This window comes from Rhizobium mesosinicum (genome assembly GCF_019511345.1).
GTDB lineage: Bacteria > Pseudomonadota > Alphaproteobacteria > Rhizobiales > Rhizobiaceae > Rhizobium > Rhizobium mesosinicum.
On the sequence record NZ_JAEUAK010000004.1, the window covers coordinates 557,243 to 668,478 of the forward strand.

Genomic DNA, 111,236 nt, shown 5'->3' on the forward strand with positions numbered 1-111,236 from the left:
ATGAGTACCAAAACCTTGCGCCTGGCACCCAGTATATCGATCCGAACGGCAAACTGAGGACGAAGCGGTAATGGCAAATCCTTGGGATAACGATCCGGTCGTTTCCGAGCCGGAGCCGGTCGAGTATGTCCGCGTGGCGCCATGGGAAAATGATCCGCTTCAGGCCGCGGCTCAGGACGGCAGCCTTTCCGTAGACAATTCCGTGCGTTCGCTCGCCACCGGCGTTCCGATCATCGGAGGCGCGCTGAACCGTCTCGACGCGGCTACAAATGCGACACTGGCGCCGCTTATCGACCCGATCCTGCCCGATGGCTTTCAGAAGCTCGAAGGCGGCACCTGGGATGAGCGCTATCATCAGGCGCTTGCGATCCAGGCCGGCAAGGATGATGCTTTTCACGAGGAGCATCCCTATGTCGATACCGGCTTGAATATCGCCGGCGGGGTTGCTGGGACGATCCCGGCCGTGATGGCAGCGCCCGCTGCTTTCGGTGCCGGCGGTGGCGGGCTACTACTTCGCTCGGCCGCGTCGGCGGCAACTGGCGGCGCAATGGGCGGAGCCGATGCAGCGGTTCGTTCTGACGGTGATCTTGAGCAGACGGGGCTTGGATTTGGTGTCGGCGCTGGTCTTGGGCTCCTAGGTCCTTCTATTGGAAAAGCCGTTGGAGCAGGTACCCGTGCGGTTATGGACAAGTTCAGGAACTGGAATGCGGCGAGAGTTGCCGACATTCCTTCTGACGCGTTCACGTTCCTTCGCCGCGCGGTCACCGATGACGGCCTGGATGCCGCCGGCCTTCAGCAGCGCCTGGCGGAGATGGGACCGGATGCAATGCTTGCCGACCTTGGTCCGAACCTGCAGAAGCAGGCGGGCGCCCTTGCAGCTACTCCGGGCCGAGCGCAGGAGATTGTCCGGTCAGCTCTCGAAGACCGCGCCGCCGGCGCAAACGCCCGCATCAATGCGACGATCGACGAGAACTTCGGTACCGCCCGGTTGCCCTCTGCGCTCGATGCGGAAGCCGCTGCGAACCAGCAGGCGGTAGGTCCGGCATATCGGCAGGCGTTCGAGCAGGCGCGCCCCTATGATGTTGGCCCGATTGCCAGCGACCTCGAACGGCAGATCAACGTCTTGCGCGGTGACCCGCAGCGCGCCCTTCAGCGCGTACGCGGCATGCTCAACGTCCATAATTCGAATGTGCTCGACACGAATCCAGTGACGATGTTCAACACCCGCCAGGCGATAGACGGCATGCTTAAAGTCGAGGCCGATCCGAAAGTGGTCGCCGCACTGACTGACGCCCGTCAGATGATCGACGACGCCCTGACCCGCGCCGTGCCGCAGATCAAGGAAGCAGATGCGACCTTCGCCGAGCTTGCCCGCCAGCGCGAGGCTGTCGGCCGCGGGCAGCAAGTGCTCGACAGCGGCAGGACTGCACCACGCCCTCAGGAACTCGTTCAGGAAGTGGAGCATGGCGTTCAGCCGCAGGGAATGCAGATCGGTCCTTCGGCAGTGCCCCTGCGCCTATCGCAGGGTGCGAGGGCCGAGATCGAGCGTATTGTCGGCACGAACTCGAACGACATCGCAGCGATGAACCGGCTGATAAAGGGCGAAGGCGACTGGAACCGTTCGCGCCTGGCTACGCTCTTCGGGCCCGAGAAGGCAGATCGCGTATTCAAGGTTCTCGAGAACGAGCGGGTTTTCGCCGACACCGCAAATACGGTCACGCGCAATTCTGAAAGCGCGGCTCGAATTGCTGCGCAGAATGAGCTCGGCGGCGCCGGTGGCGGTGGCTTCGGGCTGAAAGAGTCTTTCAAGGCCGGCGGCGTGCGCGGTGCTGCTCGATCGTTCGCGATGGATAAGATCGAGAACATCGCAAAGGCGCTCCTGCCTGATGGAAGCGCTGCAGCTCGGGAAAATCTTGCGACGGCTCTCGTCGATCGTCAGCGCGACAGCTTAGCGAACGTGGTCCGCGCGCTCGCGGTATCGGGAAACATCGGGAAGACGCCGGCCTTAGTGGACCCGGTCGTCAAAGCGCTGCTGCTGACCAGCGGTTCCGCGGGGACGCGATGACGGGTCGATCCAGCAGATGAAAAGGTAGACGGCAATCGCAAAAAAGATGCCGCCGCCGAAACCCCAACCGAAGCCCGGGCCGATGCCACTCGCGACCGCATAAAACGCCTGCCGAAACGCAAACAGGATTGCGACGGTGACAACGATGCAGGCGATCTGGATAAGTCTGATCATGCAACCAAACTAATTGACCGGCCGCCACGATGCAATCCGGTCAATCGGCCTTTCGATAGCACTCCTGGGCACGGTCCTTATCCTGGCATTCTGGCACCAGCTCGTAGTGTTCAGTTTTCATGCAGTCGTCGAGAAACGCTCTCACTTTGCTGGGCAGGACAATGTCTTCGTTGAACTGCTTCGCCACGCAGTTTGCCCAGACGTCCTGCTTGTAGGGGTAGAGCGCATAGGCCGGTGGCGCAGCGAAAACGAGAGCAATTGCAAAGTAATACGGCTTCATAACAGGCCTTTCCGGTTGTCAAAGATCGATTACGACCGGCTGCAGTTTTCAGCAACTCAGGATGAAGGCGAGGGTTAAGCAAAGGTTGCCTCGTGCAGCTTGGGTTGCACCTCTCGCATTCCAATTGGAGACGTGAATGCCCTACGACAGCAACGGCAACTACACGCTGCCGGCGACTTACTTCGTCGAGAACGGCGATACGGTCTTGCCAATCCAGCACAATCCACCACTGGAAGATATTCAGGCAGCCCTGAGTTCTGTCCTGCTCCGCTCGGGTGTTGCGCCGATGACCGGCGATTTGAAGATGGGGACGAAGAAGATAACCGGCATGGCAGATGGTGAGGCGACAACTGATGCCGTCACAAAGGGCCAGCTCGATCTGCAGAGCGTCAAGTATGTCACGAAGGCAGGAAACTATACGCTGGTAGCCAGTGACAATGATGCAGTGATCCGTTTCACAGCGACAGCGACCGCCGCTCTAACTGCTGCCGCCACGCTCGGCAGCAATTGGCACGCCACAGTTTATGCAGACGGTGGCGATGTGACGATCGATCCGAACGCGTCGGAGACCATTGCAGGATCGGCGACGCTGAAGGTTCCGAACGGTTCCAGCGTGTTCGTCTTCTGCAACGGCGCGGCCTTCTTCGCGATCTGGCTTCAATCGAAATGGCGCCCGCGAGGCATCGGCGAAATATATTATGCCAACACGGCCATTGCCGGCGTCGATGTTCCGCCTTCGGACACGACTGATACGGTGTGGGTGGAATTAACCTCCGGCCTTACAGGTGTTGGTGCGTTCAATGAAAACAAACTGACGAGCGAAAGCGTCTCCGGTTCCGCTCCTCTCGTGTTGGCTTCTGCTGTCGTCAACTTCGCCGCATCTCCGATCAACGGCAAGACGATCCGTCTTCTCAATTTGGAAGAACGAATCCTCCGACCTTCGGTATCGCCTGGAACGCTGCAAAACGACCAAATCCAGGATCACGGGCATACCATGCTTGGTTCAGACGGCTCCGGAGGCGGGGTGGCAATGATCAATAACGGCGTGGGCGCCTTCGCTCCCAATAACAGAACCACCAGCGCCAATATCGCGACAGCCGGCGGCGCACCGCGCATCGGCACGGAAACCCGCATGAAGAACATCGGCGTCAAGGCTTACATGAGGATCGCGTAAATGCCCTATGCAGTTGGACTTGATACTGTCGGAACCGACAATCCCATCGTCGTCGAGGGCATCCCTGTTACAGGCGAATATCTCGAAATCTCGTGGGAGGACTATACGGCCGCCATCAACTGCCTGGTGAGCGGCCAGCACGTTTGCGTGGTCAACGGGGTGTTCGTCCTCGACTACCAGCTCCCGCCGCCTGGCGGGCAATAACGCTCACTTCGGAGACATCATCATGACGACAATTGTGCCCGCCGGCTGGCTCCAGCCGGTGAAGATGACTCGTATTGTCCTGCATTGGAGTGCCGGCGCCTGGAAGGCTTCGGAACTCGACAAGGAGCACTATCACATCATCGTCGAGAACGACGGCAACCTTGTCCGCGGTGACCACACGATATCGGACAACGTCAACACCACTGACGACGACTATGCCGCCCATACTCGCGGCTGCAATACCGGGGCGATAGGTGTTTCGATGGCCTGCATGGCAGGAGCGATCGAAAGCCCCTTCAAAGCCGGGAAGTTCCCGATGACGGAAACGCAGTGGAATACGGCTATCAAGGTCATTGCCGAGCTCGCGCGCTTCTACAAAATCCCGGTCACGGAGAAGACCATCCTTTCGCATGCTGAAGTTCAAAGGAACCTCGGCATCCAGCAAGCCGGCAAGTGGGATGTTTCCCGCCTGCCGTTCGACAGCAAGACCGTTGGCGCCAAAGCCTGCGGAGACAAAATGCGAGTCGCCGTCAAGGCGCTCCTGGCTTAACCCCACCCCAACATCGAGGTTTGAAATGCGCGCACTGCTCATCGTGGCAGCGGCGGCCGTTGGCCTGTCCGCATGCACCACCACCGACACCAGCAAGATCAACACTGCGATTCAGAAGAACCTGCCGAAAACCTGCTCGGCGATCGAGACGGCGCATATCGCGTTCGCTGCTGTCGCTGCGACCGGCAAGATCAAGGACAGCACAGTCCGCAAGGAAGCGGCTGCCTACCAGGGCATCCAGATCGTCTGTGACGATCCAGGCAACGCTACGGCCGCCAGCACGCTCATCGCAGCGGCGCAGGCTTACCTCGTCATCTCCACTGCACTTAAGGAAGCAAAGGCGGCCGCAGAATGAGCGCTGAACAGACCCTCAACAGCAAGATCACCAACGCGGTCGCCTCGGCGGTGAATAGCCCAGCGACCGCAGCGAAGCCGGAAGATGTGAAGCCGATCTCGGCCAGCGTCATCGCCTCGATCGTGCCGCAGATCCTGCACGCGACCAACAACGAGCCGTGGTGGCAGTCTCGAGTGACCTGGGGCGCCATCCTGTCGCTCGTTGCCTCGATACTCGCAATCTTCGGCATTGCCTTTCCCTCAGAACTCCAGGGGCAGGTGCTGACGGCAATTATGGCCGCTGTCCCTCTCATCGGCGGCCTGGTCACGCTTTACGGCCGCTGGGCCGCGAAGACTCCGATCGGCAAGTAAGGAAGAGATCGATGGGCGCGCCTGTTGTTAAATCGACCAATGGCTACGGCTTGCCGGTGACTGTCGTTGCGAGCGGCGGCCTTCCCATGGAAGTCGCTGGCAATGGTTATGGCACGCCCATCATAGAGGTTGCTCAAGGGGGGCTTCCGGTCACCTATGTCGGGGCTGCAGAGCCTATACCGCCGCCGGCCCTCCCGCTTTCCTCGCCGAAGGTCATGGGATTCGGCCACAGCTTCGTTCTCAATGGCATCCAGTATCTCTACAACGCCAGCAACACGGCCACCAATGGCGCATCCGGTGTGCTAACTTCCGGCCGTGGCGTCCTGTCCCTCGTGGAAGGCCTCGACGGTGGGCGATACAACCTCGACATCTTCGCTGAGTTCTCCAACATCCCGCCTGGCTTTAGTATCGCCGGTGGCCAGGGGTACGGCGGCAGACAGATCGCCCGGGGTGGCGCCGGCCTGAAAATATGGGGCGCCGGGATCACTATCGACCTCAATACCGTCGTAGACTACCTGTTTGCCCGCGCGCCTGATATCGTGGTCATCGACATTGGCATCAACGACCTCATCTACGCCTTCACCAATGGAGGCACCATTGAGGACGTCTGCTCACTTTATGCCGCCATCGTGCGCCGCATTCGCGATCGAGGCATCTGGTGCGTCCTGATGACCGTGACGTGGAGCGACACCACCGCTTTCCCCGCATCCAACCCCACCTGCGTGGCATGGAAGCAGCAGCTTAATGACCTCATCCTTTCGCTGGACGGCGAGAGTGGCATTAGGGTCTGCAACACGCTGAGCATTGATGGGCAGGCTACAAGCATCGGAAGCAATCCGAGCAACTTCTTTGACACCAACCTGCACCCGAGCGACAAGCTCAACATCAGGCGCGCAGAAGTCCTCATTCCGATCCTTCAGTCCATGACGACTGTTATAGAGCGCCGCTCTCTCGATGAACTCACCGGCAATCTCCTTCCGAACCCCGGCCTGACCGGGATCACGGGAACGAAGACCGGCACGGCGACAACGGGCGACGTTGCGACAGGCATGTCGTTCGCGGGTCCGAACACTGGCGGGACATCCAGTGTGGTCCTTTCCAAGGAGGTCATCTCTGGCTCTAGCGAAAAGCAGGTCATCTCGATCACAAATGGCGCACCGGGAGGCACTACCTCCACGGCTCAGCTTCGTGTGAGCACCGCCGCCACTCTCGCGGGATTGGGATTGGTAGCGGGCGATCGGCTTCGCTGGTATGCGTCTATCGAGCTTGACGACTGGGCCGGATGGGATTTCGACGGGCAGGCCGACGGTCCGGTCAAGATTCAACTGCCATTGAACAACGGCAGTACTCTTGTCTATCAGGGCTCCAATGCTGCCTCAGTTCGAAACCGTACGCTCATTCTCACGGGTATCCTTGAGATACCTCAGGGCCTGACCGTCGATGGGCTCCGCTGGAACTCTACGTTTATCACCATCCGCTGGAACACCAACGTTGCCGGCACAGGCGTAGCCAAGATCAGCAAGCTAAAGGTCGTGAAGATGGGGGAAAATCCGCGGGCACCGTGGAACCTCTGATAGACCCCACCGCCGCATCATCAAATGAACCGCTTCCACGCCTAAGTCGTTTGGTTCATTTTCCTTACGGTGGAATACAAGAAACTTATGCCGTAGGCTGCCAGCATGAGCACTTGCTGGAGAACTATAGAAACAAGCACCAGGAACTGATCCAAACCTTCGTAATCCTCCCCATTCGGATCTACGTCGGAAGCACCGAGCATATTCGGGGTTACGGTGACTTCATAGCAAATGAAGATCGACACAATGATCCACAACACCGCCCAAAGATGCAGCGCCTTCCGGTGATGTGGCCATTTGCGCCCGGCGACCACGGCCAAGAGTGGAGCCGCAAGGTTACTCGTGAAGATGATGAGGAATGCAAATTCAGGCATAATCATCGCGAATATATCCTCCCTGAGAGGGCGACTGCATGAGGGAGCTTAAATGATCAGCGGTTAAGTTTTAAGACCCACCGCCCCATCATCAAACGCAGGTGCTTCTGTCAGCGAAAATTGAATCGCCGTCTCACGATGTCGAAAAAAAGCAATACCGACCCAGAGGCAAGGTATCCGCTCCACATACACACCGCCCACACCACAGAGTAGTCCAGCGGGCCAAATAGGCTGACACCAGTTTCACACTTTGCGTCTTTGCATGTCGAGGGGGCAAATGCGGCGGCATAGGTGACAAGCGCTGCCAACAAGAAAAAGCCTGCAGCTCCAAAAAACGATCTCGTATCAGAGAATTCCGCGTTCCGCAAAACTGCTATCTTGAGCTTCAACACGAGGTAGAAGGCCGCCCACAGGCAGGGGATCATCGTCAGGAAAACGGCGATGAACATGGACGCTGGTGTTCTCGAGAAGTTGCCGACAAAAATGTTCGCATAAAAATAAGGAAGCACAAGATTGGTCGAGAAGGCGACAAACCAGTGTTTGCCCCAGCCGCGGTAAATCATCCATAGGCCGAAGAGGGCAAACAAAACCGGTACCGGCGGGAAAAGCCAGTTCGACATTAGTAAATCCAATAACCTAGCGCCCCTCGCGTCGCGTCGATGTGCTTTTTACGTCAAGTTGCAATACGAGGCTAGTGCCCATCGCCCCACCATCAAAGGGCACCGGCCCCGCGCATCAGCGACTGTTGGATGTGGCGTCGACTGATCGTAAGGCGGAGCCGGCGCGGGAATAGGATACGGACGAGTTCATCGGGACAAGTCGCCCATCGAGCTTAACCCCACGCCCGATCCTTTAGTGATAACTAAAATCACCGGAGGGATGACGCAACTCGAAATCACTCAAGAGCCTGATCGCCTGCGCGACAATTGTTTCCGTGGCCTCCGGGCTCTCCTGCCTAGCGGCGGCCGCGTTTTGCAATAGCTCTGAGGCCAACACTTCCATCTCGTTCCAACTCGGATACTGTTGACGCTTAGCTACTCCCGCAGAGTATAGCAGCATCGATGCGAGCGAACGCAGGACTGACTCCCTCCGTTCAGCGCTCATGCGCAATAGGGTCGATCTGGTGATGGACATAACACGCTCCTATAAGGGGCCTGTCCGAAAGATGACCGAGAAGTGGCGACAACGATTCTCCGGATGAGCTTGTTATTCAAGTAGGGCGGGCGCATGGATTTCGAACTTGCTCACTTGCGAAAAGCTGGATTTGCTGATCATTCTTGCAGAATGAGCGTTTCTGCTATCAATGCCGATGCCTTCGTCTCCGAAGTGCTGAAAGGCGCACAGGTTTGGGGCATCAGAGACAGGGACGGCTTCCCTACCGCCACGGACGCGTCCGGCGAAACCGTAATGCCGTTTTGGTCTTCGGAAAAGAGGGCCCTATCGATCATCAAGAACGTCCCAGCATATAGCGATTTCAAGCCGGAGCTTATTCCCTTGTCTGTATTCATCGACAGGTGGCTACCGGGCTTGCAAAAGGATGGCGTCTACTGCGGCCTTAACTGGTCAGGTGAGAGAGCAACGGGATACGATCTAGCTCCCATGGATTTAATGGCTCGATTGGCGGCGGCCCAAAGGAAATCCTAGCTCCGCTTCGCATCGTCCGGGATGTCGTCAGCCCTCAGTTCTTGCCTCGTTGGCGATGAAATCCATGAAGTCGTCGCTGTCCATCAAAGTGTGAACGACGCCGTTCGGATGAATGAAGATTACCAGCCAGTGCCGGCGATCGAGCTGCACGACGAAATGAATCCAGTTCACGGCTTTGCCTCCTGTTTGTCAGGAGAACAGCACGGCGCCGGTGAAACGTCTAACCCTCGTAAATGAGGGGGAGGCAGAGGCCCCATCCCTCGTAATGACCGGGCCACCCCTATTGCCACCTCGTCAGGGTAAGCGTGGCGCCGGTCGAGTACAATCAAAGGTCAATGGCCGTCAATCACCTGGTCGTCCTTCTGGGCGGCCTTTCGCATGAGCATTGCATTCGCATTGGAAGGGCAGGCAAGGCACAGGATGGCAGACGACATGAGCAACAACAACGATGCCCACCGGGTCTATACCGATGCCATCACCGCCCAACTCGGCGAGCGGGTCACCAACCTCGGGCGCCGGCAGACCGACCTTGAAGCGGAGATGCGGGCGGGCTTCAAAGGCATAGATGCCGCAGTCACGGCGCTGGCGAACGAAACGCGTGCCTCGATCGCAGCATTGTCGACGAATCTTGCCGAGCGCAATAAGCCCCAATGGCAGGCGCTGGGCGTGGCGCTGACATTTGCCGCCATGCTGGGCGGCTTGGCCTATCTACCGATCCGCGAAGCGACCAGCGACTTGAAGCAGTCGGTTGGCATCCTGGCAGACAAGATGGTGACGCGGCAGGAGATGGAGTGGAGGACCGCGAGAGGGACCGAAGACCGCGCCCGAAGCGATGCAAGTGTGAAAGAACTGCGGGACGCCCAGGTGCCGCGGGAAGAGCTCGACAGGGTCTTCGGCAGCTACGATCAACGTTTCGTCGACCAGCAGCGTCAGATCGATGAGATGAAGACGGCGCAGGGTTCGGTATACGGCGCTCGGGATATCTTGCTTGACCTGAGAGAGCGGATCGACCGGATGGAACGTCAGCGGCTATCGGCATCCCAGAACGGCGGCTAAGCGTGTCGAGGAGGGGTGCAATTTACGCGATTGCTTATCTAAGTGTGCCACACTTGAGGTGCAAAAAACAAAAAACCTCTGGACTCGGACAGGCCGCTTGAGCTTCAAACCGGGGAGGCGGACACATTTCGGCACATGTTTGGGGGAGCCTTCGACGTTATGTTTTTTACACGCGTAGGAAAGATTATCGCCCACGTCATTTTCTGGGTTGGCGTTATTCGGGTCGGGACCGGCTTCCTCATTGCTTTCGGTGCGCCAGACATGGAAAGCAACGCCTTGGCTTCCCGCCGCTATCTGGCGGCGGCGACGAGCGGCGAAGCGATCAACGAGGGAGGGATAGCCATTCTTCTCGCGGTGGTCATTGGTGTTCTTTGCGAGATCAATTCGAATAGTAAGGTCTGATCGCTACGTTGGACGCTGCTCGATTCCCGGGCTGCACCAGTCGTTTTTACGGTGCGGCCGCCACTCGCGAGCGAAACCTTCCCTGAGCAGCTTAACCCCGATCTCTTCCCCATTCGTTCGATAGATGTTAACGAGCGGCCTATGCTTCGGCGTGTTGTCGTAGCCCTTGATTTCGATCCGCAGGCCACGTTCTTCCAAAAGCTCTTTCAGCCTACCCTTGGCGATCAGCGCCAGCTTCCGTTCCTTGATGCACTTCGCGTGCGATCCGATCTCCGGGGTATCTATACCCCATTGGAACGGCACTCCACCTCCTAGCAATCGCATAAGCTGTCCGTCGCAGCGCACTGTGTCGCCGTCGACTGCCGTAAGGCTGGCGCACATCAGCATCGCAGTGATCATTGCGGCTTCACCGGGCCGTGGATCGGTTCCTTGTACGGATAGTGCTCCCAGCACCACCATCGCGTCTCAAGAGCCTTGCCTGAAGAAAAGCCGAAACCACCCCATTTGCTGCATCCGGGGACGCAGCAATAATGCTCGACGATGACGTTTGCGCCTGGTGCCGTCGAATGGCCTTCAATACTCACGGTGCGTCCCCCGCCATTATAGCAGGCTTGGCTGTTCGGGTTCGCCGGCTTTGCTGATGATGCTCGATCCGTATGCTTCCCGCGATGTCACCATGATCGCATCGTCTGGCAGCGGCCGCGCGAGGGCCTTGGCCTCTTCCCATGGTGCGCGCATCCATACGTCCACCTCTTCCTGCGTCAGCAGCAGGACCGGCATCGCCTTCTGATGAATGGGTTTGACCACTGCGTTCGGCTCCGTCGTCAGAAACGCATAGAGGTCGTCGGTCGTGAGGCCATCCTTGACCTTCCGTACGCTTTGCCACTGTGGCACATGCACGCCGGCGAAGAACATTAGCGGCTTGCTTTCGTCACGGGCGAACCATGCATTCGGAGTCGCGCCTTCGCCTTTACTGGCCGGGTCGGGTTCGGCAAAGCTCGTTACCGGCACGATGCACCGGTTTTCGACGCCGAACCATTTCTTCCAGTGGGGCAGGTTGAGATTGCGGATATTCGTCACCCCCTTGTCCGGCTCCATGCGGATGAGCTCGTCCATGTCGACGGGTTGCCTTTTCTTCCGCAATTTTTCGGCGCGAGCTTCGACGGCCTCTTTGATGACGAAGAAAGGCGAAGGCAGGCCCCATCGGGCGTGCGCCAGCTGTTTCCGGCCAAATGGTGTGTTGCGCACGATCGGCCCCATCTGGTCGGGGTTCATCTGGTAGGCCGGCATCAGGTTAATTAAGCTTTCAGCGTCTTGCGCCCACTTGTTGATCCAATCCCTTGCGTCCATTCGATAGAGATTGCACACATCCACCTCCCTTGGCTTCCAGATGCCTTTCTGGTCCACTTCATCGGCATCGATAAATTGACCGTCCCAACGGTCTCTAAAGTGCTCGGCAGCTTCACGGCTGTCGAAACAAAAGACAAGGTAGCGGTTGCGTTCGAAGTTGAATGAATAGCTGTTTGAGTTTTTATCGAGCTCAATTGCAGAACTGAGCACCGCACCTCGGGTGTGCAGATCGAAGTTCCACACCGTATCCCTGCCAGACGGGTCGCTCCACCACAGGAGGACGTGATGTTGTGAAGGCCTTTCCCTTCGCCAACGTCTGATTGGACTGTCTCTTCTCAACCCCATTTCAAACCTACAGAGTTTCGTCCCGCCAGACAGGCGTTCTCACATCCTTGATGTCAGCCAACCGACGTATAGGAAGCTTTCCGATTTCCCACGAAGAGGGTTTGTAAACGGTCACATCCATGTAATCGCGCTTATTGCATTTGAGGCATATGAACTTCAGGCGGTTGATGGTTGTATCTCTGCGAATTTTAAGGATGTCGTCGGGAAGGAAGCGCCGCGTTGTGTTGCAAAGACCGCACCGGACGACGAGAATGTGCCCGACCGCGCTCGCGTCTGTCAAAGACCAACGCGAGAGCTTTTTCGCTTGGTTCATTTCCGGCATTGGCACTCTCGCCGTGGACGTTGTCTCTGGGGCGCAGGTCTGGAAAACTGCGAGGGGCCGAAGGTTAGGCCAGATATCCTCGTTCCCTAACGCGGTCATAGAGCGCTTTGAAGGCGAGATCGATGTCTTGCTCGAAGGCAAACCACATTGGCTCCTCCGCGCTTATTTCGCTGACGCTGTAGACCCCGCAGGCTCGGTCGCGAGCCTCGCCAGAAGCAACCACGAAGGTTCCCATCGGGGTGCAGGTATCCATATCGAAGGCATGGGCTAGGTGAAATTCGAATTGGCCCTTTTCCAAGCCACTTCCTATGGCCATGGATATTGCAGCGCGAACTGCAGGGGAAAGCTCGTGAATGCTGACCGGGATAGGCGGCGTCCAATAGGTACCAACGGGGTTCCTCTCAAACTCGTCTTCTTGGCGCGGTTCATCGATCGGCAAATTACTCATAGCCGTCATCCTTTGGTCCGAGTGGTGATGCCTCAGAAGAGGTGCTGAGGGCCGCGCAGCATGCTTCGGTGTCGAACAAGGAGGTAGCCACGCGGCCGCCCTATCCGTGATAAGTTCTCATTATGTTCTCGTTTTTGATTGAGTCAATGATGAAGATTCCGAAATGCTAAAATGCCATCTGGCCGAGCGTTGTCGAGACTATGCATCTTCGCTAGATCGAGGCGATGACGGCGCCGGGTGCCATTTAAGGCGTCAGGGATTTTCTGATCAAGCCGCAGGAAAGCCAGCAACGGCCGGAGCCGGAGTTATCAACGCTGAAGGCCGCTTCAAGCCACAGCTCTCTTTGAGCCGTATTTAAGCTACACACGGACGTCGTTTAGAAGCCCTTTAAGATAATTTTGTTGTGACTTTTTGGCCTTGTCTTGAAATTCATAGGATAAGTAAAGAAAGTTCTCGACGGCGCTTACAAATGGCTTGTTTTTGTCCGGGGTCGATATCGCCGCGGCTCGATCAAGAATAGTATTTATAGAGCTCTCCAGTTGCTGATACTGTTCCGCGGTTTCAGGAATTTTATAACTTACGTCGAGCGCTGCGCGCTGAAAATCGAGAAGTGAACCTCGTAGATTATCGAGTTCTTCCGGCGACAGCATTCGCTCCCCAGCGGATATCTTAGCGAAAGTGCTGAGGGCGGTGTCGACCGCCTTTGCCGTCTGATCAAAGCTCTCAAGGCGACTTTGCACACTTTTCCGTGCGTCAGAACGGAAGTCGACAAAGTCGTTCGTTATAATACCGGCGAAAAAGGCCAAGATGCTGCTGATAGCGCAAATTGTAAGTGTTCTAAGCGCTGGCACCTGCTAGTCTCCTTTCACGGTCGCTTCGCTCTGTAATCCAGTTTTGTCCGCGGCTTCTTTCATCAATTCGCAGGCTCGAGACCACTTATCATAACCTAAAAGCCGCAGATGAGTAACAACCTGCTCGCGGACTGGGACAATGCATGGATCGTCAACAGTTGCGGCGCTATTAGTGACGGTTAAATTGTTCAGAAATTGATCTGTCGATGCCGCTGGGCCAACGGTCAAGGCAAGGGCGAGAAGTGCGCTCGCCACAAGTGGTGTTATGTATCCGGATACAAGGGATAGGGTCCCTGGCGACTGGATATTTATCGATAGATGTGGTGCGTAATCCGCAAGTTTCAAGAATGCTCCAGCACCGAAATCATGAGCTAGGCCTGTTTTTTGATCCACCTCTCGCGTGTTGGCAGCAACAAAATTAAAGAATGCCGGTATTACCGAGCCAGAAGTCGTGTCGAATTCCGGGGCGGTAACATCAAATGTCGACGAAAATCTTTGAGGGGTGTAATAATTTCGATAGGCAGCGTTATAGAAAACAGTTCGTTCACTTGATGGTATGAGTAGAAGCGGGGTTGGTTTTCGAAAGGCTTCTATCAGCTTGGCAGGCATATCAACCTTATCCAAGGTGCCAATCCATTTAACACGTCTCACGACGATCGGGTGGCCTGGATATCGTTGAACGATAGCGGGAAAGGCTCCCGCTGGACCATGCAGCAACTCACCGATATGCACTTTACCGCCAAAATTCTGAGGCGGAACAACGACCAGGTCACCAGCTCGGGCTTCTTGGAGATAGAACTTCAACACCCGGAGAAGTTGGCCTGTGCTTGGATCATCGGCGGCGTTATCGTATTCGTTCAGGTCCTGTGGCGGAACTCGTTCGGGATGCCTTCCAAAGTTATGCCACGCTCGGATCTCTTTTGATCTCTGGATGCGCGCAACCAACTGCGCATCATTGATGTCCACGATTTCGTCTGGCTGGAATAGGCCTGGAAGCTCGACGCCTACGATAGAGTCTTCGACAAAGTCTTGAAAAAGCCGGTAATTCGCTCCGGGACGTGCCAAGGCAACCTTGTGATTTTCCGGAATAGGCTTAGTATTTATATCGATCTGCAACTTAGCGCCCCAATGCTTTCGCCCGCAACTTGTTACCGCTGAACTTTTACGGGTTCAATCTAAAATTTCACCTCAAAGTTAGTGCTCTTTCATAGTTCACCACCCGCCTGGTCGCGAATAAGCACTACGGTGCCCGCATCGATTTCCGGCTGCATCGTACTGGTAGTCGTATTGGCAGTTGCCTGGATAGCGTCTGTAGGACGTCGGATACCCGCCGCCGCAGTTGCCATTAGCGCAAACCGCCGCGGCAGTTCCAACAAGCGCGAGCCCGACAAGCACTGCAGCCGCCTGCCTCTGCTGGGCAACCATTTGCTGACATTCCAGCATGTTCATTCCGCGCCGGTTCACTTCCGAAATGAGCTGGAACTGGAATGCCGGATCTGTCGTCTCCAGTGCCGTCTTGCACAGTGCGGCTTTACTAACAGCTGATGGCTTCGCGGTGAACTCGGCAGGTGTCGTTGTGCAGCCTGATATGGCGAGCGATAATACAGCGGCGCCGGCGGTCCGCATAAATAATCTGATTTTCAAAATGTCCCCCAGCCGGCGCGGTCTTATTCGCCGCATCTTCCGGTGGAGTGAATTTAACTGCACATTTCGCGCGGGAGTCGAGTCGGATGGCAAGACTTTTTCTGGACTCTGAGACCAAATTGAAACTTTCCTCAACCGCGACAGTCTAGTGCGCGGACCGTACCGCCGGGGGATGAGCCCTTGACCCTACTAAAGTCGGCTGTGCGGTCCACCTAAGCACTTCCATCTACTTCGCCGTCTTCGTCCAGCATGTGCACTGGCAGGAAGGTGTTCTTCTCCATCCACTCGCGCACGATAAGCCTGACGGTATCGTTGCGCGTCTTGCCAAACTCGTCAGACAGATCCCGGAGAGCTTCTTCTATATCGTCATCGAAGGCGATAGAGCCGGAATTTCTCAGCAGGAGCGCGGCGCGGCGGAGCATGATCTGCAGATCAGACCGCGATACGTCAGCGATACGATCGGCAGCATCTTCGAGAAGGGAGGCTATGTCAGGCATCGTCAAGGCTTCATTCCAGCACCGTGATTGGCGATAGACCTACCATAAACTTCTTTCCTCACTCATGTGCCCGCCCGCGATAGGTCGTCGGGTTGCCCGTCCCTCATTATTCGCCCGCCAAGTGCGGATCCGCAAGTCTGTCGAGAAGTGTTAGCCCGTCATACCCGGCAAGAGGGGCGTCAAGGGAAACAGTCTTGAAGGAGTCGTACTCGCGGTTATAAGCGCTTACGAATTTGCTGGCTTCTTTGCCAATATTCTCGACAAACAATTGCCCGTCTAGGACGGCCAGGCACATTGCCGAGATTATATCGTCGCGGACGAAGCGCGGCAGCACTTTCGGGACGGCCTTATCTATTATTCGGAATACGGCGTCCGGGGAGAGGGTGATTTGCTTTTGGGAGCGTTGCTTAGCCCAGCGACGGCGGTGCCTTTCCTGGTGCTTTTGATGGTTGCGCCAATATTCCGCACGCTCCCGAGCGCGAATCTTCTCGGCATTTCTCTGGCGCCATTCACGATCCTTCCGCCGCTCCTCGTCAAGGTTTTCAAGACGACGAGCCCGCTCCCTCGCGTAGATGCGGGCCTTTTTCTCGGGCGGCATATTTGCCCAAGCAGCGCGTGTCTTGGCTCGGTCTCGAATGCGACACTTCTGCTGCGACAGTTTGTTATAGTAATAGTTCTTCTGCGCTGAGTTGAGCGTTGCCCAGAAGCTCAATGGAACGCCGTATTTATTGACTTCTTCTTCTGCCAGTTCTGGCGGTATGGGTGGTGGCTTTTTTTGCTCACGGACTTACCTCCCATTGGAATTGCTCCAGGCAATCCGACGGGCGTGGAGACACGGTGGCAAGTTGGCGGCAATCCACCAGATCCCCGCTGTTCGTCCCCGCAATTCACAAGACGATTGCAAAACCTCCTGTCACGAGGCGCGTTATGTCAATGACAATGGAAACCAATTTCTCGACCAGCTTCCTGCTTTTCGCCCAATACGGCGGACAGGCGGTCATCCCGGTCGAATTCGTATGTCGGGATTATTTCAGTCACCTCACTCCTGATAAATTCCTGCGCAAGGTCGGCCTGGGCGAAATCGCCATCCCCGTTATTCGCGCGGAGACATCGCAGAAATGCCAGAAAGGCGTCCACCTTCAGGATCTGGCGGCTTATATCGACCAGCGCCGAGAAGTTGCTCTCAGGGAATTTCGGCAACTGCTCGCTCGGCCGTAATCGACCTCACTAGCTCGGCCCAGGCGGCGAGCGCCTGTCTCTTTTCGTCCGCGTAGTCGTAGCGATTATAGACAGCAGCTACACCCTTGATCGAGCCTGACTTGTGGTTCAGGACGGCTTCGAGCACGTGCACGGCCACGCCCAAGCGAGCCATGCCGCTGGCCGCCGTGCGCCGCAGGTCGTGAAATGTCCATGGCTCCCATGCCGGCAGCGTGCCGGGATCTTCTCCTCGTTCTTCAGCCTCCTTCTTGGCCAGCTTCAGGATTTCTTTGTCGAGCGCCTTCTTGGCCTTCGAGTACCCGGAAATCGGTGTTTTGCCGGTTGTGGTGAACAAGAAGATAGGCTCGATTTTCTCATCCGGCTTCACTTTGGGCAGCGCGGCGATTTCCTCAAGAACCGAAGCAGTAAGTGGCACAAAATGCTCTCTCTCATTCTTCGCGCGCTCGCGTGGGATGACCCAGACCTGCTCGTTGCCGCTGAGCTCCAACTCAGGCCATTGGAATCCGCCGACCTCGCTTCGCCGCTGCGCGGTCAGGATGAGAAGCCGGACCATCGGCCCAAATGGATACCCAAGATTCACAGATGCGATCCACACGAGGCGAAGTTCGCTGTCTGCGAGAATACGGTCGCGTGTGGTCTCCAGACCGGGTGGCGCGACCTTCTTTGCCATCGGTGATATTTCGATGATGTCGCGATCGACGGCCCAGGAAAAGAACTTCCTTAAGAGACCCAGCAATCGGTTAGCCATCACCGGAGCTTTTTCGGCCACGCCGTCAATCAAAGTAATCACGTCGAGCCGAGTGATGGACCGCATCGAACGTTTCCCCCATTTAGGACGAACTTCCGTCTTGAAGAGCCGGGTTCGCTCCTTCAGGACTGAGGGCCGATTGTTGACAGCAACGTAGCGCTTCAAGAAATCATCAATGGCATCATCGACCAGATCAACTTTCCGCTCCTTGCGCTCGGCCTTCTCTACCGCCGGATCGCGGCCTTCAGAAACAGCCCTCATTTGCTTGCTTGCTTCCTGGCGAGCGTCGGCCAGTGAAAAAGCCGGGTAGGGGCCGATGGTGCTTTTCTTTGGCTTGCCCCCGAACCGGTACCTGATCGCCCAGCTCATGGCCGGGGGCAATTCCTTCACAACGCCAGCCTTCTTTGGCTGAATGATCAGATAAAGTCCGGGCATCCCGCCGTCCGGAATTTCCTGACGTTTGTCGCTCGGTTTGAACGCTTCGATCGCTTTGACGGTCAGGGCTTTGGGCATCGGCAGATCCGGGGTAACGCTGGGGTAACAGAAAAGCGTGGTTGTCGGTGTTTGCCAATGTTAATAACACAGCCTACCACACTCCCTGCAAGCCCTGCGGCACAAGGGATTTGCGGATAGGCCGAGTTATTCAGTGTTAGATGCAGATATGTGGTAGCAGCTGCCTTCTAAGCAGCAGGTCGCAGGTTCGAGTCCTGCAGGGGTCGCCATCTTTATCTTGTCCAGCCCGGAGACATAGGTAACAAAACGTACCTAACACATGGGTGGCAATCTGGTGCCGAGCGCACCTCAAGGTCAGCCCTGAGGCGCGCTGAAGTTCACTTCCAACTCGTCAGAGACTGAAGCGCAAGATCGAGCTTTCGAAGCAGACCGCGAACTGGCCTGCAATCGGGATAAGAGGAGGCGATCAGCGCCATCGCTTCCTGCAAACGTTCGATGTGAAGGCTGCGGCCGGCGATTCCATACTCATCATCGGGCACAATGTTGCGTTCATGATAGTAGAGTTCGAAGAATACACCGTCCGGAAGAGCGTTACGGTCATACTCAAGCTGGACCCAATCATCCAGTTCCGAACGAACGGAGGCGAGCCTGTTGACGATCCCGGCTCGTTGCCGGGTCGCACTTATAACATCCTTCAACAATTGGCCGACACGCTGATGCGTGGCGATAGCCATTTTTGCTTTCGGCCGCCGGCCAGAGGCCATCACCATCCGGTACGGCACAGTATTGCCCGTCGTCTGGGGACCGCGCTTCTGTTTCGCCTTCTGAGCTCTTTCTTCTGCGTCGCGTAGCTCTCCAGGGGACCGAAACAACTCGCCATCAGTCATGGTCACCCGTTTGCAATTTTCGGGTACAACAGGGGCGGGCATGCGTGACAGCGCCAAAAGAACAGGTCCCAGTGGCAAGCCTTTCTGCCCATCCGAAATCAGATAAAGCTCACTGCCGCCTTCCGGATAGTACATGCCAGCCCAGAGCGGCTTGGCAATTTCCCAGCGATTGCGAAGAGACCATGCACTGCGCTCCTGCTGCCGATCCTTTACCGCTGCCGCGTAGGGTTCATCGGCGAAGAGGTAACGCTTTTCGATGGGATCGTACCAGCTGCTGCCATGATCTCTTCCAGGGAGGTTGCGTCCAAAATCACCTCTGATGGGCATGCTTTTTGAGGACGGCCTAAGTCCGGTAGAAGCCATGAACTGCAATGTACGCGCCGCTTTACACGCGAGGGCAATAGCTGAATTCGCGCCCTCTGTACTCGTATGGCAGTTGATCAGGTCGGACGCCCAGCGCGTGAAGCATCTCAGCCCGCTGGCATACTTGTATTGACGAGCTGCGATTATTTCGTCGATAGGTTCCGGCAGCGAAACTTCAATGATCTCGTTGCCACGGGACTTTGTCTTCGGGTTTCGCCAATGGACGCTGATAAACGTGGAGAAACCGGGCGACGACGGAACAATCGTCGAGGCTTGTAGCGTCCGCAGAGCGTTAGTGTAGTTTGAAAAACCGGCCCGAGCCGACGCGCGATCAAGACCCACCGAATGGGGTACGTCGTCCTGCTTGGAGATGGTTTTTGCGAGGCGCTTGATGCCCCCGATTGTGGTAGGCCTGATGTCGTCGACGGACATGTTCTTTTCTCCCGGACTCTTTTTGAAGCGTCACCCGTCAACCACTTCTTGAGCCCGATCAAAAACATGAACGGGTTCGACTTTTCATTAAGGCAGTGCTGTCAACAGCTTCGCAACTGACGGGCGGCGCGCTCCTGCCGGGAGCGAGAAAATGGTAAGTTCGCTTCCAATCGGTTTCAAGATCAATACAGAACGGCAAAGCTCAAGCCTTCCGCATCAATTCCTCGGAATAAAGCGAAAGAGTTGCCGAAGCCAATTTCGGTAGGGTCGTGGCTGCGGCCGCGGGAGGGAACATCCTTATCATGACTGACGCACAAAGAGCGCAATGCTCTCGACACTTGCGTCAGGGCCGCCGACTGTCAGGTCAAGAGCCGACTCATTTTAGGCAATCGGATTTGAAGAATTTAACCGGATACACAGGCTTTGACTCCGAGCGTATGCGTCGGGGTGTATTCAAAGAATTGGGTTTTCCTGAACTGAGCTGCGAACTTCTGCTCGCCGTAGGCGATGATTCCGGTAACAGAATAAAGGCCAGCCGGGCATCGAATGCGCGGCCAGCCTAATTTCTCCGATCTTGCCGACTTAGCCTTCGGGCGACAGCGTCATGGACGTGCCCGTCGCGGCAACATTGAGGCCGAGCTGACCCGTGACGCTGATCGTCTGCAGGTGGATTGAGCCGGACGTGCCGCCGAATAGCACGTTGGTACCAAGGCCGCCGACGAGCGTGGCTTCAGCGGTCGCGCCCTGATAGAGGCCAGCCAACGAGCCGCGGTGATAGCCGGCTGTCGGCGCAAAGACGGCCCAAAGCAGGCGACCACGCGTGGTGAAACCGAGATCCACGCCGAACTTGCGCAAAGCACCACTGTAATGTTCAGGCGATTCGCCCCGGCTCGTCGGCTGGAAGACGCAATCGATCTGCTTGGAAGAACCGAGCACATAGCCGACGCCGCCGCCGATTTCGCAATCGAGGTAACCGATCTTCACGCCCCCGCTTACATCAGGAGCGACCGGCGGCTCCGTCCGTACCAGGTCTGCCGCGCTGGCGCTCATGGCAAAAGTCTGGAGCAACGAGGCTGCGGCGATTGTGGTCGCGAGTATCTTTTTCATTTTCGTCTCCTGTGAATATCGCTGGAAGGATATAGCGTCGGCTTTGTCATAACCAAGGCAGGAAAGTCATTGCCGTCATTTTGGTTCCGAGAGATGCATGCGCCAAGCTGCCGCGCCCATCTTTTATGGAACACTATTGGCTTGCATCGGTTGTCCGGATGTCCATTCTTCAAACAATGGAGACCAGAATGAGTAAGACCAATGCAGACGACATTCGCAAGAAAACAGAGCGGCAGGTGGTGAACACCAGTGCTGGGGGACATCTCGGCGGAACCTATTTCGGCCAGCAGCCCGATGGCAAAACAGCCTCTTCCAGCACGACCGAGGCACGAAAGTCTCGCCCGAACGACGGCCGTAATTGACGTTAGGACGATTGCAACGGGTATTTGCGGCTGGCCGGACAGGTCAGTCGCATCATCCAAAGGTGCTATCTGCCCCCGCTCGAGTCCGATAAAATTCTGAGTATTTAACCGTTATCTTCTGGCGGCAGCTTGCCTGAAGCATTTGTTAGCTGACGGCGTTTAATTCGCACGGGTTAATCCGATGGAGAATCGCACGCTCTGTCGAAGATACACGCGTTCCACTGTTCCTTGCCGGAAAGGTTCGGCTTCGAAAAACGGAGAGAAGTCGTGAAGGACGTGTTTCATAGACGCTCGTTTGTGCTTTTCGTTTCGGCCTGCATGGGTCTCTGAGTACCGAGGCGCGAGCTCCGGAGACGGTGGCGGAACCGTACCCGGGGGCAAAGTTCAACCGCCCCCGTCGGCAGTAGTGGTCCAGCGCTTCCGGGAAATGTCGGCAATGAGCAGAAGAAGATGCTTATCGCTACCGGGATATATCCGTTTCCAGCGGTTATGGCCTCGTGGGGTTGTGCGGTCTGCTGCGCTCTACGGCTCCCCGCTAAACGCAACAAAAAACCGCCGGTAATCAGCCGGCGGTTTTTGAATATTGTATCTGGCTTATCAGTGCAGGATCTGGCTGAGGAATAGCTTGGTGCGCTCGTGCTGGGGATTGTCGAAGAACTCGGCCGGCGAATTCTGTTCGACGATCTGGCCCTGATCCATGAAGATAACGCGGTTAGCGACCTGGCGGGCAAAGCCCATTTCGTGGGTGACGCAGAGCATGGTCATGCCTTCTTCGGCAAGGCCCACCATCGTATCCAGCACTTCCTTGATCATTTCCGGATCGAGCGCCGAGGTCGGCTCGTCGAACAGCATGATCTTCGGGTTCATGCAGAGCGAGCGGGCAATCGCCACACGCTGCTGCTGGCCGCCTGACAGCTGCCCTGGATATTTGTTGGCCTGTTCGGGGATCTTGACGCGCTTCAGGAAGTGCATGGCCACTTCTTCGGCCTGCTTCTTCGGCATCTTGCGCACCCAGATCGGCGCCAGCGTGCAGTTTTCCAGGATGGTCAGATGCGGGAAGAGATTGAAATGCTGGAACACCATACCGACTTCGCGGCGCACTTCATCGATTTTCTTGAGGTCGTTGGTCAGCTCCGTGCCGTCAACGATGATCTGGCCCTTCTGGTGTTCTTCCAGACGGTTGATGCAGCGGATCATGGTGGACTTGCCGGAACCCGAGGGGCCGGCGATGACGATGCGTTCGCCGCGCATGACCTTCAAATTGATGTCGCGAAGTACGTGGAAATCACCGTACCACTTGTTCATGTTGACGATCTCGACGGCAACGTCGGTCGCCGACACCGTCAATTTCTTATTTAGGGCTTCCGCCATTATGTGTTCCTCTTCTTATCGTTTGTGGCCGGTGTCGAGATGGCGTTCCATGAACGCTGAATAGCGCGACATGCCGAAGCAGAAAAGCCAGAAGGCGAAGCCGGCGAAAATCAGGCCGGTCAACGGTGTCACCGCGGTTGCCCAGTTCGGATCGACGAAGTTGAGGCGAACGATGCCGAGCAGATCGAACATGCTGATGATCGACACCAGCGAGGTATCCTTGAACATGCCGATGAAGGTGTTGACGATACCCGGGATCACCAGCTTGATCGCCTGCGGCATGATGATCAGCCGCATCTTCTGCCAGTAGCCGAGACCGAGTGAATCTGCCCCCTCGAATTGGCCCTTGGGAATTGCCTGCAGGCCGCCGCGGATGACCTCGGCCATATAGGCGGAGGCAAAGATCGATACACCCACGATCGCGCGAAAGAGCTTGTCCACCGTCCAGCCGGCTGGCAGGAAAAGCGGGAGCATGACGCTCGCCATGAAGAGAACAGTGATCAGCGGCACGCCGCGCACGACTTCGATGAATATGATGCAGACCGTGCGAATGACCGGCATCTGCGATCGTCTTCCGAGCGCCAGAATAATGCCGACCGGGAAGGAGACGACGATGCCGACAAACGAGAGCACCAGCGTCACCATCAGACCGCCCCAGAGCGGCGTCTCGACGATTTCCAGTCCAAAGCCGCCGTAAAGCAGAATGAAGGAGACGATCGGCAGCACAATGAAGAGCAAGATGGCGTTCAGGCCCTTGCGCGGCGCCGAGGGGATGAGCATCGGTACCAGCAGGAGGACGAAGAGAATGCCGACCAGCGTTGGCCGCCAGCGCTCGTCGAGCGGGTAGCGTCCGTAGATGAACTGGTCGAACTTGGCATTGACAAAGGCCCAGCAGGCACCGCTCCAGCCGTCCGGCTGAATGCCGCCCTGAACTGTCGTGGCACAGAAGGTGCGGTCCGGGCCAGTCCAGACCGCCTGCACGAACAGCCAGTTGATTGCATGCGGCAGAGCCCAGGCGAGGAAGGTTATTGCCAGAAGGGTGAGGACTATATCCTTTGGCGTCGCAAGCAAGTTGCGGCGTATCCAGGCGGCAGCGCCCTTTTCTCCCGGTGGTGGTGGTTCCTGCGCCAGCATGGCGGTTCTGACGAAACTATTGTTCATCTTATCTCTCCACCAGGGCCATTTTGGCGTTGAACCAGTTCATCAGCAGGGAGGTTAGGATACTGATGGCGAGATAGATGACCATCCAGATGAGAATGACCTCCACGGACTGACCGGTCTGGTTGAGTGTCGTGCTGCCGACAGCGACGAGATCGGCAAAGCCGATGGCAATTGCCAGCGACGAGTTCTTGGTGAGGTTCAGATATTGGCTGCTCAGCGGCGGAATGATGATGCGAAAAGCCTGCGGAATGACCACCAGCCGGGTGATCGCAGAAGGATGCAGGCCGAGTGCCGCTGCCGCCTCCGTCTGTCCCTTAGGCACGCCGCGAATGCCTGAGCGCACGATCTCGGCAATGAAGGCAGCCGTATAGAAGGAAAGCGCCAGGAAAAGCGACATGAATTCCGGGCCGACCACCGAACCGCCCGTCAAATTGAACTTGCCGGCGACCGGAAAATCGAAGGACAGCGGTGCCCCCGCGATAAGGAAGGCAAGGAGCGGCAGGCCAAGGACGAGGCCGATCGAAACCCAGATCGTGTGGAACGGCTGGCCTGTCGCCGCCTGCCGGCGATGCGCCCACCGGGCCGTGACGATAGTTGCGATGATCGCGATCACGAAGGCAACGCCGACCAGCCAGAAACCGTCGCCGAAGATCGGCTTGGGGAAGGCGAGGCCGCGATTGTTCAGATACGATCCGAGCGGCAGATGCAGTGAGTCACGGGCATTGGGCAGAATAGCCAGAACGCCCGAATACCAGAAGAAAATCACGAGCAACGGCGGAATGTTTCGGAAGACTTCCACATAGACCGTACAGAGCTTCGCAATAAGCCAGTTCCGCGACAGGCGGCCGATACCGATGATGAAACCGATGATCGTCGCGGTGACGATGCCGGTGACAGCGATCAGGATAGTATTCAAAAGGCCGACAAGCAGCGCACGACCATAGGTCGAATCACTCGAATACTGAATCAGCGATTGGCCGACTTCGAAGCCGGCGCGACCGTGCAGGAAGCCGAAACCCGATGCAATGTTGGCACGCGCCAGATTGACTGCCGTATTGTGAGCAATCGACCAGATCAGCGCTACCAGCAAGACAATGGTAAGGACTTGGAAAAAAATGCCCCGAATTTTCGGGTCGTAAAGGGCAGACTGAAAGCTCCAGCTGCTCCTGGCTATAGGTGTCGAATCCGCAACCTGATGCGTCATACCTGGCCAATTCCCCACGTTATGCGCTCCTTTTCGGAGCTTTTTTATAGGAGGAGGAAAGGCGGTTTTCCGCCTTTCCGGCTTTTCATGTCTGATCAGCGAACCGGCGGAGCGTACTGGATGCCGCCCTTGTTCCAGAGAGCATTCAGGCCGCGCGCGATCTTCAACTGGCTACCCTGGCCGATGTTCTTTTCGAACACTTCACCATAGTTGCCGACGTTCTTGACGATGTTGTAGGCCCAGTCATTGGTAAGGCCGAGATCGGTACCGATCTTCGTATCGGCTTCAACGCCGAGGAAGCGCTTGATATCCGGGTTTGGCGAGTTCTTCATCTCGTCGACATTGGCCTGCGTGATGCCGAATTCTTCGGCATTGATCATGGCGTAGCCGACCCAGCTGACGATATCGAACCACTGGTCGTCACCCTGGCGGACAGCTGGGGCGAGCGGCTCCTTGGAGATGATTTCCGGCAGGATCATGTGCTCGTCGGGGTTCTTCAGCGTCAGACGCAGCGAGTAGAGGCCCGATTGGTCGGTCGTGTAGACGTCGCAACGGCCGGAGTCATAGGCGGCGTTGACTTCGTCGAGCTTCTCGAAGACCACCGGATTGTATTGCAGGTTGTTGGCCTTGAAATAGTCGGCGAGGTTGAGCTCGGTCGTGGTGCCCGACTGAACGCAGACGGATGCGCCGGAAAGCTCGAGCGCCGACTTCACGTTCAGGCTCTTGCGAACCATAAAGCCCTGGCCGTCATAGTAGTTGACGAACCGGAAGTTGAGGCCGAGAGCCGTATCGCGGTTGATCGTCCAGGTCGTGTTACGGGCGAGAACGTCGACTTCGCCGGACTGCAGGGCCGGGAAGCGGTTGGCGGCGCTGAGGGGCGTGAACTTTACCTTGTTGGCGTCGCCGAAGACCGCAGCGGAAACCGCGCGGCAGAAATCGACGTCGAAGCCCGACCAGTTGCCGGACGCGTCAGGGGCAGCAAAGCCGGCAAGGCCGGTGTTGACGCCGCACTGGACGAAACCTTTTGCTTTTACGTCTGCGAGAGTCGTGGCCGAAGCGGCCGAAGCGCCAAGAGCGAAAACTGCTGCGCCGACAGCCGCGGACAGGAGCTTGTACTTCATTTTTCCCAACCTTTTTTCCGTTGTCTTATCTTTATCCTTGTCGGGGAGTGGCCGGATTGAAATTGCCCGTTTGCCTCCCCGTTTCCCGCAACCCTCCCGGCGCGGGTTGGTCTATCACAGTCGCAAATGTCACCATGGTCAAGTGTCGCGGTCAATAATTGCGGCAAATTTCAGCATTTTGGTAGATTACGCTGTACGCATGAGCATTTGGCTAGAAACTGAGCGCCAAGGTGAGAAAAAATAGAGCTAAATCACGACGTCAAACCCCGATGGCTGCGCGAGACGTGACGATGACGCCACGTTGCAGGGGTTGACGCTGAGAGCGGCGGAGTTCAAGAGTTCCGGCTTTGCATACCCTCGCCAGAAGGCCATTTCCCAGATGAAAGATTTAGACAGTCTCCTGCCGGGCGCCGGCGTCAACACCCGCCTTTCCCATATCGGATACGATCCCAGCGACTATCACGGTTTCGTCAACCCGCCTGTCGTGCGTGCGTCCACTGTGCTCTTTCCCGATGCCAAGTCTATGGAGACGCGCAACAAGAAATATACTTACGGCACCCGCGGCACGCCGACGACCGATGCGCTCGCCGAAGCAATCAACGCGCTTGAAGGCTCGGCCGGCACCGTGCTGGTACCCTCCGGCCTTGCCGCCGTCACCGTTGCGATCCTGGCCTATGTCGCTGCGGGCGATCACGTCCTGATCGTCGATTCCGTCTACGGTCCGACGCGCCATTTCTGTGACACGATTCTGAAGCGCATGGGTGTCGAAGTCGATTACTTCGATCCGTCGATCGAAGCGGCCATCGAGACACTCTTCAAGCCGAACACCACGGTCGTACTGACCGAAGCTCCTGGCTCCAACACCTTCGAGATGCAGGACATCCCGGCCATCGCGGCCGCGGCGCACAAGCACGGCGCCGTCGTATTGATGGATAACACTTGGGCTACACCTCTTTATTTCCGGCCGCTGGACTTTGGCGTCGACGTGTCCATCCATGCTTCGACCAAATATCCATCGGGGCATTCTGACATTCTGATGGGAACCATTTCCGCCAATGCTGAGCACTGGCCGAGGTTGATCGAGACGCATGGCACGCTCGGCCTTTGCGGCGCGCCTGACGACTCCTACCAGATCCTGCGCGGCCTGCGCACCATGGGCATCCGCCTGGAGCGCCACTACGAAAGCGCGCTGGCGATCGCCACTTGGCTCGAAGACCGCGAAGAGGTTGCCCGCGTCCTGCATCCGGCTTTGCCGAGCTTCCCGTCGCACCATATCTGGAAGCGTGATTTCAAGGGTGCCAGCGGCATCTTCTCCTTCGTGCTGAAGGCCAGTGATCCGCAGAAGGTGAAGCCGAAGGCGCATGCTTTCCTCGATGCGCTCTCCTATTTTGGCCTCGGCTATTCCTGGGGTGGTTATGAAAGCCTTGCCGTGCTGGTCAACCTGTCTGACCGCAAGATCGCCAAGGCGCCGACCGAAGGCCCGGTCATTCGCCTGCAGATCGGTCTCGAAGATATCGTTGACCTGAAGGCGGATATTGAGCGCGGCTTTTCCGCGGCAAACGCGGTCTGATCAGCCAACTGGGTGGTAGCCGTAAATCCAGTCGAGGTCCGCTGCGAGGCTTTGCGGCGGTTTGAGCGACAGTACGATATCCCGGCCCAGACGGATCGGACCGCTTGCGTGATAGGCAAAGCGGTTGAAGGCGCCGCGCTGGCGGAGCTTGGCGATACGCGGCGTTCGATGCCGTTCGAAGAGCGAGATAGCTTCGGATACCGGGCGGGTGGCTAGAAACGCCGCCAGCTCGAACGCGTCCTCGATCGCCATCGCGGCCCCCTGGGCGGCAAAGGGCATCATGGCATGTGCCGCATCGCCGATTAGTACGGTCTTGTTGCCGTCCTGCCATTTGCCGGGCGTTGCCTCAAAAAGCGGCCAGAAGGTGATGTCGCTGTGCTGTTCGAGCAAGCCGGCAATAGCAGGGTGCCAGCGGCGGAAGCGTGACTGCAGAAGATCCTGCTGAGCCTGTGTCGGCTTGCCCTGCCAGGCCTGCGGCGCAATATTGCCGGCGGTAATCGCCACCATATTGAAGCCGCCGGTCTCCTTCAGCGGATAGCAGACCATATGTGCCGAGGAGCCGAGCAGGGCCGAGACGCTGCTGCGGTCGAGAAAGCCCGGAGCCTCTCTTTCTGCGATGGTAAAACGGAAGGCGATATTTCCTGAGAATTGCGGGGCAGGGGCGCCTGATATTGCTTGCCTGACTTTGGACCAGACGCCATCGGCGCCGATCACGACGGCGGCCGGACGACGGCCCTGCGGCAAATCCGATTCGAGCCGGATCCCGAGATGCAATGCACAGAGCGGATTAGCGATGACCGCATCCAGCAAAGTCTTCTGGAGCGTCTTTCGATGCAAGACGCCGTAGGGTGCTCCCCAGCGGTACCTGGCAAAACTCCCGGCTGGAACTGCTGCAAGCTCGCGCAGCGAACTGCCTGAGATCAGCCTGATGGATTGCGGCTCGAGCCAGAGGCTGGTCAGCCTGTCGAGCACGCCGAGCTCGGCAAGCACACGCGATGCGTTGGGCGAAATCTGCAAGCCGGCGCCAACTTCGGCAAGCTCCGGCGCCTGTTCGAAAATATCCGAACTGATGCCGCGTCCTGCAAGCGCCAGCGCGGCCGTCAGGCCCCCAATTCCGGCGCCGATAATGGCGGCATGTTCGACCGGCATAGGATATCCGATCTAAGAAGAGGGAAATTACGCCGCCTTGATGTGGAAGACGCAACCGGGCGGATTGGTTTGATTGGACTTCAGCGACGCATTGTAGCGATAGAGCGTCGAGCAGTAGGAGCAGACCTTCTCGTTATCGTCGCCCATATCGATGAAGATATGTGGATGATCGAAGGGAACAGAAGCGCCGGTGCACATGAATTCCTTGACGCCGACTTCGATAACGCGGTGACCGCCGTCGTTCTGGAAGTGGGGAATGCTATGGCCGGCCATGTCTGTCTCCGAATGCTTTGAATTCTGCGCGGACCTTATAGGCCTTCGAAAGAAAAGTGTAGTGCCAAAGCATGGCTCCCCTGCGAGTTTTTGGCTTCACGCTTAGGGGCCGCTCGACTATGGTCGCGCCAAAATAAGGGCGGCCCGATGAACCTGAATACACCTGCATTTTCAAGCTTCACGCATGAAGGATTGAAACTCGCTTTCTTCGACGAGGGCGATCCCTCCGGCCCGCCGGTACTGCTGATTCATGGTTTCGCCTCGTCAGCCAACGTCAATTGGGTTCATCCGGGCTGGCTGAAGACGCTGGGTGACGCCGGTTACCGTGTCATTGCCATTGACAACAGGGGCCATGGCGCGAGCGACAAGCCACGCGATGCCGAAGCTTACAGGCCGTGGTTCATGGCGGGCGATGCGATCGCGTTGCTTGATCATCTCGGTATCCCCGAGGCCAATTTGATGGGATATTCCATGGGTGCTCGCATTTCGGTCTTTGCGGCACTTGCCCATCCGCACCGCGTCCGCTCGCTGGTGCTTGGCGGCCTCGGTATCGGCATGACCGATGGGGTAGGCGATTGGGATCCGATCGCCGATGCTCTGCTTGCGCCATCGCTGGCTGATGTCACCCATCCGCGCGGCCAGATGTTCCGCGCCTTTGCCGAGCAGACAAAGAGTGACCGCGAGGCGCTTGCCGCCTGCATCAAGGGCTCGCGCGATCTCGTTGCCCGCGCCGATATGGGCAAAATCGATGCGCCAACCCTGATCGGGGTTGGAACGAAAGACGACATTGCCGGTTCTCCCCAAGAGCTTGCGGCGCTGATGCCTGACGCCGAAGCGCTGGATATCCCAGGCCGCGACCACATGCTCGCCGTAGGTGACCGGGTGTTTAAGAAGGCCGTCCTCGAATTCTACGAAAAGGTCGCCGCCGAGTGATGTCGCCGGCAGGTGACATAAGTGTGATTTCTAAGAAAACGCGCCTAGTCGGTGTCGCGTAGGCACCCATTTATGTTGTCGGCGTTTTCCTCTATATAATCGCATCCAACGGGAAATGAGGAGACCGAAATGGTCGCTAAGATGGATATCCGCACGCTGGACGCAGCCAATCCTCTGAAGGTGATGGACCCAATCTGGGACAGTCTGCGAGAAGAAGCGCGCCTCGCCGCGGAAAGCGATCCGGTGCTCGCAGCCTTCCTCTATTCGACGGTGATCAACCATCGCTCGCTCGAAGAATGCGTCATCCATCGCATCTGCGAGCGCCTCGACCATCCGGACATGCAGGCGAACCTCCTGCGCCAGACCTTCGAGGAGATGCTCGACGACTGGCCCGAATGGGGGGCGATCCTGCGCGTGGATATCCAGGCAGTCTATGATCGCGATCCCGCTTGCCTGCGCTTCATGGAAGCTGTTCTCTACTTCAAGGGCTTCCACGCGCTGCAGACGCACCGGCTGGCGCATTGGCTGCTGAACCGCGGACGGCGCGACTTTGCGCTTTACTTGCAGAGCCGCTCGTCCAGCGTCTTCCAGACGGATATCAACCCGGCCGCCCGCATCGGTAAGGGCATCTTCCTCGACCACGCGACCGGCCTCGTGGTCGGTGAAACGGCCGTCATCGGCGACAACGTTTCCATCCTGCATGGCGTCACCCTCGGTGGCACAGGCAAAGAAGGCGCCGACCGTCACCCGAAGATCGGCACGGGTGTGCTGATCGGCGCAGGCGCCAAAATCCTCGGCAATATCGAGATCGGCTTCTGTTCGCGCGTTGCTGCCGGCTCCGTCGTGCTGAAGCCGGTACCGCCGAAGACGACGGTGGCTGGCGTGCCCGCGAAGGTCGTCGGTGAAGCCGGCTGCTCCGAGCCGGCACGCATTATGGATCAGGTCATCGGCGCCGATATCTGAGCCCTCATTGGAAAAATGCGGAAAAGCGCCTAGATCCCGGCAGGGACAGTCATTGTTAACACGGTCTCGCGACCTTTACAGCGCCGCTTTACCTGTGCAAGAAGCGGCCAACCGAGATCGCTTACGGAGTTGAAAGAGTGAAGCCTGAAGAAATCAAGAAGCTCGACGCCTATTTCAAACGCACGCTGAACCCGCAGATCGTGGTGAAGGCGCGCCCGCGCAAGAACGACTCCGCGGAAGTTTACATCGGCGAAGAGTTTCTGGGGGTCATCTACATCGATGACGAGGACGGCGACCGTTCCTACAATTTCTCGATGGCGATTCTCGACGTCGATCTCTGATCGGCCGTCACATCGACCAAAGCCATGCATTGCCAGCCGATGCATGGCTTTTTTGTTGCCAACGATTGCCAAAGACGCCGGTTTGCGAAAATTTCTTATAACCCTGCGGTTGCAGCCGCCTGATATATTTTAGAAAAATCAATAAAAGAGGAACGTGCCCAAAAATCCGATGTTTAGCGCTATCAGTGGACGCAACCACTGGATGTTTTGCGCTGCACAAGACTACTTGACTCTTTGTGCATTGCAGCTACTCTCTGTCGTCATAGCCAACTGGAGGATGGTCATGTTCAATTTCGACGATGCAAACCGCAAGAGCAAGGAAGCCGTAGATTCGGTGCTCAGAAGCTATTCCGATGCAGCCCAGGGTTTTCAAGCGATCGCCTCCGAGGCGGCCGAATATTCCAAAAAGTCCTTCCAGGATGCAGTCACCCATTTCGAGACGCTGTCGGGCGTGAAGAGCTTCGAGGCAGCCTTCGAATTGCAGACCAATTATGCGAAGTCTTCCTATGAGGCTTTTGTTGCTGAGGCGACCAAACTCGGCGAAATGTATGCCGACCTCGCCAAAAAAGCCTATAAGCCTTACGAAGCGCCGATGGCTGCCGCAGCCGCCAAGGTGGTGAAAACCGCTCCGGTCTCCCCGGCAGCTGCATAAATTTTACGGTGCGTTGAGCGCCGCCTATTGAAAATTAAAGACCGGCACCGCATTTGCGGCCGGTCTTTTTTATTTCCCGAAGCACGCCCTGGTTTTTACGCAGACTTTTTTGGCCTTTGCGTCAAGTCCTGCGGAATTGTGATTGCAGTCGGAAACAAGGGGCTTAAAATCGCTCTATTATGAACTACGTTAGTGTTTCAGATATTCGACGGGAAAGCACCCTCCCATGCTGCCTGCCGGATTGATTGAGGAATGAATGAAAATGATCGCTAAACCGATCCGGATGCAGAACGACGGCGAAAGGAACGGGGACAACGGAAATCGCGGAACCTCGGTCATCACACGCACCAAGCCGAAGACCAAGAAGCCCAATCTCTATCGCGTACTGCTTTTGAATGACGACTACACGCCAATGGAATTCGTCATCCACATCCTGGAGCGTTTTTTTCAGAAGGACCGGGAAAGTGCCACCCGTATCATGCTGCATGTCCATAACCACGGCGTCGGCGAATGCGGAATATTCACATACGAGGTAGCGGAGACCAAGGTGAGCCAGGTGATGGATTTTGCCAGGCAGCATCAGCATCCGTTGCAATGCGTCATGGAAAAGAAGTGAGGAACTGAACGTGCCAACATTTTCGCCTAGTCTTGAGAAGGCGCTCCATCAGGCACTGACCTTTGCCAACGAGCGGCACCATGAATATGCGACGCTCGAGCATCTGCTGCTCGCCCTGATCGACGATGCCGATGCGGCTTCGGTCATGGGTGCTTGCAATGTAGACCTCGACGCCCTCCGTAAAACGCTCTTGGAATATGTCGATAACGAACTCTCCAACCTGGTCACCGGTTATGACGAAGATTCCAAGCCGACTTCCGGCTTCCAGCGCGTCATCCAGCGTGCGGTGATCCATGTCCAGTCTTCGGGCCGGGAGGAAGTGACCGGCGCCAATGTGCTCGTCGCAATCTTCGCCGAGCGCGAAAGCCATGCAGCCTATTTCCTGCAGGAGCAGGAAATGACCCGCTACGACGCCGTCAACTACATCTCCCATGGCATAGGCAAGCGCCCCGGCGTATCCGAAAGCCGTCCGCCACGCGGCGCCGAAGACGAGTCCGAGTCCAAGCCGACCGCACGCGGCAACGAGGAGGAAAGCGGGCCGAAGAAGCAGCAGGATGCGCTGAAGGCTTACTGCGTGAACCTGAACGAGAAGGCTAAGGGCGGCAAGATCGATCCGTTGATCGGCCGTCACGCGGAGGTGAACCGGACCATCCAGATTCTGTGCCGCCGCTCCAAGAACAATCCGCTCTATGTCGGTGATCCCGGCGTCGGCAAGACCGCTATCGCTGAAGGCCTGGCTAAGCGCATCGTCGAGGGTAAGGTTCCGGAAGCTCTGGCCGATGCCACGATCTTTTCGCTCGACATGGGCACGCTGCTCGCCGGCACGCGATATCGCGGTGACTTCGAAGAGCGCCTGAAGCAGGTCGTCAAGGAACTGGAAGAATATCCGGGTGCCGTGCTCTTCATCGACGAAATCCACACCGTCATCGGTGCGGGCGCAACGTCGGGCGGAGCAATGGATGCCTCGAACCTCTTGAAGCCGGCTCTGTCTTCGGGCGCGATCCGCTGCATCGGTTCGACCACTTACAAGGAATATCGCCAGTTCTTCGAAAAGGATCGGGCTCTGGTCCGCCGCTTCCAGAAGATCGATGTCAATGAGCCGTCGATCGATGATGCGATCGAGATCATGAAGGGCCTGAAGCCCTATTTCGAAGAATACCACCACCTGCGTTACTCGAACGAGGCGATCAAGACCGCCGTCGAGCTCTCGGCCCGTTACATCTCGGACCGCAAGCTGCCCGACAAGGCGATCGACGTCATCGATGAGACCGGTGCTGCCCAGATGCTGCTTCCGCCGTCGAGGCGCCGCAAGCTGATCACCGAAAAGGAGATCGAAGCAACGATTGCGACGATGGCCCGCATCCCGGCAAAGACCGTTTCGAAGGATGACGAAGCCGTTCTTGCCAACCTCGAGAAAGAGCTGCGCTCGGTGGTTTACGGCCAGGATGTGGCAATCGAAGCCCTGTCCACCTCGATCAAGCTGGCACGTGCCGGTCTGCGTGAACCGAACAAGCCGATCGGTGCCTATGTCTTCTCCGGCCCAACGGGCGTCGGCAAGACGGAAGTCGCCAAGCAGCTTGCCGCCTCGCTGGGTGTCGAGATTCTGCGCTTCGACATGTCGGAATACATGGAGCGGCATACGGTTTCCCGTCTGCTCGGTGCACCTCCCGGCTATGTGGGCTTCGACCAGGGCGGCCTTCTGACCGATGGCGTCGACCAGCATCCGCATTGCGTGGTTCTGCTCGACGAAATCGAGAAGGCGCATCCGGATATCTATAATATCCTGCTGCAGGTCATGGATCATGGCACGCTGACCGACCATAACGGCAAAAAGATCGACTTCCGCAACGTCATCCTGATCATGACGACCAATGCGGGGGCTTCGGAAATGGCCAAGGCCGCGATCGGCTTCGGTTCGTCCAAGCGTACCGGCGAAGACGAAGAGGCGCTGACCCGCCTGTTCACGCCGGAATTTCGCAACCGTCTCGACGCGATCATCCCGTTCGCGGCGCTGCCGACGGCGGTCATCCACAAGGTCGTGCAGAAGTTCATCATGCAGCTGGAAGCTCAGCTCTCCGAACGCAACGTCACCTTCGACCTGCACGAGGATGCGATCGCGTGGCTGTCTGAAAAGGGTTACGACGAGAAGATGGGCGCCCGCCCGTTGTCCCGCGTGATCCAGGAAAACATCAAGAAGCCGCTGGCAAACGAAATCCTCTTCGGCAAGCTGAAGAAGGGCGGCGTCGTCAACGTCACCGTCGGTCCGAAAGAGGACGGCAAGCCAGGCCTCATTCTGGAAGCCATTCCGGAAACGGCGCCCATTAAGCCGAAGCCGGAAGCCGAACTGGTTCATCCGGAAGCGGTTGGTGAGGATGATGGCGAGCTGAAGACGAAGCCGGTCAAGAAGACGAAGGCCAAGACCGTGCCGCGGCCTGAACCGGAAGTTCGTGACGCCCCCAAGAAGGGCTCGACGGTTCCAAAGGTCCCGCGCAAGAAATAAATCTTCAAGGACAGGAGATGAAAAAGGCCGCTGCGAAGCGGCCTTTTGTTTGTGTTAAAGCATGTCGCGGGAATAAGACGGTATTCCGTTACGCGAGTTGAGCCTTGATCTTCTCGGCATTGGCCGCCAGCACCGCGCCATCTTCCATCTTGCCGGAATGCGGCTTGAGCGCCACGCCCTCATGCCGTGGAATGACATGGAAATGCAGGTGGAAGACCGTCTGGCCGGCTGCCGGCTCATTGAATTGAGCGATGAAGACGCCATCGGCGTCGAAGGCTTCCTTCACCGCATTGGCGACCTTCTGGACGACGGTGATCGTGTGGGAAAGGGAAGCTGGGTCGGCATCGAAGATATTGCGGGAAGGCGCCTTCGGCAGAACCAGAACATGGCCGGGTGCTTGCGGCATCACATCCATGAAGACAACGGTCTTGTCGTCCTCGTAAACGCGATGCGACGGGATTTCGTCGCGCAGGATCTTGGCGAAGATATTGTTGTCGTCATAGGCAGCGCTGGTCATGGCGAAATCTCCTCGTGTTTCTCATCGCGTAGCGCGGCGGAGCCAAGTGCGTCAATCCTCCTGCAGCCGTTCGCCCTTGCGGAAGGGAGTATGTTCGGCAAGCATCTCATTCATATATTCGACATCCTCCCGCTCGCGCTCGAGATAGTCGGCAACGGCGCGCCGCAATCCCGCATGGGCGATATAGTGCGCCGAATGCGTTGTCACCGGCAGGTAACCACGCGCAAGCTTGTGTTCGCCCTGCGCTCCGGCCTCGACCTTCTTGAGGCCCTTTTCCAGCGCGAAATCGATGGCCTGATGGTAGCAGACCTCGAAATGCAGGAAGGGGTGCTCCTCAATGCAGCCCCAGTGCCTTCCGTAGAGCGTATCACCGCCGATGAAGTTGATGGCACCTGCTATATAACGGCCGTCACGTTTTGCCATGACCAGCAGAATGTCGTCGGCCATGCGTTCGCCGATCAGCGAATAGAATTTGCGCGTCAGATAGGGCCGGCCCCATTTGCGGCCGCCGGTATCCATGTAGAAGGCGAAGAACTGGTCCCAGATTTTTTCGGTCAGGTCCCTTCCGGTCAGCCAGTCGATGGTAATGCCGTTCTCGACCGCCGTCCGGCGTTCCTTGCGCAGTGCCTTGCGCTTGCGGGAGGCGAGCGTTTCCAGGAATTCATCGTGGTTGGCATAGCCTTCATTGATGAAATGGAACTGCTTGTCCGTGCGATGAAGATAGCCGTCGGTCTCGAAGACTGACATCTCGTCCTTAGGCACGAAGGTAATATGGGCCGAGGAAATATCGAGGCGGCGGACGATCTCTTTGAGGCTTTCGGCCATGGCATTCTGAATTGGCAGTCTTGCAAATCCTTCGGCCACGAGCAGGCGCGGGCCGGTCGCGGGCGTGAAAGGGATGGAGCACTGCAGCTTCGGATAATAGCTGCCGCCAGCCCGTTCGAAGGCATCGGCCCAGCCATGATCGAACACGTATTCGCCCTGGCTGTGGTTCTTCAGATAACCGGGCAGGGCGCCGACCAGTTCACCCTTGGCCGTCTCCAGAAGCATGTGATGGCCGAGCCAGCCGGTCTGCGCGGTGGCCGAGCCGGATTCTTCCAGCGACGAGAGGAAGGCATGCGAGACGAAGGGATTGTAGGCGATGGTGTCGCACGCCTTCGACGCTCCCGAAAGCCTTGACCAGCGCTCGGGGGAAATCGCGGTGAATGAGCGCTCGATGCGAATGGAAAGTTCGTCTGACGATTCGTCTGTCATGAAGCAAATGCGAAGCCGTTGGGAGGAGGGAGCGGGCTCGCCCCCAGTCTGCGCACGATCTTGTCGAAAAAGCGAGCGTCAAACCGCCGCGCGCGGATCGAAGCCCTCGAAAGTCATTTGGTCGGCGTTCTCGAAGGTGCGCTTGCGGGCATCTTCGTCACGGACTGTCCAGGTTATGACAGGAATGCCCTTATCGCGCTGGCGGGAGATGAAAGAGTTCGGCAGGTCGGCATAATAATAGGAGATGAAATCGAGACCGATTTCCATCGCCTTTTCATGCTTTGCATATTCTTCCGCCGTGTTGCCGTTGGCCGTCAGCCCGATCGGGTAGGGGGCATCAAGCTCTTTCAGGTCTTTCAGCAGCCAATGGTCGAAGCTCATCAGCGCGACCTTGCCGTCATAGCCTTCGAGCACTTCGAGAACGGTTTCGGCAAAGCCTTCGTCGTCGGCCTCACGGCCCTTGAGTTCCAGCACCAGCGGCACCTTGCCCTGCACGAGGTCAAGAAGCTGCTTCAGCGTCGGCACTTTATCTTCGGTGCCGCCGACGGCGATCAGCCCGAGCTCCTTAGAGGTCCGTTCACGCACGTCGCCCTTCAATTTGCAGAGACGTTCCAGGTCTTCATCGTGGAAGATGACCGGCACGCCATCGGAGGCATAGTGCAGGTCGCATTCAATGGCGAAGCCCGCTTCGGCGGCACGCGAAAATGCCGAGAGCGTGTTTTCCCAGATAGCATTGTTGAGGTCATGGTAGCCGCGGTGCGCAACCGGCAGCTCTTTGATCCAGGCAGCATTCGTCATTCTGCAATTTCCATGATAGCATCGATTTCGACTGCAGCATTGAGCGGCAGGGCTGCCATGCCGACGGCAGCGCGGGCATGTTTGCCGGCTTCGCCGAGCACGCCTGCGATCAGGTTCGAGGCGCCATTGATGACGAGGTGCTGCTCGACAAAATCAGGTGCGGAGGCAACGAAGCCGTTGAGCTTGATGACGCGGCGGATGCGGCTGAGATCGCCAAGCGCCGCCTTTGCTTGCGAGAGAATGTTGATGGCGCAAAGCTCTGCGGCGCGCTGGCCGGCGGCAACATCGACAGTCTTGCCGAGATGGCCTGTCACGGCGACCTTGCCGCCTTCGAGCGGCAGCTGGCCGGAGATAGTGAGTAGATTGCCGCTGATGACATAGGGGACATAATTGGCGGCAGGTGCGGCAGCTTCGGGCAGGGTTATTCCCATTTCCGACAGACGCGTTGCGATTTGATCGGACATTTTCGTCTCCGCTTTTGTTGTCATTGCTTCAAAAATTATGCATCAAGACTAGAATCTTTAATGTGACAGTTTCGAGCCTCGATTTGGCCGAAACGGTTCTTATAACATCGCGGACGAGTCCAACAGGAGTTAATGAATGTTCCGATCGTCACTTGCCGCTCTTGTCCTCGTAAGCGTCTCCGCCAGTGCTTCGGCGGCTGCGCCGGCGGCGAGCGCTGCGATCGCAACCGGGCTCGTCGCACACCGCGCCGTTTACGATCTGGAACTGAAGGACGCTTCCGAACGCTCCGGCATCTCCTCCATGTATGGCCGCATGGTCTATGAATTCGACGGCAATTACTGCGAAGGATTCACCACGAATTTCCGCTTCGTCACCCAGATCGATACCGGCGACAACGTGCGCGTCAGCGACCAGCAGACGAAGACCTTCGAAAGCCTGAAAGACGGCAAGTTCACGTTCGACACCAAGTCCTTCACCGACGACCAGCTCGATAAGGAAGTCAACGGTGCGGCTGAGGACAAGCCGGAAGGTGTGAAGGTCGACCTCACCCAGCCGGCAAGCCGCCAGCTGCAGCTCGCCGAAAGCCGATTCCCGACCGAGCACATGCTCGACGTGATCCAAAATGCAAAGAACGGCAAGCGCTTCTTCGAGGCCCGTGTTTTTGACGGCTCCGACGACGGCGACAAATCCCTGGTCACCACGACCATTGTCGGCAAGCAGGAAACACCGGTCATGGACGAGGCCGATGCCGGCAACGCGGGCCAGTTCGCAAAGTCGTCTTTCTGGCCGGTGACGATCTCTTATTTCAACGAGAATGCCAGATCGGACACACTGCCGGTCTACCGCATGTCGTTTAAGCTCTATGAGAACGGCATCACGCGGGATCTGACGATGGATTACGGCGATTTTGTCCTGACCGGCAAGCTCGCCAAGCTCGAGCTGCTCGACAAGAAGGGTGCGCCGACCTGCCAGTAAGGCGGCTTTTGCGACAAGCTTAAACACCGGTCATAAAACAGTATTTCTAGTACAGCTAAACTGTCGTCCCGGATGAGTGGTTACGAGAATCTACTCGTCGAACGGGCGCTTGCCGATGCCGAACGATGGGGCCGATTCAGTCGGGGCAGGCGCCAAGCCCGTCGTCCTCTATCCCCGCCCGACTGTCTATTCGGCCCATCCGTTGATTCTGGCGGATGAAACGGCCGAACGTCTGATCGAAGTGCTGACGAGCGCAAAGTCGCAGGAGCTTGCCTGGTCCAAACACGGTTTTCGCCGGCCGCTCGGCACCGCGACCGGCGATACCAAAAGTTCGGTTGGTGGTCTGCTGCCGGCGGAGATCGATGCCGTGTTGCCGATCCCGGATGCTGGCGTCATGCTCTCGCTGCTGAACATGCTGGCAAGCTGAGCTGGCGATGCGTATGTATCGGCGGCGCGCTCATTCGTCCGTTCTCGGCAGTTTTTTGGGCACGAGCCTTGCTTTTGCGGCAAATCGAATGTAAGGCCACGCGCATTCCACACGTAAGGCATGGGATCGTCCGGGAGAAATCCGGCTTTTCCGCCCGGTGGCGTCTTCGAAGAGGATGCTGTTCGCCTTGCGGAGGTTCAACCGGAAAAGGAGTAACAAGGCATGGCATTGCCTGATTTTTCTATGCGCCAGCTGCTCGAAGCAGGCGTCCACTTCGGTCACCAGACTCACCGCTGGAACCCGAAGATGAAGCCGTATATTTTCGGCGATCGTAACAACATCCACATCATCGACCTGGCTCAGACCGTTCCGATGCTGTCGCGCGCCCTGCAGGTCGTGTCCGACACCGTTGCTCGTGGCGGCCGCGTTCTCTTCGTCGGCACGAAGCGTCAGGCTTCCGAGCTGATCGCAGACTCTGCCAAGCGTTCTGCCCAGTACTACGTCAACTCGCGTTGGCTCGGCGGCATGATGACGAACTGGAAGACGATCTCCAACTCGATCCAGCGCCTGCGCAAGCTCGACGAAATTCTGTCTTCCGAACAGTCCGGCTACTCCAAGAAGGAGCGCCTGAACCTCGAGCGCGAGCGCGAAAAGCTCGATAAGGCGCTCGGCGGTATCAAGGACATGGGCGGCACGCCGGACCTGATGTTCATCATCGATACCAACAAGGAAAAGATCGCGATCGACGAGGCCAAGCGCCTCGGCATCCCGGTCGTTGCCATCATCGACTCGAACTGCGATCCGGACCTGATCGACTATCCGATCCCGGGCAACGACGACGCCTCGCGCGCCATCGCTCTCTACTGCGACCTGATCGCCCGCGCTGCTATCGACGGTATCGCCCGTCAGCAGAGCGCATCGGGCCGCGACCTCGGCGCTTCGACCGAAGTCCCGGTTGAGCCGGCGCTCGATGAGGCAGCCGAAGCCTGATAAAGCGGGCGGAGCAATACTCCGCCAAAGCTTGCAAAGATTGGGAAAGGCCGCTCGCGACTCTCAGAAGTTCGGCGGCCTTGCCCTTTTCAGGCGGAAGCGCTCACTGCGTTCGCCCCACGAACTTTGTTATGACGCGTCTTCATAACGCTGTCATACATACAGGTACATTTCGTGCCTCAATCCGGTGCCGCGCCGCGTGCTGCGGGCCACCGTATAAACCGACAAGAGGAAGCTTATGACCGAGATTACGGCTGCACTGGTGAAGGAACTGCGCGAAAAGTCCGGCGCAGGAATGATGGACTGCAAGAAGGCGCTGACCGAGACCAATGGCGATATCGAAGCCGCGATCGACTGGCTGCGCGCCAAGGGCATCTCCAAGGCCGACAAGAAGTCCGGCCGCGCCGCCGCTGAAGGCCTGGTCGCCATCGCCGGCGCCGGTCACAAGGCTGTCGTCATCGAGCTCAATTCCGAAACTGACTTCGTTGCCCGTAACGATGCCTTCCAGGATCTCGCACGCGGCATCGCCGAAGTTGCGCTCTCCACCGACGGCACCGTCGAAGCCATTTCGGCTGCGACCTATCCAGCATCCGGCAAGCCGGTCGCCGACACCATCAAGGAAGCGATCGCAACCATCGGCGAGAACATGACGCTTCGTCGTGCAGCCAAGCTGGAAGTCGAGCACGGCGTCGTCGCGACCTACATCCACAACGCTGCCGGCGACGGCATCGGCAAGCTCGGCGTTCTCGTCGCGCTGAAGTCGGTTGGCGACAAGGCCGTTCTGTCTTCGATTGGCCGCCAGGTTGCCATGCACATTGCTGCGACCAATCCGCTGGCCATCCGTGCCGAAGAAGTCGATGCCGCAGTCGCCGAACGCGAACGCAACGTCTTCATCGAGCAGTCCCGCGAATCCGGCAAGCCGGAAGCCATCATCGAAAAGATGGTCGAAGGCCGCATGCGCAAATTCTTCGAAGAAGTTGCCCTTCTCTCGCAGTCTTTCGTCATCAATCCGGACCTGACGGTCGGCGCTGCGGTCAAGGCAGCCGAAAAGGAAGCCGGCGCTGCGATCGAAGTCGTCGGCATGGCCCGTCTGCTCCTTGGCGAAGGCGTCGAGAAGGAAGAGACAGACTTCGCAGCCGAAGTTGCTGCTGTCGCCAAGGGCTGATCTTTCAGCCATATTTTGGAAAACCGAAGGGCATCGCGTGACAACGCGGTGCCCTTCGTGTATCGGGCAATTGCGGCAATATACGAGGAGCCAACATGACGTCGGAACCAATCTACAAACGTGTTCTACTCAAGGCTTCCGGGGAAGCCATGATGGGTGCCCAGGGCTTCGGCATCGACGTTGCGGTAGCAGACCGCATCGCGTCCGACATTGCCGATGCGCGGCAGATGGGTGTCGAAGTCGGCGTCGTCATTGGCGGCGGTAACATCTTCCGCGGCGTGGCCGTGGCATCCAAGGGCGGCGACCGCGTGACCGGCGACCATATGGGTATGCTCGGCACGGTCATCAACGCGCTGGCGCTCGCGACCTCGCTGCGCAAGCTGAACATCGACACCGTGGTTCTGTCGGCGATCTCCATGCCGGAAATCTGCGAAAGCTTCTCGCAGCGCGCCACGCTGTATCACCTGTCGCTCGGCAGGGTGGTGATCTTCGCCGGCGGCACGGGCAATCCTTTCTTCACCACTGATTCTGCTGCAGCACTGCGCGCCGCCGAAATGGGCGCCGAGGCAATCTTCAAGGGCACGCAGGTCGACGGTATCTATACTGCCGATCCGAAGAAGGATCCGGAAGCGACGCGTTTCGACCATCTGACGCACAAGGAGGTTCTCGATCGGGGCCTTGCGGTTATGGATGTGGCCGCTGTTGCACTCGCGCGCGAGAATTCCATTCCGATCGTTGTTTTCTCGATTCACGAGAAGGGGCGTTTCGCTGAAATCTTGACGGGTGGTGGTCTCAAGACCATCGTATCCGACAACTGATAGGGAGCTGCGCCGTTGCCGGCGCAAATCTTCTGAGACGGGAGTATAGACATGAGTGAAGGTATCGACATCAAGGAACTTAAGCGGCGCATGGACGGTGCTATTTCCGCGTTCAAGAGCGACATTGCATCGCTGCGTACTGGCCGCGCTTCGGCCAACATTCTCGATCCGGTGACGGTCGAAGCCTATGGTTCGCGCATGCCGCTGAACCAGGTCGCCAACATCACTGTGCCGGAGCCGCGCATGCTGACGGTATCCGTCTGGGACAAGAGCATGGTCGGTGCCGTAGATCGTTCAATTCGCGAATCGAATCTCGGCCTCAATCCGATCGTCGACGGCCAGAACCTCCGCATCCCGCTGCCGGAACTCAACGAAGAGCGCCGCAAATCTCTCGTCAAGGTCGCCCACGACTATGCCGAAAAGAGCAAGGTTGCGATTCGCCATGTTCGCCGCGACGGCATGGACGGCCTTAAGAAAGCCGAAAAGGATGGCGTAATCGGCCAAGACGAAAGCCGGGCACAGTCGGAACGCGTTCAGAAAATGACGGATGAGACGATTTTGGAAATCGACCGCTTGCTTGGCGAGAAAGAAAAGGAAATCATGCAAGTCTAGTATACTTGCGTCCTCGCCAAGAAAGACCGGACGGAAAATGTTGGAAACCTCATTTTTGACTGCGCCAGAACATGTTGCGATCATTATGGATGGCAACGGTCGTTGGGCAAAGCAGCGCGGCCTGCCGCGGACGATGGGACACCGCAGGGCGGTCGAGACCGTTCGCCAGACCGTGCGTACTGCCGGCGATCTTGGCATCAAATACCTAACGCTCTTCGCCTTTTCCTCGGAGAATTGGCGTCGTCCGGAGGCTGAGGTCAGTGATCTCCTTGGCCTGCTGAAGGCTTTCATCCGCAGCGATCTGGCCGAGCTTCACCGGCAGAATGTGCGCATCAGGGTGATCGGCGACCGCGTCAACCTGCGCAGTGATATCCTCAAACTTCTGCTGGAAGCCGAGGAGACGACGAGGGCCAATACGGCACTGACACTCGTCATTGCCTTCAACTACGGCTCTCGCGATGAGATTGCCCGCGCTATGATGAGTCTTGCCAAGGACGTGGAGGAGGGGCGCCTCAGAGCGCACGACATCACGCCCGCGTTGATCGAGGCCCGGCTCGATACCGCCGGCATCCCCGACCCTGATCTCATCATCCGTACCAGCGGCGAGGAGCGGCTGTCCAACTTCCTGCTATGGCAGGCTGCCTATTCGGAATTCGTCTTCCTGCCTGAATTCTGGCCGGATTTCAGCCGTGAGCTTTTTCTTTCGGCACTTGAAAAATTTGCCTTGCGCGATCGCCGCTTCGGCGGTCTTTCCGCGCAGGCCGCAGCAGTGAACACCTGATGAAGCAGGAACTGAAGCTCCGCATCGTTTCAGGCCTGATTCTCGCGATCATCGTTCTTGCCGCCACCTGGTATGGCGGCTTTATCTTCCGCATTTTGGCGGCCGCTATCGCGCTTCTCATCTATTATGAATGGTCGGTGATCACGGGTATCGCCCGCGACCCGGTCACGAATGTGCTCGGCTGGGTGGGGGAGGTTCTGGTTGCCCTGCTCGTTCTGGCAGGCGCGTTCGACTACGCGCTCGGAATGCTGATCGTCTTGACCGCTCTCGGCATCGCCATGATCTTTCTGCACCGTGCCAGCCGCTGGTTTGCGCCGGGGCTTTTATATGCCGGCGGTACCGGGTTGGCGCTTGCCGCAATCCGCGGCGATGAAACATTCGGCCTCTATGCGATGCTCTTCATCTTCGCCGTGGTCTGGGCGACCGATATCCTCGCCTATTTCGTGGGGCGTACGATTGGCGGTCCAAAGCTTGCTCCGCGCATATCGCCCGGCAAAACTTGGTCGGGAGCTGTCGGCGGTGCCATTTCGGCCGTGATTGCCGGCGCCGTCATTGTCCACTTTCTCATTCCGGAAGCCCAGGACCGCGCCGCGGTGATCGCGCTCGTCCTGTCCGTTTTCAGCCAGTCGGGCGATCTTTTCGAAAGCTTCATCAAGCGAAAATTCGGGGTGAAGGACTCCAGCCGTCTCATTCCGGGACATGGCGGGGTCATGGACCGAGTCGATGGACTGATTTTCGCCTGTTTTTCAGCGTTCTTGCTTGCTGGCCTTTTTTCGCTGATAAAGGGCGGCGGGATGACGTCGCTCGGTGCGGCATTGCTCGGCCTTTGATCGTTGCGGCCAGATAGAAGAAGGAACTCATGGAAGCGGTGACCGGCATATTCGGTTTTTTGACGGGCTATATCGTTCCCTTCGTCATCGTGCTGTCGTTGCTCGTCTTCGTGCATGAGATGGGCCATTATCTGGTCGGGCGCTGGAGCGGTATCCGCATCCTTGCCTTCTCCATCGGCTTCGGCCCGGAGATTGCTGGCTTTACCGATCGCCACGGAACGCGCTGGAGGATATCGGCGATCCCGCTCGGCGGCTATGTGCGATTTTTCGGCGATGAGGATGCGTCCAGCAAGCCGGATGCTGACAGGCTCGCCGCGATGACGGACGAAGAGCGCGAACGTTCCTTCGCTGGCGCAAAGCTGTGGAAGCGTGCCGCTACCGTCGCAGCCGGCCCGATCGCCAATTTCATCCTGGCTATTGCCATCTTCACAGTTCTTTTCGCGATCTATGGCCGCACGGTGTCCGATCCCGTCGTTGCGGAGGTGAAACCGGACAGTGCCGCTGCAGCGGCCGGTGTACTGCCGGGCGATCTGCTCTTTTCGATCGACGGCACCAAGGTCCAGACCTTCGACGACGTGCGCCGCTATGTCAGCATCCGTCCGAACCAGAACATCGTCGTGACCGTCGAGCGTAACGGCGAAAAGATGGACCTGCCGATGGTGCCTCAGCGCACCGACATCACGGACCAATTCGGCAACAAGATCGAGGTTGGGCTGATCGGGATCGTCACGAACGAAGAGGTCGGCCACTTCCGTCTTCAGACTTTCACGCCGTTGGAAGCGCTGCGTGAGGGTGTGGTCCAGACCTGGCATATCGTCACCGGCACCTTCAAATATATCGGCAACCTGCTCGATGGATCGATGAAACCCGATCAATTGGGCGGTCCGATCCGCGTGGCGCAAGCTTCGGGCCAGATGGCTACGCTTGGAATGGGTGCGTTGCTGCAGCTCGCTGCGGTTTTGTCAGTTTCGATTGGATTGCTGAATTTGATGCCGGTTCCGGTACTTGATGGCGGCCACCTGATGTTCTATGCGGTGGAAGCGGTTAGGGGAAGGCCGCTGGGTTCTTCGGCTCAGGAAATTGCGTTTCGCATTGGTCTGGCCATGGTGCTTACATTAATGGTTTTTGCTACCTGGAATGACATCAGCGCGCTCATCGGCTAGCGCGTATGAATGAGGGAAAATTACTGTTTATTTACGATGTTTCAAAGCTGTAGTGGCGAATGGGTCACGCTTCGAAATGAAGTAAACAGAAATTAACGAGCTCCCTTGCTTGTATGTCAAAAGCGGGTAAAACGACACACGTGGCCGGAATCGGGGCTTTCCCGGGGCCGGAGACGAGGGAAAAAAGGTAATGGGTGAAATGAAGGCTGGTTCAAGATTTTTGAACGCAGTATCGGCGATTGCGCTGTCTGCTGGTGTTGTTGCTTCTGGCGCAGGTGCTTTGACTTTCGTTTCGGCTACGGCTGCGGAAGCTGCCGTCATTCAGCGGATCGACGTGCGCGGTGCAAGCCGCGTCGGTGCTGAGGCCGTCCGGTCGAACCTCACCATTGCCCCCGGCAAGAGCTTCTCCAACACCGACATCGACGACTCCGTAAAGCAGCTTTACGGCACCGGTTACTTCTCCGATGTCAAGATTTCGGTTTCGGGCAGCACGCTCGTCGTCAACGTTCAGGAAGCTCAGCTCGTCAACCAGGTGGTCTTCAACGGCAACCGCAAAGTCAAGGATGACAAGCTGGCAGCTGTCGTCAAGACGCATGCCGCAGGTCCTTATAGCGATGCGCAGATCCAGGCCGACATCGCGGCGATCAAGGAAGCCTATGCCGCGACTGGCCGTAGCGAAGTCGAAGTGACGACGCAGGTCGTGCCGCTCGGTGAGGGCCGTGTCAACCTCGCTTTCGTCATCAATGAAGGCGACCGTACCAAGATCGCCGCTATCAATTTCGTCGGCAATCAAGCCTACAGCGCCGGCCGTCTCGCCGCGGTCATTCAGACAAAGCGTTCGAACTTTCTTTCGTTCCTGACCCGCAAGGACGTCTACAACGAAGACAAGCTGCACGCTGATGAAGACGCGCTGCGCCAGTTCTATTACAACCGCGGTTACGCCGATATGCGCATCGTTTCTTCCGATGCCGCTTTCGATGAAGCAACCAACAAGTACACGCTGACCTTCAACATCGAAGAGGGTCCGCGTTATGATTTCGGCCCGGTCAGCGTCCAGTCGACCGTTGAAGGTGTCGACGCGCAACAGCTCCAGTCTCTCGTCAGGACCCACGAAGGCCAGGTCTACAGCGCCAAGGAAGTCCAGAAGTCCATCGAGGCGATTTCGGATCAGGTTGCTTCGGCTGGTTATCCCTTCGCGCGGGTTACGCCGCGCGGCAACCGCGATCTGAACAACAATACGATCGGCGTCGAATACCTCGTCGACCAGGGCGAACGTGCCTATGTCGAGCGTATCGAAATCCGCGGCAACAGCCGCACGCGCGATTACGTTATCCGCCGCGAGTTCGATCTCAGCGAAGGCGATGCCTTCAATCAGCAGATGATCACTCGCGCAAAGCGTCGTCTTGAAGCGCTCGGCTATTTCTCCGCGGTCAACATTTCGACCCAGCCGGGCAGTTCGCCCGATCGCGTGGTCATCGTTGTTGACGTGCAGGACCAGTCGACCGGCTCGTTCGGTATCGGCGCCGGTTATGCGGCTGGCGGCGATGGCCTGCTGCTTGAGGCTTCGATCGAAGAAAAGAACTTCCTTGGCCGTGGCCAGTATATCCGTATTTCGGCCGGTGGCGGCCAGGAAGGCTCGCGCGCTTACGGTCTTAACTTCACCGAACCCTACTTCCTCGGCTATCGTCTTGCCGCCGGTTTCGACGTCAATCACAGCGAGACATCGAGCAACGACAACTACGACTACGAAGAAACCAGCGTGGTCTTGCGCGTAACGGCGCCGATCACGGAAGATCTGGCGACGACGTTCCGCTACAACTACAAGCAGATGAAGTACGACGGCAATACGGCCGATCTGTCTGCGACCTATGCGAACCTGGTTGACGAAAGCCCGTGGACGCGCTCTTCCGTCTCGCAGACGCTCACCTACAACACGCTGGATGACACTGTACTGCCGCGTGAAGGTATCTACGCCACTGCGACGCAGGAAATTGCCGGCCTCGGCGGCGATTCTCAGTACTACAAGATCTATGGTAAGGCCCGTTACTACCATCTGCTCGCTGACGACGCCGACATCATCGGCTCTCTCTCGGCATCGGCGGGTTATGTTGTCGGCTTCGGCGATCACCTGAACGTCTTCGACCAGTTCACGCTGACCAATTCCGATATCCGCGGTTTCGAGAACAAGGGTATCGGTCCACGCATCACCAGCCCGGACGATCCGCTTGGTGGTACGACTTACTTCACCGCTTCCGCCGAAGCGACGTTCCCGATGCCGGGCTTCCCGCGTGACTTCAACCTGCGCGGCGCAGTCTTTGCGGATGCCGGCACGCTGTTCGGCAACGATGTCGAGCTTCTTGGGGCAGACACTGAAGAAGGTGACGGTTCCTCCCTGCGTGCTTCGGTCGGTCTCGGTCTGATCTGGCAGTCGCCCTTCGGCGCGCTTCGCGTCGATTATGCGATCCCGGTCCTGAAGGAAGACTTCGACAAGACCCAGCGCTTCAAGTTTGGCATTAACAACCAATTCTGATATCGGCAGTCCGGAACTGTAAATTTCAATTCCGTTCTGGAGTTTTGCCGATGGAGCAAAATAGTTTTTTTCTGCCCCATGAAGGCGTGAAGCTTGTAGAGCTGGCGCAATTTCTTGGGGCAGAGCTTGGCAATTCCGCACATGCCGATGTCATCATCCGCTCGGTCTCTCCGATTGCCAGGGCGCGGGAGGGGGATATCTGTTATATCCTCTCTCGCCGCAATCGCGATGAACTGCTGAGCTGCGAGGCTTCGGCCGTGATCTGCGACAAGGCGCTTGCAGCGCTGGTGCCGCCGCATATTCCCGTGGTGATCTCTTCCAATCCGCATGCCGCCTTTGCGATGGCGGGAGGGTATCTCTATCCCGCTGCTCTGAAGCCGGTGACGTTTTCGTCCGGCGAGAGCGAGATCGCGCCGAGCGCTATCGTCGATCCGACCGCGCGCCTCGAGAAGGGCGTGATCGTCGAGCCGATGGCAATCATCGGCCCCGGCGCAGAGATCGGAGAAGGCACGCGCATCGGCGCCCAGTCGATCATCGGTCCCAACGTCAAGATCGGCCGCAACGGTTCGATCGCGACGGGGGTGAGCATTCTTTGCGCGCTGATCGGCAATGGCGTCATCATCCACAATGGCGTCCGTATCGGTCAGGATGGATTCGGTTATGCACCGGGCCCACGTGGCATGATCAAGATCGTGCAGATCGGCCGGGTAATTATTCAGGATAATGTCGAGATCGGAGCCAATACGACGATTGATCGCGGCGCCATGGACGATACCGTCATCGGCGAGGGAACCAAGATCGACAACCAGGTTCAGGTCGGCCACAACGTCCGCATCGGGCGCCATTGCGCCATCGTTTCGCAGGTCGGTCTTGCCGGCAGCACAATCGTCGGCGATGGCGTGCAGATAGGTGGACAGGTCGGCCTCAAGGGACATATCACCATAGGTGATGGCGTACAGATCGCCGCAAAAAGCGGGGTTATGACCGATCTTGCTGCGGGCGGTCGCTATGGCGGAATACCTGCACGTCCTCTAAATGAATATCTGAAAGATGTGGCCCAGCTCATGGCAAAATCCGGAGCGCGCGGAAAAAAGGGAGACAAGAATGACTGAGGAAGCAGCCAGCACGCTTTCTTCGGCTGATATCCTGGAGATCATGAAGCTCCTGCCGCATCGTTATCCCTTTCTGATGGTCGACAAGATCATCGATATCGATGGCGATAACGCCGCTGTCGGCATCAAGAATGTAACCGTCAATGAACCGCATTTTACCGGCCACTTCCCTGAAGCGCCGATCATGCCAGGTGTGCTGCTTGTCGAAGGCATGGCGCAGACTGCAGGCGCTATCTGCGCCAAGAAGGAAGGCCAGACCGGTAACCTCGTCTACTTCATGACGATCGACAATGCCCGCTTCCGCAAGCCCGTCGTCCCGGGCGACCGCGTTGAATATCACGTGCAGAAAATCAAGCAGCGCGGCAATATCTGGAAATTCCATTGCGACGCAAAGGTCGATGGCGCGCTCGTCGCCGAGGCCGATATCGGCGCGATGATCGTACGCAAGGACAACGCATGAGCATGATCGCCGCAAGCGCCAGAATCCACCCTATGGCCGTGGTCGAGGACGGTGCCGTGGTTGGTGAAGGCGTGGTGGTCGGCCCGTTCTGTCATGTCGGCTCCAATGTCACGCTCCACGATAATGTCGAACTGATCAGCCACGTCGTTGTGCTAGGTCGCACGACTGTCGGCGCCGGTACGCGCATATTTCCTTCTGCCGTCATTGGCGGCGATTCTCAGAGCGCTCGTCACAGTGCTGTGAACACGACGCTGATCATCGGGCGCAATTGCACGATCCGAGAAGGCGTCACGATGAACACCGGAACCGTCGAACATGGCGGTTCGACGGTTATCGGTGACAACAGCCTTTTCCTCGCCTATTCGCATGTCGCCCATGATTGCCGCGTGGGCAACAATGTCATTATGTCGAACAACGTCATGCTGGCTGGCCATGTTTCCATAGGCGATCATGCGATCATCAGTGGCGGCGCAGCCGTGCACCAGTTCACCCGCGTTGGCAAATACGCCTTTGTCGGCGGTCTTTCCGCCGTCAGCTACGATGTCATCCCCTACGGCATGCTGAACGGCAATCCTGGTGTCCTGAGCGGTCTTAACGTCGTCGGCATGACCCGCGCCGGCGTTGATCGCGCGGTCATCCATACGGTTCGCCGCGCTTATAAGGCGATCTTCGAAGGTGCTGGTTCGATTCGCGAGAATGCCGCCAAGATTCGCGACGAATATAGCGATTGCGAACAGGTGATCGAGATCCTCGATTTCATCGCAGCCGAAAGTGACCGCGCATTGTCTTCGCCAAGCCGGGGGCAGAAGGGCTGATTTGTGGCTTCCGCTGCCGAAACCGCTGAAGGCCGGCTGGCGATTATAGCCGGCGGCGGCCTTCTGCCGTCCTATGTTGCCGAGGCTGCGCGTTTGGCCGGCGAAGACCCTGTCATCGTTATCTTGAAGGATGAAAGCGACCGCCGCTGGGATGGCTTCGATCATGCAATGATCGGCATTGGCGATTTCGCTTCGCTCGATCGGCTTTTCAAGAAATACGGCATCGGCCGCGTTGTCATGTCGGGCAGTGTCCGTCGGCGGCCGGAATGGCGCGAAGTTCGGCCAACGCTGCGTATCCTGACCGGGGTTCCTGCCGCCATCCGTACTCTTCTGTCCGGCGGTGATGATACCGTTCTGCAGATGGTCATCAAGCTGATAGAGGGTAGGGGGCTCCGCGTCGTCGGCGCTCATGAGATTGCGCCCGATCTACTGACCACCGCGGGTCCCCTCGGCGCTGTTTCGCCCAACAAAGAGGACTACCGCGATATCGAGCGCGCAGGCGAGGCGGCTGAGGTGTTGGGTGGCCTGGATATTGGCCAGGGCGCCGTCTCGATTGGTGGACGTGTCGTCGCCGTGGAAGGCGTGGAAGGCACGGATGGTATGCTCGAGCGTGTCGCGGTTCTGAGAGCCGCGGGCCGTATTTCGCTGCGCCGCCGCGGCGTGCTGGTCAAGCTTTGCAAGCCGCAGCAGGATATCCGCGCCGATTTGCCGGCGATCGGCGTTTCCACGATTCTCAACGCTAAGGCCGCTGGTCTTGCCGGCGTCGCCATCGAAGCCGGCCGGTCGCTTGTGCTTGATCGCGACGCGCTGATCAAGGCCGCGGATGAGAACGGTCTTTTTGTCTGTGGTATCGACAAGGGCTTGCCGGGATGGGGGCTTCAATGAGGGAAGGTCCGCTGAAGATTGCCGTCATAGCCGGCGAAGTCTCCGGCGATCTTTTGGGCGCTGATCTCATTGCCGAGCTTAGGAAGATCCATTCCGGACCAGTCGAACTTGTTGGCGTCGGTGGTGAGGGGTTGCAGGCCGAGGGGCTGAAATCGCTCTTCGATTTTTCCGAGCTTTCCATCATGGGCATCACGCAGGTGCTGGGGAAACTGCCGAAGCTCTGGTCCCTTATACGGCAGACGACGGCGGCGATCATCGCGGCAAAGCCCGATATCCTGCTCATCATCGACAGCCCGGATTTCACCCATCGTGTCGCCAAGCGCGTGCGCAAGGCCTTGCCTGACCTGCCTGTCGTTGACTATGTCTGTCCGAGCGTCTGGGCCTGGAAGGAGTATCGCGCTCAGCGCATGCTCGCCTACGTCGATCATGTGCTGGCTGTGCTCCCGTTCGAACCGGAGGCGATGCAGCGCCTCAACGGGCCGCAGACCACCTATGTCGGTCATCGGCTGGTCGCAGATCCTGCGCTGCTCGAAACGCGCCGCCTTCGCGTCGGCAGACAACCGGGCAACGGCCCCATCCTGCTTCTTCCCGGTTCCCGCTCGTCCGAAATCAAAAAACTCCTGCCCTATTTCGGGGCCGCAACGAGTGAACTCGTCGCGCGCAACAGCGCAAAGCGCTTCATCCTGCCGACCGTGTCGCATAAGGAGGCGCTCGTGCGGGAAATGACGGCCGGATGGACGGTCAAACCGGAGATAGTCGTCGGCGCTGAGGCGAAGTGGAGAGCTTTCGCCGAAGCCGATGCTGCAATGGCGGCGTCAGGAACCGTGATCCTGGAACTGGCGCTTGCCAATGTTCCTGTCGTCTCTGCCTACAAGGTCGATTGGATCATGCGCATGTTGACCTCGGGCATCAAGACCTGGACTGGCGCGCTGCCCAACCTGATCGCCGACTACCCAGTCGTACCGGAATATCTGAATGACATCGTCCGCGGCGCAAGCCTCGCGCGCTGGATGGAAAGGCTCTCTGTCGAGACTTACCAGCTCAAGGCGATGAAGGAAGGCTATGATCTCATTTGGCAGCGCATGCAGACCGAGAAGCCGCCCGGCGAATACGCGGCGCAGATCCTGCTCAATGTTCTCGCCAACAAAAAACCCGGCCATTTCTGACCGGGTTTTCCTTTGTCTTGAAAATTAGCGCTTAGCGCTTGGAGACCGGCACGTAATCGCGCTTCGGTTCACCGATATAGAGCTGGCGCGGACGGCCGATCCGCTGTTCAGGATCTTCGATCATTTCGTTCCACTGCGCGATCCAGCCGACGGTACGGGCCAGAGCGAAGAGCACGGTGAACATGGTCGTGGGGAAGCCCAGGGCCTTCAGCGTGATGCCGGAGTAGAAGTCGATGTTCGGGTAGAGCTTCTTCTCGATGAAGTATGAGTCAGTCAGTGCGATGCGCTCCAGCTCCATGGCGACTTCGAGAAGCGGGTCGTCCTTGATGCCGAGTTCGCCCAGAACTTCATGCGTGGTCTTCTGCATGATCTTGGCACGCGGATCATAGTTCTTGTAGACGCGATGACCGAAGCCCATCAGGCGGAACGGATCGTTCTTGTCCTTGGCGCGAGCGATATATTCCGGAATGCGATCGACAGTGCCGATTTCCGTCAGCATGTTGAGGGCCGCTTCGTTGGCGCCGCCGTGAGCCGGACCCCAGAGGCAGGCGATGCCGGCGGCAATGCAGGCGAACGGATTCGCGCCCGAAGAGCCGGCGAGACGGACCGTCGAGGTCGAGGCGTTCTGCTCGTGATCGGCATGCAGGATGAAGATACGGTCCATGGCGCGTGCGAGCACGGGATTGACGACATATTCCTCGCAGGGAACGGCAAAGCACATGCGCAGGAAGTTGGACGCGTAATCCAGATCGTTCTTCGGGTAAACGAAGGGCTGGCCGATATGGTACTTATAGGCCATCGCGGCGAGCGTCGGCATCTTGGCGATCATGCGCAGGCTGGCGACCATGCGCTGATGCGGATCGGTGATGTCGGTGGAGTCGTGATAGAAGGCCGAAAGCGCGCCGACGCAGCCGCACATGACGGCCATCGGATGGGCGTCGCGACGGAAGCCGGTGAAGAAGCGGCTCATCTGCTCATGCACCATGGTGTGGTGCGTGACGCGGTAGTCGAAATCCTTCTTCTGGGCTGCGGTCGGCAGTTCGCCGTAGAGCAGCAGGTAGCAGGCTTCGAGGAAGTCGCCGTGTTCGGCCAGCTGCTCGATCGGGTAGCCGCGATGCAGCAGAACGCCTTCGTCGCCGTCGATATAGGTGATCTTCGATTCACAGGATGCAGTCGACGTAAACCCGGGATCGTAGGTGAAGGAAGCCGTGTTCTTGTAGAGGGCACCGATGTCGATGACGTCGGGTCCAACCGTGCCTTTTCGCACGGCGAGATCGACTGATTTGTCACCGATTTTGATTGTAGCGCTTTGATCCGTCATGCTGATCCTCCGGGGTGGCGGTGGCGCCGCAAAAGCGCCATAAGGGTTAAGCGTCCTAAGCGATAGCTATATGATCGCGAAGCTAATGCCAAGTTACCGTGATGCCATTTTGTGCATCGCGGCATCATCTTTTAGGCACTGCAGCGATGAGCTAAATGCATATCAGAACACCATGATTTGACTGGATTTTTCGCGCCTGTGAATTTTCCTCTTATTTCAATCGATTATTGTTTGCTCGTTTTGATCTCAGGTTGCATTCTGCTGGGATCAAGGGCAGCTCCAGGCGAATATGACGGGGTTAGAGACAAGAGAACGACAGACGCAATCCATTGTTGAAAAGATGGATTTTGCAGGCATTGCCCCGCGCGCCATTGTGACGCAATCGGCTCGGACGCAGGCTGCGATGCCATTTCGATCGAGATTGGCGACCGTTGCGAAACGATACGCTGGGTCATCCATGCGGATGGCCGCCGAAGAGGCCGATCACGGTCGCCTCATCCTCATCTCGCCGGTTTTCCTTGGTGCGGGTGCCGCGACCTGGTTTCTGGCCGCTTCGAATTTTCCGGCCGTCTCTCTCGGTCTCTGCCTGCTCGTTCTCGTTCTCGCTGTTGCGCTCTGCGGCCATTCCCGCGCCAGATTGCGAGCGACGCTCCTCGCACTGCTTCTCTTTGCCGGCGGAATGCTCTCGGCGCAGATCGAAACATGGCGGGCAAAGACCCTGATCCTCGATTCAGCCGTAACGACAACGGTGACCGGCCGGGTCGAACGCCGAGAAGGCGACGGCCAAGGGCGCTGGCGCTATATTCTCGACATCACCGGCACGGATGCTCCCGAGCTCAAGCGTCCGCCCGAACGCGTCTCCGTGCTGGTCCGCGGCGCCACTCAGCCGTTCGAGCTCGGCGACGTTATCGAGGGCAGGGCGCGCATGACGCCTCCGGCCGGACCGGCGCTCCCACATCTCAATGATTTCGCTTTCAGCGCCTATTTCGATGGCATTGGTGCGAACGGCTTCTTCTATGGCGCGCCGAAGAAGGTTGCGGAACAGCCGGAGCAAACGGGTTCGGTCGTCGGGATTGTTCTGGAACGGCTCTACCGCCTGAGAACCGGCATCGGCGATCGGATCCGCTCCACGCTGCCTGGCGACACCGGGGCCTTTGCCGCTTCACTTGTCACCGACGAGAGACGGGCGATCTCGGATGAAACGACGGAAGCGCTGCGGCAATCCGGCCTTGCGCATATCATCGCGATCTCCGGTCTCAACATGGCGCTCTCTGCCGGCATCTTCTTTGTCGGCCTCCGGGTCATTCTCAGCCTGTTTCCCGGCATTGCGCAGGCATGGCCGACCAAGAAGATCGCGGCAGCCGGCGCGCTCGCTGCGGTGACGGCCTACTACCTGATTTCGGGTTTTGCCGTCTCAGCCGAACGCGCCTTCATAATGATGGCGATCATGTTGGTAGCCGTCTTCTTCGACCGTCCGTCGATCAGTCTCAGAAACGTGGCGCTTTCCGCTCTCGTGATCCTCGCCGTCTCGCCATCGGAAGTCCTCGGACCCAGCTTCCAGATGTCTTTCGCTGCGACGCTTGCCCTGGTTGCCGGCTACGATCTCTGGAAGGGGCGGCCGATGCGGGAGAATGCCTTTGCCAAGCTGCCGATCATGAAACCCTTCGTCGTCGTCGGTGGATTCTTCGGGGGCGTTTTCCTGACGTCGCTGATCGGTGGTTTCTCGACGGCACTGTTTTCGATCGAGCATTTCCACCGCCTGACTGCCTATGGCCTGCCGGCAAATCTCGCTGCCATGCCGGTTATTTCCTTCATCGTCATGCCGGCCGGGATGCTGGCGATGCTGCTGATGCCTTTTGGCCTCGACGGGCCGGTATGGCAGGTCGCAGGCTTCGGGCTTGATCTGGTGATAAAAATCGCAACGACTGTATCGGGCTGGGGTGGCAATATCGATGTGGGCCGCTTGCCCGGCTGGTACTTCCCGACAGCCGTCTTCGGCTTTCTGCTGCTGACCCTGCTCAGAACCCGGCTGCGGCACATGGGAACCGCAATTGTGGCGGTTTCAACGCTCGTTGTAGTGCTGCTTCCATCGCAAGCGATGCCCGACATCGCCATTTCCGAGGATGGCGGCCTAGTCGCTATAATCGATGGAGAGGCGATGGCTTCCAACCGTGAAAAGCCGCCCGCCTTCATCTTCGAACAATGGCAGAGGGCACTTGCCATCGAAGAGCATCAGAAGCCGGTTATGATCCAAGCTGCCAAGGAGCCACCCACTGCGTCAGACGGCAAAAGGCTGCAGCTCTCGCCGGAACAACAGGATGAAGCGAGAGAGGCGATGAAACAGGCAGCCGGCACCAGTCGCCCTTCACGCTTCTCCTGCCTCAAGAGCGCCTGGTGCACCGCCTTGCTCGGCAATGGAAAGAAATTGACCGTCATCGAGAATGCTGCCTACCTCGGGCCTGCCTGCGATACCGCCGATATTGTCGTGACCCCCGTTCGATTGCGCTTCGACCGTTGCCGTTCCGGCGCACTGCTCTTTACCGGCGAGACGCTGCGTAAGACGGGTTCTGTTGAACTTCGATTCACCGATAAAGGAGCGGAGGTCGCAACCGCATTCGACACATTGCGGCGCCCTTGGATGCGCCACCGCGCCTATGATTGGCGCAGCAACACATTCGCAGACGCCAGTCTGTCACCGGTCAGTGATAGCGGCGAATGAGACCGACGAGCTTGCCCTGGACCTTGACACGGTCCGGCGGAAAAATGCGGGTCTCGTAAGCAGGGTTTGCTGCCTCAAGCGCAATCGATGCGCCCTTGCGGCGGAAGCGCTTGAGCGTCGCTTCCTCGTCATCGACAAGCGCGACGACGATATCGCCCGGATTGGCCGTGCTGCCGTTGCGGATAATGACCGTGTCGCCATCGAATATCCCGGCTTCGATCATCGAGTCGCCGCGAACTTCGAGCGCATAATGCTCGCCTGAGCCCAGCATATCGGCGGGAACGGTGATGTCATGCGTATTGTTCTGGATTGCCGAGATCGGAACACCGGCAGCGATGCGGCCCATGACGGGAACGGAGACCGCATTGCCGTTATCGGCCGCAGGTGCGGGCTTTGCCGAGGCGGGAGGTGTCACCGGCTGGGGTTTGCCAAGACTGCCCTCGATGACGCTCGGCGAAAAGCCGCGCCGCTGCTGCAGGCTCGGGTTATAGGCTTCGGGCAATTTGATGACTTCGAGCGCACGAGCCCGGTTCGGAAGCCGGCGAATGAAGCCGCGCTCCTCGAGCGCCGTGATCAGCCGATGGATACCGGATTTCGAGGCCAGATCCAGAGCATCCTTCATTTCGTCGAAAGACGGCGGAACGCCTGACTCCTTCATCCTTTCATGAATGAAAAGAAGGAGTTCCTGTTGTTTGCGCGTGAGCATGGCGTCTAACCCCATCTTGAAACAAATCCAGAACGGACACTATATGTTCCATATGTGTTCCGCAAGTAGCTAAATTTTCGTAAAACTTCTGTTCATTCTGTCGAGAATTTTATTTTTCTTGGTCACGAGCTTCCCGGCCTTGTCTCATGGCGCTTGCTGAAGCACATCTCCGTGCAGTTGCTGGAGGGAACTGATGAGCCAAGAAACGCTTCCGATCGATCATCTCGTTTTGCCTGTGATCGATATTGACCTTGCGCGCGAAAGGCTGGGTAAGCTCGGCTTTACCGTCGCGCCCGATGCCCGGCATCCCTTCGGTACGGAAAACGCCTGCGTTTTCTTCGCCGACAAAACCTATATCGAGCCGTTGGGTGTTGCGAGTGTGGAGGAAAGCGAGAAGACGGCGCGTGAGGGGAATGTTTTTACTGCCCGCAACCAGGCTTTCCGCTTCCGCTGCGGCGGCGAGGGACTGTCCGCCATCGCCTTGGCGACCGCGGATGCGAGGCATGAACATGCTCGGTTCGCGAGGGACGGCATAAGTGCAGGTTCTGTGCTGCAGTTCGAACGTCCTGTGAAAATGCCTGATGGTATCGAGAGCGTTGCTGGCTTCAGGCTCGCCTTTGCCGGCGATCTCCGGGCGCCGGATTTCTTTCTCTTCGCTGTCGAGCGCGTCAACCCGCTTCCTGCCGACCGCAGCGCGCTGGAGACTCATGCCAACGGCGTGACAAGCATTGCGGAGATTGTTCTCACCGCGCAGGAGCCGAAAGCCTTCAGCGAGTTCGTTCGCACCGCCGCAAAAGCTGCCTCTGCGGAGGAAACGAGTTTCGGGCTGGACGTCCCCTCCGGAAAAGCGAAAATCAGCCTGATGACCCCTGAGGGGCTGGAGGCCTACTACGATCTGGTGATACCGGATACCGATCGCGGCCTGCGCGGCCGGGCCGTCCTCTTTGCCGTCGGCGATCTCGCCGTGACAGAAGCGCATTTGGCTGCTAACGGGGTGACCTATACACGCAAGGGCAACCGTATTCTGGTGAAGCCCACGCCCGGGCAGGGCGTGCTCTTCGCCTTCGAGGAAACATCATGAGCTCCAATACCAATGCAGAGGTCCGGATCGGCAAAGGCGCCGGTAAGGTTCTGTTTTCCAATTCCGCGAAGCTTTCGCTCATCGCCGGCCCGTGCCAGATGGAAAGCCGCGAGCATGCTTTCATGGTTGGTGGCACGCTGAAGGAGCTGTGCGCCAAGCTCGATATCGGCCTCGTCTACAAGACCTCCTATGACAAGGCGAACCGTACCTCGATTTCCGCCAAGCGCGGTATCGGCTTGGAAAAGGCGATGGAAGTTTTTGCCGACCTCAAGAAGGAGTTCGGCTTTCCCGTCCTGACAGACGTTCACACGGCAGAACAATGCGCTGTTGTCGCCGAAACCGTCGATGTGCTGCAGATTCCAGCCTTCCTCTGCCGCCAGACGGACCTTTTGGTTGCCGCCGCCAGGACGGGTCGCGCCGTCAATGTCAAGAAGGGCCAGTTCCTCGCGCCCTGGGACATGAAGAACGTGCTGGGCAAGCTGAATGCCAGCGGCAATCCGAATGTATTGCTCTGCGAGCGCGGCGTTTCCTTCGGCTACAATACTCTTGTGTCCGATATGCGCTCCCTGCCGATCATGGCGGCGATGGGCGCTCCTGTGATCTTTGATGCCACTCATTCCGTCGCTCAGCCGGGCGGGCAGGGCGATTCCTCCGGCGGCCAGCGCGAATTCGTCGAAACGCTGGCGCGCGCAGCAGTCGCCGCCGGCGTCGCGGGTATTTTCATCGAAACCCATGAGGATCCGGACAACGCTCCCTCCGATGGCCCGAACATGGTCTATCTCAAGGAGATGCCACGGCTTTTGGAAAAGCTTCTCGCCTTTGACGCGGTCGCCAAAGGCTGACAGTCAACAGCCTGACATGATCGTGCTATAGCGACGATCGGACATGCAGGTTTAAGGTGCCGCAAAGTGCCATTGTAATTTGCGCATCTTCGATTAAGACGGTTTCAAACGATTTATCCACCCCACCGAGCAGGAAAAAATCATGACTGCAATTACCGATATCATCGCCCGCGAGATTCTCGATAGCCGTGGCAACCCCACCGTCGAAGTCGATGTCTATCTCGAAGACGGCAGCATGGGGCGTGCGGCTGTTCCCTCGGGTGCTTCGACTGGCGCGCATGAAGCCGTCGAACTGCGCGATGGCGGCAAGCGCTATCTTGGCAAGGGTGTCGAAAAGGCTGTCGAGGCCGCCAACACCGAGATCTTCGACGCGATCGGCGGCATTGACGCCGAAAATCAGATCCAGATCGACAAGATCATGATCGAGCTCGATGGCACGCCGAACAAGTCGCGCCTCGGCGCCAACGCCATCCTCGGCGTTTCGCTCGCCGTTGCCAAGGCCGCTGCGCAGGCTGCAGGCCTGCCGCTCTACCGCTACGTCGGCGGCGCTTCCGCAAGTCTGCTGCCGGTTCCGATGATGAACATCATCAACGGCGGCGCCCACGCCGATAACCCGATCGATTTCCAGGAATTCATGATCCTGCCGGTTGGCGCAGATTCGATCCGTGACGCCGTCCGCATGGGCTCGGAAGTGTTCCATACGCTGCGTAAGGAACTCGCTGCCCAGGGACACAACACCAACGTCGGAGACGAAGGCGGTTTTGCACCGGGCCTGAAGAGCGCTCCGGAAGCCCTCGACTTCATCATGAAGTCGGTCGAGAAGGCCGGCTACAAGCCGGGTGAGGACATCTATCTCGGCCTCGATTGCGCCTCGACGGAGTTCTTCAAGGACGGCAAGTATGTGATGGAAGGCGAGGGCCGTACGCTCGAACCGGGCGCAATGGCCGAATACCTCGCCGAACTCGTCGGCAAGTACCCGATCATTTCCGTCGAGGACGGCATGGCGGAAGACGATTGGGAAGGTTGGAAGACGCTGACCGATCTTGTCGGCAAGAAGTGCCAGCTCGTGGGCGATGACCTGTTCGTCACCAACTCGGCTCGCCTGCGCGACGGTATCCGCATGGGCGTCGCCAATTCGATCCTCGTCAAGGTCAATCAGATCGGCTCGCTGACAGAAACCCTCGACGCCGTCAACACCGCGCACAAGGCGGCCTACACTGCCGTCATGTCGCACCGTTCGGGCGAAACGGAAGACTCCACGATCGCCGACCTCGCGGTTGCCACCAACTGCGGCCAGATCAAGACCGGCTCGCTGTCGCGCTCGGATCGCCTTGCGAAGTACAATCAGCTGATCCGTATCGAAGAAGGCCTCGGCCCGCAGGCTCAGTATGCGGGCCGTTCCATCATCCGCGGCTAATACGCGCTATAAATCAGCCATTTGGGACCCGCGCTCCGGCGCGGGTTTTTTGTTGAGTCTGGCCGGGAAAGGCTTTGAGTCAACGAACGGTTAATCTCTGCGCGTTAGATTGAAATGATTGGTAATGCGTTAGAGCATGCGTGTATGTGGACAAAGCATCATAAGAAGAGAAAGACTGGCCGCTTCGTCATTCCGGCCATGGCGGTCGCTTTCCTCTCCTATTTCGGCTATCATTGTATTCATGGTGACTATGGTCTGCGTGCGACGGAAGCGTTCGAGCGCCAGCGTATCGCGCGCGAGAAGGAATTGGCTGTGTTGACAGCCAAGCGCGAACATCTGGAGGCGCAGGTTGCGCTGCTCAGCGACGGCTCGCTGGATAAGGATATGCTTGACGAAAAGGCGCGGTATCAGCTCAATATGTCGCGTGCGGACGAGATTGTGATTTACAATCATTACCGCAATTAACCTAATTTGAGTTAATCGAGAATTTTTGTTATTTATCAATAGGTTATAGACGAATACGAGCCATGCAAATATGGCATTGCTGTGGTCATTTTTCTTCCCTATGGTACGCGCCACCTGAGAACCGATAAACCCATAGGGAGGGTTGAATGGCGTTGCGCAAAACCGCGACCGTTTCCAGCCGCAAAACCAGTGCGAAATCTGCAGCCAAGGCATCGAATGGCGGTCCCATCGCCGATTTCGATCGCGAGGAAGAGCTGAAGGCTTATCGCGAGATGCTGCTCATCCGCCGTTTCGAGGAAAAGGCAGGCCAGTTGTACGGCATGGGTTTCATCGGTGGTTTCTGTCACCTTTATATCGGCCAGGAAGCTGTCGTCGTCGGCATGCAGATGGCGCAGAAGGAAGGCGATCAGGTCATCACCGCCTATCGCGACCACGGTCATATGCTGGCCACTGGCATGGAAGCCCGCGGCGTCATGGCCGAACTGACCGGCCGCCGCAGCGGTTATTCGCGCGGCAAGGGCGGCTCCATGCACATGTTCTCCAAGGAGAAGCATTTCTACGGCGGCCACGGCATCGTCGGTGCGCAGGTATCGCTCGGCACCGGGCTCGCCTTCGCCAACAAGTATCGCGGCAACGACTCGGTTGCTGTCGCCTATTTCGGTGACGGTGCGGCCAACCAGGGCCAGGTCTACGAAAGCTTCAACATGGCGGCACTCTGGAAACTGCCGATCATCTACATCGTCGAAAACAACCGCTACGCCATGGGCACCTCGACGGCCCGCGCCACGGCGCAGTCGAATTATTCGCTGCGCGGTTCCGGTTTCGGCATTCCCGGTGTCCAGGTCGACGGCATGGATGTGCGCGCCGTCAAGGCGGCTGCCGACGAGGCGCTCGAACATTGCCGCTCCGGTAAGGGGCCAATCATTCTGGAAATGCTGACTTATCGTTATCGTGGTCACTCGATGTCAGACCCGGCAAAGTACCGCACCAAGGAAGAAGTGCAGAAGATGCGCTCCGAGCAGGACCCGATCGAGCAGGTGCGCCTGCGCGTGATGGAAAAGGGCTGGGCGACCGAAGAGGATCTGAAGGCGATCGACAAGGAAGTCCGCGACATCGTCGCCGACAGCGCCGATTTCGCCCAAGCCGATCCGGAGCCGGATGCATCCGAGCTCTATACCGACATTCTGCTCTAATCGGGGAGGGAACCCATGCCTATCGATATCCTCATGCCCGCCCTCTCTCCGACAATGGAAGAAGGCACGCTGTCCAAATGGCTCAAGAAAGAAGGCGACAAGGTCACATCAGGTGACGTGATTGCCGAAATCGAAACCGATAAGGCGACGATGGAAGTCGAAGCCGTCGATGAGGGCGTTATCGGCAAGCTGCTGGTTCCGGCCGGTACCGAAAACGTCAAGGTCAACGCCAAGATTGCCGTCCTGCTGCAGGATGGCGAATCTGCCGACGCGATTTCCGCCGCTCCCGCTGCCGCCCAGCCGGCTCCGGTCGCTGCTCCGCAGGTCGCCCAGGAAGAGAAGCCGACGAATACAGGTTCGGCTGCCGCTCCCGTTCCGGCCGAACCCAAGGCTTTCGTGCCGAATGATCCGGAAATTCCCGCCGGTACCGAAATGGTGTCTATGACGGTGCGCGAAGCGCTTCGCGATGCCATGGCTGAAGAAATGCGCGCTGACGACAACGTCTTCGTTATGGGCGAGGAAGTTGCCGAATACCAGGGGGCCTACAAGGTGACCCAGGGTCTTCTCCAGGAATTCGGCGCTCGCCGCGTGATCGATACGCCGATCACCGAGCACGGCTTTGCTGGCGTCGGCGTCGGTGCGGCCATGGCGGGCCTGAAGCCGATCGTCGAGTTCATGACCTTCAACTTCGCCATGCAAGCGATCGACCAGATCATCAACTCCGCTGCCAAGACGCTCTATATGTCCGGCGGCCAGATGGGCGCTCCGATCGTCTTCCGCGGTCCGAACGGCGCTGCGGCGCGCGTCGGCGCTCAGCACAGCCAGGATTACGCTGCCTGGTACAGCGCGATCCCCGGCCTCAAGGTCGTCATGCCGTATACAGCATCCGACGCCAAGGGTCTGCTCAAGGCTGCCATCCGCGATCCGAATCCGGTCGTCTTCCTTGAAAACGAAATTCTCTACGGCCAGCATTTCGATGTGCCGAAGCTTGATAATTTCGTTCTGCCGATTGGCAAGGCTCGCATTCACCGTCCGGGCAAGGATGCCACAGTCGTCTCCTTCGGTATCGGCATGACCTATGCGACGAAGGCAGTCGCCGAGCTCGAAAAGATCGGCATCGATGTCGAACTGATCGATCTGCGCACGCTTCGTCCGATGGATCTTCCAACCGTGATCGAATCGGTCAAGAAGACCGGCCGCCTGGTTACCGTCGAAGAAGGTTATCCGCAGAATTCCGTCGGCACCGAAATCGCCACGCGCGTCATGCAACAGGCCTTCGATTACCTCGATGCGCCGATCCTGACGATTGCCGGCAAGGACGTTCCGATGCCTTACGCTGCCAATCTCGAGAAGCTCGCGCTTCCGAATGTCGGCGAAGTGGTCGATGCGGTGAAAGCCGTTTGCTACAAATAAGGGGAGGGCTTTTCGATGCCGATCAATATCACGATGCCCGCCCTCTCCCCGACCATGGAAGAAGGCAATCTGGCCAAATGGCTGGTCAAGGAAGGCGATAAGGTCAAGTCCGGCGATGTGATCGCCGAGATTGAAACCGACAAGGCGACGATGGAAGTCGAAGCTGTCGACGAAGGCACTGTTGCCAAGATCGTCGTTCCGGCCGGCACCGAAGGCGTGAAGGTCAATGCCCTGATCGCCGTTCTGGCTGGCGAAGGCGAAGATGTTGCCGCTGCCGCAAGCGGCGCGGGCTCCGCTGCTCCGGCTCCGAAGGCTGCGGCTGCTCCGGCAGAAGCGCCGAAGGCTGACGCCGCACCCGCTCCGGCACCATCAGCTCCGGCCGCTGCTCCGGCGCCGGCTGCCGTTTCGTCCGCTGGCGGTGCCCGTACCTTTTCGTCGCCGCTTGCTCGTCGTCTCGCCAAGGAAGCCGGGATCGATCTTTCCGCCGTTGCCGGCACCGGTCCACATGGCCGTGTCGTCAAGGGCGATATCGAAGCCGCCGTTGCCGGTGGTGGCGCCAAGGCCGCTCCGGCCGCTGTGGCTGCCCCGCAGGCTGCTGCACCGGCTCCGGCTGCAGCGGCTCCGAAGGGCGCTTCGGACGAAGCCGTGCTCAAGCTCTTCGAGCAGGGCTCCTACGAGCTCGTGCCGCATGACGGCATGCGCAAGACGATTGCCCGTCGCCTGGTCGAATCCAAGCAGACCGTCCCGCATTTCTACGTTTCGGTCGATTGCGAGCTCGACGCCCTGATGGCCCTGCGTGCCCAGTTGAACGATGCTGCTCCCCGCAAGGACGGCGCTCCGGCCTACAAGCTCTCGGTCAACGACATGGTCATCAAGGCCATGGCTCTGGCGCTGCGCGATGTTCCGGATGCTAACGTCTCCTGGACCGAAAACGCTATGGTCAAGCACAAGCATGCCGATGTCGGCGTGGCTGTCTCGATCCCCGGCGGCTTGATCACTCCGATCGTCCGCAAGGCCGAAGAGAAGACGCTCTCGACCATCTCAAACGAGATGCGTGATCTCGGAAAGCGTGCGAAGGACCGCAAGCTGAAGCCCGAGGAATATCAGGGCGGCACGACGTCGGTCTCCAACATGGGCATGATGGGCGTGAAGAATTTCGCAGCCGTCATCAATCCGCCGCATGCGACGATCCTCGCAGTCGGCGCGGGTGAGCAGCGCGTCATCGTCAAGAACGGCGAAATGGCGATTGCGACGGTTATGACCGTGACGCTTTCGACCGATCATCGTTGCGTTGACGGTGCTCTCGGTGCCGAGCTGCTGCAGGCCTTCAAGGGCTACATCGAAAATCCGATGGGCATGCTGGTCTAAGCAGGACGCGGGAGGGCGGACATGACGAAGACTGTTCTTTGCTATGGTGACTCGCTGACCTGGGGTTATGACGCCGACACGATCGGCCGTCATGCCTACGAGAACCGCTGGCCGAGCGTGCTTCAGGCAACGCTCGGAAGCGAGGCTCGTATCATCGCGGAAGGCCTGAACGGCCGCACCACCGCCTTTGACGACCATCTTGCCGATTGCGATCGCAATGGCGCACGCATTCTGCCGACCATCCTGCAGACGCATGCGCCGCTCGATCTCGTCATTCTGCTGCTTGGCACCAACGACATGAAGCCGGTTGTCGCAGGCTCGGCTTTTGCCGCATGTCAGGGTATCGGCCGTCTGGTGCGGCTGATCCGCAATCATGCCTGGCCCTTCGAATTCGATGGACCGGACATCCTGATCGTGGCGCCGCCGGCGATCTGCGAGACGGGCAATGTGCCCTTCGCAGCATCTTTCCCCGGCGGAATCGAGGAATCGGCAAAGCTTCCGACGCTTTACCGTGACCTTGCCGATGAACTCGGCTGTGGCTTCTTCGACGGCAATTCCGTCGCAAGGACCACGCCGCTCGACGGCATTCACCTCGATGCGGAGAATACGCGTGCGCTCGGGCGTGGTCTTGAGCCGATCGTGCGGATGATGCTGGGCCTTTGACGGTGGCCGCCTTCCTTGCCCTCCGGCAAGCCTCCCGCAGGGATGCTTCGGAACTGGCGATCCTGGCGGATATCGCGTCACACGGCTTTGCTTCATGGCTGTGGTTTGCCGATGTCGCAAGCGGCATGAGCGACACGCCGCTGGAGCGAGGCCGGCTGAAGATGAGCGACGAGGCGCTCGGCGGCTGGAAGAATGCCGTCATCGGCGAGGCCTATGACGAGATCGCTGGAATGGCGATCGGCTATGAAGTGGATGAAGGCATACGCGATCTCGAAGCGCGGCATCCGGCCATAGAGCCGATGCTGGCGATGCAGAGATCGGTGATTGGACACTGGTTCATTGGCAGTCTCGCGGTCTATCGCCATATGCGCGATATCGGTATCGGCAAGAGGCTGCTCGAAGACCAGATGGAAAAGGCAGATGGATTGCCGGTCAGCCTGATCACGTCGGATAGTAACGAAGCGGCGCTGTCGCTTTACGGAAGAAACGGATTTTCGGAAGCGGCGCGCATGGATGCTGTGCCGCTCTTCGACAACAGCAAGAAGCACGCATGGGTTTTGATGACCCGCGCGGGAGCGTAACAAAGGCAGGAAAGCAATGGCTCAATCCTACGACGTCATCGTCATCGGTTCCGGTCCGGGCGGCTATATCGCCGCCATCCGCGCCGCACAGCTCGGCCTCAAGGTCGCCTGCGTCGAGCGCGAACATTTGGCTGGTATCTGCTCAAACTGGGGCTGCATCCCGACCAAGGCGCTGCTGCGCTCCGCAGACGTTCTTCATACCGCCCAGCATGGCAAGGACTACGGCCTCGTGCTGGAAGGCACGATCAAGCCCGACATCAAGGCGATCGTCACCCGTTCGCGCGGCATCGCACATCGCATGAACAACGGCGTCGGCTTCCTGTTCAAGAAGAACAAGGTCGATGTCATCTGGGGCGAAGCCAAGATCACCAAACCCGGGGAGATCGTCGTTTCAAAGACGACGAAGAAGCCGATGGAGCCGATGGGTCCGGTGCCGAAGAATGCGCTGGGCGAGGGCACCTACACCGCCAAGCACATCATCGTTGCGACCGGCGCCCGTCCGCGCGCCCTGCCGGGCATCGAGCCGGACGGCAAGCTGATTTGGACCTATTTCGAAGCGATGAAGGCTGACGAACTACCGAAGTCCCTGCTCGTCATGGGCTCGGGCGCCATCGGCATCGAATTCGCAAGCTTCTATCGCACCATGGGCGTCGACGTCACCGTCGTCGAAATCATGAGCCAGGTCATGCCGATCGAGGATGCGGAAATCTCCGCGCTCGCCAAGAAGCAGTTCGAACGCCAGGGCATGAAGATCCACCTGGAGGCTAAGGTCGCCAAGGTGGAGAAAGGCGCAAACTCGATCACCGCCACCATCGAGAAGAAGGATGGCACGACCGAGACCATAACCGCTGACCGCATGATCTCGGCCGTCGGCGTGCAGGCCAATATCGAAGGCATCGGCCTTGAGGCCGTTGGCGTGAAGACCGATCGTGGTTTCATCGTCATCGATGGCTACGGCAAGACCAACGTGCCCGGCATCTACGCGATCGGTGACGTTGCCGGCCCGCCACTGCTGGCCCATAAGGCTGAGCATGAAGGCGTCGTCTGCGTCGAAAAGATTGCGGGCCTGCCCAACGTTCATCCGACGGACAGGCAGAAGATCCCCGGCTGCACCTATTGCAATCCGCAGGTCGCCTCCGTCGGCCTGACCGAGGCCAAGGCCAAGGAACTAGGCCGTGATATCCGCGTCGGCCGCTTCCCCTTTAGTGCCAACGGCAAGGCTGTCGCGCTCGGTGAAGATCAGGGTCTGGTCAAGACGATCTTCGACAAGAAGACCGGTGAGCTGCTTGGCGCTCACATGGTCGGTGCCGAAGTCACCGAACTCATTCAAGGCTTCGTCGTCGCCATGAACCTGGAGACGACCGAAGAAGAACTGATGCACACGATCTTCCCGCATCCGACCATTTCGGAAACGATGAAGGAAAGCGTGCTCGACGCTTACGGTCGCGTTCTGAACGCTTGATAATTTCCTTGGCCGCTCTTTATCCCGTGGTGGCAAAAAGCCATCCACAGGATGGAAAATCCATCCCCCGTCAGGGTGGAAAAAACGAAAGGAAATCATCATGTCTATGGGCACGCAGTCGCTTCTCATCTTTCTGCTGATCGGCCTTGTCGCAGGCTTTCTCGCAAGCCTGATCGTCGGAGGTGGTGGGTTGATACGGTGCCTGCTCAGCGGCATCATCGGTGCGTTCGTGGGCGGGTTTCTGTTCAATGCGCTGGGTATATCGCTGGGCATTGAAAATGCATTGGTGGTTCAGATCATCCACGCAACAGTCGGCGCCATTGTCGTGGTCCTGATTGCAAGGGCGATAGCGTAGGGTAAGGGATAGGATGGAAGGCGTCGGCTGGATTTCGGCAATCATCATCGGCGGACTTGCAGGCTGGCTTGCAGGCAAGCTGATGGAAGCGCGTTACGGCGTCTTGCTGAACATTGTGCTCGGCATTGTCGGCTCGGTCGTGGCCACCGCCATCCTGGCGCAGTTCCACATCGAGGTCGCCGGTGGAAGGTTCGGCTATTTCGTGACCGGCTTCGTCGGCGCCTGCCTGCTGATATTCTTCGCGCGGCTGGTTCGAAGATAAGTGTGAAGACACAGCGCATCTCTTTAGATCGAAAGATTTGAATAAACGAACGATGCGCAATATGACAATCCGAGCCGCATGGGGCGGCGGAAAGTTGAACTGACATGGTCACCATTCTCGACACGATCAATCCAGACGCAAAGCGCGTGCGGCATCCGGAAAAGGCGCATCGCCCGGATACGGAAGTCCTGCGCAAGCCGGACTGGATCCGTGTGAAGGCGCCGACCTCGAAAGGATACGCCGAAACCCGTTCGATCGTGAAGGAGCACAAGCTCGTCACCGTCTGCGAAGAGGCGGGCTGCCCGAATATCGGCGAGTGCTGGGACAAGAAACACGCCACCTTCATGATCATGGGCGAAATCTGTACGCGTGCCTGTGCCTTCTGCAATGTCGCGACCGGCAAGCCGAACGCGCTCGACATGGCCGAGCCGGAAAATGTCGCCAAGGCCGTCAAGCAGATGGGCCTTAGCCACGTCGTCATCACCTCCGTCGACCGTGACGATCTGGAGGATGGCGGCGCCGAACATTTCGAGAAGGTCATCTGGGCGATCCGCGCCGCTTCGCCGACGACAACGATCGAAATCCTGACGCCCGATTTCCTCAAGAAGCCCGGCGCTTTGGAGCGTGTCGTCGCCGCCAAGCCCGATGTCTTCAACCACAATATGGAGACCGTCGCCGGCAACTACCTGACAGTTCGCCCCGGCGCGCGCTATTTCCATTCCATCCGCCTGCTGCAGCGTGTGAAGGAGCTCGATCCCACCATGTTCACCAAGTCCGGCATTATGGTGGGCCTCGGTGAGGAGCGGAACGAGGTTCTCCAGCTCATGGATGACCTGCGCACCGCCGATGTCGATTTCCTGACGATCGGCCAATATCTGCAGCCGACCCGCAAGCACCACAAGGTCGAAAGCTTCGTCACGCCAGAGGAGTTCAAGTCGTACGAGACGGTTGCCTACACCAAAGGCTTCCTCATGGTGGCTTCCAGCCCGCTGACCCGCTCCTCGCACCATGCCGGCGATGACTTCGCCCGCCTGAAAGCTGCGCGCGAGAAGAAGCTGCTGATGGCTGCAGAGTAAGAGCTTACCCTTGTTTTTGATGGGACCGCGGCGATTTCGCCGCGGTTTTTCTTTGTGCTGTCATCAGCAGGTCATGCGAAGCAGCTAGCCAGCACGCCGCTCTTCGCCGTTAAGTCTGTTCGCGAAGGCGATCCTTTTGAAAGCGAGCCAGCCATGCATCAAGTGACGATGTCGCCTGAACCCATTCGTGCGGTCTCTGTTGCCGAGGCAGCCGATATCATTGCACGTGTGGAGCGCATCATGGTCATCGGCTGCTCGGGCGGCGGCAAGTCGACGCTTGCACAGAAGCTGGCGAGCCATTTCAGCCTGACCTACCTCTCCATCGATCGCGATATTCTCTGGCTGCCGGGCTGGGTGGAGCGCAGCAAGGAGGAACAGCGCCGGCGGATTGTCGAAAGGATTGCCGGCGAACGCTGGATCATGGATGGTACCAATCCCTCCACTTTCGACATCCGCCTGCCGCGTACCGAGATCGTCATCTGGGTACGGATGCCGCGCCTGCTTTGCGTCTGGGGTGTCATGACCCGCTGGCTGAAGCACATCGGCCGCACGCGTCCTGAAATGGCGCCGGGATGTAACGACAAGGTCGACTGGCAGTTTCTGAAATTCATCTGGACCTTCGAGGAGAAGTTCTCGCCGCGCGTGACCGCAGGGATCGCTGCTCATGGGCCGCACGTACCGGTTTTGCAGGTGAAATCCCGCCGCCAGATGCGCGCGCTTCTTGATCTTCTCGGTGTGCCGGCTTAACTGCGCTTCATGCCGCAATTCGAAACGCACCGCTCTGTCCCGCACACGCCCGATCAGATGTTCGACCTGGTGTCTGATGTCGAACGTTATCCGCAGTTTCTGCCGCTCTGCGAAGCCCTCGTTGTGAAGAACCGCAAGGAGCGTGCCGGCAAAGAACTGCTGATCGCCGACATGACTGTCGGTTACAAGGCGATCCGCGAAACCTTCACGACCCAGGTCTTGTTGAACAGGGGCGAGCGCATCATCGACGTCAAATATATCGACGGTCCGTTCCGCTATCTCGACAACCGCTGGCGGTTCGTCGAGGCAGAAGGCGGCGGCTGCACGGTCGATTTCTTCATCGACTATGAGTTCAAGAGCCGCATTCTCGGCGCCCTCATGGGATCGATGTTCGACCGGGCTTTCCGCATGTTCACGGAAGCCTTCGAAAAACGGGCAGCAGCGATCTACGGCTGACAGTCAGCGATCGATAAAATGATCGAAAGGACGATTCGCCGGATAGGCGTAGGCGCCGCGATCGGTGAATCCGTAGCGATAGAGGCAGCCCCTGAGCGCCGCGTTGTAGATCAAGCCGTGCGTGTCAGGTGATCCGCGCTTGCCCATGGCTTCCGGCTCACAGCGACCGAGCGCATGGTCATATTTGTGCAGCAGAACCGGATCGGAATCCACCCGTACGCCGCCATAGACCTGATAGTTGGACGGTGCTTCGGCCGCCGAAACGCAGGCGAGGCTCAAGACGACACCGATGCATGCGAAATATCTCATTTGACTGGTTCCTCAAAACCGGCTCTTGCCTGGACGCGGCAGAAACTGAAATTTCCGCCTTTTGTTCCGTCACTCAAGATCACACAATTTCGATAAGCATTTGAAGTGCCGTGCGGATCGTTGCCAGCCGGACATCCGTGCGGCCAATGTCTCCGTAGAGCATCTTACGATGGACAAGCTTACCCGAACGCGATTTCGCCGCAAGATGCACCAGCCCGACCGGCTTTTCCGGCGATCCGCCGCCGGGACCCGCAATACCCGTCACAGCGACCGCCAGATGGGCGCGCGAGCGGAAGAGGGCGCCATGCACCATCTGCCGGACCGTCTCCTCCGAAACCGCACCGAAACGGATGAGCGTTTCTTCCTGCACGCCGAGCATCTGTATCTTGGCGGTGTTGGTATAGGTCACGAAGCCACGGTCAACGACTGCGGACGATCCTGAAATCTCCGTGAGCACGCCGGCAATCAGTCCGCCGGTGCAGGACTCTGCCGTCGACACCATCAGACCCGCAGCCGTGAAATTGTGGATGATGTTTTCCGCCATCGAAGTGATATCAGCGGGAAACAGGCTCATCGCTTCTTGCCTCCATAGACGACGGTTGCCGTTGCGATCGCAGCGATCCCCTCGCGGCGGCCCACGAAACCGATCTTCTCGTTGGTGGTGGCTTTCACCGAGCAGCGCTCCACGTCGATGCCGAGGAATTCCGAAAGATTGGCGCGCATGGCTTCGCGATGCGGCCCGACCCTTGGCGCCTCCGCAATTAACGAGATGTCCGCATTGGTGATGGTACCGCCATGATGGCGCACGATCTTTGCGGCATGTTCGATAAAGATGCGAGAAGGGGCACCCTTCCATTGCGGATCGGATGGCGGGAAATGATCCCCGATATCTCCGGCGCCGCAGGTGGCAAGCAGCGCATCCGTCAGCGCATGCAGCGCCACATCGGCATCCGAATGGCCCTTGAGCTTTTGATCATGCGGAATGAAGACACCGCAGAGTGTGACGCCGTCGCCGGGCTCAAGCTGATGCACGTCATAACCGTTGCCGGTGCGCACATCCGGGATACGAGCGTTTGAGAGCTTGTCGTCGGCCATGGCTATATCGCTTCTGACTGTCAGCTTGACGTTGGCCGGTGCACCCTCGACGATAGTTACAGGAATACTGAGCCACTCGGCAATCGAGGCATCGTCTGTGAAATCCGTCCTGCCACTCGCCGCCGCTTTTTCATGCGCTTCAAGAATGGCGGCAAAATCGAAGGATTGCGGTGTCTGCGCCGCATAGAGCTGGTCGCGCGAAATGGTCTTGAGCACAGTGCCGTCGCTGCCGGCTCGCTTCAGTGTATCGGCGACCGGCACGGCAGGCAGCACTGCCGTCGCGCCGCCCGAAAGCCTATCCGCGATCCGGTCGAGAAGCTGGTGATCGAAAAAGGGCCGCACCGCGTCATGGATCAGCACATGGCTGACGCCCTTATCCCTGAGGTGCCGAAGACCGGCCAGCACCGATTGCTGTCGGGTCGCGCCGCCATGAACCGTGTCGATCGGTGTGGCGGAGATGATATGCCGGGACGCTCTTGCGAAGAGCGCTTCGTCATCGGGGTGGATGACGACGACGATGTGCGTTGCCGCTTCCCATGTCATGAAATTTTCAAGCGTATGGACGATAACCGGCTTGCCGCCGATCATCCGGTACTGCTTTGGGCCTTCCTCGTGCGATCCGGCGCGTTCACCGCGGCCCGCCGCAACGACGACAATTCCAGCCGATATCGGTTGCTTAGTATGCATTTGCAGCATAAATCCCAGAAATATGCGGAATAGATGTCAGTTGCTCTATCGTCTTGCTCGGACCTTTTCCAGCATTTGCCCAAAAAATATCAATTCGGGCTCGACCCTCTTGGCAAGCCGCAGAACTATGGCTAAAAATAATGCAGCTACATGGTGTGCCTGAAAGATAGTCATTTGATTTCCAAGGATCTCGCAACGCCTTTTCGAATCGGACCTGTGTCCGTGCGGAACCGCGTTGTGCTTGCGCCGATGTCGGGTGTGACGGACATGCCGTTCCGAGAGCTTGCCTGGCGTTATGGCGCAGGCCTCGTCGTGACGGAAATGGTGGCAAGCCGGGAACTGGTGAACGATACCGCCGAATCCTGGTCGCGCCTGCGGGCCGCCGGTTTCCGTCCTCACATGGTGCAGCTCGCCGGTCGCGAGGCATATTGGATGGCCGAAGCCGCCAAGATCGCGGCCGATCATGGCGCCGATATCATCGACATCAATATGGGCTGCCCGGCCAAAAAGGTCATCGGCGGCTATTCCGGTTCGGCACTAATGCGCGACCCGGACCATGCGCTCGAGCTTGTCGAGGCTACCGTCAAGGCTGTCGATATCCCCGTGACGCTGAAGATGCGTCTCGGTTGGGACGAAAATTCCATCAACGCGCCACATATCGCCAAGCGCGCCGAAGAGGCGGGTGTCAAACTCATCACCATCCATGGCCGCACCCGCATGCAGTTTTATACCGGCAGGGCGGATTGGGATGCCATTCGCCTCGTACGCGATGTCATTTCCGTGCCGCTGATCGCCAATGGCGATGTTGAAACGGCCGAGGATGCGCAGGAGATCTTGCGCCGCTCAGGCGCCGATGCTGTCATGATCGGCCGCGGCAGCCAGGGCAGGCCGTGGCATGCAGGTGTCCTGGCCGGAGCCCGGGAACCCGAGCGCGAGGAGATCGCTGCCATTGCCGTCGAGCACTATCGCATGATGCTGGAATTCTATGGCGAGGCCGTTGCCGTCAGGCACGCCCGCAAACATCTCGGCTGGTATCTGGAGCGTTTCGCGCCGGATCTTCCGGGCGAGCAAAAGGCTGCGATCATGACATCGCGCGATCCTGTTGATGTGATTGCTCGCTTCAGTGATGCGATAGCGGCAGGTGCGGTAGAGCGGCGGGAGGCTGCATGAGCACGGACGGCACAGCTTCTTCCGAGAACGCAGTCAACACGATGGCAATGGCGGTGCTGAACGCCATCCAGAATCCCGTCGTCATGGTGGATGAGGGCGGTTTCATCGCCTTTGCGAACTGGGAAGCCGAAGCCTTCTTCGGCGCCAGCGCTGCACATCTCTCCCGCTACCGCATCTCGACCTTCATCCCCTTCGGCAGCCCGCTTCTCGCGCTGATCGATCAGGTGCGCGAACGCAAGGCACCCGTCAACGAGTACCGCGTCGATCTTAGCTCACCGCGCCTCGGCCAGGACAAGCTCGTCGATCTCTATGTCGCGCCTGTCATCGCCGAGCCGGGCTCGGTCGTCGTCGTCTTCCAGGAACGGTCGATGGCAGACAAGATCGACCGGCAGCTGACGCATCGCGCAGCCGCCCGCTCGGTCACAGGCCTCGCTTCCATGCTCGCGCATGAGATCAAGAACCCGCTTTCCGGTATCCGCGGCGCCGCCCAGCTTCTCGAACAGTCCGTCATCGATGACGACCGCGCCCTGACGCGGCTGATCTGCGACGAGACGGATCGCATCGTCTCGCTGGTCGATCGGATGGAAGTCTTTTCCGACGAGCGCCCAGTCGACCGTGTGCCGGTCAATATCCATTCCGTGCTCGATCACGTGAAGGCCGTTGCCAAGGCAGGCTTCGCCCGCAATATCCGCGTCACTGAAAATTACGACCCGTCTCTGCCGGCCGTCTACGCCAATCGTGACCAGCTCGTGCAGGTTTTCCTCAATCTGGTGAAGAACGCTGCCGAAGCCGTTGGCGACCGGCCCGATGGTGAGATCATCCTGACGACGGCCTATCGTCCCGGCATCCGTCTTTCGGTCGCCGGCACGCGTGAGAAAATCTCGCTGCCGTTGGAATTCTGCGTCATCGACAACGGTCCCGGCGTGCCGACGGACCTGCTGCCGCATCTTTTCGACCCCTTCATCACCACCAAGACCAATGGCAGCGGTCTCGGCCTCGCCCTCGTTGCCAAGATCATCGGCGATCACGGCGGCATCATCGAATGTGACAGCCAGAACAACCGCACGATTTTTCGCGTCCTCATGCCGGCCTCCAAGGATGCCTCGCTTGATGACGCCGGTATTGCAAGCTCGACAGGACCCAATAGATGACAGCCACGATCCTCGTTGCAGATGACGATGCGGCCATCCGCACGGTGCTCAATCAGGCCTTGAGCCGCGCCGGTTATGATGTGCGCATCACTTCCAATGCCGCGACGCTATGGCGCTGGGTTTCGGCCGGCGAGGGCGATCTCGTGGTGACCGACGTCGTCATGCCGGATGAGAACGCCTTCGACCTTCTGCCCCGCATCAAGAAGGCGCGGCCGGACCTGCCCGTTCTCGTCATGAGCGCGCAGAACACCTTCATGACGGCGATCAAGGCGTCGGAAAAGGGCGCCTATGATTACCTGCCCAAGCCCTTCGACCTCACGGAGCTGATCGGTATCATCAGTCGGGCGCTCGCCGAACCGAAGAGAAAACCGGCCAAGCTTGATGACGACACGCAGGACGGCATGCCGCTCGTCGGCCGCTCGGCGGCGATGCAGGAAATCTACCGCGTTCTCGCTCGTCTCATGCTGACGGACCTGACGCTGATGATCACCGGCGAGTCCGGCACCGGCAAGGAACTCGTGGCGCGGGCGCTGCACGATTACGGCAAGCGCCGCAACGGCCCCTTCGTCGCCATCAACATGGCGGCCATCCCGCGCGATCTGATCGAGTCCGAGCTCTTCGGCCACGAAAAGGGCGCCTTCACCGGCGCCCAGACCCGCTCCACCGGCCGTTTCGAACAGGCCGAAGGCGGCACACTTTTTCTCGATGAAATCGGCGACATGCCGATGGATGCTCAGACTCGTCTTCTGCGCGTGCTGCAGCAGGGCGAATATACGACTGTCGGCGGCCGCACGCCGATCCGCACCGACGTGCGGATTGTGGCGGCGACCAACAAGGATCTGAAGCAGGCGATCAATCAGGGCCTCTTCCGGGAAGACCTCTACTACCGCCTCAATGTCGTGCCGCTGCGCCTGCCGCCGCTGCGGGACCGTGCGGAGGATATTCCCGATCTCGTCCGTCATTTCGTCCAGCAAGCCGAAAAGGAAGGCCTCGGCTCCAAGCGTTTCGATCAGGAAGCGCTGGAACTGATGAAGGCCTATGCCTGGCCGGGCAACGTTCGCGAGCTGGAAAACCTCATCCGCCGCCTGATGGCGCTTTATCCACAGGATGTGATCACCCGCGAAATCATCGATGCCGAGCTTCGTTCCGATGTTCCCGACAGCCCGATCGAAAAGGGGCCGATCCGTAGCGGTACGATGACGATTGCCCAAGCGGTCGAAGAGAACATGCGCAGCTATTTCGCCACTTTCGGCGAAAACCTGCCGCCGCCCGGCCTCTATGACCGCGTACTGACGGAAATGGAATATCCGTTAATACTTGCGGCATTGACAGCCACCCGTGGCAACCAGATCAAGGCTGCCGATTTGCTGGGTCTGAACCGCAATACCCTGCGTAAAAAAATCCGGGAACTCGGCGTTTCCGTCTACAGAAGCTCGCGTACGGCTTGACCTTCGATCTTGACATTGTGGCGAAGTGCGTTGCATTTTCGCCACAATGCGTTGCTTAAAGGTCACGCATAGGGTTAGACATTCACCACGATCAAGCCGTTTGAACGCCGGTTTTCGCAAACCGGCGTTGGTCGGGTTTCTCGTGGGCGCGACGGCACTGCTGTTCGAAGAGAGGCTGAATGGACGAAGAACGGGTATCGCCGGGAACGGCGAACGAGTCGGTGACAACGGTGACCGATCGTCGTGCCCTGTTTGCCGTACCCGGTCTGGTGCTTGCTGGCGGCGCGTTGGTGTGCGCAACCGTCACACTCTTCGTGCTGCTCGGTGTAACGCCGATTGCCCCGACCTCGCACGTCGTTATCGGCTCGGTCGTCATAAATTCCTTTTTCGTCCTTGGCCTGATCGCGCTGATCGGTCGCGAATTTGCGCGGCTTTTCAAGGCCCGCACGCGCGGACGCGCGGCTGCCCGCCTGCATATCCGTATCGTCGTTCTGTTCTCCATCGTCGCGATCACGCCGGCGATCCTGGTCGCTATCTTTGCCAGTATCACGCTGAATGCCGGCCTTGACCGCTGGTTTGCCCTCAGAACCCAAGCGATCGTCAGCTCCTCCCGCAACATCGGCCAGGCCTATATGCTGGAGAACGCCAGCTATCTGCAGGGCCAGACGGTGTCCATGGCAAACGACCTTGAGCGCAATCGCGCGCTTTACAGCCTGGACAAGACCGGCTTCGGGGAATTGATGACCCGCCAGGCAAGGGGCCGCGGTCTTCTCGGCGCCTTCCTTGTCGAGCGTGACGGCTCAGTCGTCGTCCAGGCCGACATCGCTACCGAAAAGCCATTGCCAGCCATCCCCCAGGATGCGCTGGAAAAGGCTGCTGCCGGCCAGCCGACGCTGATCCCGCCCGGTGTGACCAACCTTGTCGGCGCCATTATCAGGCTCGAGTCTATCCCCGGAACCTTCCTCTATACGGTGCGCGCCGTCGATCCCAAGGTCATGAATGCTATGCGCATGATGGAGGAGAACGCCACCGAATACCGTTCGATGGAAGCCGGCCGCGTCTCGCTGCAGATCGCCTTTGCGGTTCTCTATATCGGCTTTGCTCTGATCGTGCTGCTGGCAGCGATCTGGACTGCGATTGCCGTGGCCGATCGTATCGTGCGGCCGATCCGCCTGCTGATTACCGCTGCCGATAGCGTCGCATCCGGCAACATGGATATCGTCGTACCAGTTCATGCGGTCGATGGCGACGTTGCCAGCCTGTCGCGCACCTTCAACAAGATGATCTCGGAAATCCGCACACAGCGTGACGAGATACTGGAGGCGAAGGACGAGGTGGATGATCGCCGCCGCTTCATCGAGGCCGTGCTCTCGGGTGTGACGGCTGCCGTCATCGGCGTCGAACAGGACCGGCGCATTACCATCGTCAACAGTTCTGCCGAAACGCTAATGGCGTTGCGGGCCGATGAATTGCTCGGTAAGCAATTGTCGGAAGTCGCGCCCGAAGTGGATCAGGTGCTGACGGAGGCCGCCGCACGTTACCGTGGCGATTTCCGCAAGCAGATCGCGCTGGTGCGCGGCGGTACGGTGCGCACGCTCAGCGTCCAGGTGACCCGCGAAGAAGTGCGAGATCTCAGCGAATCCTACGTCATTACGCTCGATGACATTACGGATCTCGTGATTGCCCAGCGCTCTACCGCCTGGGGTGATGTTGCGCGCCGCATCGCCCACGAGATCAAAAATCCGCTGACGCCGATCCAGCTCTCGGCCGAACGTATCCGCCGCCGCTACGGCAAGCAGATTGATGAAAACGACCGCGCCGTCTTCGACCAGTGTACAGACACGATCATCCGCCAGGTTGGCGATATCGGCCGCATGGTCGACGAATTCTCGGCCTTTGCCCGCATGCCGAAGCCGACGAAGGAACCGAGCGACCTGCGTGCCATCCTTCACGATGCGATCTTCCTGCGCGAGATGGGCAACAATCATATCTCCTTCCTGCAGGAGCTTGGCGAGGAACGGCTGGAAGGCGCCTTCGACGGCCGCATGCTGGGTCAAGCCTTCGGCAATCTCATCAAGAATGCCGTGGAAGCAATCGAAGCCGTGCCGAGCGAGGAACGTGAAACGCGCAAGATCCTCGTCCGCGCCTCTCTGGACGAAGCGCGCGACCGCTTCACCGTCGATATTATCGATAACGGCCGCGGCCTGCCTGTCGAGAACCGCCACAGCATTCTGGAACCCTATATGACGATGCGTGAGAAGGGGACCGGCCTTGGCCTCGCCATCGTCAAGAAGATCATCGAGGAACACGGCGGGCAGCTCGAACTGCATGATGCACCCGCAGATTTTGACCAGGGAAGAGGAGCCATGATCCGCGTGCATCTGCCACGCCGCGACGTGGCCACAGCCTCGGCAGCCAGTGACAAGGAAAGCGTTTATGGCCTCTGATATTCTCGTCGTCGACGATGAACATGACATTCGCGAGATCGTTGCCGGTATCCTGTCCGATGAGGGTCACGAGACGCGTATGGCGCATGACAGCGACAGCGCGCTGGCGGCAATTTCCGACCGTGTGCCGCGCCTTGTCTTTCTCGATATCTGGATGCAGGGCAGCAAGCTCGACGGCCTCACGCTGCTGGACGAGATCAGGACGCGCCATCCCGAGCTCCCGGTCGTTATGATTTCCGGCCACGGCAACATCGAGACAGCCGTTTCCGCCATCAAGCGCGGCGCCTTCGATTTCATCGAAAAGCCGTTCAAGGCAGATCGCCTGATCCTGATCGCCGAACGGGCGCTGGAAAATTCCAAGCTGAAGCGTGAAAACATCGAGCTGAAGCGCCGCGCCGGCGATGCGCTGGAGCTGATCGGCACTTCGGTCGCCGTTTCGCAGCTGCGCCAGACGATCGAAAAGGTCGCGCCCACCAACAGCCGCATCATGATCTTCGGCGCATCCGGCTCCGGCAAGGAACTTGTGGCGCGCATGATCCACAAGAAGTCGACGCGCGCCAACGGCCCCTTTGTCGCGCTGAATGCCGCCAACATCACGCCCGACCGAATGGAAGTGGCGCTGTTCGGCACCGAGGGTGCACCGGGGCAGGCGCGCAAGATCGGCGCGCTCGAAGAAGCCCATCGCGGCATCCTCTATCTCGATGAAGTCGGCGAAATGCCGCGCGAGACGCAGAACAAGATTCTGCGCGTGCTGGTCGACCAGCAGTTCGAACGCGTCGGCGGCTCCAAACGCGTCAAGGTCGATGTGCGCATCATTTCCTCGACCGCCTACAATCTGGAAAGCCGCATCGCGGAGGGCTGGTTCCGCGAGGATCTCTATCATCGCCTGGCTGTCGTGCCGGTTCGTGTGCCGCAGCTTTCCGAGCGTCGGGAGGATATTCCGTTCCTGGTCGATCAGCTCATGCGCCAGATTTCCGAACAGGCGGGCATCCGGCCGCGTCGCATCGGCGATGACGCCATGGCAGTGCTGCAGGCCCATGACTGGCCGGGCAATATCCGCCAGCTGCGCAACAATATCGAGCGGCTGATGATCCTTGCCCGCACAGATGGCCCGGATGCGCCGATCACGGCCGACATGCTGCCGACCGATCTCGGCGATATGCTGCCGAAGGTCTCGGCCAAGAACGATTATCACATCATGACGCTGCCGCTGCGCGAAGCCCGCGAAATGTTCGAGAAGGACTACCTGATCGCCCAGATCAACCGCTTCGGTGGCAACATCTCCCGCACGGCCGAGTTCGTGGGCATGGAGCGCTCCGCACTGCACCGCAAACTGAAGTCGCTCGGCGTCTGATTTTTATCCGGCGCGGCTCAAGTCGCGCCGTTCCTTTCTTTGCCCCAAGCAGGTTTTCAATGCCAAGAATTGCCTATGTGAACGGACGCTACGTGCCGCATTCCAACGCCATGGTGCATGTAGAGGATCGAGGCTATCAGTTCGCCGACGGCGTCTATGAAGTCTGCGAAATCCGTCACGGCCTGATCGTCGACCTGACCCGGCATCTGAACCGTCTGGACCGTTCGCTCAGTGAACTGCGCATCGCCTGGCCGATGAGCCGTGCGGCACTGACGCAGGTGATTCGCGAGACGCTGCGTCGCAATCATGTCCGCAACGGCCTGTTCTATCTGCAGGTGACGCGCGGTGTCGCCCGCCGCGACCACGTCTTCCCGGCTGAAGGTACGCCGCCCTCGATCGTCGTGACGGCCAAGAGCACCGATCCGTCTGTCATCGCCAAGAAGAATGCCACTGGCATCAAAGCGATCACCGTTCCGGACAATCGCTGGGACCGAGTCGATATCAAATCGGTGGGGCTATTGTCGAACGCGCTTGCGCGCCAGCAGGCCAAGGAAGCCGGTGCTCAGGAAGCGATCTACATCGATGCCGATGGCATGGTGAAGGAAGGGGCTGCGACCAATGTCTGGATCGTCGATTCCGACGGTAAACTGTTAACGCGACCCGCCGAAAACGGCATCCTGCGTGGTATTACCCGCACGACTCTGATCGATGTTGCAGCCAAACTGGGGCTTGAAATCGTCGAACGAAAGTTCTCCGTTTCGGAGATGATGGCAGCTCGCGAGGTCTTCATTACCGCAGCCACAAGCATTTGTTTTCCAGTGGTTTCCATTGATGGACAGGCGATCGCGAATGGCCATCCCGGAAGCCTCTCGCAGAATATTCGGGAAGCCTTTTTCGACGTTGCGGAAAAGATTGCGATTTGATACCAAGATTTGCTGGACAGGTGGAATGAGGGTGCCACCTGCCTTGCTGGTGAGGTTGATTGATATTCTACCGGCTTGATCAGGCCGGCAATAAAGAAAGAAGCGGCGCGATGGCGGAACGTTCTCAGAATCTGCAGGACTTATTTCTCAATACTGTACGCAAGCAAAAGATTTCCCTGACAATCTTTCTGATTAACGGCGTAAAGCTGACGGGTGTTGTCACGTCTTTCGACAATTTCTGTGTTTTGCTTCGCCGTGACGGCCATTCGCAGCTCGTGTATAAACATGCGATCTCGACCATCATGCCTGGTCAGCCGATGCAGATGTTCGAGAGCGAAGAAGCAGCGTCCTAACCAAGGCCAGCCGTCATTTCGACACGCGATACAAAGAACGATTCCATCATCCCTGAGGCAGACAAGCACAGGGATGACATGCGCGCGACCGTCGTCGTGCCAGTGCTGAAGTCACGCTCGCGCGGCGGACAGACCGAGTCGGCTTCGACCCGCACGCCCGAAAGTCGTCTCGACGAAGCGACCGGCTTGGCTCAGGCGATCGACCTTGATGTCGTCAACGCTTCCATCGTCTCTGTCAACGATCCGCGCCCGGCAACGCTGCTCGGCACGGGCAAGATCGAAGAGATCAAGAACCAGCTCGATGAGCGTGATTCAGGGCTGGTCATTGTCGATCACCCGCTAACGCCGGTGCAGCAGCGTAATCTCGAAAAGGAATGGAACGCGAAGGTCATCGACCGGACCGGCTTGATCCTGGAAATCTTCGGCCGCCGCGCCTCCACAAAGGAAGGCACGCTGCAGGTCGATCTCGCGCATCTGAACTATCAGAAGGGCCGTCTGGTCCGAAGCTGGACCCACCTTGAACGCCAGCGAGGCGGTGGCGGGTTCATGGGTGGTCCGGGTGAAACCCAGATCGAAGCCGACCGGCGCCTGTTGCAGGACCGTATCATCAAGCTTGAACGCGAGCTTGAGCAGGTGGTGCGCACCCGCCAGCTTCACCGCGCCAAGCGCCGGAAGGTGCCGCATCCGATCGTGGCGCTCGTTGGTTATACGAACGCCGGCAAATCGACGCTGTTCAATCGCATCACCGGCGCAGGGGTTCTCGCGGAGGACATGCTCTTCGCGACGCTCGATCCGACATTGCGCCGCATGAAGCTGCCGCATGGGCGCACCGTCATTCTCTCCGACACCGTCGGCTTCATCTCCGACCTGCCTACCCATCTGGTCGCCGCCTTCCGCGCGACGCTGGAAGAAGTACTGGAAGCTGATCTCATCCTGCATGTGCGCGACATGTCCGATCTGGACAACCAGGCCCAGAGCGCCGACGTGCTGCGCATCCTGAACGACCTCGGCATCGACGAGGCCGAAGGCCAGCGCCGTATCCTCGAAGTCTGGAACAAGATCGATCGGCTGGAACCTGAAAGCCATGATGCTATCGTGCAGAAGGCTTCGGGTACGCAGAATGTCATTGCCGTTTCCGCAATTAGCGGCGAGGGCGTGGACAGGCTGATGGACGAGATCAGCCGCCGCCTGTCCGGCGTCATGACGGAAACGACGATTACGCTGCCCGTCGACAAGCTGGCGCTGCTGCCATGGCTCTACGACCATGCCGTCGTCGACAGCCGTGAGGACAATGAGGATGGATCGGTGACACTCGACCTGCGTCTGTCGGAAACCGAGGCTGCCGAACTAGAGCGGCGGATCGGCAATGGTCCGAAACCAGCCAAGGAAGATTGGGAGCGATAAGCCCGTTTGATGGAGCTTACTCCGCCCCGGTCACGACTGCTCGTTCGATCGCCTTGGCTGCCTGCCAGATCTCCTCCATCCGCTCCAGGCTGGCTGCCTCCAGCGTCTCGCCTTCTGCATCAAGAACCGTCTCGATATAATTGAATCGACGCCGGAATTTCATATTCGTTCCACGCAGCGCCTGTTCCGGATCGGCCTTCACGTGGCGGCCGATGTTGACCATGGCGAAGATCAGATCGCCGAGTTCGTCGCTGACCTTTGATTTGTCGCCCTCACGCAGCGCAACCCGCAGTTCGTCGACCTCTTCCTCGATCTTGTCGAGGATCGGCTCGGGTGCTGACCAATCGAATCCGACCTTGGCGGCCCGTTCCTGGAGCTTCAACGCTTCCGTCAGCGCCGGAAAGCTGCGTTGCACCGAGCCGAGGAAGCCCGCCTTGAAATCGTCGGTAATGCCGCGCCGCACCCGGCGCTCCGCACGCTCGCGTTTTTCAGCCTGCTTGATCTCGTCCCACTGCTTCTTCACCGCATCGGGCGTGTCCGCCTCCGAACGCGCAAAGACATGCGGATGCCGGCGGATCATCTTGCGGGTAACGGCTTCCACGACATCGCCGAAAGAGAATTCGCCGGCTTCTTCGGCCATGCGCGCATGAAAGACCACCTGCAGCAGCAGATCGCCGAGTTCGTCGCAGAGGTCGTCCATATCCCTGCGCTCGATCGCATCGGCAACCTCGTAGGCTTCCTCGATCGTATAGGGCTTGATGCTCTCGAAATCCTGCTCGATGTCCCACGGGCAGCCGGTCTTGGGATCGCGAAGTGCCGCCATGATCTCGATCAGGCGTGAAATGTCTTTCGAAGGTTCCATGGTCTCTCAGTTCAGCGGAATACCGTTGGCGCTCTTGGTGGCCTGATAGGTGTTGGAGAGGGCGGCATAGCGCGATTTGATCCGCGCCGTTTGCGCCTTGAGTTCGGCTTTGAGCTGTTCATCCTCTGTTTCCACGAGATCGGCGATCGCAAAGCTCTTCCAGAAGGCGTTCTGCCGCCGGTAGCCGCCGGGTTCGCGCCCGAATACCTCCTTCAGGATTTTCAGGTCGTGCGGAATGGCAAACCTGTCGCGGGAATCTTCATGGCTGAAGAAATAGTAGAAATTGTCGAAGCCGGCCCAGGTGATCGCCGACATGCACATGGTACAGGGCTCATGGGTGGACAGAAAGATCAGGTCTTTCGGCGCCGGCTTGTCGTTGAGCTCGTAGAAGCGTTTCAGCGTATGCACTTCGCCGTGCCAAAGCGGGTTTTCAAGCTCATTATTGGTTTCGGCAACGACGAGCGCGAGGTCTGATTTACGCAGGATCGCCGCACCGAACACCTTGTTGCCGGAGGCGACGCCGAGTTCCGTTATCGGCAGGATATTGTCTTCCATGACCTGCAGAAGGCGGTTAGCGATAGTCTTTTCCGGCATGAAATTCTCCCGTTTTGCCTATCCTAGCGCCCTACGGAATGAAGCGGAATGCATAAGTCCGATGCTTGGCACTTTGCCACAGGCTTTATCAGCCTCGTTTCCAGGTTCCGCCAGAAAAGCGGCGCTCAAGATATGTGCTTCTTGCGCCGCACGGGTGAGTTTTCTCAAATCGTTGATCAACCGGGTAAAAGAATACGCCGCTAGCCGGCCTTTGGAATTCTGTTTCTTCATTCGGCTGTCCGGAGAATGCATATTCGAGCAACTTCGAAGTGGATTGAGAATGCCTCCCAGGACTGAACAGCTTTCGATATTTCCCGCCTTCTTTCGGGTGGAAGGTCGGACTGCGGCCGTTTTCGGCGATGGCGATGAAGCTTTCGCCAAGGTTCGCCTGCTGTTGAATACGCAGGTGCGCATCATTGCGCATGCCGATCGCCCGGAAGCCGATTACCACGCCTTTCTGATTGCCAATCGTATCGAGACGGTCCGTGGAGCATTTTTGCCAGAACAGGTCGAGGGTGCTGTACTTGTATTCGCGGCAACCGGTGATGCAGAGCAGGATCGCCGCATCGTTGATGCCGCCCGTGCGGCTAAGATTCCGGCCAACGCCGTCGATCAGCCCGATTATTGCGATTTCTTTACGCCTGCTCTCGTCAATCGTGCGCCTGTTGCCGTGGCGATCGGCACCGAAGGGGCAGGGCCGGTGCTCGCACAGATGATCCGCGCCCAGATCGATCAGCTCCTGTCGCCCTCGCTCGGCCGCCTGGCGGCGCTGGCGACCAGCTATCGCAGGGCCGTTGAGCACCTCGTTCCCCGCGGCGTTTCGCGCCGCATCTTCTGGCGACGTTTCTTCTCCGGCCCGGTCGCGGATGCTGTCGCTAACGGCAACCTGCCGCAGGCCCACCGCGCCGCCAATGGCCTGTTGCGCTCGCTTGACCGCGTCGAAGGTCATGTCTGGCTAGTCGGCGCCGGTCCCGGTGCCGAAGATCTCCTGACCTTGCGCGCCCAGCGCGTGATGATGGAAGCCGATGTCATCGTCTATGACGCGCTCGTGCCGCAGGCGATCGTCGATATGGGCCGCCGGGATGCCGAGCGTCTTTCGGTCGGTAAGCGCAAGGGTTGCCATTCGAAGTCTCAGGAAGAGATCAATGATCTCCTGGTCGAGCTTGGCCGGCAGGGAAAACGCGTGGTGCGCCTGAAGAGCGGCGACCCGCTGGTCTATGGGCGGGCAGGGGAAGAGATGGCAGCGCTACGCGCCGCCGGTATCTCCTATGAGATCGTCCCCGGCATCACTTCGGCCTTTGCCGCTGCTGCCGATTTCGAGCTACCGCTGACTTTGCGCGGGGTCGCCTCCTCCCTGGTCTTCACGACCGGGCACGATTTGACCGGTGACGTTCTTCCCGATTGGGCAAGCCTCGCCGTGTCCGGTGCCACCATCGCCGTCTATATGGGCCGCACGGTCGCGGCCTCTGTCGCCGAACGGCTGATGCAGGCCGGCATTCCCTCGGAAACCACGGTTGCCGTCATCGAGAATGCCAGCCGCGCCGATCGCCGCCTGCTGCACGGAACCTTACGTGATCTTCCCGACCTGCAGCATCGTGACGAATTGACGGGACCGGTCATGGTCATTATCGGCGATGCGGTTGCAGGCGCCAATTTCGAACTGTCCGAACCGTTGGTGCCTGAGCGCATCCGGTTCGATGAACTTGCAAGGAGCTGACATGGTAGACAAGGTTCTGACCGCCAACCGCTTGGACGACGGCATCGCCGTCTGGCTGAACGCCAATGGCGAGTGGGTGACCTCGTTCCAGGAAGCGCTTGTCGCTCGCCATGCCGAAGCCGTCGCGGCGCTTGAGGAGATCGGCAAGAAATCCTATGCTGACAACCTGGTCGTCGACGTTGCCGTCGTCGAAGTGCAGGAAACCAATGGCAGGCTCTGGCCACTGCGACTGCGCGAACGTATTCGCGCTCAAGGCCCGACCATGGAATATGCGCCGGGCTACAAGCCGGCCGATCCTGAATTCATTGCAGTCTGAGGAAGACGATGTACCGTTACGACGAATTTGACCATGCCTTTGTCGCCGAGCGCGTCGAGCAGTTTCGCGATCAGGTCCAGCGCCGCCTTTCCGGCGAGCTGGCCGAGGACGCATTCAAGCCGCTGCGCCTGATGAACGGTGTCTACCTGCAGCTTCACGCCTATATGCTGCGCATCGCCATTCCCTATGGCACACTGAGTTCGCGCCAGATGCGCATGCTAGCCCATATCGCCCGCACTTATGACCGCGGCTATGGCCACTTCACCACACGCCAAAACCTGCAGTTCAACTGGCCGAAACTGTCAGACATTCCCGATGCGCTTGCCGACCTTGCAAGCGTCGAGATGCACGCTCTCCAGACCTCGGGCAACTGTATCAGAAACGTGACGGCAGACCACTTCGCCGGCGCTGCCGCCGATGAGGTTGCCGACCCCCGCCCTTACGCAGAAATTCTGCGCCAGTGGTCGTCCGTCCACCCGGAATTCTCCTTCCTGCCGCGCAAGTTCAAGATCGCCGTGACCGGTGCCGAGCGCGACCGCGCCGCCATCCAGGTCCACGATATCGGCCTGCATCTGAAGAAGAATGACAAGGGCGAGATCGGTTTTGCCGTTTATGTCGGTGGTGGTCAGGGCCGTACGCCGATGATCGCCAAGCTGATCCGGGACTTCCTGCCGGAAGAGGACCTCCTGTCCTACACGACCGCCGTGATGCGCGTGTATAACCTGCATGGCCGCCGAGACAACAAGTACAAGGCCCGTATCAAGATACTCGTCCACGAGACCGGTGCCGAAGAACTGGCCCGTCAGGTCGAGGTGGAATTCGCGCAGCTGAAGGATAGCGAACTGAAGCTGCCGGACCGGGACATCCAGGCAATCGCCGCCTATTTCGCGCCGCCGGCTTTGCCGGAACGTGCCGAAGGCTGGGAAAATCTCGCACGCTGGAAGAAGGCCGATCCGGCTTTCGCCCGTTGGGTCCAGCAGAACGTCCAGCCGCACAAGAATCCCGATTACGGTATGGTGACGATCTCGCTGAAGCCGATCGGCGGCATTCCGGGTGATGCGTCGGACTCACAGATGGATGCGGTTGCCGATATCGCCGAGGAATATGCCTTCGACGAAATTCGCGTCAGCCATGAGCAGAACCTCATCCTGCCGCATGTCGCTCTCGCAGATCTCGAAGCCGTCTATCGCGGCCTTGTCGCCACCAATCTCGCCGAAGCCAATGCCGGGCTGATCACCGATATCATTGCCTGTCCGGGGCTGGACTATTGCGCGCTCGCCAATGCACGCTCCATTCCGCTTGCCCAGGAGATCTCCCGTCGCTTCGGCGACGCCGCGCGTCAGGCTGAGATCGGTGAGCTGAAGATCAAGATTTCCGGCTGCATCAATGCCTGCGGTCATCACCATGTCGGCCATATCGGCCTTCTGGGTGTGGAGAAGAAGGGTGCCGAACTCTACCAGATCACACTTGGCGGTTCCGGTGATGAGCACACCTCTATCGGCGAAATCATCGGTCGCGGCTTCGAGCCGGACAAGGTGACGGATGCGATCGAGACGATCGTCGATACTTATCTCGGCCTCCGCCAGGACCCATCGGAAACCTTCCTTGCAGCCTACCGCCGTGTCGGTCCGCAGCCTTTCAAGGACGCGCTCTACGGCTCGGCAGCGGAAGCGGCATAAGGAGGGGATGATGACGAAGATCTGGAGAGAGACCGGTTTTGTCGAGAACGATCCCTGGGTGATCGAGACCGAGGAGGTGAAGGCAACGGGCGATCAGAAGCCGCTACTGACGCTCGATGAACTGATCGCCAAGGCTGACGAAAGCAATAACGTCGGTTTCGGCGTGCTGATCAAGCCGGCCGACGATGTGCTGAAACTCGAGCCTTATCTCTATCGCCTGGAAATCGTGGCGGTGGCTTTTCCGGCCTTCAACGATGGCCGTGCCTTCAGTCATGCGTCCTTGCTGCGTCAGCGTCTTGGTTACACCAACGAACTGCGCGCAGTCGGTGACGTACTGATCGACCAGGTGCCGCTGATGCTGCGCGTCGGCATCGACAGTTTCGCCGTCACCAACGAGACGGCAATCCGCCGCCTGTCGGAGAAGCGCCTGCCGTCCATTCCGCATCATTATCAGCCCGCGGCGCGTGACGCCGAAGCCGGCAAGGGCTATAGTTGGCGCCGTCAGGCAAAGCCGGCCGCCTGATGCTGCCGGTTCTGCCGTCTTTTTGATGACGGAACGATAGCATGAGCAAATTCGAAGTGGCGGTGATCGGCGGCGGTCTCGCCGGCATGATTGCCGCAGTCGCCCTGGCACGCGGCGGTCGCAACGTGGCGCTGGTCGCCCCTCCCTCCCTCAAGGAAGATCGCCGCACCACGGCCCTGATGGACCAGTCGATTCGTTTCCTGGATCGGCTGACACTCTGGGAAAGGCTCCGTCCCGCCGCCGCCCCGCTCACCAGCATGCGCATCATCGACGGCACCAGCCGTCTGCTGCGTGCGCCCACGACGACCTTCCGTTCCGCCGAAGTCGGGCTGGATGCCTTTGGCTATAATTTTCCGAACAGAGCATTGATGGATGTCCTCGAAGCCGCCGCGGCCGCTGAGGGCAATATCACCCGTTTCACCGACATGGCTGAAACGATCGGGATCGCTCCGGAATCTGTAACGATCACGCTTGCAGGCGGCGAAGAGATCACCGCCGATTTCGCCATTGGCGCTGACGGCCGCAAATCGAAGCTGCGGGAGACGGCAGGTATCGACGTGCGCACCTGGTCCTATCCGCAATCGGCCATGGTGCTGAATTTTGCGCATACGCTGCCGCACCAGAACATCTCCACGGAATTCCATACGGAGCACGGTCCCTTTACGCAGGTGCCGCTGCCGGGCAATCGTTCAAGTCTCGTCTGGGTGCAGAATCCCTCGGACGCCGCAGCCCGTGTCGAACTGTCGCTTGCCGAGCTCAGCAATGTCGTCGAAGAGCGAATGCAATCCCTGCTTGGTAAGGTCAGTGTGGAGGAAGGTGTGCAGATCTGGCCGTTGTCTGGCATGATGGCGCATCGCTTTGGCAAAGGCCGGATCGCACTGATCGGCGAGGCCGCACACGTCTTCCCGCCGATCGGAGCTCAGGGCCTCAATCTCAGCCTTCGCGATATCATGGCGCTGACCGATCTTCTGTGCGCGCGCGCAGAATTGCCTGTCGCTGCCGATGCCGGTACAAGCTTCGACCGCAAGCGTCGCGCCGATATCATGACGCGCACGGCAAGCGTCGATCTCCTGAACCGTTCGCTGCTCTCCGACTTCCTGCCGGTGCAGGTGCTGCGGGCAACCGGCCTTCACATCCTTTCGGCCATTCCGCCATTGCGCAACATCGTCATGCGCGAAGGTATTGAGCCTGGACGCGGCTTTCGCGATATTCCGGATGCGATCAGGGAACGCTTAAAGCGGAGGAAAGCCTGATTTTATCGCGATCTGCTGGATACCATGCTGCCGGCTGGGCCCGGCGCTCAGCCGATTTGCATCAGGATCGGAAAGGTCTGCTGGAACCAGATTGCGACATTGCTCACCCAACCGAGCAGGAAGGCAAGGCCTGTCAGCACGAGAAAGACGCCCATGATCTTCTCCACCGTTCCGAGGTGCCGGCGAAAGCGCGACAGGAAGCGCATGAAGCTCCCCGAAAAGCCGGCGGCAATCCAGAAAGGCACAGCAAGCCCCAGCGAATAAACAGCGAGCAGCCCTGCACCGGAGCCGACCGTTTCACGCGATGCTGCAACACCGAGGATTGCTCCGAGGACCGGCCCGATGCAGGGCGTCCAGCCGAATGCGAAGGCCAGCCCCATGACGTAAGCGCCCGTCACCGTCGCCGGCTTGCCGCTGCCCTGGAAGCGCGCTTCCCGCGCCAGGATGCCGATGCGGAAAAGCCCGAGGAAATTCAGCCCCATGATGATGATGATCAGGCCGCCGATCTTGGCGAGCAGGTCGAGATGCTGGCGCAGCACCATGCCGATCGTCGAGGCACCGGCGCCGAGCGACACGAAGACCGTCGCAAAGCCGAGCGTGAAGAAAAGCGCCGAGAAAAGCACGCCACGCCGCACATCCGGTGCTGCAGCCACCGTTCCGCCGCCACGAAACTGCTCGACGGAAATGCCCGCCATATAACAGAGATAGGGCGGCACGAGCGGAAGCACGCAGGGCGACAGAAACGAAAGCGCTCCAGCGAGCAGCGCACTCCAAAGGGAAATATCGGCAATCGACACGCATTCTCTCCGGCAGCAATCGAAGCGATGTTCCTAACGCCGCAAAGGGGCGATTGCCAATCACCTTTTTGCGCTGACCGTAGCCGGCCGGATCTCCAGATTGCCGCAGGCCCCGGTATGATTCTCCCATCTCAACATGAGACAGCGGATGTGGATATTAACCGCGCGTATACCATCGTTGGTTCTGTGAATGGATCGACTCGGGCTTAACCGGTGGTATTGCCCGGCATTTGCAGGCACCCCACTGCAAATGCCGGGAGGTCCGGTCGGCGAACTACGAGGCCGACGCCGGACCTCCCGCGTGCTCTCCGGCTTGCTCGGGGCGGAATGGGATCTATATGTTGTGCACCGATGCGTTAGCGGTCGGCGCCGCGGAAATGGCTGCAAGCCTTTTCCGCTAAAAACTCATTCCGTTGTGGTGACCGCGTGATAAATTGCCGCGAGAGAATCCCTGAGGAGAAATATTGATGGGCAGATTTCGGGCACTTGTGGCAGTCGGAGCGCTGATTGGCATTTCTGTGGTGACGGCATGTGCGACTCCCCCGAATTCATATGGCTCCGCCTCGGGTTACGTGCCGGGAGATTCGATGAACCCTGCCTGCCGAGACGGCTTCAGACCGAATGATGGCCGCTCCTGCAGCTATTGAAAGCGAGGAGGTCGGGACATCAACCTGCCTGGCAATAACCCGTCAATGCAGTTGCGGCTCATCCTCATCGAGAAAGCTTTGCACGCCATCGCGTTCAGCGGTGGCCAGGAATTCTTCCCAAGCTTCCAGATCTGTGGCGAATTTGTCTTCCCAGACGGTTACGACTTCGGTCTGTGAGATGACCTCGAGGGTCCAGTCGCCATTGGTGCCAGCCGGCCGAAATATATCGATGAGCACGGTTACTCCGCTGTCTTCAAATTCGCCGGAGAAATCAGAGTGCTCAAGCTTCGGTTCTTTAGGTGTTTTCGGCATCCGACCTCCAGCACCGTCACGCGCCGTACAGCTAGGAAAAAGATTATGGTGAGAGCGTCGGGGTTCGAACCCGAGACCTACTGATTAAAAGTCAGTTGCTCTACCGGCTGAGCTACGCTCTCCCTCTCCGCGAGCGCAAAGCACCCCGGCTGGAAGTGCGCGGAACATATGCAGGCGACCTATCGCGGTCAACCGAAAAAAACTGCTTATCCATTCTATCGGGCACATTTCTTGTTGCCCACCATCCGACATCGCGTTTCCGCTGTAGCTTGCCGTCCAGATTGGCGAACGGCGTTCCGCTCTTCGGCGTGAGGTGATTGCCGCCTGCTGTCGCCTTTTTGGCTATGGTCGCGTCGTCATCACCACCCAATCGGCACCCGTCGCCAGCGCCGCCGAGGTTGCGCTAACTGTGAGCTTCAACGATGCCGCCGCCTTTCCGGAGCCGCCGACCGCTTCAGGTTGCCAGAGGCGGCACCGAAATGGCCGCGATGCAACCCTGAATATTTGCTTCGACCTTCGGGATTTCTTGCTGAAGACCTCGCACCGACCGCGCCATCCAGCTGTTTCATTGCGAATATTTCATGTTTTTCAGCCGCATTTCCGTGCCATCGTCAGGGCATCGGTAATGTTGGGTTCATCTTCGGCATGATTATCTCGGCGTGAAGCAGGGCTGATACGGCGAAGCATATATCGAGGATTAGATGGACAATTTGGAGGCTGGCAAAGAGACCGGTTCCGTAACAGGCGCAAATGCCGACCTGGCTGCCGTGCTGGTCGCCGGCCGGCAGAGCAGGGGGCGTCGCTGGCGCGGACGCCTGATCGTTCTGGTGCTCTTGATCCTCGCGGCCGGCGCCGCTGCCTATTTCTACATGGGCCGAGGCCAGGCCGAGGTCACCTACACGACCCAGCCGGTCAAGCGCGGCGACCTCACAGTGCTCGTCACCGCCACGGGTTCCGTCCAGCCGACCGAACAGGTTGATATATCGAGTGAATTGTCGGGCACGATGCGCGACGTCAATGTCGACTATAACAGCACCGTCAAGGCAGGCGATGTTCTCGCCGTCCTCGATACCAACAAGCTGGAAGCCGATGTGAAGAGTTCGCGTGCCAAGCTCAACTCGGCAAAGGCCAATGTGGTCAAGGCGAATGCTGACCTGGAATCGGCTGCTACCTCGCTCGACCGCCTGAAGAGCCTTGTGAAAAGTAACGTCTCCACCCAGCAGAGCCTTGACGACGCGACCTATAAATATGACTCGGCAGTCGCCGCCAAGGATATCAACGAGGCGGAAGTGCTGGCCTCAGAGGCAGACTTGCAGCTTGCCGAGGTCAATCTCGGCAAGGCGAAGATCGTTTCGCCGATCGATGGCGTAATTTTGACCCGCTCGGTCGATCCAGGTGCGACCGTTGCTGCCTCGCTTTCGGCGCCCGTACTTTTCACCATCGCCGGCGATCTCAAGAAGATGGAGCTTCAGGTAGATATCGATGAAGCCGATGTCGGCCAGATCGCGGTGGGCCAGAAGGCGACCTTCACGGTCGACGCCTATCCAGGCCGCGCCTTCCCTGCCATGATCGAGCAGATCCGCTTTGCCTCCGAAGTGGTCAACAACGTCGTCACCTATAAGGCGGTTCTCTCGGTTAACAATGCGGACCTGCTGCTGCGCCCCGGCATGACGGCGACCGCCGATATCACCGTGGAAGCCGTCAAGGACACGCTGATGGTTCCGAATGCGGCCCTTCGTTACGCTCCGCCGCAGGCGGAAGGCCGTGGCGGCCGTGGTATTTTCAGCCTGTTGCGCCCGCCGCGTCCGCTCCGCAGCGGTGGTGGCGGTGATGCCAACCTGACCGGCACTCAGCGCCGGGTCTGGGTGCTGCGCAGCGGCCACCCTGCACCCGTCGTGATCCAGGTTGGCTCCTCGGATGGCCAGTTCACGCAGGTCACCTCTGGCGAGCTTACCGAAAAGGATGCTGTTATCACCGATGCCGCGATGCACACGAACTGACGGGAGCGATGATGGAACGCCCGCCGCTTCTGGAATTCAGGCAGGTTTCGAAAATCTACGGCGAGGGTGCTGCGGCCATCCGCGCGCTCGACCATGTGGATCTTTCGATCCGAACGCATGAATTTGTCGCCATCATGGGGCCATCCGGTTCCGGCAAGTCGACGGCGATGAACATACTCGGCTGCCTCGATGTGCCAACCTCAGGCGACTACGTCTTCCAGGGTATTTCGACGAGCGGCTTTGATCGCAGCCAGCTGACGCTGCTGCGCCGGCATATGCTGGGTTTCGTCTTCCAGGGCTTCAATCTGCTGTCGCGCACCTCTGCCGTGGAGAATGTCGAACTGCCGCTGATCTATCGCGGCATGGCGGTCGGCGAGCGGCGCAAGCGGGCAAGGGAGGCGCTCGGCCTCGTCGGCCTGTCGGGCAGGGAACATCACAAGACGCAGGAACTCTCAGGCGGCCAGCAGCAGCGCGTGGCAATCGCCCGCGCCATCGTCACCGAACCAGCCTTGCTGCTTGCCGATGAGCCGACCGGCAACCTCGACACGAAGACCAGCATGGAGATCATGGATCTGATGACGCGGCTGAACCGCGAACAGGGCATCACTATCGTCATGGTCACGCATGAGCCCGATATCGCCGCCTATGCAGGGCGCCTGCTGCGTTTCGTGGACGGCAAGCTGGAGCGCGAAGTGGAGCATCGGCGGAGGGCGGAGCATGTTCTTTGAAACCTTGAAGCTGGCCCTGCGCGCTATCAGCCGTAATCTGCTGCGCTCCTTCCTGACCGTGCTCGGCGTCGTCATCGGTGTTGCCGCCGTCATCGCGCTCGTTACCATCGGCAATGGCACGACGGCGCAGGTTTCGACCGAGCTTTCGCGGCTCGGCACCAATATGCTCTTCGTGCGCCCCGGCCAGTTCGGTCCCGGCCGCGCCAGCTCCGAGGCTCGGCGCTTCACGCTGAAGGATGTCGAGGCGATCCGTGACCAGGTCTCTGGCCTGCGCGCAGTTGCGCCGTCCAACCAGTCAACAGCAACCGTCATTTTCGGCGGCCAGAACCATTCCACTACGGTCTATGGCACGACCAATGACTATTTCATCGCGCAGGATTGGGATTTGGCGCTCGGCCGCATTTTCACGCCGGCCGAAGAGCGCGGCCAGTCGCGCTGCATCATCGGCGAGACCGTGCGCGAGCAGCTCTTCGGAGCCGCGGATCCGACCGGCCAACTGATCCGTGTCGGCAAGGTTTCCTGCCCGGTCATCGGCGTCATGGCAAAGCGCGGCCAGTCCGGCATGGGCAACGACCAGGATGATGCCGTCATCATGCCGGTCAAGGTCTTCCAGCGCCGCATCAGCGGCACCTCCAATGTGCCGACGATCCTCATCTCGGCGCGAGACGGCGTCTCCACCTCAAAAGTGCAGGCCGATGTCGAGAATCTGCTGCGTGAACGCCGCAAGATCATCCCCGGCCGCCAGGACGATTTCAATGTTAACGATATGACACAGATCGCCGAAGCCATGACCGGCACGACTACACTGCTGACCGGGCTGCTCGGCGCAGTCGCTGCCGTCAGCCTGCTCGTCGGCGGCATCGGCATCATGAACATCATGCTGGTATCGGTGACGGAGCGCACGCGCGAGATCGGTATCCGTCTTGCGATCGGCGCACTTGAAAATCAGGTTCTGACGCAATTCCTCGTCGAGGCCGTCGCCCTGTCACTCTTCGGCGGCATAGCTGGCATCATGCTCGGCCTGACGCTTGCTTACGGTACCGTCAGCTTCCTCAATGTGCCTTTCGTAGTCAGCCCACTCATCATCTTCATCGCCTTCGTCTTCTCGGCTGCGATCGGCATGATCTTCGGCTTCTTTCCGGCGAGACGCGCAGCTCAGCTCAATCCGATCGAGGCATTGCGCCACGAGTAGAGAGAATGCTCTCGCACGCGGCATCACTTTGATATATCAGGATAACTTGTCTTTGGCATATAACCGTGCCAGTATTGATATATCAGCCTGGGATTCGCCCACATGCAGGAATCGCTAAGCCATTTCGCCTATCTGGCGCTCGAGCATGCCATCGTGACGCTGGCTTTGGCGCCGGGCGCACTGGTAACGGAAAAGCAGCTCATCGATCTCGCAGGCCATGGCCGCACACCGGTACGCGAAGCGATCCAGAAACTCGCCTGGCAGGGCCTGATCGTGGTCAAGCCCCGCGTTGGCCTGCGGATCGCCGAAATTCACGCTGAAGACCATGTCAATGTCATGCAGGTACGCCGTAAGCTCGAGCCCGTTGCGGCAGCCCTGGTTGCCGATGCGGCGAATCAGGAGCAGAGGGAGCGGCTTGCCGCCTGTGCCCGCGCGATGGAGGAATGCGCGGTCACAGGCGATCTGGCGGGCTTCTTTGCCGCCGATAAGGCCTTTGACGAAATCCTTGAGGATGCTTGCCCGAACAGCTTCATGATCGCCGCATTGGGGCCGGTTCAGACGCATTCCCGTCGTTTATGGTATTCGACCGCCAATCCAGAACGGATGGACCGCTCCATCTCACTCCACGTGGCGGTGATCAAAGCTATTCATCAAGGCGAGGTCGAGCAGGCGCGCGAGGCTATGGTCGATCTCATCGATTATCTGAGCCAGAAATAGAAACGGCCCCGTTTCCGGAGCCGTTACCTGGAAATCTATCTTTCTGACTTCAGCCGACGAAGGCGCGTTCAATCACGAATTCGGCGGGCTTGCTGTTGGCGCCTTCTTCGAGGCCGGCCTTTTCGAGAAGCTCCTTCGTGTCCTTCAGCATGGCGGAAGAACCGCAGATCATGCCGCGGTCAACAGCCGGATCGATCGGCGGAACGCCGAGATCAGTAAATAGCTTTCCGGAGGAAATGAGGTCGGTGATGCGGCCTCGATATCCGAAATCCTCGCGGGTGACCGTCGCATAGTGGCGCAGCTTGTCGCCGACGACTTCCTGGAGGAGTTCGTCGTTCTGGATCTCGTGGATGAGATCGAAGCCGTATTTCAGCTCGGATATCTCGCGTGTCGTATGGGTGAGGATAACCTCATCGAACTTCTCGTAGGTCTCCGGATCGCGGATCAGGCTCGCGAACGGTGCGATGCCCGTGCCGGTCGAGAACATGTAGAGACGCTTGCCGGGGGTCAGCGCATCAAGAACAAGCGTGCCTGTCGGCTTCTTACGCATCAGCACCTGGTCGCCCGGCTTGATGAGCTGCAGATGCGAGGTCAGCGGGCCATCCGGGACCTTGATGGAGAAGAATTCCAGTTCTTCAGCCCAAGCGGGGCTCGCGATCGAATAGGCGCGAAAGATCGGCTTGCCGTCAACCATTAGGCCGATCATCGCAAACTCGCCCGAACGGAAACGAAAGCCATCCGGCCGGGTCATCGTGAAACGGAAGAGCCGGTCAGTGTAATGCGTCACGCTCAGCACCGTCTCGGCGTAAACGCCGGCGGGAATGGCGGAGGCGAATTCTTCGGTCTTTGCGGGTGCGTTCATTTCGATATCGGGCTCGTGTTCGCAGGATAATCAAGGCATGCGAGGCAGATATTACAAAACCCCGCTAAATTAAAGGCAATCCATTCCATCGCATGCCTGGGGAGCGAAATATGCATGTCACGGCCAGGATTCACTGGCCTGTGGCGAACTGTCGCTTTTGCGCTGGCTAAGCTATTCAAAGGATGCATATTAAAGCATGTCGCGCAAAAGTGTTCATGCGGTTTTGCGACAACGACATGCGTCAAATAAAGACCTGAAGCGTGGTGAGCGATCTGAAAGATCGTGGCACGTTTCAAGAAAAAAAGACGCCCGCCGCGGCGCGGGCGCGACAGGTGGTACGGGGGAACATGAAGATTTTCAATTACAAGCGCGTTCCTTACGCGGAAATGCGCGCATTCTCCGTCCATATCCTGACGGCCTCCGGTTCTTTTCTGGCATTTCTCGGCGTCGTCGCCGCCGCCGAGCATCGCTTCGTTGACATGTTCTGGTGGCTGGGCCTTGCGCTGCTGGTGGATGGCATCGACGGGCCGATCGCCCGCAAGGTGCGCGTCAAGGAAGTCCTACCCAACTGGTCCGGCGATACGCTCGACAATATCATAGATTACGTGACCTATGTGCTGCTGCCCGCCTTTGCACTCTATCAGAGCGGCATGATCGGCGAGCCCTGGTCTTTCGCCGCCGCCGGCATGATCGTCGTGTCGAGCGCCATCTACTATGCCGATACGGGCATGAAGACGGAGGAGTATTTCTTCTCAGGCTTTCCCGTCGTCTGGAACATGGTGGTCTTCACGCTCTTCGTCATGCATGCGAGCGAGATGACGGCCTTTATCGTCGTCACCGTCTCCGTGATCCTGACCTTTTTGCCGATCAACTTCCTGCATCCAGTCCGGGTGCAGCGCCTGCGCCCGCTGAATCTCGGCATCTTTCTGCTGTGGTCAGCGCTTGGTGCCTATTCGCTGTTGATGCATTTCGACATGCCGCAATGGGCTGTCGTTCTCTTCATCGTGAGCGGCATCTACCTTTACGTTATCGGTGCCGTGCTCCAATTCTTCCCGGCGCTCGGACGCAAGTGAGGCAGATACAGATGGCAAAGACGAAGGCGGTTTCTTTCTCCAGAAACGGTGGACCCGAGGTTTTCCAATATGTCGATATCGATCTGCCGCCACCCTCGCAGGGCCAGGTGCAGATCCGTCAGGAAGCGATCGGCCTGAATTTCATCGATGTCTATTTCAGGGATGGCACCTACAAGGCGCCGCATCTGCCCTTTGTGACCGGCAAGGAAGCTGCCGGCGTCGTCACGTCAGTCGGTCCCGGTGTGACCGACTTCGTCGTGGGCGACCGCGTCGCCTATGCAGGCGCTGATGGTGCTTATAGCATCGAACGCAACATCGACACGAAACATCTGGTGAAGGTACCAGGAGGCATCAGCTTGGAAACCGCAGCCGCCATGATGCTGAAAGGCATGACGGCCGAATACCTTCTGAACCGCACCTTCAACGTCGGTCCCGAGACGGTGTTGCTGTTCCATGCCGCAGCCGGTGGCGTTGGCCTCATCGCCGGCCAGTGGGCAAAGGCGCTCGGCGCAACCGTCATCGGCACGGCAGGCTCCGCCGACAAGGTGCAGCTGGCGCTCGAACATGGCTATGATCATATGATCAATTACAAGACCGAGAACTTCGCGGAACGCGTGCGGGAAATCACCGGCGGCAAGGGCGTCGACGTGGTCTATGACTCGATCGGCCGAGACACTTTCCCACAATCGCTGGATTGCCTGAAGCCACGAGGCCTCTTCGCGTCCTTTGGTCAATCCTCTGGCGCGATCGAGAATTTCACGATGGCGCATCTCGCTCAGAGGGGCTCGCTCTATGCGACGCGCCCGACGCTCTTCACCTATATCGCTTCGCGTCAGGAACTGACCGATTGTGCAAACAATCTATTTGATGTTGTGCAGAGCAACAAAGTGCGTATCAATATCAACCAAACATATCCGCTGCGTGAGGTTGGGCGGGCGCACGCGGATCTGGAAACAAGAAGAACAACCGGAACGACGCTGCTGATTCCATGAGATCCGAACGGACCGGTCGGCAGAAGAAATGAGGGGAACGTGTCGCCATTGAATGTGCCGGCTTCCGGTGCGTTGTTATCGGTTCAGAAGCTGACGAAATTCTTCGGTAGCTTTGCCGCCTGCAATGAAATCGATCTCGATATAGCGCCGGGCGAAATTCATGCGCTCCTCGGCGAAAATGGCGCAGGCAAATCCACGCTGGTCAAGATGCTCTTCGGCGTTCTGGAGCCGACGGATGGGCATATCCTCTGGGAGGGAACGCCGGTTGCGATCATCTCGCCGGGCGAGGCCCGCAAGCTCGGCATAGGCATGGTCTTCCAGCATTTTTCGCTATTCGAGGCGCTGACCGTTGCCGAAAATATCGCGCTTTCGCTTGATGACAGCATTCCAATCGGCAGGATCGCCGAGGAGGCGAGGGCGCTGTCTGTGGCCTATGGCCTCCCGCTCGATCCGCATGCGCATGTCGCCGATCTCTCGGTCGGCGAGCGTCAGCGCATCGAGATCGTCCGCGCGCTCTTGCAGAACCCGAAGCTCGTCATCCTCGACGAGCCGACATCGGTGCTGACGCCGCAGGAGGCCGACAAGCTCTTCGAAACGCTCTTCAAGCTGCGTGCCGAGGGGCGCTCCGTTCTCTATATCAGCCATCGCCTGGAAGAGGTGCAGCGCATTTGCGATCGCGCCACGGTCTTGCGCCACGGTCGCGTGACCGGCGCCTGCGATCCGAAGCAGGAAACACCCGCCTCTCTCGCCCGGATGATGGTCGGCAGTGAGGTGGCGGCTGTGACCCATCCCGAGCGCAGCGATAGGGGCGACGTGCAACTCGCCGTTTCGAACCTCTCCGTTGCCGCGCGCACGCCCTTTGCCATGCCGCTGCGCGAGGTCTCCATGAGCGTGCGTTCGGGCGAAATCCTTGCCATTGCCGGCGTTGCAGGCAACGGCCAGAGCGAACTTTTCGATGCTCTGTCCGGCGAATATCCGGTGTCGTCGGCCGAAGCGATCGTGATCCGCAAGAAGCCGGTCGGAACGCAGGGCATTACCGCCCGCCGTTTGCTTGGCGCCGGCTTCGTGCCGGAAGAGCGGCATGGCCATGCGGCGGTTTCCGCCATGAAACTTTCCGATAATCTGGTACTGGCCCGCAGCCAGTCCGACCGCAAGGCCTTCCTCGGTATCCTCGGCATCATCCGCTACAGCGCAGTGAAATCCGCCGCACGGCGCATTTCCGAGGCGATGGACGTGCGCAAGAGCGGCGATGATCCCGCAGCGGGTTCGCTCTCCGGCGGCAACCTGCAGAAATTCATCGTCGGCCGCGAGCTCGACCGTCAGCCGGCTGTGCTAGTTGTCAATCAGCCGACCTGGGGTGTGGATGCCGGTGCTGCAAGCCGCATCCGTCAGGCGCTTGTGGACCTGGCAAAAGCGGGCTCCGCCGTCGTCGTCATCAGTCAGGATCTCGACGAAATCTTCGAGGTGGCGACAGATATCGCCGTCATCTCCGAAGGACGCCTTTCAAAACCCTATGCGGCAGGTGAACTCACGCGCGAGAAGATCGGCCTGCTGATGGGCGGGCTGCATGAAAGCAAGCATGCCGCGGAGGCCGCTGATGCGCATTGAGCTTGAAAAGCGCCCGCAGGTCTCGAAACTCTTCGCCTTCGTTTCACCGCTTCTCGCGCTCGTCCTGACGCTGATATTTGGCGCGATCATGTTCACCATGCTCGGCAAGGATCCGGTCGAGGCACTGGATGCCTTCTTTCTCGAGCCGCTTCTGGAAGTGTGGTCGCTGCACGAGTTGGCAGTCAAGGCTGCACCGTTGATCCTGATCGCCGTCGGTCTCGCGGTCTGCTATCGCTCCAACAACTGGAATATCGGCGCCGAAGGCCAGTTCACCATCGGCGCGATCACCGGCTCCTATATTCCGATCGTCTTCTACGATTGGCATTCACCGCTCGTGCTGCCGCTGATGCTGATCCTGGGCGCGCTCGGCGGCGCGCTGTTCGCAGCCATTCCGGCATTGCTGAAAGCGCATTTCAACACCAACGAGATCCTGACATCGCTGATGCTGGTCTATATTGCCCAGCTCTTTCTCGACTGGCTGATCCGCGGCGCATGGCGTGATCCCAAGGGCTTCAACTTCCCGGTCTCGCGCGACTTTGCGCCGGAGGCGATCGTGCCGGCAATATGGGAAGAATCCGGCCGCGCCCATTGGGCCTTCATTTTCGCGATCGTCGCGGCTGTCCTCGTCTGGTTCATGATGCGCTTCACTCTGAAGGGCTTCGAAGTCGTCGTGCTCGGCCAGTCGGAACGGGCAGGGCGCTTCGCAGGCTTTTCTTCGAAGAAGATGATCTGGTTCAGCTTCCTCTTTTCCGGGGCGCTCGCAGGTCTTGCCGGTATCTGCGAGGTCTCGGGCTCGATCGGCCACCTGCAGCCGGCGATTTCGCCGGGCTACGGCTTCACCGCCATCATCGTCGCCTTCCTCGGGCGCCTCAACCCGCTCGGCATCATCGCTTCGGGTCTGGTGCTGGCGCTGACCTATCTGGGCGGTGAGGCGGCGCAGCTTTCGATCGGTGTTTCGGACAAGGTCACCCGCGTCTTCCAGGGGCTCATCCTCTTCTTCGTGCTCTCCTGCGATACGCTGATCTACTATAAAATCCGCATCGTATGGTCGCGGGTGAGGGGCAGCGCGGCATGAGCATCTTCGAAGCCATTCTCCTGACCGTCATCACCGCCTCCACACCGCTCGTCATCGCAGCCCTCGGCGAACTCGTGACCGAGCGCTCCGGCGTCCTCAATCTCGGGGTCGAGGGCATGATGATCATGGGCGCTGTCGCCGCCTTTGCCGGAGCGCAGATCTCGGGGTCTCCCTATGTCGGCATCATCTGCGGCATTGCCGCCGGCGCCCTTTTCTCTCTGCTCTTCGCCTTCCTGACACTGACGCTGGTTGCAAACCAGGTGGCGACCGGCCTGGCGCTGACGCTTCTCGGCCTTGGCGTCTCCGGCCAACTCGGCGAGCCCTATGTCAGCGTCCCCGGCATTCAGCTGAAAGAGATCGTCATCCCGCTCCTGTCCGATATTCCCGTTATCGGCCCGGTTCTCTTCAAGCAGGATCTGATCTTCTACCTGTCGATCGCCTTGCTGCTCGGCGTGAGCTGGTTCCTGTTCAGAAGCCGCCCCGGCCTGAAACTCAGGGCGATCGGCGACAGCCACGGTTCTGCCCATGCACTCGGCATTCATGTCATCCGTACGCGCTATCTGGCGGTGATGTTCGGCGGTGCCTGCGCGGGTCTTGCCGGCGCGCAGCTTTCGCTGGTCTATACACCGCAATGGGTGGAGAACATGTCGGCCGGCCGCGGCTGGATCACGCTGGCGCTGGTGGTCTTCGCTTCCTGGCGCCCGTGGCGGGTCTTTGCCGGCGGTTATCTCTTCGGAGCGGTCACGATCCTGCAGCTTCATGCGCAGGCCTTCGGTCTCGGCATCCCCGCGCAGTTCCTCTCGATGCTGCCCTATGCCGCGACTATTGTGGTTCTCATCATCATTTCTCATAATCGACGCACGACGTTGATCAACACGCCCGCGTCGCTTGGAAAAGCCTTCGTACCGGAGCGATAAACAAGAACACGGACGGTTTCCGGAATAACTTCAAACCAACAGGGGTCATCATGAAGAAATTCGCACTCACACTTGCCGCATCGGCCGCAGCCGTGATCGGCATATCCTCAGCCGCCGCGGCGGCGGACAAGACGAAGGTCTGCTTCGTCTATGTCGGCGCGCACAACGACGGCGGTTATTCGCAGGCGCACGATGTCGGCCGCCAGCAGGTCCAGGCCGAATTCGGCGACAAGATCGAAACGCCCTACCTCGAAAATGTTCCGGAAGGCCCGGACGCCGAACGCGCCATCGAACGCCTTGCGCGTTCCGGCTGCCAGCTGATTTTCACGACGTCCTTCGGCTTCATGGACGCGACGGTCAAGGTTGCCGCCAAGTTCCCGAAGGTCAAGTTCGAGCACGGCACCGGCTACAAGTCCGGCCCGAACCTCGCGACCTACAATTCGCGCTTCTATGAAGGCCGCTACATCCTCGGCCAGATCGCCGCCAAGACTTCGAAGAATCACGGCGCTGCCTACATCGCTTCCTTCCCGATTCCTGAAGTCGTGATGGGCATCAACTCCTTCGAGCAGGGAGCCAAGTCGATCGATCCGAGCTTCAAGCTCAAGGTTATCTGGGTCAACACCTGGTTCGACCCGGGCAAGGAAGCAGACGCTGCCAAGGCCATGATCGACCAGGGCGTCGACGTGCTGACCCAGCACACCGACACCACCGCGCCGATGCAGGTTGCCGAAGAACGCGGCATCCACGCGTTTGGTCAGGCATCCGACATGATCGCCGCCGGTCCGAAGGCTCAGCTGACGGCGATCGTCGATACCTGGGGCACCTACTACTCCAAGCGCGTTCACGCGCTTTTGGACGGCACCTGGAAGTCCGAGCAGAGCTGGGACGGCCTGAAGGATGGCATCCTCAAGATGGCGCCCTACACGAATATGCCTGACGACGTGAAGAAAATGGCTGAGGAAACCGAAGCCAAGATCAAGTCCGGCGAACTGCATCCGTTCACCGGTCCGATCAACAAGCAGGACGGCACGCCTTGGCTGAAGGCCGGCGAGAAGGCCGATGACGGCACGCTGCTCGGCATGAATTTCTACGTCGAAGGTGTCGACGACAAGCTGCCGGCGCAATAACCGGCTGGCCACTTTGCAGCTGCGAAAGGGCGTCCTTGTGGGCGCCCTTTTTTGCTGCAATGCATATTAAAAACCCCATTTACAAAAGTAATACTATATGATTTTTTGACCCTGCGCCGCGAAGGAGCGGCATTGGGAGAGGAAATCATGAAATTGAAGACTGCACTTTTGAGTGCCACGATTCTGGCTGCCTGCATGTTCGGTTCGGCTTCGGCTGCCGGCTTGACTGTCGGCTTCTCGCAGATCGGCTCGGAATCGGGTTGGCGCGCGGCTGAAACGACAGTGACCAAGGAACAGGCCAAGAAGCGCGGCATCGATCTGAAGTTTGCCGATGCGCAGCAGAAGCAGGAAAATCAGATCAAGGCTCTGCGCTCTTTCATTGCTCAGGGCGTCGATGCCATTCTCATTGCTCCTGTTGTGGAAACCGGCTGGGACGACGTTCTGAAGGAAGCCAAGGAAGCCAAGATTCCAGTCATCCTTCTCGACCGTACCATCAAGGCTCCCGACGATCTCTACCTGACGGCGGTTACCTCCGACCTGGTCCATGAAGGCAAGGTCGCAGGCGATTTCCTGGTCAAGACCGTCGGCGACAAGAAGTGCAATGTCGTCGAGCTGCAGGGCACCACCGGTTCATCGCCGGCCATCGCCCGCAAGAAGGGCTTCGAAGAGGCTCTTGCCGGCCACGACAACCTGAAGATCGTTCGCAGCCAGACCGGTGACTTTACCCGCACCAAGGGCAAGGAAGTCATGGAAAGCTTCCTGAAGGCCGAGAATGGCGGCAAGAATATCTGCGCTCTCTATGCCCATAACGACGACATGGCCGTCGGCGCCATCCAGGCGATCAAGGAAGCTGGTCTGAAGCCGGGCAAGGATATCCTCGTCGTCTCCATCGACGCCGTGCCCGATATCTTCAAGGCCATGTCCGAAGGTGAGGCCAATGCCACGGTCGAGCTGACGCCGAACATGTCGGGTCCGGCCTTCGACGCGCTCGAAGCCTACCTCAAGGACAAGAAGGCTCCGCCGAAGTGGATCCAGACCGAGTCCAAGCTCTATACGCCGGCTGACGACCCGATGAAGGTCTACGAAGAGAAGAAGGGGCAGGGCTACTGATTTGAACCTGGAACCGCACCGGTCCATCATGGACTGGTGCGGAACTGCCGGTGTCGGGCCGGGCGTCATGCCTGGTTTTGGCATAGGCGTAAGGCGCAATATCAGGAAACAGCAGCCCTCATGGTTCACAATTTCGAGAATATTCTCGCAGCCTCGGCCATATCGAAATTCTTCCCCGGCGCTATCGCCCTGGATAAGGTGGATTTCACGCTGCGCCGCGGCGAGGTTCACGCGTTGCTCGGCGAAAACGGCGCCGGCAAGTCGACGCTCATCAAATGCATTACCGGCGCCTATCGTCGCGATGGCGGAAGCCTGACACTGGAAGGTCACGAGATTGATCCGGCCGATACGCTGGCCGCCCAGAAGCTCGGCATCGGCACCGTCTACCAGGAGGTCAACCTCCTCTCCAATCTCAGCGTCGCGGAAAACCTCTTCCTCGGACGCCAGCCGAAGCGTTTCGGCATGATCGATGCCCGCACCATGAACCGGAACGCCCGTGAGCTTCTGGCAGGCTACGGCCTCGATATCGATGTAACCGCGCAGCTCGACCGCTTCTCGGTCGCCGTCCAGCAGATAGTCGCAATCGCTCGCGCCGTCGATCTGTCGGGCAAGGTGCTCATTCTCGACGAGCCCACCGCCAGCCTCGATACGCACGAAGTCGAGATGCTTTTCCGCATCATAAACGACTTGAAGAAGCGCGGATTAGGCATTGTCTTCATTACTCATTTTCTCGAACAGGTTTACGCGGTCAGCGACCGCATTACCGTGCTGCGCAATGGCCGGCTTGTCGGTACGCATGAGGCCGCCGAACTGCCGCGGCAGAACCTGATCGCCATGATGCTCGGGCGCGAACTCGCCCAGGCGGAACATGCCGTCAGAGAACACACCATTGCTGCCGGCGAGGTCAAATATTCTTTCGAGGGTTTCGGAAAACGCGGAAAGGTGAAGCCCTTCGATCTCGAAGTCCGCGTCGGCGAAGTCGTCGGCGTCGCGGGGCTCCTCGGGTCGGGGCGTACGGAAACGGCCGAGCTTCTCTTCGGCATCGAAAGCGCCGATAGCGGTGTCGCCAAGATCGGCGGAAAGCCGGTGGTGCTGTCAAGTCCACGTGCTGCGATCGGCAAGGGATTCGGCTTCTGCCCGGAGGACCGCAAGACGGACGGCATTATCGGCGACCTGTCGATCCGCGAAAACATCGCTCTTGCGTTGCAGGCCCGCCGCGGCTGGGCACGGCCGCTTTCACGCGCCGAACAGAATGCAATCGCTGACGAATATATCAAGGCGCTCGATATCCGCACGACCGATCGCGAAAAGCCCATTCGGCTGCTCTCCGGCGGCAATCAGCAGAAGGCGATCCTCGCCCGCTGGCTCGCGACCAATCCGAATTTCCTGATCCTGGACGAGCCGACCCGCGGCATCGATGTCGGCGCCCATGCGGAGATCATCAAACTGATCGAGCAACTATGCGCCCGGGGCATGTCGCTGATCGTCATCTCCTCGGAACTGGAGGAACTCGTTGCCTACAGTTCACGCGTCATCGTGCTGCGCGATCGCGAACATATCGCAGAACTGACCGGGGAGCACATCAGCGCTGCCGGCATTGTCGACGCCATTGCCGCGGCCGACAAACGAACGGAGGATGCATGACTGCCTCGCTGAAGGCGCTGGGCTTTCGTCTTGCGCCACAATTGATTGCGCTTTTGGTTGTTCTTCTTTTGAATTTCAGCTTCTTCCCGCAATTTCTTGATATGATTGTTCAAAATGGCCGGCTCTATGGGAGCCTCATCGACGTGCTCAATCGTGGCGCGCCCGTGGCGTTGCTCGCCATCGGCATGACGCTCGTGATCGCCACCAAGGGCATCGACCTTTCGGTCGGTGCGGTCATTGCGATTTGCGGCGCCGTCTCAGCCTCGTCGATCGTCGAAGGCAATTCGCTTGCCTATACGCTGGCACTGACTGTTGTCGTCGGTCTGCTCTGTGGCTTCTGGAACGGCTTCCTCGTGGCCGTCCTCAATATCCAGCCGATCATCGCGACCCTCGTTCTGATGGTCGCCGGCCGCGGGATCGCGCAACTCATCACCGAAGGCGTCATTATGACCTTCAACAATGACGGGCTGATCTTTCTCGGCAGCGGCTCCTTCGCCTTCCTGCCCATGCCAGTCGTCATCTGGCTGATCGTCGGCCTGCTGGTCATCCTGCTGGTCCGCCGCACGGCGCTCGGCATGCTGATTGAGGCTGTCGGCATCAACAGGCGGGCCAGCACACTGTCTGGCGTACAGACACCTGTGCTGCTGATGGCGGTCTATATGTTAAGCGGCCTCTGCGCTTCCATCGCCGGCATCATCGTCGCCGCCGACATAAAGGGGGCGGATGCCAACAATGCCGGACTATGGCTGGAGCTCGATGCCATCCTGGCCGTGGTTGTCGGCGGCAATTCACTGCTCGGCGGCCGCTTCAGCATTATCGGGTCCCTGATCGGCGCGATGATCATCCAGGCGGTCAATACCGGCATCCTGCTGTCCGGCTTTCCGCCGGAGTTCAATCTCATCATCAAAGCGGTCATTATCCTCGTCATTCTGGTGATCCAGTCGCCAGCCATGCAATCGCTGACCAGCTTCCTGGCACGCCAGACGAACGCAGGAGGGCGCAAATGAATTCCAAATACTTGCCGCTCCTTGCGACGATCGTCATCTTCGTGCTCGCCTATGCGGTCTGCACGCTACAATATCCGAACATCTTGTCGACGCGCGTTATCGGCAACCTGCTGACCGACAACGCGTTCCTCGGCATTGCTGCGGTCGGCATGACCTTCGTCATTATCTCCGGCGGCATCGATCTGTCGATCGGGTCCATCATCGCCTTCACCGGTGTTTTTCTGGCCGTTATCCTGCAGAACACCAGCATTCACCCGCTGGCTGCTTTCGCGATCGTGCTCATCATCACGACGGCCTTCGGCGCGGTCATGGGCGTGATCATTCATTTCCTGCAGATGCCGCCCTTCATCGTGACACTTGCCGGGATGTTCCTTGCTCGCGGCATGGCCTACGTCCTGTCGATCGACAGCATTCCGATCAATCATGAATATTATTCGACGCTGACCAGCCTCTACTATCGTCTGCCGGGCGGCGGGCGCCTGACGCTGATCGGCGGCATCATGCTGATCGTTTTCGCCGCCGGTATCTTCATCGCCCATCGCACCCGCTTCGGAACCAATGTCTATGCGTTGGGCGGCGGCGTGCAGACGGCACAATTGATGGGCGTTCCGGTGGCGCGCACGACGATCCAGATCTACGCGCTGTCGGGTTTCCTGGCTGGCCTATCCGGAATCGTTTTTTCCCTATACACATCTGCCGGATATTCTCTTGCAGCGGTGGGTGTCGAACTGGACGCCATCGCGGCAGTCGTTATCGGAGGGACGCTGCTGACAGGAGGAGCGGGATTCGTGGCAGGGACCTTTATCGGTCTGCTGATCCAGGGGCTCATTCAGACTTACATTACCTTCGACGGTACGCTGTCGAGCTGGTGGACGAAAATCCTGATTGGCCTGCTGCTTTTTGCATTCATGGTAATGCAAAAAGCCATCCTTTTCCTTTCCAGTCTGAACAGGAGATATGGGTAGGAGGAGCGACGGATTGCGCAACAAAACGCTTGAAACCGGTAAGGCGGGGCGAAGAACCCAAACAAGTCACGCGCATGTCGTCGATGAACTCGGCCGGGCAATCGTTGCCGGCACCTATCCCGTCGGCACGATCCTTCCCGGAGACGGAGAGCTTGCGCAGCGCTTCAAAGTATCGCGCACGGTACTGCGTGAAACGATGAAGACGCTCGCCGCCAAAGGCATGGTCGTTGCAAAGGCGCGTGTCGGAACGCGTGTGACGGAAAAGAACTTCTGGAACATGTTCGACACCGAGATCATCTCCTGGCATTTCGCCAACGGTGTCAGTGAAGAATTTCTCCTGCAGCTTTACGATATCCGGCTGGCTTTCGAACCTTTTGCCGCGGGCCTCGTTGCGGAACGCGCAAGCCAGGAGGAGATCGAACTGTTGCGTAGTCTGGCGCTCGACATGGCCGCCAGCGGCCATACCGCCGACAGTCTGGCACTTGCCGATCTGCGGTTCCATCTCGCCGTTTCGGAAGCATCTCACAACCCCTTCATGCGCACGCTCGGCGGGCTCATCGAGGCGGCACTCGTCGGCATGTTTCGCATGAGTACGCCGCCCTCGCAGAACGGCTTCGCCAACATAGCCGAAACGCACATGCGCATCGTCGATGCCATCGCCGCGGGCAATAGCGCAGCGGCGCGCAAGGCAATGGAAGATGTCATCGTCGACGGCAGGGAACACGTTCACGAAGCCTTCTCGGCGCTCTCCGAAACCACCATTTCCTTGCCGATTTCGACTTTTTGAAGCTTCACCTTGCTGCTATGAGCGGCAGAACAGCCGATCTGCAATGGATTCTCGGAGTCTGCCATGGAACGCACCTGCCTTGCCGTCATTCTCGCCGCCGGCGACAGCACGCGGATGAAGTCCGTAAAGTCGAAGGTGCTGCATGAGGTCGCCGGCCGGCCGATGATCGCTCATGTCGTCGATGCAGTGGCCGCCACGGGAGTGTCCTCCGTTGCCCTCGTCGTCGGCCGGGATGCCGAGAAAGTGGCGAAGGCTGCCGATATCGGCGGCGTGAAGATCAGATCTTATCTGCAGGAACAGCGCCTCGGCACCGGCCACGCCGTTCTGGCGGCCCGCGAGGCGATTGCCGAGGGCTATGACGATATCCTCGTCACTTATGGCGATGTGCCGCTGCAGACGGCCGGCCCGTTGCTCGAAGCCCGTAAGGCGCTGGCCGAGGGCAGCGACATCGTCGTCATCGGTTTCCACACCGGCCGCCCGACCGGCTATGGCCGCCTGCTCGTCAAGGATGGTGAGCTGATGGCCATCCGCGAGGAGAAGGATGCGACGGATGCCGAGCGCACCGTCACCTGGTGCAACAGCGGCCTGATGGCCATCAACGGACGCAAAGCGCTCGACCTCCTGTCACGTATCGGTAACGGCAATGCCAAGGGCGAATATTATCTGACCGATCTCGTTGAGATCGCCCGCTCGCTGGGCGGCCGCGTGACCGCCGTCGATGCGCCTGAGGTCGAGATGACCGGCTGCAACAACCGTGCCGAACTTGCCGTCATCGAGCGCCTCTGGCAGGAACGCCGCCGCCAGGAGTTGATGCTCTCCGGCGTAACGATGATCGCCCCGGAAACGGTCTTCCTCTCCTATGACACCGTGATCGGCCAGGATGCGCTGATCGAGCCGAACGTCGTCTTCGGCCCCGGGGCCGTTATCGATAGCGGCGTTGTCATCCATGCCTTCTCGCATATCGAAGGCGCGCATGTGAGCGAAGGCGCGACCGTCGGTCCTTTTGCGCGCCTGCGGCCTGGTGCGGATCTCGCCATCGGCTCCAAGGTCGGCAATTTCTGTGAGGTCAAGAACGGCAAGATCGGCGAGGGCGCCAAGGTCAACCACCTGACCTATATCGGCGATGCCGTCATCGGCTCGGGCACCAATATCGGCGCGGGCACGATCACCTGCAACTATGACGGGGTGAACAAGTTCGAGACGGTTATAGGCAGGGATGCCTTCATCGGTTCGAACTCTTCGCTGGTTGCACCCGTGACGATCGGCGACAGCGCCTATATCGCTTCGGGCAGCGTCATCACGTCCGATGTGCCCGCAGAAGCGCTTGCCTTTGGCCGTGCCAGACAGGAGATAAAGCCTGAGCGGGCAAAGCTGCTGCATGAGCGGGCGCTCGCCATCAAGGCGGCGAAGAAAGCCAA

117 protein-coding genes, 1 tRNA gene and 1 pseudogene (2 of these 119 running past the window's edge) are annotated in these 111,236 nt (G+C 58.9%); 81 read left to right on the top strand and 38 right to left on the bottom strand.

Annotated features, from left to right (window positions below; genetic code table 11):
• Together JNB85_RS13690 and JNB85_RS13695 are read left to right on the top strand one after the other, a co-directional pair.
• A protein-coding gene (locus tag JNB85_RS13690) for a hypothetical protein (protein WP_220334824.1) crosses the window boundary here: on the top strand, positions 1–71 show its end. The gene continues 1,984 nt to the left of window position 1, outside the view; the window shows 71 of its 2,055 coding nt (coding positions 1,985–2,055); the start codon falls outside the window, past its left edge; the stop codon is at positions 69–71.
• On the top strand, positions 71–2,065 hold the full coding sequence (locus JNB85_RS13695; RefSeq protein WP_220334825.1) for a hypothetical protein: 1,995 nt from the start codon (positions 71–73) through the stop codon (positions 2,063–2,065). Before JNB85_RS13690 ends, JNB85_RS13695 begins: the two co-directional genes overlap by 1 nt.
• 214 nt (positions 2,066–2,279) lie before the next feature.
• Here the strand turns inward: JNB85_RS13695 and JNB85_RS13700 are convergent, their stop codons facing one another.
• On the bottom strand, positions 2,280–2,519 hold the full coding sequence (locus tag JNB85_RS13700) for a hypothetical protein (RefSeq protein WP_220334826.1): 240 nt from the start codon (positions 2,517–2,519) through the stop codon (positions 2,280–2,282).
• Between the two features lie 136 nt (positions 2,520–2,655).
• On the opposite strand from JNB85_RS13700, the gene JNB85_RS13705 reads away from it, so the two are divergent.
• From JNB85_RS13705 to JNB85_RS13730, 6 genes are read left to right on the top strand one after another with little or no spacing between them, the layout of a single operon-like run.
• Positions 2,656–3,693 (top strand): hypothetical protein, encoded by a 1,038-nt coding sequence (locus tag JNB85_RS13705; RefSeq protein ID WP_220334827.1) that lies wholly within the window; start codon positions 2,656–2,658, stop codon positions 3,691–3,693.
• Positions 3,694–3,897, top strand: a complete 204-nt coding sequence (locus JNB85_RS13710) for a hypothetical protein (protein WP_220334828.1) — start codon at positions 3,694–3,696, stop codon at positions 3,895–3,897.
• Between the two features lie 22 nt (positions 3,898–3,919).
• Positions 3,920–4,447, top strand: a complete 528-nt coding sequence (locus JNB85_RS13715) for a peptidoglycan recognition protein family protein (RefSeq protein WP_220334829.1) — start codon at positions 3,920–3,922, stop codon at positions 4,445–4,447.
• Positions 4,448–4,472: 25 nt separating this feature from the next.
• Positions 4,473–4,802: a cell wall anchor protein gene (locus JNB85_RS13720; RefSeq protein ID WP_220334830.1), complete on the top strand. Its 330-nt coding sequence runs from the start codon at positions 4,473–4,475 to the stop codon at positions 4,800–4,802.
• Complete coding sequence (locus JNB85_RS13725) at positions 4,799–5,152, top strand: hypothetical protein (RefSeq protein ID WP_220334831.1); 354 nt, start codon at positions 4,799–4,801, stop codon at positions 5,150–5,152. The genes JNB85_RS13720 and JNB85_RS13725 overlap by 4 nt, the downstream gene beginning before the upstream one ends.
• An 11-nt stretch (positions 5,153–5,163) precedes the next feature.
• Entirely contained in the window at positions 5,164–6,726 is a 1,563-nt protein-coding gene (locus tag JNB85_RS13730; protein WP_220334832.1) for an SGNH/GDSL hydrolase family protein, read from the top strand.
• Positions 6,727–6,767: 41 nt separating this feature from the next.
• Here JNB85_RS13730 and JNB85_RS13735 read toward each other — a convergent pair whose 3' ends face one another.
• From JNB85_RS13735 to JNB85_RS13745, 3 genes are all read right to left on the bottom strand, one after another.
• A complete protein-coding gene (locus JNB85_RS13735) occupies positions 6,768–7,106 on the bottom strand; it encodes a hypothetical protein (protein WP_220334833.1) in 339 nt (112 codons plus the stop codon).
• Positions 7,107–7,210: 104 nt separating this feature from the next.
• Positions 7,211–7,720, bottom strand: a complete 510-nt coding sequence (locus JNB85_RS13740; protein WP_220334834.1) for a hypothetical protein — start codon at positions 7,718–7,720, stop codon at positions 7,211–7,213.
• Between the two features lie 232 nt (positions 7,721–7,952).
• Positions 7,953–8,234, bottom strand: coding sequence for a hypothetical protein (locus tag JNB85_RS13745; protein ID WP_220334835.1), 282 nt, complete (start codon positions 8,232–8,234; stop codon positions 7,953–7,955).
• Positions 8,235–8,327: 93 nt separating this feature from the next.
• Here JNB85_RS13745 and JNB85_RS13750 point away from each other — a divergent pair, with 93 nt between their 5' ends.
• Complete coding sequence (locus JNB85_RS13750; RefSeq protein WP_220334836.1) at positions 8,328–8,744, top strand: DUF2750 domain-containing protein; 417 nt, start codon at positions 8,328–8,330, stop codon at positions 8,742–8,744.
• A 27-nt stretch (positions 8,745–8,771) separates the two neighbouring features.
• Here the strand turns inward: JNB85_RS13750 and JNB85_RS13755 are convergent, their stop codons facing one another.
• Positions 8,772–8,915, bottom strand: coding sequence for a hypothetical protein (locus JNB85_RS13755; protein WP_220334837.1), 144 nt, complete (start codon positions 8,913–8,915; stop codon positions 8,772–8,774).
• A gap of 261 nt (positions 8,916–9,176) precedes the next feature.
• Between JNB85_RS13755 and JNB85_RS13760 the strand changes: the two genes are divergently transcribed.
• Both JNB85_RS13760 and JNB85_RS13765 read left to right on the top strand, forming a co-directional pair.
• A complete protein-coding gene (locus JNB85_RS13760; protein WP_223216495.1) occupies positions 9,177–9,800 on the top strand; it encodes a hypothetical protein in 624 nt (207 codons plus the stop codon).
• A 159-nt stretch (positions 9,801–9,959) separates the two neighbouring features.
• Entirely contained in the window at positions 9,960–10,202 is a 243-nt protein-coding gene (locus tag JNB85_RS13765) for a hypothetical protein (protein ID WP_220334838.1), read from the top strand.
• A gap of 3 nt (positions 10,203–10,205) precedes the next feature.
• On the opposite strand, the gene JNB85_RS13770 is transcribed toward JNB85_RS13765, so the two are convergent.
• The 8 genes from JNB85_RS13770 to JNB85_RS13805 all read right to left on the bottom strand — a co-directional run bounded on the left by JNB85_RS13770 (position 10,206) and on the right by JNB85_RS13805 (position 16,371).
• Complete coding sequence (locus JNB85_RS13770) at positions 10,206–10,601, bottom strand: thermonuclease family protein (protein ID WP_220334839.1); 396 nt, start codon at positions 10,599–10,601, stop codon at positions 10,206–10,208.
• The gene (locus tag JNB85_RS13775; protein ID WP_220334840.1) at positions 10,598–10,786 is read right to left on the bottom strand and encodes a hypothetical protein; all 189 of its coding nucleotides are present in this window, start codon (positions 10,784–10,786) and stop codon (positions 10,598–10,600) included. Before JNB85_RS13775 ends, JNB85_RS13770 begins: the two co-directional genes overlap by 4 nt.
• A 16-nt stretch (positions 10,787–10,802) precedes the next feature.
• The gene (locus JNB85_RS13780) at positions 10,803–11,570 is read right to left on the bottom strand and encodes an SOS response-associated peptidase family protein (protein WP_220334971.1); all 768 of its coding nucleotides are present in this window, start codon (positions 11,568–11,570) and stop codon (positions 10,803–10,805) included.
• A gap of 713 nt (positions 11,571–12,283) precedes the next feature.
• On the bottom strand, positions 12,284–12,667 hold the full coding sequence (locus JNB85_RS13785) for a hypothetical protein (protein ID WP_220334841.1): 384 nt from the start codon (positions 12,665–12,667) through the stop codon (positions 12,284–12,286).
• Positions 12,668–13,026: 359 nt separating this feature from the next.
• On the bottom strand, positions 13,027–13,518 hold the full coding sequence (locus JNB85_RS13790; protein ID WP_220334842.1) for a hypothetical protein: 492 nt from the start codon (positions 13,516–13,518) through the stop codon (positions 13,027–13,029).
• A 3-nt stretch (positions 13,519–13,521) separates the two neighbouring features.
• The gene (locus JNB85_RS13795) at positions 13,522–14,634 is read right to left on the bottom strand and encodes a hypothetical protein (protein WP_220334843.1); all 1,113 of its coding nucleotides are present in this window, start codon (positions 14,632–14,634) and stop codon (positions 13,522–13,524) included.
• Between the two features lie 740 nt (positions 14,635–15,374).
• On the bottom strand, positions 15,375–15,665 hold the full coding sequence (locus JNB85_RS13800; RefSeq protein ID WP_220334844.1) for a ribbon-helix-helix domain-containing protein: 291 nt from the start codon (positions 15,663–15,665) through the stop codon (positions 15,375–15,377).
• A 100-nt stretch (positions 15,666–15,765) separates the two neighbouring features.
• Positions 15,766–16,371, bottom strand: coding sequence for a hypothetical protein (locus JNB85_RS13805; RefSeq protein WP_220334845.1), 606 nt, complete (start codon positions 16,369–16,371; stop codon positions 15,766–15,768).
• 215 nt (positions 16,372–16,586) lie between these two features.
• Between JNB85_RS13805 and JNB85_RS13810 the strand changes: the two genes are divergently transcribed.
• Positions 16,587–16,877: a pyocin activator PrtN family protein gene (locus tag JNB85_RS13810; protein WP_220334972.1), complete on the top strand. Its 291-nt coding sequence runs from the start codon at positions 16,587–16,589 to the stop codon at positions 16,875–16,877.
• On the opposite strand, the gene JNB85_RS13815 is transcribed toward JNB85_RS13810, so the two are convergent.
• The 3 genes from JNB85_RS13815 to JNB85_RS13825 form a co-directional block, all read right to left on the bottom strand.
• Positions 16,843–18,138 (bottom strand): tyrosine-type recombinase/integrase, encoded by a 1,296-nt coding sequence (locus JNB85_RS13815; protein ID WP_220334846.1) that lies wholly within the window; start codon positions 18,136–18,138, stop codon positions 16,843–16,845. The two genes, JNB85_RS13810 and JNB85_RS13815, sit on opposite strands and share 35 nt — an antisense overlap.
• Before the next feature lie 317 nt (positions 18,139–18,455).
• Positions 18,456–19,760: a DUF5623 domain-containing protein gene (locus tag JNB85_RS13820; protein ID WP_220334847.1), complete on the bottom strand. Its 1,305-nt coding sequence runs from the start codon at positions 19,758–19,760 to the stop codon at positions 18,456–18,458.
• 582 nt (positions 19,761–20,342) lie between these two features.
• Positions 20,343–20,867, bottom strand: coding sequence for a DUF992 domain-containing protein (locus JNB85_RS13825; RefSeq protein WP_220334848.1), 525 nt, complete (start codon positions 20,865–20,867; stop codon positions 20,343–20,345).
• A gap of 188 nt (positions 20,868–21,055) precedes the next feature.
• Between JNB85_RS13825 and JNB85_RS13830 the strand changes: the two genes are divergently transcribed.
• Entirely contained in the window at positions 21,056–21,229 is a 174-nt protein-coding gene (locus JNB85_RS13830) for a hypothetical protein (protein ID WP_220334849.1), read from the top strand.
• A gap of 597 nt (positions 21,230–21,826) precedes the next feature.
• On the opposite strand, the gene JNB85_RS13835 is transcribed toward JNB85_RS13830, so the two are convergent.
• The 4 genes from JNB85_RS13835 to JNB85_RS13850 all read right to left on the bottom strand — a co-directional run bounded on the left by JNB85_RS13835 (position 21,827) and on the right by JNB85_RS13850 (position 26,086).
• Positions 21,827–22,600, bottom strand: coding sequence for an amino acid ABC transporter ATP-binding protein (locus tag JNB85_RS13835; RefSeq protein ID WP_183747545.1), 774 nt, complete (start codon positions 22,598–22,600; stop codon positions 21,827–21,829).
• Positions 22,601–22,615: 15 nt separating this feature from the next.
• Complete coding sequence (locus JNB85_RS13840; RefSeq protein ID WP_220334850.1) at positions 22,616–23,761, bottom strand: amino acid ABC transporter permease; 1,146 nt, start codon at positions 23,759–23,761, stop codon at positions 22,616–22,618.
• A 1-nt stretch (position 23,762) separates the two neighbouring features.
• Positions 23,763–24,965, bottom strand: a complete 1,203-nt coding sequence (locus JNB85_RS13845; protein ID WP_220334851.1) for an amino acid ABC transporter permease — start codon at positions 24,963–24,965, stop codon at positions 23,763–23,765.
• A gap of 95 nt (positions 24,966–25,060) precedes the next feature.
• On the bottom strand, positions 25,061–26,086 hold the full coding sequence (locus JNB85_RS13850) for an amino acid ABC transporter substrate-binding protein (RefSeq protein ID WP_220334852.1): 1,026 nt from the start codon (positions 26,084–26,086) through the stop codon (positions 25,061–25,063).
• Positions 26,087–26,465: 379 nt separating this feature from the next.
• Here JNB85_RS13850 and JNB85_RS13855 point away from each other — a divergent pair, with 379 nt between their 5' ends.
• Positions 26,466–27,656 (top strand): cystathionine beta-lyase, encoded by a 1,191-nt coding sequence (locus tag JNB85_RS13855; protein ID WP_220334853.1) that lies wholly within the window; start codon positions 26,466–26,468, stop codon positions 27,654–27,656.
• On the opposite strand, the gene JNB85_RS13860 is transcribed toward JNB85_RS13855, so the two are convergent.
• Entirely contained in the window at positions 27,657–28,805 is a 1,149-nt protein-coding gene (locus tag JNB85_RS13860; protein WP_220334854.1) for an FAD-dependent monooxygenase, read from the bottom strand.
• A 27-nt stretch (positions 28,806–28,832) separates the two neighbouring features.
• Positions 28,833–29,078, bottom strand: a complete 246-nt coding sequence (locus JNB85_RS13865) for a zinc-finger domain-containing protein (RefSeq protein WP_183747528.1) — start codon at positions 29,076–29,078, stop codon at positions 28,833–28,835.
• 147 nt (positions 29,079–29,225) lie between these two features.
• On the opposite strand from JNB85_RS13865, the gene JNB85_RS13870 reads away from it, so the two are divergent.
• The 6 genes from JNB85_RS13870 to clpA all read left to right on the top strand — a co-directional run bounded on the left by JNB85_RS13870 (position 29,226) and on the right by clpA (position 35,083).
• Positions 29,226–30,011, top strand: a complete 786-nt coding sequence (locus JNB85_RS13870; protein WP_220334855.1) for an alpha/beta fold hydrolase — start codon at positions 29,226–29,228, stop codon at positions 30,009–30,011.
• 129 nt (positions 30,012–30,140) lie between these two features.
• Positions 30,141–30,974, top strand: coding sequence for a serine O-acetyltransferase (gene cysE / locus JNB85_RS13875; RefSeq protein WP_220334856.1), 834 nt, complete (start codon positions 30,141–30,143; stop codon positions 30,972–30,974).
• Positions 30,975–31,111: 137 nt separating this feature from the next.
• Positions 31,112–31,315, top strand: coding sequence for a DUF3126 family protein (locus JNB85_RS13880; RefSeq protein WP_007827403.1), 204 nt, complete (start codon positions 31,112–31,114; stop codon positions 31,313–31,315).
• A gap of 283 nt (positions 31,316–31,598) precedes the next feature.
• On the top strand, positions 31,599–31,967 hold the full coding sequence (locus tag JNB85_RS13885) for a phasin family protein (protein ID WP_220334857.1): 369 nt from the start codon (positions 31,599–31,601) through the stop codon (positions 31,965–31,967).
• A 262-nt stretch (positions 31,968–32,229) separates the two neighbouring features.
• A complete protein-coding gene (gene clpS / locus JNB85_RS13890; protein WP_183747520.1) occupies positions 32,230–32,583 on the top strand; it encodes an ATP-dependent Clp protease adapter ClpS in 354 nt (117 codons plus the stop codon).
• A gap of 10 nt (positions 32,584–32,593) precedes the next feature.
• Entirely contained in the window at positions 32,594–35,083 is a 2,490-nt protein-coding gene (clpA, locus tag JNB85_RS13895) for an ATP-dependent Clp protease ATP-binding subunit ClpA (RefSeq protein ID WP_220334858.1), read from the top strand.
• An 88-nt stretch (positions 35,084–35,171) separates the two neighbouring features.
• Here clpA and JNB85_RS13900 read toward each other — a convergent pair whose 3' ends face one another.
• The 4 genes from JNB85_RS13900 to JNB85_RS13915 form a co-directional block, all read right to left on the bottom strand.
• Positions 35,172–35,600 carry an HIT family protein gene (locus JNB85_RS13900; protein WP_220334859.1) on the bottom strand — a complete coding sequence of 143 codons (429 nt, stop codon included), beginning with the start codon at positions 35,598–35,600 and terminating at the stop codon, positions 35,172–35,174.
• A gap of 51 nt (positions 35,601–35,651) precedes the next feature.
• Positions 35,652–36,854, bottom strand: coding sequence for a GNAT family N-acetyltransferase (locus JNB85_RS13905; RefSeq protein ID WP_220334860.1), 1,203 nt, complete (start codon positions 36,852–36,854; stop codon positions 35,652–35,654).
• A gap of 78 nt (positions 36,855–36,932) precedes the next feature.
• On the bottom strand, positions 36,933–37,652 hold the full coding sequence (locus JNB85_RS13910; protein ID WP_220334861.1) for a glycerophosphodiester phosphodiesterase: 720 nt from the start codon (positions 37,650–37,652) through the stop codon (positions 36,933–36,935).
• Positions 37,649–38,116: a RidA family protein gene (locus JNB85_RS13915; protein ID WP_220334862.1), complete on the bottom strand. Its 468-nt coding sequence runs from the start codon at positions 38,114–38,116 to the stop codon at positions 37,649–37,651. The genes JNB85_RS13910 and JNB85_RS13915 overlap by 4 nt, the downstream gene beginning before the upstream one ends.
• Before the next feature lie 136 nt (positions 38,117–38,252).
• On the opposite strand from JNB85_RS13915, the gene JNB85_RS13920 reads away from it, so the two are divergent.
• From JNB85_RS13920 to lpxB, 15 genes and pseudogenes are all read left to right on the top strand, one after another.
• Positions 38,253–39,092 carry a cell envelope integrity EipB family protein gene (locus tag JNB85_RS13920; RefSeq protein ID WP_220334863.1) on the top strand — a complete coding sequence of 280 codons (840 nt, stop codon included), beginning with the start codon at positions 38,253–38,255 and terminating at the stop codon, positions 39,090–39,092.
• Between the two features lie 78 nt (positions 39,093–39,170).
• A pseudogene (locus tag JNB85_RS13925) lies at positions 39,171–39,519 on the top strand (hypothetical protein); the annotation flags it as partial.
• A 222-nt stretch (positions 39,520–39,741) separates the two neighbouring features.
• Positions 39,742–40,509, top strand: a complete 768-nt coding sequence (rpsB, locus tag JNB85_RS13930; protein ID WP_220334864.1) for a 30S ribosomal protein S2 — start codon at positions 39,742–39,744, stop codon at positions 40,507–40,509.
• A 238-nt stretch (positions 40,510–40,747) separates the two neighbouring features.
• A complete protein-coding gene (tsf, locus tag JNB85_RS13935; protein ID WP_220334865.1) occupies positions 40,748–41,674 on the top strand; it encodes a translation elongation factor Ts in 927 nt (308 codons plus the stop codon).
• Between the two features lie 95 nt (positions 41,675–41,769).
• Positions 41,770–42,492: a UMP kinase gene (pyrH, locus tag JNB85_RS13940; protein ID WP_183747484.1), complete on the top strand. Its 723-nt coding sequence runs from the start codon at positions 41,770–41,772 to the stop codon at positions 42,490–42,492.
• Between the two features lie 51 nt (positions 42,493–42,543).
• Positions 42,544–43,104 (top strand): ribosome recycling factor, encoded by a 561-nt coding sequence (frr, locus tag JNB85_RS13945; RefSeq protein ID WP_113322813.1) that lies wholly within the window; start codon positions 42,544–42,546, stop codon positions 43,102–43,104.
• A 37-nt stretch (positions 43,105–43,141) separates the two neighbouring features.
• Complete coding sequence (locus tag JNB85_RS13950; RefSeq protein ID WP_220334866.1) at positions 43,142–43,885, top strand: isoprenyl transferase; 744 nt, start codon at positions 43,142–43,144, stop codon at positions 43,883–43,885.
• Complete coding sequence (locus tag JNB85_RS13955) at positions 43,885–44,715, top strand: phosphatidate cytidylyltransferase (RefSeq protein ID WP_220334867.1); 831 nt, start codon at positions 43,885–43,887, stop codon at positions 44,713–44,715. The genes JNB85_RS13950 and JNB85_RS13955 overlap by 1 nt, the downstream gene beginning before the upstream one ends.
• 29 nt (positions 44,716–44,744) lie before the next feature.
• A complete protein-coding gene (rseP, locus tag JNB85_RS13960; protein WP_220334868.1) occupies positions 44,745–45,878 on the top strand; it encodes an RIP metalloprotease RseP in 1,134 nt (377 codons plus the stop codon).
• 199 nt (positions 45,879–46,077) lie between these two features.
• Positions 46,078–48,408 carry an outer membrane protein assembly factor BamA gene (bamA, locus tag JNB85_RS13965; protein ID WP_220334973.1) on the top strand — a complete coding sequence of 777 codons (2,331 nt, stop codon included), beginning with the start codon at positions 46,078–46,080 and terminating at the stop codon, positions 48,406–48,408.
• Positions 48,409–48,458: 50 nt separating this feature from the next.
• Positions 48,459–49,520, top strand: coding sequence for a UDP-3-O-(3-hydroxymyristoyl)glucosamine N-acyltransferase (lpxD, locus tag JNB85_RS13970; protein ID WP_220334869.1), 1,062 nt, complete (start codon positions 48,459–48,461; stop codon positions 49,518–49,520).
• Entirely contained in the window at positions 49,513–49,980 is a 468-nt protein-coding gene (gene fabZ / locus JNB85_RS13975; protein WP_220334870.1) for a 3-hydroxyacyl-ACP dehydratase FabZ, read from the top strand. The genes lpxD and fabZ overlap by 8 nt, the downstream gene beginning before the upstream one ends.
• The gene (lpxA, locus tag JNB85_RS13980) at positions 49,977–50,795 is read left to right on the top strand and encodes an acyl-ACP--UDP-N-acetylglucosamine O-acyltransferase (protein ID WP_220334871.1); all 819 of its coding nucleotides are present in this window, start codon (positions 49,977–49,979) and stop codon (positions 50,793–50,795) included. The genes fabZ and lpxA overlap by 4 nt, the downstream gene beginning before the upstream one ends.
• 3 nt (positions 50,796–50,798) lie before the next feature.
• Positions 50,799–51,680, top strand: coding sequence for an LpxI family protein (locus JNB85_RS13985; protein ID WP_220334872.1), 882 nt, complete (start codon positions 50,799–50,801; stop codon positions 51,678–51,680).
• The gene (gene lpxB, locus JNB85_RS13990; RefSeq protein ID WP_220334873.1) at positions 51,677–52,846 is read left to right on the top strand and encodes a lipid-A-disaccharide synthase; all 1,170 of its coding nucleotides are present in this window, start codon (positions 51,677–51,679) and stop codon (positions 52,844–52,846) included. The genes JNB85_RS13985 and lpxB overlap by 4 nt, the downstream gene beginning before the upstream one ends.
• Positions 52,847–52,877: 31 nt before the next feature.
• Here the strand turns inward: lpxB and gltA are convergent, their stop codons facing one another.
• Positions 52,878–54,167: a citrate synthase gene (gltA, locus tag JNB85_RS13995; protein ID WP_007822430.1), complete on the bottom strand. Its 1,290-nt coding sequence runs from the start codon at positions 54,165–54,167 to the stop codon at positions 52,878–52,880.
• A gap of 340 nt (positions 54,168–54,507) precedes the next feature.
• On the opposite strand from gltA, the gene JNB85_RS14000 reads away from it, so the two are divergent.
• The gene (locus tag JNB85_RS14000; protein WP_223216496.1) at positions 54,508–56,886 is read left to right on the top strand and encodes a ComEC/Rec2 family competence protein; all 2,379 of its coding nucleotides are present in this window, start codon (positions 54,508–54,510) and stop codon (positions 56,884–56,886) included.
• Here JNB85_RS14000 and lexA read toward each other — a convergent pair.
• Positions 56,867–57,592: a transcriptional repressor LexA gene (gene lexA, locus JNB85_RS14005; RefSeq protein ID WP_220334875.1), complete on the bottom strand. Its 726-nt coding sequence runs from the start codon at positions 57,590–57,592 to the stop codon at positions 56,867–56,869. The two genes, JNB85_RS14000 and lexA, sit on opposite strands and share 20 nt — an antisense overlap.
• Before the next feature lie 193 nt (positions 57,593–57,785).
• Here lexA and JNB85_RS14010 point away from each other — a divergent pair, with 193 nt between their 5' ends.
• The 15 genes from JNB85_RS14010 (at position 57,786) to JNB85_RS14080 (ending at position 70,973) form a co-directional block, all read left to right on the top strand.
• The gene (locus JNB85_RS14010; RefSeq protein ID WP_220334876.1) at positions 57,786–58,673 is read left to right on the top strand and encodes a VOC family protein; all 888 of its coding nucleotides are present in this window, start codon (positions 57,786–57,788) and stop codon (positions 58,671–58,673) included.
• The gene (gene kdsA, locus JNB85_RS14015; protein ID WP_220334877.1) at positions 58,670–59,515 is read left to right on the top strand and encodes a 3-deoxy-8-phosphooctulonate synthase; all 846 of its coding nucleotides are present in this window, start codon (positions 58,670–58,672) and stop codon (positions 59,513–59,515) included. The genes JNB85_RS14010 and kdsA overlap by 4 nt, the downstream gene beginning before the upstream one ends.
• Positions 59,516–59,657: 142 nt before the next feature.
• Positions 59,658–60,932, top strand: a complete 1,275-nt coding sequence (gene eno, locus JNB85_RS14020; RefSeq protein WP_220334878.1) for a phosphopyruvate hydratase — start codon at positions 59,658–59,660, stop codon at positions 60,930–60,932.
• 144 nt (positions 60,933–61,076) lie between these two features.
• Positions 61,077–61,397: an FtsB family cell division protein gene (locus tag JNB85_RS14025; protein WP_220334879.1), complete on the top strand. Its 321-nt coding sequence runs from the start codon at positions 61,077–61,079 to the stop codon at positions 61,395–61,397.
• A gap of 146 nt (positions 61,398–61,543) precedes the next feature.
• The gene (gene pdhA, locus JNB85_RS14030; RefSeq protein ID WP_220334880.1) at positions 61,544–62,590 is read left to right on the top strand and encodes a pyruvate dehydrogenase (acetyl-transferring) E1 component subunit alpha; all 1,047 of its coding nucleotides are present in this window, start codon (positions 61,544–61,546) and stop codon (positions 62,588–62,590) included.
• A 15-nt stretch (positions 62,591–62,605) separates the two neighbouring features.
• The gene (locus JNB85_RS14035) at positions 62,606–64,003 is read left to right on the top strand and encodes a pyruvate dehydrogenase complex E1 component subunit beta (RefSeq protein ID WP_220334881.1); all 1,398 of its coding nucleotides are present in this window, start codon (positions 62,606–62,608) and stop codon (positions 64,001–64,003) included.
• Positions 64,004–64,018: 15 nt separating this feature from the next.
• Positions 64,019–65,371, top strand: coding sequence for a pyruvate dehydrogenase complex dihydrolipoamide acetyltransferase (locus tag JNB85_RS14040; protein ID WP_220334882.1), 1,353 nt, complete (start codon positions 64,019–64,021; stop codon positions 65,369–65,371).
• Positions 65,372–65,392: 21 nt separating this feature from the next.
• Positions 65,393–66,034, top strand: a complete 642-nt coding sequence (locus tag JNB85_RS14045) for an SGNH/GDSL hydrolase family protein (protein WP_220334883.1) — start codon at positions 65,393–65,395, stop codon at positions 66,032–66,034.
• A 2-nt stretch (positions 66,035–66,036) separates the two neighbouring features.
• Positions 66,037–66,615 (top strand): GNAT family N-acetyltransferase, encoded by a 579-nt coding sequence (locus JNB85_RS14050; protein WP_220334974.1) that lies wholly within the window; start codon positions 66,037–66,039, stop codon positions 66,613–66,615.
• Between the two features lie 16 nt (positions 66,616–66,631).
• Positions 66,632–68,077 carry a dihydrolipoyl dehydrogenase gene (gene lpdA / locus JNB85_RS14055; RefSeq protein WP_220334884.1) on the top strand — a complete coding sequence of 482 codons (1,446 nt, stop codon included), beginning with the start codon at positions 66,632–66,634 and terminating at the stop codon, positions 68,075–68,077.
• A 100-nt stretch (positions 68,078–68,177) separates the two neighbouring features.
• A complete protein-coding gene (locus JNB85_RS14060; protein ID WP_220334885.1) occupies positions 68,178–68,432 on the top strand; it encodes a GlsB/YeaQ/YmgE family stress response membrane protein in 255 nt (84 codons plus the stop codon).
• Between the two features lie 13 nt (positions 68,433–68,445).
• Entirely contained in the window at positions 68,446–68,694 is a 249-nt protein-coding gene (locus JNB85_RS14065; RefSeq protein WP_220334886.1) for a GlsB/YeaQ/YmgE family stress response membrane protein, read from the top strand.
• Positions 68,695–68,798: 104 nt separating this feature from the next.
• Entirely contained in the window at positions 68,799–69,770 is a 972-nt protein-coding gene (lipA, locus tag JNB85_RS14070; RefSeq protein ID WP_220334887.1) for a lipoyl synthase, read from the top strand.
• Positions 69,771–69,923: 153 nt separating this feature from the next.
• Positions 69,924–70,517 carry a P-loop NTPase family protein gene (locus JNB85_RS14075; protein WP_220334888.1) on the top strand — a complete coding sequence of 198 codons (594 nt, stop codon included), beginning with the start codon at positions 69,924–69,926 and terminating at the stop codon, positions 70,515–70,517.
• Between the two features lie 9 nt (positions 70,518–70,526).
• Entirely contained in the window at positions 70,527–70,973 is a 447-nt protein-coding gene (locus JNB85_RS14080) for a type II toxin-antitoxin system RatA family toxin (protein ID WP_220334889.1), read from the top strand.
• 3 nt (positions 70,974–70,976) lie between these two features.
• On the opposite strand, the gene JNB85_RS14085 is transcribed toward JNB85_RS14080, so the two are convergent.
• From JNB85_RS14085 to JNB85_RS14095, 3 genes are all read right to left on the bottom strand, one after another.
• Positions 70,977–71,282: a hypothetical protein gene (locus JNB85_RS14085; protein WP_220334890.1), complete on the bottom strand. Its 306-nt coding sequence runs from the start codon at positions 71,280–71,282 to the stop codon at positions 70,977–70,979.
• A gap of 79 nt (positions 71,283–71,361) precedes the next feature.
• Entirely contained in the window at positions 71,362–71,856 is a 495-nt protein-coding gene (locus JNB85_RS14090) for a CinA family protein (protein WP_220334891.1), read from the bottom strand.
• Positions 71,853–73,073 carry a bifunctional 2-C-methyl-D-erythritol 4-phosphate cytidylyltransferase/2-C-methyl-D-erythritol 2,4-cyclodiphosphate synthase gene (locus JNB85_RS14095; RefSeq protein WP_220334892.1) on the bottom strand — a complete coding sequence of 407 codons (1,221 nt, stop codon included), beginning with the start codon at positions 73,071–73,073 and terminating at the stop codon, positions 71,853–71,855. The genes JNB85_RS14090 and JNB85_RS14095 overlap by 4 nt, the downstream gene beginning before the upstream one ends.
• A gap of 141 nt (positions 73,074–73,214) precedes the next feature.
• Here JNB85_RS14095 and dusB point away from each other — a divergent pair, with 141 nt between their 5' ends.
• From dusB to hflX, 8 genes are all read left to right on the top strand, one after another.
• Positions 73,215–74,234, top strand: a complete 1,020-nt coding sequence (gene dusB, locus JNB85_RS14100; RefSeq protein WP_220334893.1) for a tRNA dihydrouridine synthase DusB — start codon at positions 73,215–73,217, stop codon at positions 74,232–74,234.
• Complete coding sequence (locus tag JNB85_RS14105) at positions 74,231–75,385, top strand: two-component system sensor histidine kinase NtrB (RefSeq protein WP_183821860.1); 1,155 nt, start codon at positions 74,231–74,233, stop codon at positions 75,383–75,385. Before dusB ends, JNB85_RS14105 begins: the two co-directional genes overlap by 4 nt.
• Complete coding sequence (gene ntrC, locus JNB85_RS14110; protein WP_220334894.1) at positions 75,382–76,833, top strand: nitrogen regulation protein NR(I); 1,452 nt, start codon at positions 75,382–75,384, stop codon at positions 76,831–76,833. The genes JNB85_RS14105 and ntrC overlap by 4 nt, the downstream gene beginning before the upstream one ends.
• 179 nt (positions 76,834–77,012) lie before the next feature.
• Complete coding sequence (locus JNB85_RS14115) at positions 77,013–79,280, top strand: sensor histidine kinase NtrY-like (RefSeq protein WP_220334895.1); 2,268 nt, start codon at positions 77,013–77,015, stop codon at positions 79,278–79,280.
• Complete coding sequence (ntrX, locus tag JNB85_RS14120; RefSeq protein WP_183747387.1) at positions 79,270–80,634, top strand: nitrogen assimilation response regulator NtrX; 1,365 nt, start codon at positions 79,270–79,272, stop codon at positions 80,632–80,634. Before JNB85_RS14115 ends, ntrX begins: the two co-directional genes overlap by 11 nt.
• Before the next feature lie 59 nt (positions 80,635–80,693).
• Positions 80,694–81,557: a D-amino-acid transaminase gene (locus tag JNB85_RS14125; protein WP_220334896.1), complete on the top strand. Its 864-nt coding sequence runs from the start codon at positions 80,694–80,696 to the stop codon at positions 81,555–81,557.
• 110 nt (positions 81,558–81,667) lie between these two features.
• The gene (gene hfq / locus JNB85_RS14130) at positions 81,668–81,910 is read left to right on the top strand and encodes an RNA chaperone Hfq (protein ID WP_003539403.1); all 243 of its coding nucleotides are present in this window, start codon (positions 81,668–81,670) and stop codon (positions 81,908–81,910) included.
• A 78-nt stretch (positions 81,911–81,988) separates the two neighbouring features.
• Positions 81,989–83,314, top strand: coding sequence for a GTPase HflX (gene hflX / locus JNB85_RS14135; protein WP_220334897.1), 1,326 nt, complete (start codon positions 81,989–81,991; stop codon positions 83,312–83,314).
• A 16-nt stretch (positions 83,315–83,330) separates the two neighbouring features.
• On the opposite strand, the gene mazG is transcribed toward hflX, so the two are convergent.
• Genes mazG through JNB85_RS14150 form a run of 3 tightly spaced genes read right to left on the bottom strand, consistent with a single transcriptional unit; the run spans position 83,331 to position 85,001 of the window.
• Positions 83,331–84,176, bottom strand: a complete 846-nt coding sequence (mazG, locus tag JNB85_RS14140; RefSeq protein WP_220334898.1) for a nucleoside triphosphate pyrophosphohydrolase — start codon at positions 84,174–84,176, stop codon at positions 83,331–83,333.
• A gap of 6 nt (positions 84,177–84,182) precedes the next feature.
• The gene (locus JNB85_RS14145) at positions 84,183–84,770 is read right to left on the bottom strand and encodes a nucleoside deaminase (RefSeq protein ID WP_220334899.1); all 588 of its coding nucleotides are present in this window, start codon (positions 84,768–84,770) and stop codon (positions 84,183–84,185) included.
• Positions 84,771–84,788: 18 nt separating this feature from the next.
• On the bottom strand, positions 84,789–85,001 hold the full coding sequence (locus tag JNB85_RS14150; RefSeq protein WP_220334900.1) for a hypothetical protein: 213 nt from the start codon (positions 84,999–85,001) through the stop codon (positions 84,789–84,791).
• 49 nt (positions 85,002–85,050) lie between these two features.
• On the opposite strand from JNB85_RS14150, the gene cysG reads away from it, so the two are divergent.
• The 5 genes from cysG to JNB85_RS14175 are packed head-to-tail and all read left to right on the top strand — an operon-like array spanning position 85,051 to position 90,258.
• Positions 85,051–86,487: a siroheme synthase CysG gene (gene cysG / locus JNB85_RS14155; protein WP_220334901.1), complete on the top strand. Its 1,437-nt coding sequence runs from the start codon at positions 85,051–85,053 to the stop codon at positions 86,485–86,487.
• A 1-nt stretch (position 86,488) separates the two neighbouring features.
• A complete protein-coding gene (locus JNB85_RS14160) occupies positions 86,489–86,803 on the top strand; it encodes a DUF2849 domain-containing protein (RefSeq protein ID WP_220334902.1) in 315 nt (104 codons plus the stop codon).
• A gap of 8 nt (positions 86,804–86,811) precedes the next feature.
• The gene (locus JNB85_RS14165; RefSeq protein ID WP_220334903.1) at positions 86,812–88,482 is read left to right on the top strand and encodes a nitrite/sulfite reductase; all 1,671 of its coding nucleotides are present in this window, start codon (positions 86,812–86,814) and stop codon (positions 88,480–88,482) included.
• Between the two features lie 10 nt (positions 88,483–88,492).
• Positions 88,493–89,005 (top strand): DUF934 domain-containing protein, encoded by a 513-nt coding sequence (locus tag JNB85_RS14170; protein WP_220334904.1) that lies wholly within the window; start codon positions 88,493–88,495, stop codon positions 89,003–89,005.
• 41 nt (positions 89,006–89,046) lie between these two features.
• Complete coding sequence (locus JNB85_RS14175) at positions 89,047–90,258, top strand: UbiH/UbiF family hydroxylase (protein ID WP_220334905.1); 1,212 nt, start codon at positions 89,047–89,049, stop codon at positions 90,256–90,258.
• Between the two features lie 47 nt (positions 90,259–90,305).
• Here JNB85_RS14175 and JNB85_RS14180 read toward each other — a convergent pair whose 3' ends face one another.
• Positions 90,306–91,055 (bottom strand): cytochrome c biogenesis CcdA family protein, encoded by a 750-nt coding sequence (locus JNB85_RS14180; protein WP_220334906.1) that lies wholly within the window; start codon positions 91,053–91,055, stop codon positions 90,306–90,308.
• Positions 91,056–91,522: 467 nt separating this feature from the next.
• Between JNB85_RS14180 and JNB85_RS30690 the strand changes: the two genes are divergently transcribed.
• Positions 91,523–91,702: a hypothetical protein gene (locus JNB85_RS30690; RefSeq protein ID WP_223216497.1), complete on the top strand. Its 180-nt coding sequence runs from the start codon at positions 91,523–91,525 to the stop codon at positions 91,700–91,702.
• A 42-nt stretch (positions 91,703–91,744) separates the two neighbouring features.
• On the opposite strand, the gene JNB85_RS14185 is transcribed toward JNB85_RS30690, so the two are convergent.
• Entirely contained in the window at positions 91,745–92,014 is a 270-nt protein-coding gene (locus JNB85_RS14185; protein WP_220334907.1) for a hypothetical protein, read from the bottom strand.
• 46 nt (positions 92,015–92,060) lie between these two features.
• A tRNA-Lys gene (locus tag JNB85_RS14190) sits at positions 92,061–92,136 on the bottom strand.
• Positions 92,137–92,715: 579 nt separating this feature from the next.
• Here JNB85_RS14190 and JNB85_RS14195 point away from each other — a divergent pair.
• The 4 genes from JNB85_RS14195 to JNB85_RS14210 all read left to right on the top strand — a co-directional run bounded on the left by JNB85_RS14195 (position 92,716) and on the right by JNB85_RS14210 (position 96,651).
• On the top strand, positions 92,716–94,014 hold the full coding sequence (locus JNB85_RS14195) for an efflux RND transporter periplasmic adaptor subunit (RefSeq protein WP_220334908.1): 1,299 nt from the start codon (positions 92,716–92,718) through the stop codon (positions 94,012–94,014).
• An 11-nt stretch (positions 94,015–94,025) separates the two neighbouring features.
• Positions 94,026–94,742, top strand: coding sequence for an ABC transporter ATP-binding protein (locus JNB85_RS14200; protein WP_220334909.1), 717 nt, complete (start codon positions 94,026–94,028; stop codon positions 94,740–94,742).
• The gene (locus JNB85_RS14205) at positions 94,732–95,934 is read left to right on the top strand and encodes an ABC transporter permease (RefSeq protein WP_220334910.1); all 1,203 of its coding nucleotides are present in this window, start codon (positions 94,732–94,734) and stop codon (positions 95,932–95,934) included. The genes JNB85_RS14200 and JNB85_RS14205 overlap by 11 nt, the downstream gene beginning before the upstream one ends.
• A 102-nt stretch (positions 95,935–96,036) precedes the next feature.
• Positions 96,037–96,651, top strand: coding sequence for a GntR family transcriptional regulator (locus JNB85_RS14210; protein WP_220334911.1), 615 nt, complete (start codon positions 96,037–96,039; stop codon positions 96,649–96,651).
• A gap of 49 nt (positions 96,652–96,700) precedes the next feature.
• Here JNB85_RS14210 and JNB85_RS14215 read toward each other — a convergent pair whose 3' ends face one another.
• A complete protein-coding gene (locus tag JNB85_RS14215; protein ID WP_220334912.1) occupies positions 96,701–97,513 on the bottom strand; it encodes a ferredoxin--NADP reductase in 813 nt (270 codons plus the stop codon).
• Positions 97,514–97,860: 347 nt separating this feature from the next.
• On the opposite strand from JNB85_RS14215, the gene pcsA reads away from it, so the two are divergent.
• From pcsA to glmU, 12 genes are all read left to right on the top strand, one after another.
• A complete protein-coding gene (gene pcsA, locus JNB85_RS14220) occupies positions 97,861–98,586 on the top strand; it encodes a phosphatidylcholine synthase (RefSeq protein WP_183729379.1) in 726 nt (241 codons plus the stop codon).
• A gap of 11 nt (positions 98,587–98,597) precedes the next feature.
• Positions 98,598–99,578: a quinone oxidoreductase family protein gene (locus tag JNB85_RS14225; RefSeq protein ID WP_220334913.1), complete on the top strand. Its 981-nt coding sequence runs from the start codon at positions 98,598–98,600 to the stop codon at positions 99,576–99,578.
• Positions 99,579–99,617: 39 nt separating this feature from the next.
• On the top strand, positions 99,618–101,186 hold the full coding sequence (locus JNB85_RS14230; protein ID WP_220334914.1) for an ABC transporter ATP-binding protein: 1,569 nt from the start codon (positions 99,618–99,620) through the stop codon (positions 101,184–101,186).
• On the top strand, positions 101,176–102,261 hold the full coding sequence (locus JNB85_RS14235) for an ABC transporter permease (RefSeq protein WP_220334915.1): 1,086 nt from the start codon (positions 101,176–101,178) through the stop codon (positions 102,259–102,261). Before JNB85_RS14230 ends, JNB85_RS14235 begins: the two co-directional genes overlap by 11 nt.
• Positions 102,258–103,178 carry an ABC transporter permease gene (locus JNB85_RS14240; protein WP_220334916.1) on the top strand — a complete coding sequence of 307 codons (921 nt, stop codon included), beginning with the start codon at positions 102,258–102,260 and terminating at the stop codon, positions 103,176–103,178. Before JNB85_RS14235 ends, JNB85_RS14240 begins: the two co-directional genes overlap by 4 nt.
• Positions 103,179–103,228: 50 nt before the next feature.
• Positions 103,229–104,305, top strand: coding sequence for a BMP family ABC transporter substrate-binding protein (locus JNB85_RS14245; RefSeq protein ID WP_220334917.1), 1,077 nt, complete (start codon positions 103,229–103,231; stop codon positions 104,303–104,305).
• A 147-nt stretch (positions 104,306–104,452) separates the two neighbouring features.
• A complete protein-coding gene (gene ytfQ / locus JNB85_RS14250; RefSeq protein ID WP_220334918.1) occupies positions 104,453–105,415 on the top strand; it encodes a galactofuranose ABC transporter, galactofuranose-binding protein YtfQ in 963 nt (320 codons plus the stop codon).
• Between the two features lie 120 nt (positions 105,416–105,535).
• Positions 105,536–107,059 carry a galactofuranose ABC transporter, ATP-binding protein YtfR gene (gene ytfR / locus JNB85_RS14255; protein WP_220334919.1) on the top strand — a complete coding sequence of 508 codons (1,524 nt, stop codon included), beginning with the start codon at positions 105,536–105,538 and terminating at the stop codon, positions 107,057–107,059.
• Positions 107,056–108,066 carry an ABC transporter permease gene (locus tag JNB85_RS14260; RefSeq protein WP_220334920.1) on the top strand — a complete coding sequence of 337 codons (1,011 nt, stop codon included), beginning with the start codon at positions 107,056–107,058 and terminating at the stop codon, positions 108,064–108,066. The genes ytfR and JNB85_RS14260 overlap by 4 nt, the downstream gene beginning before the upstream one ends.
• On the top strand, positions 108,063–109,031 hold the full coding sequence (gene yjfF, locus JNB85_RS14265) for a galactofuranose ABC transporter, permease protein YjfF (RefSeq protein ID WP_220334921.1): 969 nt from the start codon (positions 108,063–108,065) through the stop codon (positions 109,029–109,031). Before JNB85_RS14260 ends, yjfF begins: the two co-directional genes overlap by 4 nt.
• A gap of 13 nt (positions 109,032–109,044) precedes the next feature.
• The gene (locus JNB85_RS14270) at positions 109,045–109,818 is read left to right on the top strand and encodes a FadR/GntR family transcriptional regulator (protein WP_220334922.1); all 774 of its coding nucleotides are present in this window, start codon (positions 109,045–109,047) and stop codon (positions 109,816–109,818) included.
• A 63-nt stretch (positions 109,819–109,881) separates the two neighbouring features.
• Positions 109,882–111,236, top strand: the 5' portion of a protein-coding gene (gene glmU / locus JNB85_RS14275) for a bifunctional UDP-N-acetylglucosamine diphosphorylase/glucosamine-1-phosphate N-acetyltransferase GlmU (protein WP_220334923.1). Its footprint extends 7 nt past the window's final position; the window shows 1,355 of its 1,362 coding nt (coding positions 1–1,355); the start codon lies at positions 109,882–109,884; its stop codon lies beyond the right edge, outside the window.

What these genes read in the sequence shown, in the direction of transcription:
- JNB85_RS14095 (WP_220334892.1), bottom strand. Translation starts at nt 73,073, where the DNA reads ATGCTGCAAATGCATACTAAGCAACCGATATCGGCTGGAATTGTCGTC.
- JNB85_RS14040 (WP_220334882.1), top strand. Translation starts at nt 64,019, where the DNA reads ATGCCGATCAATATCACGATGCCCGCCCTCTCCCCGACCATGGAAGAA.
- JNB85_RS14150 (WP_220334900.1), bottom strand. Translation starts at nt 85,001, where the DNA reads ATGAAGAAACAGAATTCCAAAGGCCGGCTAGCGGCGTATTCTTTTACC.
- JNB85_RS30690 (WP_223216497.1), top strand. Translation starts at nt 91,523, where the DNA reads ATGGGCAGATTTCGGGCACTTGTGGCAGTCGGAGCGCTGATTGGCATT.
- JNB85_RS13715 (WP_220334829.1), top strand. Translation starts at nt 3,920, where the DNA reads ATGACGACAATTGTGCCCGCCGGCTGGCTCCAGCCGGTGAAGATGACT.
- JNB85_RS14010 (WP_220334876.1), top strand. Translation starts at nt 57,786, where the DNA reads ATGAGCCAAGAAACGCTTCCGATCGATCATCTCGTTTTGCCTGTGATC.
- JNB85_RS14215 (WP_220334912.1), bottom strand. Translation starts at nt 97,513, where the DNA reads ATGAACGCACCCGCAAAGACCGAAGAATTCGCCTCCGCCATTCCCGCC.
- frr (WP_113322813.1), top strand. Translation starts at nt 42,544, where the DNA reads ATGAGTGAAGGTATCGACATCAAGGAACTTAAGCGGCGCATGGACGGT.
- rpsB (WP_220334864.1), top strand. Translation starts at nt 39,742, where the DNA reads ATGGCATTGCCTGATTTTTCTATGCGCCAGCTGCTCGAAGCAGGCGTC.
- JNB85_RS14045 (WP_220334883.1), top strand. Translation starts at nt 65,393, where the DNA reads ATGACGAAGACTGTTCTTTGCTATGGTGACTCGCTGACCTGGGGTTAT.
- JNB85_RS14035 (WP_220334881.1), top strand. Translation starts at nt 62,606, where the DNA reads ATGCCTATCGATATCCTCATGCCCGCCCTCTCTCCGACAATGGAAGAA.
- JNB85_RS14195 (WP_220334908.1), top strand. Translation starts at nt 92,716, where the DNA reads ATGGACAATTTGGAGGCTGGCAAAGAGACCGGTTCCGTAACAGGCGCA.
- JNB85_RS13825 (WP_220334848.1), bottom strand. Translation starts at nt 20,867, where the DNA reads ATGAAAAAGATACTCGCGACCACAATCGCCGCAGCCTCGTTGCTCCAG.
- lpdA (WP_220334884.1), top strand. Translation starts at nt 66,632, where the DNA reads ATGGCTCAATCCTACGACGTCATCGTCATCGGTTCCGGTCCGGGCGGC.
- pdhA (WP_220334880.1), top strand. Translation starts at nt 61,544, where the DNA reads ATGGCGTTGCGCAAAACCGCGACCGTTTCCAGCCGCAAAACCAGTGCG.
- ntrX (WP_183747387.1), top strand. Translation starts at nt 79,270, where the DNA reads ATGGCCTCTGATATTCTCGTCGTCGACGATGAACATGACATTCGCGAG.
- JNB85_RS13955 (WP_220334867.1), top strand. Translation starts at nt 43,885, where the DNA reads ATGAAGCAGGAACTGAAGCTCCGCATCGTTTCAGGCCTGATTCTCGCG.
- JNB85_RS14060 (WP_220334885.1), top strand. Translation starts at nt 68,178, where the DNA reads ATGTCTATGGGCACGCAGTCGCTTCTCATCTTTCTGCTGATCGGCCTT.
- JNB85_RS14145 (WP_220334899.1), bottom strand. Translation starts at nt 84,770, where the DNA reads ATGCCGGAAAAGACTATCGCTAACCGCCTTCTGCAGGTCATGGAAGAC.
- ytfR (WP_220334919.1), top strand. Translation starts at nt 105,536, where the DNA reads ATGGTTCACAATTTCGAGAATATTCTCGCAGCCTCGGCCATATCGAAA.
- gltA (WP_007822430.1), bottom strand. Translation starts at nt 54,167, where the DNA reads ATGACGGATCAAAGCGCTACAATCAAAATCGGTGACAAATCAGTCGAT.
- JNB85_RS14205 (WP_220334910.1), top strand. Translation starts at nt 94,732, where the DNA reads ATGTTCTTTGAAACCTTGAAGCTGGCCCTGCGCGCTATCAGCCGTAAT.
- JNB85_RS13840 (WP_220334850.1), bottom strand. Translation starts at nt 23,761, where the DNA reads ATGAACAATAGTTTCGTCAGAACCGCCATGCTGGCGCAGGAACCACCA.
- JNB85_RS13750 (WP_220334836.1), top strand. Translation starts at nt 8,328, where the DNA reads ATGGATTTCGAACTTGCTCACTTGCGAAAAGCTGGATTTGCTGATCAT.
- JNB85_RS13915 (WP_220334862.1), bottom strand. Translation starts at nt 38,116, where the DNA reads ATGTCCGATCAAATCGCAACGCGTCTGTCGGAAATGGGAATAACCCTG.
- mazG (WP_220334898.1), bottom strand. Translation starts at nt 84,176, where the DNA reads ATGGAACCTTCGAAAGACATTTCACGCCTGATCGAGATCATGGCGGCA.
- JNB85_RS13765 (WP_220334838.1), top strand. Translation starts at nt 9,960, where the DNA reads ATGTTTTTTACACGCGTAGGAAAGATTATCGCCCACGTCATTTTCTGG.
- JNB85_RS14245 (WP_220334917.1), top strand. Translation starts at nt 103,229, where the DNA reads ATGAAGAAATTCGCACTCACACTTGCCGCATCGGCCGCAGCCGTGATC.
- JNB85_RS13760 (WP_223216495.1), top strand. Translation starts at nt 9,177, where the DNA reads ATGAGCAACAACAACGATGCCCACCGGGTCTATACCGATGCCATCACC.
- JNB85_RS14260 (WP_220334920.1), top strand. Translation starts at nt 107,056, where the DNA reads ATGACTGCCTCGCTGAAGGCGCTGGGCTTTCGTCTTGCGCCACAATTG.
- JNB85_RS13745 (WP_220334835.1), bottom strand. Translation starts at nt 8,234, where the DNA reads ATGTCCATCACCAGATCGACCCTATTGCGCATGAGCGCTGAACGGAGG.
- JNB85_RS13870 (WP_220334855.1), top strand. Translation starts at nt 29,226, where the DNA reads ATGAACCTGAATACACCTGCATTTTCAAGCTTCACGCATGAAGGATTG.
- JNB85_RS13735 (WP_220334833.1), bottom strand. Translation starts at nt 7,106, where the DNA reads ATGATTATGCCTGAATTTGCATTCCTCATCATCTTCACGAGTAACCTT.
- rseP (WP_220334868.1), top strand. Translation starts at nt 44,745, where the DNA reads ATGGAAGCGGTGACCGGCATATTCGGTTTTTTGACGGGCTATATCGTT.
- JNB85_RS14025 (WP_220334879.1), top strand. Translation starts at nt 61,077, where the DNA reads ATGTGGACAAAGCATCATAAGAAGAGAAAGACTGGCCGCTTCGTCATT.
- JNB85_RS13725 (WP_220334831.1), top strand. Translation starts at nt 4,799, where the DNA reads ATGAGCGCTGAACAGACCCTCAACAGCAAGATCACCAACGCGGTCGCC.
- JNB85_RS13820 (WP_220334847.1), bottom strand. Translation starts at nt 19,760, where the DNA reads ATGTCCGTCGACGACATCAGGCCTACCACAATCGGGGGCATCAAGCGC.
- JNB85_RS14090 (WP_220334891.1), bottom strand. Translation starts at nt 71,856, where the DNA reads ATGAGCCTGTTTCCCGCTGATATCACTTCGATGGCGGAAAACATCATC.
- JNB85_RS14075 (WP_220334888.1), top strand. Translation starts at nt 69,924, where the DNA reads ATGCATCAAGTGACGATGTCGCCTGAACCCATTCGTGCGGTCTCTGTT.
- dusB (WP_220334893.1), top strand. Translation starts at nt 73,215, where the DNA reads ATGGTGTGCCTGAAAGATAGTCATTTGATTTCCAAGGATCTCGCAACG.
- JNB85_RS14085 (WP_220334890.1), bottom strand. Translation starts at nt 71,282, where the DNA reads ATGAGATATTTCGCATGCATCGGTGTCGTCTTGAGCCTCGCCTGCGTT.
- JNB85_RS14065 (WP_220334886.1), top strand. Translation starts at nt 68,446, where the DNA reads ATGGAAGGCGTCGGCTGGATTTCGGCAATCATCATCGGCGGACTTGCA.
- JNB85_RS14210 (WP_220334911.1), top strand. Translation starts at nt 96,037, where the DNA reads ATGCAGGAATCGCTAAGCCATTTCGCCTATCTGGCGCTCGAGCATGCC.
- JNB85_RS14165 (WP_220334903.1), top strand. Translation starts at nt 86,812, where the DNA reads ATGTACCGTTACGACGAATTTGACCATGCCTTTGTCGCCGAGCGCGTC.
- cysG (WP_220334901.1), top strand. Translation starts at nt 85,051, where the DNA reads ATGCCTCCCAGGACTGAACAGCTTTCGATATTTCCCGCCTTCTTTCGG.
- JNB85_RS13865 (WP_183747528.1), bottom strand. Translation starts at nt 29,078, where the DNA reads ATGGCCGGCCATAGCATTCCCCACTTCCAGAACGACGGCGGTCACCGC.
- fabZ (WP_220334870.1), top strand. Translation starts at nt 49,513, where the DNA reads ATGACTGAGGAAGCAGCCAGCACGCTTTCTTCGGCTGATATCCTGGAG.
- JNB85_RS14225 (WP_220334913.1), top strand. Translation starts at nt 98,598, where the DNA reads ATGGCAAAGACGAAGGCGGTTTCTTTCTCCAGAAACGGTGGACCCGAG.
- tsf (WP_220334865.1), top strand. Translation starts at nt 40,748, where the DNA reads ATGACCGAGATTACGGCTGCACTGGTGAAGGAACTGCGCGAAAAGTCC.
- lexA (WP_220334875.1), bottom strand. Translation starts at nt 57,592, where the DNA reads ATGCTCACGCGCAAACAACAGGAACTCCTTCTTTTCATTCATGAAAGG.
- JNB85_RS13920 (WP_220334863.1), top strand. Translation starts at nt 38,253, where the DNA reads ATGTTCCGATCGTCACTTGCCGCTCTTGTCCTCGTAAGCGTCTCCGCC.
- lipA (WP_220334887.1), top strand. Translation starts at nt 68,799, where the DNA reads ATGGTCACCATTCTCGACACGATCAATCCAGACGCAAAGCGCGTGCGG.
- ntrC (WP_220334894.1), top strand. Translation starts at nt 75,382, where the DNA reads ATGACAGCCACGATCCTCGTTGCAGATGACGATGCGGCCATCCGCACG.
- lpxB (WP_220334873.1), top strand. Translation starts at nt 51,677, where the DNA reads ATGAGGGAAGGTCCGCTGAAGATTGCCGTCATAGCCGGCGAAGTCTCC.
- JNB85_RS14105 (WP_183821860.1), top strand. Translation starts at nt 74,231, where the DNA reads ATGAGCACGGACGGCACAGCTTCTTCCGAGAACGCAGTCAACACGATG.
- JNB85_RS14235 (WP_220334915.1), top strand. Translation starts at nt 101,176, where the DNA reads ATGCGCATTGAGCTTGAAAAGCGCCCGCAGGTCTCGAAACTCTTCGCC.
- JNB85_RS14125 (WP_220334896.1), top strand. Translation starts at nt 80,694, where the DNA reads ATGCCAAGAATTGCCTATGTGAACGGACGCTACGTGCCGCATTCCAAC.
- JNB85_RS13700 (WP_220334826.1), bottom strand. Translation starts at nt 2,519, where the DNA reads ATGAAGCCGTATTACTTTGCAATTGCTCTCGTTTTCGCTGCGCCACCG.
- JNB85_RS13910 (WP_220334861.1), bottom strand. Translation starts at nt 37,652, where the DNA reads ATGACGAATGCTGCCTGGATCAAAGAGCTGCCGGTTGCGCACCGCGGC.
- JNB85_RS14200 (WP_220334909.1), top strand. Translation starts at nt 94,026, where the DNA reads ATGGAACGCCCGCCGCTTCTGGAATTCAGGCAGGTTTCGAAAATCTAC.
- JNB85_RS13900 (WP_220334859.1), bottom strand. Translation starts at nt 35,600, where the DNA reads ATGACCAGCGCTGCCTATGACGACAACAATATCTTCGCCAAGATCCTG.
- JNB85_RS14000 (WP_223216496.1), top strand. Translation starts at nt 54,508, where the DNA reads ATGGATTTTGCAGGCATTGCCCCGCGCGCCATTGTGACGCAATCGGCT.
- JNB85_RS14185 (WP_220334907.1), bottom strand. Translation starts at nt 92,014, where the DNA reads ATGCCGAAAACACCTAAAGAACCGAAGCTTGAGCACTCTGATTTCTCC.
- JNB85_RS14170 (WP_220334904.1), top strand. Translation starts at nt 88,493, where the DNA reads ATGACGAAGATCTGGAGAGAGACCGGTTTTGTCGAGAACGATCCCTGG.
- eno (WP_220334878.1), top strand. Translation starts at nt 59,658, where the DNA reads ATGACTGCAATTACCGATATCATCGCCCGCGAGATTCTCGATAGCCGT.
- pyrH (WP_183747484.1), top strand. Translation starts at nt 41,770, where the DNA reads ATGACGTCGGAACCAATCTACAAACGTGTTCTACTCAAGGCTTCCGGG.
- JNB85_RS13705 (WP_220334827.1), top strand. Translation starts at nt 2,656, where the DNA reads ATGCCCTACGACAGCAACGGCAACTACACGCTGCCGGCGACTTACTTC.
- JNB85_RS14080 (WP_220334889.1), top strand. Translation starts at nt 70,527, where the DNA reads ATGCCGCAATTCGAAACGCACCGCTCTGTCCCGCACACGCCCGATCAG.
- JNB85_RS13860 (WP_220334854.1), bottom strand. Translation starts at nt 28,805, where the DNA reads ATGCCGGTCGAACATGCCGCCATTATCGGCGCCGGAATTGGGGGCCTG.
- JNB85_RS13720 (WP_220334830.1), top strand. Translation starts at nt 4,473, where the DNA reads ATGCGCGCACTGCTCATCGTGGCAGCGGCGGCCGTTGGCCTGTCCGCA.
- bamA (WP_220334973.1), top strand. Translation starts at nt 46,078, where the DNA reads ATGAAGGCTGGTTCAAGATTTTTGAACGCAGTATCGGCGATTGCGCTG.
- JNB85_RS13815 (WP_220334846.1), bottom strand. Translation starts at nt 18,138, where the DNA reads ATGCCCAAAGCCCTGACCGTCAAAGCGATCGAAGCGTTCAAACCGAGC.
- JNB85_RS13845 (WP_220334851.1), bottom strand. Translation starts at nt 24,965, where the DNA reads ATGACGCATCAGGTTGCGGATTCGACACCTATAGCCAGGAGCAGCTGG.
- JNB85_RS14160 (WP_220334902.1), top strand. Translation starts at nt 86,489, where the DNA reads ATGGTAGACAAGGTTCTGACCGCCAACCGCTTGGACGACGGCATCGCC.
- hfq (WP_003539403.1), top strand. Translation starts at nt 81,668, where the DNA reads ATGGCGGAACGTTCTCAGAATCTGCAGGACTTATTTCTCAATACTGTA.
- JNB85_RS13710 (WP_220334828.1), top strand. Translation starts at nt 3,694, where the DNA reads ATGCCCTATGCAGTTGGACTTGATACTGTCGGAACCGACAATCCCATC.
- JNB85_RS13830 (WP_220334849.1), top strand. Translation starts at nt 21,056, where the DNA reads ATGAGTAAGACCAATGCAGACGACATTCGCAAGAAAACAGAGCGGCAG.
- cysE (WP_220334856.1), top strand. Translation starts at nt 30,141, where the DNA reads ATGGTCGCTAAGATGGATATCCGCACGCTGGACGCAGCCAATCCTCTG.
- JNB85_RS13950 (WP_220334866.1), top strand. Translation starts at nt 43,142, where the DNA reads ATGTTGGAAACCTCATTTTTGACTGCGCCAGAACATGTTGCGATCATT.
- JNB85_RS13785 (WP_220334841.1), bottom strand. Translation starts at nt 12,667, where the DNA reads ATGAGTAATTTGCCGATCGATGAACCGCGCCAAGAAGACGAGTTTGAG.
- JNB85_RS13770 (WP_220334839.1), bottom strand. Translation starts at nt 10,601, where the DNA reads ATGATCACTGCGATGCTGATGTGCGCCAGCCTTACGGCAGTCGACGGC.
- JNB85_RS13740 (WP_220334834.1), bottom strand. Translation starts at nt 7,720, where the DNA reads ATGTCGAACTGGCTTTTCCCGCCGGTACCGGTTTTGTTTGCCCTCTTC.
- JNB85_RS13695 (WP_220334825.1), top strand. Translation starts at nt 71, where the DNA reads ATGGCAAATCCTTGGGATAACGATCCGGTCGTTTCCGAGCCGGAGCCG.
- pcsA (WP_183729379.1), top strand. Translation starts at nt 97,861, where the DNA reads ATGAAGATTTTCAATTACAAGCGCGTTCCTTACGCGGAAATGCGCGCA.
- JNB85_RS13810 (WP_220334972.1), top strand. Translation starts at nt 16,587, where the DNA reads ATGTCAATGACAATGGAAACCAATTTCTCGACCAGCTTCCTGCTTTTC.
- yjfF (WP_220334921.1), top strand. Translation starts at nt 108,063, where the DNA reads ATGAATTCCAAATACTTGCCGCTCCTTGCGACGATCGTCATCTTCGTG.
- lpxA (WP_220334871.1), top strand. Translation starts at nt 49,977, where the DNA reads ATGAGCATGATCGCCGCAAGCGCCAGAATCCACCCTATGGCCGTGGTC.
- JNB85_RS13835 (WP_183747545.1), bottom strand. Translation starts at nt 22,600, where the DNA reads ATGGCGGAAGCCCTAAATAAGAAATTGACGGTGTCGGCGACCGACGTT.
- JNB85_RS13905 (WP_220334860.1), bottom strand. Translation starts at nt 36,854, where the DNA reads ATGACAGACGAATCGTCAGACGAACTTTCCATTCGCATCGAGCGCTCA.
- hflX (WP_220334897.1), top strand. Translation starts at nt 81,989, where the DNA reads ATGCGCGCGACCGTCGTCGTGCCAGTGCTGAAGTCACGCTCGCGCGGC.
- JNB85_RS13885 (WP_220334857.1), top strand. Translation starts at nt 31,599, where the DNA reads ATGTTCAATTTCGACGATGCAAACCGCAAGAGCAAGGAAGCCGTAGAT.
- clpS (WP_183747520.1), top strand. Translation starts at nt 32,230, where the DNA reads ATGATCGCTAAACCGATCCGGATGCAGAACGACGGCGAAAGGAACGGG.
- JNB85_RS14115 (WP_220334895.1), top strand. Translation starts at nt 77,013, where the DNA reads ATGGACGAAGAACGGGTATCGCCGGGAACGGCGAACGAGTCGGTGACA.
- JNB85_RS13855 (WP_220334853.1), top strand. Translation starts at nt 26,466, where the DNA reads ATGAAAGATTTAGACAGTCTCCTGCCGGGCGCCGGCGTCAACACCCGC.
- JNB85_RS13730 (WP_220334832.1), top strand. Translation starts at nt 5,164, where the DNA reads ATGGGCGCGCCTGTTGTTAAATCGACCAATGGCTACGGCTTGCCGGTG.
- JNB85_RS14175 (WP_220334905.1), top strand. Translation starts at nt 89,047, where the DNA reads ATGAGCAAATTCGAAGTGGCGGTGATCGGCGGCGGTCTCGCCGGCATG.
- lpxD (WP_220334869.1), top strand. Translation starts at nt 48,459, where the DNA reads ATGGAGCAAAATAGTTTTTTTCTGCCCCATGAAGGCGTGAAGCTTGTA.
- kdsA (WP_220334877.1), top strand. Translation starts at nt 58,670, where the DNA reads ATGAGCTCCAATACCAATGCAGAGGTCCGGATCGGCAAAGGCGCCGGT.
- JNB85_RS13850 (WP_220334852.1), bottom strand. Translation starts at nt 26,086, where the DNA reads ATGAAGTACAAGCTCCTGTCCGCGGCTGTCGGCGCAGCAGTTTTCGCT.
- ytfQ (WP_220334918.1), top strand. Translation starts at nt 104,453, where the DNA reads ATGAAATTGAAGACTGCACTTTTGAGTGCCACGATTCTGGCTGCCTGC.
- JNB85_RS14240 (WP_220334916.1), top strand. Translation starts at nt 102,258, where the DNA reads ATGAGCATCTTCGAAGCCATTCTCCTGACCGTCATCACCGCCTCCACA.